The sequence below is a fragment of the Streptomyces sp. Y2F8-2 genome (assembly GCF_014905555.1).
Taxonomy (GTDB): Bacteria; Actinomycetota; Actinomycetes; order Streptomycetales; family Streptomycetaceae; genus Streptomyces; species Streptomyces cynarae.
This window is the reverse complement of sequence record NZ_BNGS01000007.1, coordinates 57672-171872: the sequence shown is the minus strand read 5'-3', so window position 1 is coordinate 171872 and position 114201 is coordinate 57672. Positions and strand designations below refer to the sequence as shown.

The window sequence follows — 114201 nt, the reverse complement described above, 5'->3', positions numbered from 1 at the left end:
GACGTCGCCGGTCCCTGTGGGCCGGTGCAGGCCCTCCGCGAGGAGGTCGCGGGCGAACACCCACTCGACGGTCTCCTCGGCTCCGGTGTGGAAGGTGGCGTGCACGGCGTAGGGATCGGCCGTGTCATACCGCAGTCCCGCGGGTACAGGCAGTGAGGACTCGCTCGACACAACGAGGCGCAGGTGCAGCTCGCAGCTGACCGTGGTGTTCATAAGCGCCAAGGCCTTTCGCTCAGTGTGCGCTCGGGGATTCGCACGTCGGCGAAATCGACATGCCACCTACGGTGCCGTTGTAAACCCCTCTGAGTGTTTTGCCTGTCTTTACGTAGCTCATCCGGCCGAGACATCGTTCGTGCGGTGCGGCCATTCCGGTGACCGGTTTCTCTCGGGTAGGTTTGGCTGTATGAATACGCGGAGTGACGGGCGGGGTGAGGCCGCCGTGGCCGCCGAGGAGCCGAAGACCGAGCGGGCGCTCGGTTCCAGGGCGCCGGAATTCATCAAGGCCCGACGCGCGCTGCACCTCAGCTGGCAGGTCGGCGTTTTCTTGATCGGCCTCGCGGTGGTGGCGGGCGGCGTGCTCCTGCTGCCGCTGCCGGGCCCGGGCTGGCTGGTGATCTTCGCCGGCATGGCGATCTGGGCGACCGAGTTCGTCTGGGCCCAGCTGGTGCTGCGCTGGACGAAACGCAAGGTCACGGAGGCGACGCACCGCGCGCTCGACCCCAGGGTGCGCCGCCGCAACCTCCTGCTGACGACCGTCGGCGTGGCGATCGCGGCCGCGCTGGTCGGCGTGTACGTCTGGAAGTTCGGCTTCGTGACGCCCTGGAACATCAGGGAGGAGTGACCGGCCCGTGGTCGGGGGCATCTGCTGACATGCGGTAATGTTCTTCCTGCGCCCGGGCGATTAGCTCAGCGGGAGAGCGCTTCGTTCACACCGAAGAGGTCACTGGTTCGATCCCAGTATCGCCCACGAGATCGAGGGCGGCGCCGCTCAGGAGATGAGCGGCGCCGCCCTCGGCGTATGCCCGTATGTAGGCCTCGGTGCTGAGCAGCGTTTCCTCGCGCCCGCCCCCGGTGTGCCGCTGCGCGGCGGAGCCGGACGTCCGGGTCTGCCGCGGCACCGGCAGGTCGCAGCCGGCTGCCGGCTCTCGGCGCCGCACCGTCCGAATCCGGCGACCGGCTCTCGGCGCCGCACCGTCCGAATCCGGCATCCGGCCCTCGTCGCCGCACCGGCCGACCTCGGCGGGGCCGCCCCTCGCGACCTGCGCGCTTGTCGTTCCCGGCCCCAACTCACCCCCCTGTGGTGCCTGTTACCGCCCGACCTCACTCTCACCAATTCCTGTCCGAATCATTGACGAGGCCGGAGGGCCTCCGTACCTTGTGCCAGCAAGCGCTTACTTGAAACGATTCATGAGCGGCGGCGTTGCTGCGGGGAGGGGCCCGACTGTGGGTACCGGGAATGTTGAAAGGCGCACGATCCTGAAGGCGGCGGGAGCCTCGGTGGCCACCCTGGGGCTGGCCGCGACGACGGGCTGCGGTGGCGACGGCGGCACCTCCGCGGACGGGACCGTGACGATCCGTTACTCGTGGTGGGGTGCCGACGAACGGGCGAAGAAGATCAACGAAACCATCAAGCTCTTCGAGAAGAAGTATCCGAAGATCAAGGTGAAAACAGACTTCCAGGACTACCAGTCTTTCTGGGAGAAGTTCCAGACGCAGGCGTCCGGCGGAAATCCCCCGGACGTATTCCAGAACGCCGTCACATTCCTTCGGAAATACGACAAGAGAGGCGTCCTCCTCGATCTCGGGTCACAGATCGACGCGGGCAATATCAGCCTGAGCAACTTCCGCGCCGGTGTCACGAAGGTCGGCGAGGTCGACGGCAAGCAGCTCGGCATTCCCGTCGGTTCCAACACCATGGCGCTCGTCGTCGACAAGAAGGTCTTCCAGAAGGCCGGAGTCGAGCCGGCGGCGGGCTGGACCTGGGACGAGTACTTCAAGGCCCTCAAGACCATCCACGACAGGACCAAGGTCCCCGGGGACACGGGCTACTTCAGCATCATGTACCTGTACGACCTTTACCTCCGGCAGAACGGCAAGGCGTTCTACACCAAGGACGGACTCGGTTTCGACAAGGCCGACCTGACGGAGTGGTGGCAGGACGGCTACAACCGCGTGAAGGCCGGGATCGTCACCGACCCGAAGATTGTCGCCCAGGACCGGCCCAAGTCCTCGCTCTCGGCCGGGCACGGGGCGTCCGAATTCACCTGGGACAACTTCACGGTCCGTTACACCGCCGAGGGGAACAGCACCTACGGTCTCGCGCCGATCCCCACCATGGACGGCAAGCACACCGGCCAGTACCTCGCCTCCCTGATGCTGAGCGCCTCCGCGCGCACCTCGCACCCGAAGGAAGTCGCCCAGTTCATCGACTTCATGGTCCACGACCCCGAGGTCGGCAAGATCATGGGCTACGACCGCGGCATCCTCGCCGGCACCGAACAGTACGAGGCCTTCAAGCCGACCGACGAGGTCAACAAGGAGATCGCGCAGTACGAGGAGGACACCGCCAAGGCCGGTGTCCTCGGCACGATCACCCCGCACCCCTCCGGCGCCGACACCATCGAGGCCGCCTTCCTGCGCATCGGTGGCGACCTGGGCCTGGGCAAGGTGAAGGTCGCCGACGCGGTGAAGCAGTTCTTCGACGAGTCGCAGGCCGCGTTCCAGGCCTGACCGGAACCGACCGGAACTGATGGGAACCCCCGTGACGCTCGTCAAGGACTCGCCTCTCGACACCCGGAAGACCCGTTCCGCCGCTCCCGCCGCCCTCAAGCGGCGGGGCCGCCGGGAGAACCTCGCCGGCTACCTCTTCATGTCCCCGTGGATCGCCGGCTTCGTGCTCCTGACCGCGGGACCCATGGTCGCCTCGCTGTACTTCGCGTTCACCGACTACAACCTCTTCAACACACCGAAGTGGGTCGGCCTCGACAACTTCACCAGGATGTTCGACGACCCCCGGTGGCAGAAGTCGGTGGAGGTGACGGCGAAGTACGTCGTCATCGGCACGCCGCTGAAGCTGCTGCTCGCCCTCGGTGTCGCTCTGCTCCTCGCGCAGAGCCGCCGCGGACAGGCGTTCTACCGGGCCGCGTTCTACGCCCCCTCGCTCATCGGCGCCAGCGTCTCGGTCGCCTTCGTCTGGCGGTCGATCTTCTCCGACGACGCCATCGTGGACCGCACGATGTCCGTCTTCGGCATCCACGTGGGCGGCTGGGTCGGCAACCCCGACTGGATCCTGTACTGCCTGGTGGCGCTCACCGTCTGGCAGTTCGGCGCGCCCATGGTCATCTTCCTGGCCGGGCTCAAACAGGTGCCGAAGGAGCTCCACGAGGCGGCGGCGATGGACGGCGCCGGAGCCTTCCGCAGGTTCTGGAACATCACGCTGCCGATGATCTCCCCGGTGCTCTTCTTCAACGTGCTGCTGGAGACGATCCACTCGTTCCAGATCTTCGCCTCGGCCTACGTCGTCTCCAACACCTACTGCGGCCCGGCCGACGCCACGCTCGTCTACACCTGCTACCTCTACCAGCAGGGGTTCAAGAACGCCCAGATGGGCTACGCCTCCGCGATGGCCTGGATGCTGCTGCTCGCCGTGGCCCTCGTGACGGCGGTCCTCTTCTGGTCCCAGAAGAAGTGGGTGCACTACGAGGAGGACGCCCGATGAGCACCACCACGACCACCGTCCGCAGGCCGCTCGGCGGCCCCGGCCGCAGGCGCGCCGGCTCGCTCGCCTGGCACCTCGGCGCCCTGCTGGTCCTCGCCGTCGTCCTCTATCCCGTCCTGTGGGTGATCGGGGCGTCGTTCAAGCCCAGCAAGGACATCATCAACAGCCTGCAACTGTTCCCCGTCCACCCCATCCTCGACAACTTCAAGGGCCTGGCCAAAGGCATAGCCGACATCGCCATCTGGACGTTCTTCCAGAACTCCCTCCTGTACGCCGTCGGCGCCGTCGTCGGCATCCTGATCTCCTGCTCGCTGACCGCGTACGCCTTCGCACGGATCAGGTTCGCGGGCCGCAACCTGCTGTTCTCGCTCATGATCGGCACGCTTCTGCTGCCCTACCACGTGCTGCTCATCCCGCAGTACGTGATGTTCCAGAAGATGCAGCTGATCAACACCTATGTGCCGCTGCTGCTCGGCAAGTACCTGGCCACGGAGGCGTTCTTCGTCTTCCTCATGGTGCAGTTCATGCGGAGCCTGCCGAAGGAACTGGACGAGGCCGCCAGGATCGACGGCTGCGGGCACCTGAGGATCTACTGGTCGATCGTGCTGCCGCTGTGCCGTCCGGCCCTCATCACCAGCGCGATCTTCACGTTCATCAACGCCTGGAACGACTTCATGGGCCCGCTGATCTACCTCAACGACCCCGGCAAGTACACCGTGTCGCTCGGCATGATGATGTTCCGTGACTCCGACGGCGTGGCCGCCAACTACGGCGGCATGATCGCGATGTCCCTGGTCGCACTGCTGCCCGTGCTGCTCTTCTTCCTCGCCTTCCAGCGCTACCTCATCGACGGCATGGCGACCTCCGGACTGAAGGGCTGACATGGCCACCGACCACGCCCGCCCGAAGGCCCGCCGCGAGTCGCTGCTCGCCGAGGGGTTCGCCCTCTTCGCCGAGTGTCTGCTCACCGGTGTCTGGATCGCCGTGGCCTCGCTGCCGCTCGTCACCTACCCCGCCGCCTTCGCCGCCGGCGCCCGCCATCTGCGCCGGCGCACGGCCCACGAGGGCGGCGGCCGACGGGAGTTCGCCGCCGACTTCGGCGCGGCCGCACGCCGGGGCTGGATCGTCGGCATGGCCGGCTGGGCGGCGGCGGCCGCGGTCTGGGTGGACGTCCAGGCCGTGCGCGCCGGACTGCCCGGCGGGCCGCTCGTCGGCGCGGTCGGCGTCCTCGCCCTGATCGGCGCCGCCGTCGCCGGGCTGCGTGCGGCGGCGACCTGGACGCCGGGCGCCTCCTGGCGGGCCCTGCTCGCGGCGGCCGGCCGCCGCACCGTCCTCGACCCGGCCGGGTCCTTCCTCCTCGTCGGCGGAGCGGCCCTGGTGCTCTGCTCGGCCTGGTTCGTCGCGCCGCTCGCGGTTCCCGTCCTCGGGGCCGTGGCGGCGGCCGCCGTCGCCGTCGAGGAGCGACACCGGCGCCGCTGACGCCGGCCGGCACATCCCCTCGGGTCGGCGCCCCGGCGCCGCACCTCGCCCTGTCATGCCCCTGACCTCCCTGCACCACCCGCCAGGAAAGGAAGGCTGCATCTCCGATGTCTCCCATCCCCCGCAGGTCCCTCCTCAAGGCCGCCGCCGTCGCCGGAGCCGCCGCCCGGTTCAGCTGGTCGCCAGGGACCAGGGACGCGCAGGCGGCGCCCAGAGCCGAGGCGGCCGACGCCGATCCGGTGACCCTCGACTGGCTCGAGGACGGCGGTCGCGGCGCCGCGCCCGGCTCCACCGTCGGCGTGCCCTGGCCGAAGGGCGCCTACCAGGAGGACCAGACGTTCACCCTGACGGACGAGAACGGCAAGGCCGTACCCGTTCAGTCCTGGCCGCTCGCGTACTGGCCCGACGGCTCCCTCAAGTGGACGGCGCACGCGGTCAGTTCGGGCAGCGGCAAGCTGACCCTCACCGCCGGGGCCCCCGCCGCCCCCGACAAGAAGGTCACCGTCGACAAGAGCGGCGGCACCATCGACATATCGACCGGCGTCATCACCGCCAGGATCGGCAAGTCGGGCTCCACGCTGATCAAGTCGGTCACCCGCGGCTCCACCGAGATCGCGAAGAACGGCCGGCTCGTCCTCATCCGCCAGCCGGAGATCGAGGACGAGGACCAGGGCACGGTGAAGACCGAGCGCTTCGACGGCGCGATCTCCGAGGTCACCGTCGAACAGGAGGGTCCCGTCCGCGCCGTCGTCCGCATCGACGGCAAGCACCGCAAGGGCGACCGCGGTTGGCTGCCGTTCTCCATCCGGCTCTACTTCTACGCGGGCGCCGACTCCTTCCGCATGGTGCACACCATCACCTACGACGGGACCCAGGAACCCGGCAAGGCGAGCGGCGACTTCATCCGCGGGCTCGGCGTGCGCTTCACCGTGCCGATGCGGGACGCCGCCTACGACCGCCACATCCGGATCGGCGGCGAGGGCACCGGTCTGCTGCGCGAGGCCGTGCAGGGCATCACCGGGCTGCGCCGCGACCCGGGCGCGGCCGTGCAGGCGGCGCAGTACGCCGGACAGAAGCTGCCCGACCCCACGACCTGGGACCAACGGGTCACGACCCGGCTCCAGTACATCCCGCACTGGGGCGACTACACCCTCTCGCAGCTCTCCGCCGACGGCTTCACCCTGCGCAAGCGCACCAAGAAGGGCTACGGCTGGATCGGCGCGGGCGGTGGCAAGCGGGCCTCCGGATTCGGCTACGTCGGCGGACCGAGCGGCGGATTCTCCTTCGGCCTGAGGGACTTCTGGGAGAAGTTCCCCGCCCAGCTCGACATCCGCGACGCGCACACCGACGAGGCCGAGGTCACCCTCTGGCTCTGGTCGCCCGAGGCGCAGCCCATGGACCTGCGCTTCTACCACGACGGCATGGGCCAGGACACCTACGCCGAACAGCTCGAGGGCCTCAACATCACCTACGAGGACTACGAACCGGAGTTCGGCACCCCGTACGGCATCGCCCGCACGTCCGAACTCCTCTTCTGGGCCAACGCCGCCACCCCGACCCCCGACCAGCTCGCCGACCAGGTCAAGGCCGTCCGGAGGCTGCCGCAGCTCGCCGCCCCGCCAAGGCAGCTCATCAAGGCCAAGGTCTTCGGCCCGGGCCTGTACTCCGAGCCCGACCGCTCCACGCCGGCCAAGGCGAAGATCGAGGATCACCTCGACTTCCTCTTCACCTACTACAAGGACCAGGTGGAGCAGCGCCGCTGGTACGGCTTCTGGGACTACGGCGACATCATGCACACCTACGACACCGTCCGGCACGTGTGGCGGTACGACATCGGCGGCTACGCCTGGGACAACTCCGAGCTGTCGCCCGACCTGTGGCTCTGGTACGCCTACCTGCGCAGCGGCCGCGCGGACATCTTCCGCTTCGCCGAGGCGATGACCCGGCACACCGGCGAGGTCGACGTCTACCACCTCGGCAAGTGGGCCGGCCTCGGCACCCGGCACGGCGTGCAGCACTTCGCCGACAGCGCCAAACAGCAGCGCATCGCCAACACCACCTACCGGCGCTTCTACTACTTCCTCACCGCCGACGAGAGGGTCGGCGACCTCATGCGGGCCAACGTCGACTCCGACGAGACGTTCCTCGTCCTCGATCCGCAGCGCAAGGTACGCACCGACCCCTACACCCCCGACCGGCACGCCTTGTCGATCGGCTTCGGCACGGACTGGAGCGGCCTGGTGTCGGCCTGGCTGACCGAGTGGGAGCGCAAGGGCCCCAAGTGGGAGAAGGCCAAGGCACGTGTCCTCTCCACGATGGAGGGCATCGCCGCCCAGCCCAACGGCTTCGTCCAGGGCAGCGGGCTGTACGACCTCGACACCGGCAAGTTCGCCGTCGCCGACAAGCCGGTGGTGTCCGTCTCCCACCTCTCGGCCGTCTTCGGCCTCAACGAGCTGTGCGCCGAGCTCAACCACCTGGTCGACATGCCGAAGTTCAAGGAGGCGTACCTGGACTACTGCCGCTACTTCAACGCCACCAAGGCCGAGCAGAAGGCCCGTTACGGCTCCGACTTCGGCAGCCTGCTGCTCTTCCAGGGCCACTCGCGCCTCGACGCGTACGCCGCCGTCCAGACCGGCGACGCGACGCTCGCCAAGCGGGCGTGGAGCAAGTTCTACAACTCCGACGGCTACACCGAGGCCTCGCCGTGGAAGACGCAACCGCTGAGCGGGCCCGCCGCGCTCGTCGCGGGCAGTGAGGCGGCCTGGGTGTCCACCAACGACACGGCGCTCTACGGCCTCGCCGCCATCGAGAACCTGGCTCTGCTCGGGGACAAGATGCCGTCGTAGGCGGCCGGTGGGGGGAGCGCCGCCGCACGGGCGGCGGCGCTCGCACCCGTCAGTGTGGCCCCCGTCACGTCCTACGGCATGAGTACACGTACTCAGATACCGGGGACGAGCCCGGGAAGACTCTGCACATGGACCGGAGCCATTACCGCTTCCGCAGCCTGTGGGCCCTGCCCGCGCCGCCCACCGCCGTGTACGCGGTGCTGGAGCGGCCCGAGCAGTACCCGCGCTGGTGGCGCCAGGTACGCGCGGTGACCCGCCTCGACGACACGACCGGCGTCGTCCGGGTCCGCTCCCTGCTGCCGTACGACCTGACCTTCACCATGCGTGAGGTGCGGCGCGACCCGGCGGCCGGGATCCTGGAGGTCGCGCTGTCCGGTGACGTCGACGGCTGGGCACGCTGGACGGTCGCCGCGGCGGGCTCCGGCACCCTCGCCCGCTACGACCAGGCAGTTCACGTGAACAAGCCGCTGCTCAGGAGGTTCGCCGTGCCGGGGCGGCCGGTCTTCCGCGCGAACCACTGGCTGATGATGCGGTCAGGGCGGCGCGGACTCGTCGCCCACCTGGAAGCGGTTTGAAGGAACCCGTCGGGGGCCTGTATTGTTCAGTGCGTTCCCGGGCGATTAGCTCAGTGGGAGAGCGCTTCGTTCACACCGAAGAGGTCACTGGTTCGAACCCAGTATCGCCCACCGGGAGAGAGCCGGTCCGCATGACGCGGACCGGCTCTTTTGTTCGCCCGTTGGCCGGGATACGCTTCCGATCTTCGCGGGGGCCGGGGAGGAGCCCGCGGCAAGAGGGGGGCATTTCCTTGGGTGCTGCAAAGGGTGACAGAACCAAGCCGGTCGGGACACTGACGAGGGGACGCAGGCACTTCACCTGGCTCAAGGTCTTCTTCGTCGCGCTGCTGCTCGCCGGTGTCGTCGCGCTCTTCCGGACGGGCGGGAACGTGGAGCGCGTCACCACGATGTGGGTGGGTGCCGAGGTCGCGGCCGACGGCAGCATCCGCGTCACCGAGGTCATCGACTACGACTTCGGACACCCCGGCACCACCCGGCACGGCATCTACCGCGATCTGCCGGACCTGATGGACGACCAGGAGTACGCCAAGGTCGCCGCCACCCTGGACGGCCACCGGGTTCCGTGGGAGTTCGACGTCGGCGACTACTACGAGGCGCCGGACGGCCAGCGCGAGATCGCCACCCGGATCAAGGTGGGCGACCCGGGAGGCTCCGTCACCGGCGTGCACCGCTACCGCCTCCAGTACACGCTCACGGACGTCGTGAAGAAGGGCAGGATCGCCTGGGACGCCGTCGGCACCGGATGGCGGGTCGACCGCTCGAACGTGCAGATCCACGTCGTGGCCCCGTACGAACTCACCGGCACACGCTGCGTGCGGGGCACCAACGGCTCCCAGGACCCCTGCACCGCCCGCGAGGACGGGCCCGGCAGGCTCCACGTCAGCCTCGACCGGCTCAAGGGACACGAGGGCGTCACCCTCTACGCCACCGGTGGCCGGAAGCTGACCGGAGCGAGGCCTGCCCTGCCCGCGCCGCCTTCCGGGAAGGCCGTCGGCACGACCGTGGGAAGCCCGTGGCGGGTGGCCCTGCTCGCGTTCGCCCTCACGCTGGTCGGCGCCGCCGTCATGATCTGGCTGCTGCGCCTCCTCGGCCGCGACCGGATCGCTGAGGAAGCACCCGACGGCACGCCCGGCCGTACACGGCGCGTCGCCCTCGAACGGCGCGCCGCCACGCTCGCTCCGTCCTCCGTGCCCCCCAAGGGTCTGGCCCCGGCCAAGGGCGGGATCCTGCTGGCTGAACGCGTCGAGAGCCACCATCAGGTGGCCTGGCTGCTCGGCGCTGCGACCGAAGGACGCATCGCCATCGAGGGGAGCGAGGAGCATCCCACCCTCAGACGCCGTGATCCGGCCGACGCACCCTATGACCCGGTCGCCAGGGTCGTGCTCGGCAGCATCTTCTCGGGGCGCGACTCGGTCACCCTGGGTCTGCGCGACACCCGCTTCAGGTCGGCCTGGCAGAGCCTCCACCACGAGCTGACGGCCTGGCAGGAGAACAGCGACCTGTGGGACCAGACCTCCGCGCGCCTGGCCCGCGCCGGACGCCCCGTCGGCATTGCCGCCACCCTGCTCGGCTTCGTCGTCTCGGCCGTCGGCGCCCTGCTCGGCGGCGGCCGGAACGCGGCCGGTTGGCCGGTCCTCGTGGCGGGCGTGATCGCGGTGGGCGCCGGGCTGGCGTTGTGGCTGCGCTCCTGGGAGCTGTACGCCCGCACCCCCCGCGGTACCGCGCTCTGGCTCCAGGTGGAGGCCTTCCGGCGCTACCTCATGGACCCGTCCTCCCACCAGGGCGACGAGCCCCTCGACGAGGGACGACTGGAGCTGTACACCGCGTGGGCGGTGGCCCTGGACGTGGCGTACGCATGGGACAAGGCCATCGCCGGCTCGACGGTCGCTCCCCGGCGCCGATCCACGGCGACGTCGGGGTTCGTCACCGGCTACGCCCTCGGCCTGATGACCGCCTCCTCGTCCTCCAGCGCCGCCCCGCCCTCCAGCAGCAGCGGCGGCGGTGGAGGAGGCGGGGGATTCGGCGGGGGCGGGGACGTCGGCGGAGGCAGCGGAGGCGGGGGCGGAGGCTCCTGGTGACGTCGGCCGTGTGACGCCGGGCGCCTGCCCCCGGCAGGCGCCTTCCCCATGGTTCCTACGCCGCCGCCGGCAGCTCCGGCCGCAGCGGCCACTCCGTGCTGACGATCTCCTCCGAGCCGCTGCGCGCGAACCACGCCTGAAGCCCGCGCGCCTGCGCCGCATGCCAGTTGGCCTGGAGCGTGTGCAGCTCCGCGGGGGAGAGACGTTCCAGCCGGGTCGCGAAACGGCGGCCGAGGGCCCGCACGACCTCCATCGCGGCCAGCGCGTCCGCCGCCGCGTCGTGCGCCCCCTCCAGCGCCACCCCGTAGTGCGCGCACAGGTCGGTGAGCGTGCGGCGGCCCTTGCGGTAGCGGTCCAGGTGCTTGTCGAGCACCCGCGGGTCGAGCACGCGCAGCGGCGCCGACACGAACCAGCGCTCCAGCGAGGACGCCCGATGGCGCCGCAACTCCCGGTCCAGCAGCGTCAGATCGAACGGCGCGTTCATCACCACCAGCGGCCGGCCCCGCATCGCCTGCTCGCCCAGTTCCCGGGCTATCTCCTCCATCACCGGCGACGGCCAGCGGCCGTTGCGCTGCAGGTGCTCCTCCGTCAGCCCGTGCACGGCCGTCGCCTCCGCGGGCACCGGCACCCCCGGGTTCACCAGCCAGCGGCTCACCCGCGGCCGGGTCCCCGGAGCGTCCTGGACGACGACGGCGGCCGACACGATCCGGTCGGTCTCGACGTCCACGCCGGTGGTCTCCGTGTCGAACGCGGCGAGCGGGCCCTCGTACCAGAACGTCATGCCTACCCAACTCCTCGTTCACCCGTGGCAGCTGACATACCGTCTTCTGCCCGTTTGGTGATACCCGGGCTGTTTGCGCCGTACGCCGGGAGGAGACAACAGGAGTACGGGTCTTTGCAGTTCAGGGGGCTCGGGCGGGGATTCACTGCGCAGGGAAGGCTGTTGGTCATGGCGATAGCGCAGCCCGAGCGGGGCGGGCTGCTGCCCGAGCGGACGGCACCCCGTCGCGGCACACTCGCGACCACCGCCTGCATGGAGACCCTGCAGGTCGGCTATCTGCACGCGGTCGCCGCGGCGGCCGGCTGCTCGCTGTCCCAGCCCTTCCCGGACAACGGCATCGACTGGCACGTCAGCCACAGCGCGCCCGGCCACACGGTCGACGACGAGGTCACCATCAAGGTGCAGCTGAAGTGCACGTACCAGATACCGCCGAACCCCCCGGGCCGCTTCTTCTCCTTCACGCTCGACAACGAGCACCTGCGGAAGCTCGCCCGCACCCCCGTCGCCGTGCACAAGATCCTCGTCGTGATGATCGTCCCCCGGACCCAGGACCAGTGGCTGCGGGCCGGTCACGACCGCCTGGACCTGCGGCACTGCTGCTACTGGACCAACCTCGCCGGGCACCCGATCACGGGTCGGCACCGCACCACCGTGCGCGTCCCGACCTCGCGCATCTTCGACGACCGCGCCCTGTGCGAGATCATGACCCGGGTCGGAACGGGAGGCAGACCGTGACACACCGTCCCCTCGACGAGCAGTCCCGCACGGTCCGGCCGCACCCGGCCGAGCCGCTGTGGAACCGGCCGCCCGCCCCCGACCAGGTCGATCCCGCGGTGCTCGGCGCCCTGCTGCACCGCCACGGCTGGCAGCGCCGCGGCGGGGCCCCCGGGCGCTACGGCCGCTGGACCCCACCCGGCCCCGGCGGCAGTGGTACGAGCCTGCTGGTGCCGGAGAGCCGCGCCTTCCCCGACTGCGACGACCTGATCGGCGAGGCCCTCCTGGCTCTGACCCGCAGCGGCTCGCCCTCCGCCCGCGACGTGCTGGTCGGCCTGACCGTGCCCGGCGACGAGATCCACTGGTGGCGTGACGTGCCGACGGGACCCGTGGGTGCCGCTCCCTGGGACGTCGAGGACCAGCTGCGCACCGCCGCCCGGCGGATGCTGCTGGCGGCCGCCCTCGCCACCCGCGCGCGGGCCGGCTACTACGGCGCCCGGCACCGCAGGCCCGCCGCCGCGTCGCTCGAGCACGTCCTGATCGGCGCGGCCACCGGCGGCCGCGAGCTCACCGCCTTCGTCCCCGTCGCCACGGGCCGGCCGCTCGCCGTACGCCTGCACCAGGCGCTGTACGCCGCCCGCGAGGCCATCGACTACCAGCGGGCCACCGGCGGTATGGATGCCTTCGACACCGCCGTCGAGGCCGGCGTGAGCCATGAGCTGACCGAGGCGCTGGTCGCCCTCGTCCGCGGGTCCTCAGGCGCCCGGATCGCCGTCGCGTGGGCGCCTGCCGCCGGCGTCCCCGAAGGGGGTGCGACGCCCGCCGAACCGGTCGAGTTCTCCCCGGGCGACCTGCCCGCCCTGCGCGAGGCCGGAGCCCGCTACCTGCGCGAGGAGCCGTCCGTACCGGTGCGGATCACGGGCGCCGTCGTCCGCCTGCGCCGTTCGGGACCGCGCGGCGAGGGCACCGTGCGGCTGCGGGTCCTGGCCGGGGCCGAGGTGCCGCACGTACGCATGACCCTGGACGAGGAGTCGTACCGCATCGCGGGCCACGCCCACCTCGTCGGACTGCCGATCAAAGTGCACGGGCGGCTGGAGAGCCGGGGCGGCTTCCGGCGCCTCGCGGCCGCGTCCGGGGTGGCGCCGGTGCAGGTCGACGACGCGGAGCGGGACCGGCTGATGAAGTCGCTCCAGGAGAACCTGGACTTCTTCGAGGAGGCGTGCGGCGGGGACTGAGTGCCCGGGGCACCGGAACCGTTTCGCGGTGGGCGGCCGTGGGTCGGTACGATCCCAGTCATGCGCGCGCTCCAGGTATGGCGCCGCATCCACCAGCAGTCAGGAGAGTCCGGTGTCAGACGTCCGTGTGATCATCCAACGCGATTCCGAGCGGGAAGAGCGCGTGGTGACGACGGGCACTACGGCCGCCGACCTCTTCGCCGGCGACCGTTCGATCATCGCCGCGCGCGTGGGCGGTGAGCTGAAGGACCTCGCCCACGAGGTGAAGGACGGCGAGACCGTCGAGGGCGTCGAGATCTCCTCCGAGGACGGCCTGAACATCCTGCGCCACTCCACCGCGCACGTGATGGCCCAGGCCGTGCAGGAGCTCTTCCCCGAGGCCAAGCTGGGCATCGGCCCGCCCATCCGGGACGGCTTCTACTACGACTTCGACGTGGCCGAGCCGTTCACGCCGGACGATCTCAAGCGCATCGAGAAGAAGATGCAGGAGATCATCAAGCGGGGCCAGCGCTTCTCGCGCCGGGTGACCACGGACGAGGACGCCCGCGAGGAACTGGCGAACGAGCCGTACAAGCTCGAGCTCATCGGCCTCAAGGGCAACGCCGCGCAGGCCGCCGAGGGCGCCGACGCCGAGGTCGGCGGCGGCGAGCTGACGATCTACGACAACCTGGACGCCAAGACCGGCGAGCTGTGCTGGAAGGACCTCTGCCGCGGTCCCCACCTGCCCACCACCCGGATCATCCCGGCGTTCAAGCTGATGCGCTCGGCCGCCGCCTACTGGCGCGGCAGCGAGAAGAACCCGCAGCTGCAGCGCATCTACGGCACCGCCTGGCCGTCCAGGGACGAGCTCAAGGCCTACCTGGACTTCCTCGCCGAGGCCGAGAAGCGCGACCACCGCAAGCTCGGCGCCGAGCTGGACCTGTTCTCCTTCCCCGAGGAGCTGGGCCCCGGTCTGGCGGTGTTCCACCCCAAGGGCGGCGTCATCCGCAAGGAGATGGAGACGTACTCGCGGCGGCGCCACGAGGTCTCCGGCTACGAGTTCGTGAACACGCCGCACATCTCGAAGGAGCGGCTGTTCGAGATCTCCGGGCATCTGCCGCACTACTCGGACGGCATGTTCCCGGCCATCGAGTTCGACGAGCAGAACTACCGCCTCAAGGCGATGAACTGCCCGATGCACAACCTGATCTTCAAGTCGCGCGGCCGTTCCTACCGCGAACTGCCCCTGCGGCTCTTCGAGTTCGGGACCGTGTACCGGTACGAGAAGTCGGGTGTCGTGCACGGCCTGACCCGCTCGCGCGGCTTCACCCAGGACGACTCGCACATCTACTGCACCAAGGAGCAGATGCCGCAGGAGCTCGACACGCTCCTGACGTTCGTCCTGGACCTGCTGCGTGACTACGGCCTGACCGAGTTCGAGCTGGAGCTGTCCACCCGCGACGACTCCGACAAGTTCATCGGCTCGGACGAGGACTGGGAGGAGGCCACCGAGGCGCTCCGCCAGGCCGCCGAGAAGCAGGGCCTGCCCCTGGTCCCGGACCCGGGTGGCGCGGCCTACTACGGCCCGAAGATCTCGGTGCAGGCCCGGGACGCCATCGGCCGGTCCTGGCAGATGTCGACGATCCAGGTCGACTTCAACCAGCCGAAGCGGTTCGGCCTGGAGTACACGGCGGCGGACGGCTCGCGCCGGCAGCCCGTCATGATCCACCGGGCCCTCTTCGGGTCGATCGAGCGGTTCTTCGGCGTGCTCCTGGAGCACTACGCGGGCGCCTTCCCGGCCTGGCTCGCCCCGGTTCAGGCGGTCTGTATCCCGATCGGCGACGCGCACGTGCCCTACCTGGAGAAGTTCGCCGAGCGGGCGCGGGAGCACGGCCTGCGCGTCGAGGTCGACTCCTCCTCGGACCGTATGCAGAAGAAGATCCGCAACGCCCAGAAGCAGAAGGTGCCCTTCATGGTCATCGCGGGCGACGAGGACATGTCCCACGGCTCGGTGTCGTTCCGCTTCCGGGACGGCTCCCAGGAGAACGGCATCCCGTTCGACGAGGCCATCGCCAAGATCGTGAAGGTCGTCGAGGAGCGGGCGCAGGTCTGACGGCCGTCAGGGTCCCGACCCGAATGACGGGCCGCAAGGCCCCCGGGGGATCCCGGGGGCCTTTGCCCTGCTCCGGCGACGACGCCATATGCTGCACCTCATGACGAGTGAGCCGGAGCAGCAGATCGGAGTGGGGACGCAGGACGCGTTCCAGCGCCTGTGGACGCCCCACCGGATGGCCTACATCCAGGGCGAGAACAAGCCGACCGGTCCGGGGGCCGACGACGGCTGTCCGTTCTGCTCCATCCCGGCCAAGTCGGACGAGGACGGGCTGATCGTCAAGCGGGGCGAGCAGGTGTACGCGGTGCTGAACCTGTACCCGTACAACGGCGGCCATCTGATGGTCGTGCCCTACCGCCATGTCGCCGACTACACCGACCTCACGGAGCCGGAGACCGCGGAGCTCGCCGAGCTGACCAAGCAGGCGATGACCGCGCTGCGCACGGCCTCCGGGGCCCATGGGTTCAACATCGGCATGAACCAGGGCTCGGTCGCCGGCGCGGGCATCGCCGCACACCTGCACCAGCACATCGTGCCGCGCTGGGGCGGCGACACGAACTTCATGCCGGTGGTCGGCCACACGAAGGTACTGCCGCAGCTGCTGGCGGACACGCGGAAGATGCTGGCGGAGGCTTGGCCTACGGGCTCTGCGTAGCCGGGGGGCGCCTTTCAGCCCGTCTGGGGGTACCCCCTGCTCGTAGAGCTTGGGGGAGTTTGAGGACGAGGCCGTTCAGGCCGATAGGGGGGTCTGGGGGCGGCAGCCCCCAGAACGACCGCTGCACCGAGCGGCACCGGCAGAACCGCCGGAGGCCTACGCGTCGTACACGTCCGCCTTCTTCGGCGTCGGATCCTGCACCTGCGTGCTGAGAAACGCAGAGCGCGTCCCGAACGCCTCCACGTCCACCCCGTGGTCCCTCAGGACCCGGATCGCCGCCGCGTGCACCACCCGCAGCACCGGCGTGGCCGCGCGCAGGGCGTCGTCGGCCATGAAACGGTGACGCCACGGCTGGTCCGCCCAGGCATGGCGCAGACCGAACGGCTCCGGGAGGGTCAGCGAGCCGCCGAGCCAGTTCAGGAACGGCGGATACCAGGTGAGCGGGGCGCGCGCGGCGAGCCGCACCACCTCGTCGGCGTCGACCAGCGGCAGCCTCACCTTGTGGGTCTCCCAGAACTTGACGGTCTTCGCCACCTCCTTCTCCTTGGGCTCCGGCTTCGTGGTGAACAGGGAGTTGACGGGCCCCAGGGCGTGCCCGGTGACCTCGATGCGCAGGGTGTCGTGCAGCACCGTCACCGTGATGAGCATGGTGATGATCAACTGGCCGTCCCACAGCGTCCACTGGACGCCGAGGTAGTGCCGGTCGCCGCTGCCGAACTGCTGCTTGTTGCAGATGTCCTGTATCGCGTGCGTCTTGATCGTGTACGCGTCCACGTCGGTGCCGCTGGGCCGGGAGACCTCCTTCGCCTTCTCCCCGATCGGTGTGACGATCCAGTGCGTTATGGAGGGCTTCGGGAAACCTCCGGTGTTGATGGAGGTCCGCTCCAGCATCGCCAGGTCGCCCTGGATCGCGGTGATCACGTCCCAGCTGCGGAAGGGGTGGAAGTCCTTCCCGGGCTCGGCGGAGACCAGGTCCTCGGCCAGCTGCCAGCTGCCCCAGCGTGTGCCCATGCCGAGGATGCCCTTGGGACCGGCGTAGAAGACGGAGTTGGACCGCTGCTCGGCGCTCAGCCGGGTGAGCTCCTTGCGCAGCTGCTCGGCCGCGTCGCCGGGGTGCCCGGGCACCGCCTCGGGGATCTTGGCGCCCAGGCCGCCGCCCGCGAGCAGACTGTCCCAGCGCTCACGCAGGTCCTTCGCCGTGCGCTCGCAGATCTGCTTGGCCCAGAACCAGCCGACGACCGGCATGACGACCGCAGCGCGCGCGTACCACCCCCAGAAGCCGGAGAACGGCATTCGGATCAGGAAGATCACGGCGAGGGCGCCGACGGCGACCAGGAGGGTCGTGGCGAGGGCACCGGCGCTCCTGTCCGTCCGCCTGCCGAGGGTGGTGCGGATCTGGAACACCAGCAGCCACACCAGGAATCCCGGCAGGAACAGCACCCCGCACAGGACCGTCACCGCGGTCAGCCAGTTGTCGCGTTCCCGGCGGATGCGGTGGGCCGCGAGGCAGTGCTCCACGACGACCTGCGGCTCGGTGCCGAACGACTGGATGAGCGGCTTGCGCCCGGCGCCGAGCATGCGGTCGATCACCGCACGGGAGTAGGCCTCACCGAGCTTGGGACGGAATATCCTCGCCCACGGACGCGGGGGCTTGACGGTCGACTGGTGCCACTCGTTGTCGGCCTCCAGGATCTTGGTGACCTCGTCGTCCTCCCGGTACGCCGCCGAGGCCAGGGCGTAGGTCGCCGCCGTCTGGCCCGCGGAGCCCGAAAGGGGCACCTGCGCCCCGGGGCTGAAATCGAATCCGTCCGTCACTGCCGCCCCCTCGCCGCCGAACCCGCCTCTGCGGCCTTCCCGACTTCCTTGCTCCGCACACCTGTTGAACAGGTCGGCGTGCTGATCCTGTGTCGCCTTGATCAGGACATCAGCGTATCCGCAGGCACCGACATGCGGGAGCGGACGACCGGAAGAGGTCCGCTCCCGCATGAGAGGGGAACAAGGGTTCAACTACTGGGACTTCTGGGACTCTTGACGGATCTTCTCCCCGAGCTGTGGCGGCATCGGCTCGTGCCGCGCGTAGGAGCGGCTGAAACGTGCGGTGCCGTGCGAGAGGGAGCGCAGGTCGATCGCGTACCGGCCGATCTCGATCTCCGGCACCTCGGCCCGTACCAGAGTCCGGCCACCGCTGACCTGCTCGGTGCCCAGCAGCCGGCCGCGCCGCGCGGACAGGTCGCTCATCACGGCGCCCACGTACTCGTCGCCCACCAGCACCGACACCTCGGCGACCGGTTCCAGCAGATGGATCGTCGCGTCGGCCGCCGCCTCGCGCAGGGCGAGCGCGCCCGCCGTCTGGAAGGCGGCGTCCGAGGAGTCCACGGAGTGCGCCTTGCCGTCGAGCAGCGTGACCCGGATGTCGACCAGCGGGTAGCCGGCGGCCACACCCTTGGCTGCCTGCGCGCGCACCCCCTTCTCGACGGACGGGATGAACTGCCGGGGCACCGCTCCGCCGACCACCTTGTCCACGAACTCGATGCCGGAGCCGCCCGGCAGCGGTTCGACCTCGATCTCGCAGATCGCGTACTGGCCGTGCCCGCCGGACTGCTTCACGTGACGACCCCGGCCGGCGGACCTGCCCGCGAAGGTCTCCCGGAGGGACACCCTGTGCGGGACCACGTCGACCTGGACGCCGTACCGGCTGCGCAGCCGCTCCAGGGCGACGTCCGCGTGCGCCTCGCCCAGGCACCACAGCACCACCTGGTGGGTGTCCTGGTTCTGCTCCAGGCGCATGGTCGGGTCCTCGGCGACCAGTCGGGCCAGGCCCTGGCTGAGCTTGTCCTCGTCCGCCTTGCTGTGCGCCTGGATGGCGAGCGGCAGCAGCGGGTCGGGCATCTGCCAGGGCTCCATCAGCAGCGGGTCGTCCTTGGCCGAGAGGGTGTCCCCGGTCTCGGCGCGGCCGAGCTTGGCCACGCACACCAGATCGCCCGCGACGGCGTGCGTGACCGGGCGCTGCTGCTTGCCGAAGGGCATGGACAGGGCACCGATCTTCTCGTCGACGTCGTGGTCCTCGTGGCCGCGGTCGGCCAGGCCGTGTCCGGAGACGTGCACCGTCTGGTCGGGGCGCAGGGTGCCGGAGAAGACGCGGACCAGCGAGATGCGGCCGACGTAGGGGTCGGAGGAGGTCTTGACGACCTCGCCGACCAGCGGGCCCTCGGTGTCGCAGGCCTTCAGCTCGCGCGGCTTGCCGTCGACGGTGGTGACCCCCGGCATCGGGTGCTCGAACGGGGTCGGGAACCCGCCGGTGATCAGCTCCAGCAGCTCGACCGTGCCGAGGCCCTGCTTGGCGCCCTCGGCGGCGGGGGCGGCGGCCAGGACGGGGAAGAAGCTGCCGCGCGCCACGGCCCGCTCCAGGTCCTGGATCAGCGTCTTGATGTCGACCTGCTCACCGCCGAGGTAGCGGTCCATGAGAGTCTCGTCCTCGCTCTCGGCGATGATCCCCTCGATGAGCCGGTTGCGGGCCTCCTCGATCCCCGGCAGCTGGTCCTCGCCCGGCTCGGACTCCTTGCGCTCACCGGTCGAGTAGTCGAACAGTTTCTGCGTGAGCAGCCCGACCAGACCGGTCACGGGCGCGTGCCCGTCGGGTCCCTGCGGGCCGTGCAGCGGCAGGTACAGCGGCAGGACGGCGTCGGGGTCGTCCCCGCCGAACGCCTCCGCGCAACGGCGGGTCATCTCCTCGAAGTCGGCCCGGGCCGCCTCCAGGTGTGTGATCACGATGGCGCGCGGCATGCCGACGGCCGCGCACTCCTCCCACACCATGCGGGTCGAGCCGTCCACACCGTCCGAGGCCGAGACGACGAAAAGGGCCGCGTCCGCGGCGCGCAGACCGGCCCGGAGCTCCCCGACGAAGTCGGCGTATCCAGGGGTGTCCAGCAGGTTGATCTTGATCCCGTCCCATTCGACGGGAACCAGGGAGAGCTGCACCGAGCGCTGCTGCCGGTGCTCGATCTCGTCGTAGTCGGAGACGGTGCCGCCGTCCTCCACACGGCCCGCCCGGTTCAGCGCTCCCGCCGTCAGCGCGAGAGCCTCCACCAGAGTCGTCTTTCCCGATCCGCTGTGGCCGACCAGCACCACATTCCGTACGGACGCGGGCCGGTCGGCCGCCGTTGCCCTGCCGGCGGCTCCGGGGTGTACGTTCGCTTTGTCGCCCATGGCCTTGCCTCCCGTGCACGGTGAGGTCACTGTGGGCGCGGACATGCGGACCCGCGTGCGAGGCGGCTCCGGTGACGCCCGCGGTTCTTTCGAGCTTTGCACTCGCGTCACAATGCGTCCATACGAGGGACGTGATCCCGTTCGCGAGCCGTGCTCCGCCCTGCGCGATCTCACCGTGACCCGGGCGCCATCAGGCCGTGACACAGGGCCTTGGGTGCCCGGCCGTCGCGCCCACGCGCGCGTGGCTACGATTGGGCGCGCCGGTGGCCAGCAGGGGCCGCGCGGCTCACCGACCGTCGGGAAGGCCATGCTGAACAAGTACGCGCGTGCTTTCTTCACGCGTGTTCTCACACCGTTCGCCGCGTTTCTGATCCGGCGGGGCGTCAGCCCCGACACGGTCACGCTGATCGGCACCGCCGGCGTGATCGCGGGCGCACTGGTCTTCTACCCCCGGGGCGAGTTCTTCTGGGGCACGGTCGTCATCACGCTGTTCGTCTTCTCGGACCTCGTCGACGGCAACATGGCCCGCCAGCTGGGCCGTTCCAGCCGTTGGGGCGCCTTCCTGGACTCCACGCTCGACCGGGTCGCCGACGGTGCGATCTTCGGCGGCTTCGCCCTGTGGTACGCGGGCAACGGCGACGACAACGTCCTGTGCGCGGTGTCGATCTTCTGTCTGGCCAGCGGCCAGGTGGTGTCGTACACCAAGGCCCGCGGCGAGTCGATCGGGCTGCCCGTGGCGGTCAACGGCCTCGTGGAGCGCGCAGAACGCCTGGTGATCTCCCTGGTCGCCGCCGGTTTCGCGGGCCTGCACAAGTTCGGCGTGCCCGGCATCCAGTGGCTGCTGCCGATCGCGCTGTGGATCGTCGCCGTCGGCAGCCTGGTGACGCTGATCCAACGGGTCGTCACCGTGCGCCGGGAGTCCGCCGAGGCGGACGCCGCCGCGGCCGCGCAGAACGACGAGAGCACCTCGCACGGCAGCGAGGCGGCCAAGTGAGCGGCGGGGGCCGCGGGAAGAGGAGCGGGGCGGCGGCATGACCAGCCTCCAGGAACGGCTCACGGACGGGCTCTACGGCCTCGGCTGGAGCACGGTGAAGACGCTGCCCGAACCCGTCGCCACCCGGCTCGGCCGCACCATCGCCGACCTCGCCTGGAAACAGCGCGGCAAGGGTGTACGACGGCTCGAGAGCAACTACGCGCGCGTGGTGCCCGACGCGACCCCGGAGCGGCTCGCCGAGCTGACGCGGGCGGGCATGCGGTCGTACCTGCGCTACTGGATGGAGTCGTTCCGGCTGCCCGTGTGGAGCCCGGAGCGCATAAGGCGCGGCTTCGACCCCAAGGACCTGCACTTCCTCATCGACGGGCTCGCCGCCGGCAAGGGCGTCGTGCTCGCGCTGCCGCACCTGGCCAACTGGGACCTGGCAGGAGCCTGGGTCACCACCGAGCTGCGCACGCCGTTCACCACGGTCGCCGAGCGGCTCAAGCCGGAGACGCTCTACGACCGGTTCGTCGCCTACCGCGAGGGCCTGGGCATGGAGGTGCTGCCGCACAGCGGCGGCTCCGCGTTCGGCACCCTGGCCCGGCGGCTGCGCGACGGGGGACTGGTCTGCCTGGTCGCCGACCGGGACCTGTCCGCCTCCGGCGTCGAGGTCACCTTCTTCGGCGAGACGGCCCGGATGCCGGCGGGACCGGCCCTGCTCGCCCAGCAGACGGGCGCGCTGCTGCTGCCGGTGACGCTCTGGTACGACGACTCGCCCGTCATGCAGGGCCGAGTGCATCCCCCGATCGAGGTACCCCGGTCAGGTAGCCGGGCCGAGAAGACGTCTGTCATGACACAGGCGCTGGCCGACGCCTTCGCCACGGGGATCGCCGAGCATCCGGAGGACTGGCACATGCTGCAGCGGTTGTGGCTCGCCGACCTGGACCCGAGCAGGGACCCCGGGAAGGGCACGCCGTGAGGATCGGCATCGTCTGCCCGTACTCCTGGGACGTGCCGGGCGGCGTCCAGTTCCACATCCGCGATCTGGCCGAGTACTTCATCCGCCTCGGGCACGAGGTGTCCGTCCTCGCCCCCGCCGACGACGACACCCCGCTGCCGCCGTACGTCGTCTCGGCCGGGCGTGCCGTCCCGGTGCCGTACAACGGCTCGGTGGCGCGTCTGAACTTCGGCTTCCTGAGCGCCGCGCGGGTGCGGCGCTGGCTGCACGACGGCGCGTTCGACGTGATCCACATCCACGAGCCCGCCTCGCCGTCCCTGGGCCTGTTGGCCTGCTGGGCGGCACAGGGCCCGATCGTGGCGACCTTCCACACGTCGAACCCGCGCTCCCGGGCCATGATCGCCGCGTACGCGATCCTCCAGGCGGCCCTGGAGAAGATCAGCGCGCGGATCGCGGTGAGCGAGTACGCGCGGCGGACCCTCGTCGAACATCTGGGCGGCGACGCGGTGGTGATCCCGAACGGCGTGGACGTCGACTTCTTCGCGAAGGCCGAGCCCAGGCCCGAGTGGCAGGGGGACACGATCGGTTTCATCGGGCGCATCGACGAACCCCGCAAAGGCCTGCCGGTCCTCATGAAGGCCCTGCCGAAGATCCTTGCCGCCCGGCCGCAGACACGACTGCTGATCGCGGGCCGGGGTGACGAGGAGGAGGCGGTCGAGACGCTCCCCGCGAAGCTGCGCTCGCGCGTGGAGTTCCTCGGCATGATCAGCGACGAGGACAAGGCGCGCCTGCTGCGCAGCGTCGACCTGTACGTGGCGCCCAACACCGGCGGCGAGAGCTTCGGCATCATCCTCGTCGAGGCCATGTCGGCGGGCGCCCCGGTCCTCGCCTCCGACCTGGACGCCTTCGCGCAGGTCCTGGACCAGGGAGCGGCCGGCGAGCTGTTCGCCAACGAGGACGCCGACGCCCTCGCCGACGCCGCGGTACGCCTGCTGAACGACGCGGACCGCCGAGCCGAACTGCGTGCCCGGGGAAGCGCCCACGTGCGGCGCTTCGACTGGTCGACGGTCGGCGCGGACATCCTGTCGGTCTACGAGACGGTGACGGCGGGCGCGGCAGCGGTGGCGGCGGACGAGCGCACGGGGCTGCGGGCGCGGTTGGGCCTGGCACGGGACTGAGCGCCGGCCGCCGGGCCCGGTTCCGTCGGGCCTGAGGGAGCCGAGGGAGCGCAGAACGCGGGCCGATAACCTTCGCCCGTGACCGCAACCCTCATCTGGATCCTTGTCGCCCTCGTCGCGATCGGCCTCTATCTGAGCTGGACCGCGGGGCGACTCGACCGGCTGCACGCCCGGATCGACGCGGCGCGCGCCGCGCTCGACGCGCAGCTGCTGCGGCGGGCCTCGGTCGCCCAGGAACTGGCCACCTCCGGAGTGCTCGACCCGGCCGCGTCGATCGTCCTGTACGAGGCCGCACACGCGGCCCGGCAGGCCGAGGAGGAGCAGCGGGAGGTCGCCGAGAGCGAGCTGAGCCAGGCGCTGCGGGCCGTGTTCGCGGAGGCGCAGCAGGTCGAGGCGGTGCGCGAGGCGCCCGGCGGGGAGGCAGCCGCACGGGAGCTGACCGAGGCGGTGCGCCGCGTGCCGATGGCCCGCCGTTTCCACAACGACGCCGTACGCGCGGCACGGGCTCTGCGCCGGCACCGCAAGGTGCGCTGGTTCCGCCTCGCCGGGCACGCCCCCTTCCCCATGGCGTTCGAAATGGACGACGAGCCCCCGGCGGCACTGACGGACCGGTCGACGGCCTGACACCGTCGGCCTGCCATCGTCGGCCTGCCACCGTCGTTTCGCGCCACGGCGCAAAACGATCCACCGGCTCCCCATTGGCCCTTGCCGTGGCCTGCACTGGTCCCGTTTCCTCGGTCCAGCAGAAATCCCTCTTTTTCCGAGTGAGGTCGAAACCCGTGTCCAGCGAGCTCTCCACCCCCCAGACCCCCGAGACCGGCACCGCCCGCGTCAAGCGCGGCATGGCCGAGCAGCTCAAGGGCGGCGTGATCATGGACGTCGTCACGCCGGAGCAGGCGAAGATCGCCGAGGACGCGGGCGCCGTCGCCGTCATGGCTCTGGAGCGAGTCCCGGCCGACATCCGCAAGGACGGGGGCGTGGCCCGCATGTCCGACCCGGACATGATCGAGGGCATCATCGACGCCGTCTCCATCCCGGTCATGGCCAAGTCCCGCATCGGCCACTTCGTCGAGGCCCAGGTCCTGCAGTCCCTCGGCGTCGACTACATCGACGAGTCCGAGGTCCTCACCCCCGCCGACGAGGTCAACCACTCCGACAAGTGGGCCTTCACCACCCCCTTCGTCTGCGGCGCCACCAACCTCGGCGAGGCCCTGCGCCGTATCGCCGAGGGCGCCGCGATGATCCGCTCCAAGGGCGAGGCCGGCACCGGCAACGTCGTCGAGGCCGTCCGCCACCTGCGCCAGATCAAGAACGAGATCGCCAAGCTGCGCGGCTTCGACAACCACGAGCTGTACGCCGCGGCCAAGGAGCTGCGCGCCCCGTACGAGCTGGTCAAGGAGGTCGCCGAGCTGGGCAAGCTCCCGGTCGTGCTGTTCTCCGCCGGTGGCGTCGCCACCCCGGCCGACGCGGCGCTGATGCGCCAGCTCGGCGCCGAGGGCGTCTTCGTCGGCTCCGGCATCTTCAAGTCCGGCGACCCGGCCAAGCGCGCCGCCGCCATCGTGAAGGCCACCACCTTCTACGACGACCCCAAGATCATCGCGGACGCGTCCCGCAACCTCGGCGAGGCCATGGTCGGCATCAACTGCGACACCCTCCCCGAGACCGAGCGCTACGCCAACCGCGGCTGGTAAGTCACCGCAGGAACAGCACGAGGACTGCACGAACACATGACTGACGCACCCGTCATAGGCGTCCTGGCCCTCCAGGGCGACGTACGGGAGCATCTCATCGCCCTGGCCGCGGCCGACGCCGTGGCCAGGCCGGTGCGGCGCCCCGAAGAGCTCGCCGAGGTCGACGGCCTCGTCCTCCCCGGCGGCGAGTCCACCACCATCTCCAAGCTGGCCGTCCTCTTCGGAGTGATGGAACCCCTCCGCGCGCGCGTGCGCGGCGGCATGCCCGTCTACGGCACCTGTGCGGGCATGATCATGCTCGCGGACAAGATCCTCGACCCGCGCTCCGGCCAGGAGACCGTCGGCGGCATCGACATGATCGTGCGCCGGAACGCCTTCGGACGGCAGAACGAGTCCTTCGAGGCGGCCGTCGACGTCAAGGGCGTCGAGGGCGATCCTGTAGAGGGCGTCTTCATCCGCGCCCCCTGGGTCGAGTCCGTCGGCGCGGGCGCCGAGGTGCTCGCCGAGCACGAGGGCCACATCGTCGCCGTACGCCAGGGCAACGCACTCGCCACGTCGTTCCACCCGGAGCTCACCGGCGACCACCGTGTGCACGCCCTGTTCGTCGACATGGTGCGCGCCCATCGGGTACCGGAGTCCTTGTAGGATCTCTGGGGGTCCCCACAGCCGTTAAGGTCTGGGGGAGTTCGTTGCAGAGATGGGTTACGCGAAGGAGACAGGCAGATGTCCGGCCACTCTAAATGGGCCACGACGAAGCACAAGAAGGCCGTGATCGACGCCAAGCGCGGCAAGCTCTTCGCGAAGCTGATCAAGAACATCGAGGTGGCGGCCCGGACGGGCGGCGCGGACCCCGACGGCAACCCGACTCTCTACGACGCCATCCAGAAGGCGAAGAAGTCGTCGGTCCCGAACAAGAACATCGACTCCGCCGTCAAGCGTGGCGCGGGGCTCGAGGCCGGCGGTGCCGACTACGAGACGATCATGTACGAGGGCTACGGTCCGAACGGTGTCGCGGTGCTCATCGAGTGCCTCACCGACAACCGCAACCGTGCCGCCTCCGACGTGCGCGTGGCCATGACCCGCAACGGCGGCTCCATGGCGGACCCGGGCTCGGTCTCGTACCTGTTCAACCGCAAGGGCGTCGTGATCGTCCCCAAGGGCGAGCTGACCGAGGACGACGTCCTGGGCGCCGTGCTCGACGCGGGCGCCGAGGAGGTCAACGACCTGGGCGAGTCCTTCGAGGTCATCAGCGAGGCCACCGACCTGGTCGCGGTCCGCAAGGCCCTGCAGGACGCCGGGATCGACTACGACTCCGCCGAGGCCAACTTCGTCCCGACCATGCAGGTCCAGCTGGACGAGGAGGGCGCCAAGAAGATCTTCAAGCTGATCGACGCGCTCGAGGACAGCGACGACGTGCAGAACGTCTTCGCGAACTTCGACGTCAGCGACGACATCATGGAGAAGGTCGGCGCGTAACGCAGTCGCTGGGCTCACGGGCCGACGGGACACTCCCGTCGGCCCGTCGCTTTGCGGGTCGTTGTCGGTGCCGCCGGATAGCCTGGCGTCAGACAGAGATCACCGTCCACGGACCGCAACCATCGATCGAGGGACCCCGACGGTGTTCAGCCAGGTCCGCGAGAGCGGCGGCGGTTCAGCCGCGAAGAAGGGGAGGGGGCGCGCGTGCGCGTGCTGGGGGTGGACCCGGGGCTGACGCGGTGTGGTGTCGGGGTGGTCGAGGGCGTGCCCGGGCGCACGCTCACCATGCTCGGCGTCGGTGTCGTGCGAACGCCCGTGGACGCCGACCTCGGCCACCGCCTCGTCGCCGTCGAGCAGGGCATCGAGCAGTGGCTGGACGAGCACCGACCCGAGTTCGTCGCCGTCGAGCGCGTCTTCAGCCAGCACAATGTGCGGACGGTGATGGGCACCGCCCAGGCCAGCGCCGTCGCCATGCTGTGCGCGGCCCGCCGCGGCATCCCCGTCGCCCTGCACACCCCGAGCGAGGTCAAGGCGGCCGTCACCGGCACCGGACGTGCCGACAAGGCGCAGGTAGGCGCGATGGTCACACGACTGCTCCGGCTGGACGCACCGCCCAAGCCCGCAGACGCCGCCGACGCCCTCGCCCTCGCCATCTGCCACATCTGGCGCGCCCCCGCGCAGAACCGGCTCCAGCAGGCCGTCGCCCTGCACGCATCGAAGCACGTAACGAAAGGCCGTACCGCATGATCGCCTTCGTCAGCGGCCCGGTCGCCGCCCTCGCCCCGGACTCCGCGGTGGTCGAGGTGGGCGGCATCGGCATCGCCGTCCAGTGCACGCCGAACACGCTCTCCGGGCTCCGCCTCGGCCAGCAGACGAAGCTCGCGACCTCCCTGGTCGTCCGGGAGGACTCGCTGACCCTGTACGGCTTCGCGGACGACGACGAGCGCCAGGTCTTCGAGCTGCTGCAGACCGCGAGCGGTGTCGGGCCGCGCCTGGCGCAGTCCATGCTGGCCGTGCACTCCCCGGACGCCCTGCGCCGCGCCGTGGCGACCGGTGACGAGAAGGCGCTCGTCGCGGTCCCCGGCATCGGCAAGAAGGGCGCCCAGAAGCTGCTCCTGGAGCTGAAGGACCGCCTGGGCGAACCCGTCGGCGCCCCCACGGCCGCAGCACCCGCCGCCTCCGGCTGGCGCGACCAGCTGCACGCCGCCCTGGTCGGCCTCGGGTACGCGACCCGGGAGGCCGAGGAGGCGGTCGCCGCGGTCGCCCCGCAGGCCGAGGCCGCCGGGGGTACACCCCAGGTGGGTGCCCTCCTCAAGGCGGCCCTGCAGACCCTGAACCGAGCCCGCTGAGCCAGGAGACGTCAAGTGAACTGGGACGACACGACCGACACTTCCGCCCCCGAGCGGCTGGTGGGCTCTGTCGCCGACCGTGAGGACCAGGCCGTCGAGGCCGCCCTGCGCCCCAAGGACCTGGGCGAGTTCATCGGCCAGGAGAAGGTCAGGGAGCAGCTCGACCTGGTGCTGCGCGCGGCACGCGCGCGGGGTGCCACCGCCGACCACGTGCTGCTGTCCGGCGCACCCGGCCTCGGCAAGACGACCCTGTCGATGATCATCGCGGCCGAGATGGGCGCCCCCATCCGCATCACCAGCGGCCCCGCCATCCAGCACGCCGGCGACCTGGCCGCGATCCTCTCCTCCCTGCAGGAGGGTGAGGTCCTCTTCCTCGACGAGATCCACCGCATGTCGAGGCCCGCGGAGGAGATGCTCTACATGGCGATGGAGGACTTCCGCGTCGACGTGATCGTCGGCAAGGGCCCCGGCGCCACCGCCATCCCGCTGGAACTGCCGCCGTTCACGCTGGTCGGCGCCACCACCCGCGCGGGCCTGCTGCCGCCACCGCTGCGCGACCGCTTCGGCTTCACCGCCCACATGGAGTTCTACGAGCCCGCCGAGCTGGAGCGCGTCATCCACCGCTCGGCGGGCCTGCTCGACGTGGAGATCGACCCCCAGGGCGCCGCCGAGATCGCCGGACGCTCCCGTGGCACCCCGCGTATCGCCAACCGGCTGCTGCGACGCGTGCGGGACTACGCCCAGGTCAAGGCCGACGGAGTGATCACCCGTGAGATCGCGGCGGCGGCCCTCGCCGTCTACGAGGTCGACGCGCGCGGCCTCGACCGCCTCGACCGGGCCGTCCTCGAGGCCCTGCTGAAGTTGTTCGGCGGCGGCCCCGTCGGCCTGTCCACACTCGCCGTCGCCGTGGGGGAGGAGCGTGAGACCGTGGAGGAGGTCGCCGAACCGTTCCTGGTCAGGGAGGGCCTGCTCGCCCGGACCCCGCGCGGACGGGTGGCGACACCGGCCGCCTGGGCGCACCTCGGACTGACCGCGCCACGCGGGACGACCGGGGGAAACGGACAACAGGACCTGTTCGGGGCGTGACGGCGCGGAACTCGCACCAGCAGGAACCCGGGTGCCATGCTGAGCGTTGTTCCTTGCGTGCGGACTCGCTTAGACTCCGCCGATGCCGCCCTCGCGGGCGGCGCCCATCACACCCCCATCCACCAGGCCGCCGATCGAGCGGTCGTGCGAAGGAAATTCCGTCCCGTGAATATCGTGACCCTCCTCCCGTTCATCGTGCTCATCGGGGCCATGTTCCTGATGACCCGCTCGGCCAAGCGCAAGCAGCAGCAGGCCGCGCAAATGCGCAACGACATGCAGCCCGGCAGCGGCGTCCGCACGATCGGGGGCATGTACGCGACGGTCAAGGAGGTCAACGACGACACGGTCCTCCTTGACGCGGGCCCGGGCGTTGAGCTGCTCTTCGCGAAGAACGCGATCGGCGCCGTCCTGACCGACGACGAGTACAACCGCATCGTCCACGGCATCGAGCACGACCTGAAGGCCGACGCCGCCGTCGTGCCGGACGACGCCTCCTCCCTCACCGAGACCGACGAGCCCGCCGCCGACGCCTCTTCGGGCCCTGCCGACGACAAGGTCGACCTCGGCAAGAAGGACGCGGACGCCGCGACCGACGCCAAGGCCGACGAAACCGACGCCAAGGCCGACGCAGCAGAGCCGAAGAAGACCGACGGCGACTCCGACGCGAAGTGACCGCATCCCGGGCCAGGGCGCGTGATCGGCGCGTCCCGGCCCGGGCTGTGCGGTTTTCGCGGGGAATCCCCACACAATGGCATGGCCGCCCGTACGCTGACCCCGCGCGCGGCGGCTCGAGAGGGAGTACGAGAAGGTGGCAGCACCGAAGAAGGGCCGGAGCGCGAGCGCCCAGAGCAAGCCAGGGCGCTCGCTGGCCCTCATCCTGATCGCCATCGCGGCGCTCACCGGGGGAATGTTCGCCTCCGGACACACCACTCCGCGTCTCGGCATCGACCTCGCCGGCGGCACCAGCATCACGCTGACGGCGGTCAACGAGCCCGGTCAGCCCAACGCGATCAACAAGACCAACATGGACACCGCGGTCGAGATCATGAACCGACGGGTCAACGGTCTGGGCGTGTCCGAGGCGGAGGTGCAGACCCAGGGCGACCGCAACATCATCGTCAACATCCCCCGGGGCACGAACTCCAAGGAGGCCCGGGAACAGGTCGGCACCACCGCCAAGCTGTACTTCCGTCCGGTCCTGCAGCGCGACGCCTCCGGCACCGGCGCCTCGGCGAGCCCCAGCCCCAGCTCCAGCGCGGGCGGCAGCGCCTCGCCCAGCCCGTCGAGCTCGGCGAGCAAGAGCAAGGCGACGTCCGGCTCCGCCGGCCCGACGCCCTCCGCCACCTCGCAGGGCCGCCCCGTCACGGACGCGCTGAAGGCGACCTCCACGCCGTCCGCCAAGAGCTCCGCGTCCGCAGCCGCCTCCACCAAGCCCTCCGCGAGCGCCTCGCCCTCCTCGAGTGCCGGGTCCGCCTCCGGTGGCGCGGCGGGGCTCCAGGCCCAGTACGCCGCCCTCGACTGCAGCAAGCCGGAGCAGCGCGCCACGGCCGGCAAGGGCGCCAAGACGGGCGAGCCCACCGTCGCCTGCGGCAAGGACGGCAACGTCTGGAACAAGTTCCTGCTCGGCCCGGTCGCGGTCGACGGCACGGAGGTCAAGAAGGCCCAGGCCGTCTACGACACGCAGGGTGCCGCCGGCTGGCAGGTCCAGATGACCTTCAACTCCAGCGGCGCCAAGAAGTTCGCCGACATCACCGGTCAGCTGTCGCAGAAGACGACCCCGCAGAACGAGTTCGCGATCGTCCTGGACGACGAGGTCGTCTCCCACCCGTACGTCCAGACGGCCATCACCGGCGGCAACGCGGAGATCTCCGGCAGCTTCACCCAGGAGGACGCCCAGAGTCTGTCCAACATGCTGTCGTACGGCGCGCTCCCGCTCACCTTCAAGGAGTCGAGCGTCACCACCGTGACCGCCGCGCTCGGCGGTGAGCAGCTGCACGCCGGTCTGATCGCGGGCGCCATCGGCCTTGCTCTCGTCGTGATCTACCTGGTCGTCTACTACCGCGGCCTCGCGGCCATCGCCGTCGCGTCCCTCGCGGTGTCCGCGATCCTCACTTACGTGATCATGTCGCTGCTCGGCCCGACCATCGGCTTCGCGCTGAACCTGCCCGCCGTGTGCGGCGCCATCGTCGCGATCGGCATCACCGCGGACTCGTTCATCGTGTACTTCGAACGCGTCCGGGACGAGATCCGCGAGGGCCGCTCCCTGCGCCCCGCCGTCGAACGCGGCTGGCCGCGCGCCCGGCGCACCATCCTGGTGTCCGACTTCGTGTCCTTCCTCGCCGCCGCGGTGCTCTTCATCGTCACCGTCGGCAAGGTCCAGGGCTTCGCGTTCACGCTCGGCCTGACGACCCTGCTCGACGTCGTGGTGGTCTTCCTGTTCACCAAGCCGCTGCTGACGATCCTGGCGCGCCGGTCGTTCTTCGCGAACGGCCACAGCTGGTCCGGCCTCGACCCCAAGCGCCTAGGCGCCAAGCCGCCCCTGCGGCGCACCCGTCGTCCCTCCGCCCCCGTCGACCCGAAGGAGGCGTGAGAGATGTCGAAGCTCGGCAACCTCGGCGCCCGGCTCCACCGAGGCGAGGTCGGTTACGACTTCGTCGGCAACCGCAAGATCTGGTACGGCGTCTCGATCTTGATCACCATCACGGCCATCGTCGGCCTGGCGGTGCGCGGCCTGAACATGGGCATCGAGTTCCAGGGCGGAGCGGTCTTCACCACCCCGAAGACGAGTGTCTCGGTGGCCCAGGCCGAGACCTACGCTCACGACGCCTCCGGCCATCCCGCCGTGGTGCAGAAGCTCGGCACGGGCGGCCTGCGCATCCAGGTCGCCGGAATCGACACCGGCAAGTCCGACCAGATCAAGGACACCCTGGCCAAGGACCTGAGCGTCCCCTCGGAGCAGATCAACGCCGACCTGGTCGGCCCCAGCTGGGGTGAGCAGATCGCCGGCAAGGCCTGGGAGGGCCTGGCGATCTTCATGGTGCTGGTCGTGATCTACCTGGCGATCGCCTTCGAGTGGCGTATGGCCCTGGCCGCGTTCGTCGCACTGATCCACGACATCACCATCACCACCGGCATCTACGCGCTCGTCGGCTTCGAGGTCACGTCCGGCACGGTGATCGGTCTGCTGACGATCCTCGGTTACTCGCTCTACGACACGGTCGTCGTCTTCGACAGCCTCAAGGAGCAGACGAAGGACATCACCAAGCAGACCCGCTGGACCTTCAGCGACGTCGCCAACAGCTCGATCAACAGCACCCTGGTGCGTTCCATCAACACCACGGTGGTGGCCCTGCTGCCGGTGGCGGGCCTGCTGTTCATCGGCGGCGGCTTCCTCGGTGCGGGCACGCTCAACGACATCTCGCTGTCGCTGTTCGTCGGCCTCGCGGCCGGTGCGTACTCCTCGATCTTCATCGCCACTCCGCTCGTCGCCGACCTCAAGGAGCGCGAGCCGCAGATGAAGGCCCTCAAGCGCCGCGTCCTCGCCAAGCGCGCGCAGGCCGCCGAGGCGGGGCCCGTCGGAGGGGCCGAGGACGACTCCCACGCCGAAGAGCCGCAGGACGCCGCACCGGCGGTCGTCGGCCCGCGCAGCCAGCCCGCGTCCCGTAACCGCGGTCGCGGCCGACCCTCCGGAAAGCGCCGATGACCGAGACGACCGACATACAAGCACTGCTGCTCAGCCGTATCCGGGACGTGCCGGACCACCCGGAGCCGGGGGTGATGTTCAAGGACATCACCCCGCTGCTCGCGGACCCGGCGGCCTTCACCGCGCTCACCGACGCGCTGGCGGAGCTGACCGTGCGGCACGGCGCGACGAAGATCGTCGGTCTGGAGGCGCGCGGGTTCATCCTCGGCGCCCCGGTCGCCGTCCGCGCGGGCGTCGGCTTCGTCCCCGTACGCAAGGCGGGCAAGCTGCCCGGAGCCACCCTGCGGCAGGCGTACGACCTGGAGTACGGCTCCGCGGAGATCGAGGTGCACGCCGAGGACCTGTCGGCGACCGACCGCGTGATGGTCGTCGACGACGTCCTCGCCACCGGCGGCACCGCCGAGGCCTCGCTGCAGCTCATCCGCCGGGCGGGCGCCGAGGTCGCGGGCGTCTCGGTCCTCATGGAACTGGGCTTCCTCGGCGGCCGTGCCCGGCTGGAGCCGGCCCTGGCCGGCGCCCCGCTGGAGGCACTGCTCCAGGTCTGAGTTCCGCGCCGTACACCCGCGCGCAAGGCCCCGTCGGGCCGCAGGACACCGTGAGGCGGGCCCCGGAGGAATCCGGGGCCCGCCTCGTGCGTTTCTCCCATAGCAGGCCGTCCCGCGGACTGAGGGCGAGACCGGAGCCCGGGATCGCTACCATGGGTGCTCCGGAGCCTGACCGGGGGACCCGGATCGCGCACGAGGAGCCCTCTTGCCAGACGAGGCCCAGCCACTGACCGCCGCCAAGCCCGACCCCGCGTCGAAGGCCGCGGCCACCCCCGCGCGCAGCGCGAAGAACGCCCCGCGCGGGACGGTGGAGCACGCCCAGTCCGCGCCCGCGGACCAGGCGGCCGAGCAGCCGCGCCCCAAGCCGGCCCCTCCCGAGCGCACTCCGGCGGTCCGCGCGACGCCGTCCCCGCCCGCCCGCACCGGCTCCTCCAACCGCGTCCGCGCCCGCCTCGCCCGGCTCGGAGTGCAGCGCGCCAACCCGTACAACCCGGTCCTGGAGCCTCTGCTGCGGATAGTGCGCAGCAACGACCCGAAGATCGAGAACTCGACGCTGCGCCAGATCGAGCGCGCCTACCAGGTCGCCGAGCGCTGGCACCGCGGCCAGAAACGCAAGAGCGGCGACCCTTACATCACGCACCCCCTCGCCGTCACCACCATCCTCGCCGAGCTCGGCATGGACCCGGCCACCCTGATGGCGGGCCTGCTGCACGACACGGTGGAGGACACCGAGTACGGCCTGGACCAGCTGCGCCGCGACTTCGGCGACACCGTCGCCCTCCTCGTCGACGGCGTCACCAAACTGGACAAGGTCAAGTTCGGCGAGGCCGCGCAGGCCGAGACCGTGCGCAAGATGGTCGTCGCCATGGCCAAGGACCCGCGCGTCCTGGTCATCAAGCTCGCCGACCGGCTGCACAACATGCGCACCATGCGCTACCTCAAGCGCGAGAAGCAGGAGAAGAAGGCGCGCGAGACCCTGGAGATCTACGCGCCGCTCGCCCACCGGCTGGGCATGAACACCATCAAGTGGGAGCTGGAGGACCTCGCGTTCGCGATCCTCTACCCCAAGATGTACGACGAGATCGTCCGCCTGGTCGCCGAGCGCGCCCCCAAGCGCGACGAATACCTCGCGGTCGTCACCGACGAGGTCCAGGCCGACCTGCGCGCTGCCCGTATCAAGGCGACCGTCACCGGCCGCCCCAAGCACTACTACAGCGTCTACCAGAAGATGATCGTTCGCGGCCGTGACTTCGCGGAGATCTACGACCTGGTGGGCATCCGCGTCCTCGTCGACACGGTCCGCGACTGCTACGCGGCACTGGGCACGGTCCACGCCCGCTGGAACCCGGTTCCGGGGCGGTTCAAGGACTACATCGCGATGCCCAAGTTCAACATGTACCAGTCGCTGCACACGACGGTCATCGGGCCCAACGGCAAGCCCGTCGAACTGCAGATCCGCACGTTCGACATGCACCGCCGCGCCGAGTACGGCATCGCCGCGCACTGGAAGTACAAGCAGGAGGCCGTCGCCGGCGCCTCCAAGGTGCGTACGGACACGCCGCGTTCGAGCGCCAAGGACAAGGACGCCATCAACGACATGGCGTGGCTGCGACAGTTGCTGGACTGGCAGAAGGAGACCGAGGACCCCAGCGAGTTCCTGGAGTCGCTGCGCTTCGACCTGTCCCGCAACGAGGTCTTCGTCTTCACCCCGAAGGGCGACGTGATAGCGCTGCCGGCCGGCGCCACCCCGGTCGACTTCGCCTACGCCGTCCACACGGAGGTAGGCCACCGGACGATAGGGGCCCGGGTCAACGGACGGCTCGTACCGCTGGAATCCACCCTGGACAACGGCGACTTGGTGGAGGTCTTCACCTCCAAGGCACCCGGCGCGGGCCCCTCCCGCGACTGGCTCGGCTTCGTGAAGTCGCCGCGTGCCCGCAACAAGATCCGGGCGTGGTTCTCCAAGGAGCGGCGCGACGAGGCGATCGAGCAGGGCAAGGAGGCGATCGCGCGGGCGATGCGCAAGCAGAACCTGCCGATCCAGCGCATCCTCACCGGCGACTCGCTGGTCACCCTCGCCCACGAGATGCGCTACCCGGACATCTCGTCCCTGTACGCGGCGATCGGCGAGGGCCATGTCGCGGCCCAGAACGTCGTGCAGAAGCTGGTGCAGGCCCTCGGCGGCGAGGAGGCGGCCACCGAGGAGATCGACGAGGCCGTTCCGCCGTCGCGGGGCCGTGGCCGCAAGCGGCGCGCCAGCAGCGATCCGGGTGTCGTCGTCAAGGGCGTGGACGACGTCTGGGTCAAACTGGCCCGCTGTTGTACGCCCGTCCCCGGCGACCCGATCATCGGATTCGTCACTCGTGGTAATGGCGTATCGGTTCACCGCAGCGACTGCGTCAACGTCGAGTCACTGTCGCGCGAGCCGGAGCGCATCCTCGACGTGGAGTGGGCGCCCACCCAGTCCTCCGTCTTCCTGGTCGCCATCCAGGTGGAGGCGCTGGACCGCTCGCGGCTGCTCTCGGACGTCACCCGGGTCCTGTCCGACCAGCACGTGAACATCCTCTCGGCGGCCGTCCAGACGTCCCGCGACCGCGTCGCCACCTCGCGCTTCACCTTCGAGATGGGGGACCCGAAGCACCTGGGCCACGTCCTGAAGGCGGTACGGGGCGTGGAGGGCGTCTACGACGTCTACCGGGTCACCTCGGCCCGTCGGCCGTAACCGGACGCCAGAGCAGACGAAAGGGGCTCCCGTACCCGAGGTACGGGAGCCCCTTTTCAGTCGGCTGTCAGCCGCCGAACTCCTGCAGACCCTTCAGGGCCTGGTCCAGGAGCGCCTGGCGGCCCTCCAGCTCCCTCTCCAGCTTCTCGGCCTTCGCGGTGTTGCCCGCCGACCGGGCCTGCTCGATCTGCGTCCGCAGCTTGTCCACGGCCGCCTGCAACTGACCGGTCAGGCCCTCCGCGCGCGCCCGCGCCTCCGGGTTCGTACGCCGCCACTCGGCCTCCTCGGCCTCCTGGATGGCCCGGTCGACCGCGTGCATCCGGCCCTCGACCCGCGCCCGCGCGTCCCGCGGCACATGCCCGATGGCCTCCCAGCGCTCGTTGATCGAGCGGAAGGCGGCCCGCGCGGCCTTCAGGTCGGTGATCGGCAGCAGCTTCTCCGCCTCCTCGGCCAGCTCCTCCTTCAGCTTGAGGTTCTCGGCCTGCTCGGCGTCCCGCTCCGCGAAGACCGAGCTGCGCGCCGCGAAGAACACGTCCTGCGCACCGCGGAACCGGTTCCACAGGTCGTCCTCGTGCTCCCGCTGCGCACGGCCGGCGGCCTTCCACTCGGCCATCAGCTCGCGGTAGCGCGCCGCGGTCGGTCCCCAGTCCGTCGAACCCGACAGCGCCTCGGCCTCGGCGACCAGCCTCTCCTTGGTCTTGCGGGCCTCCTCGCGCTGCGCGTCCAGCTGCGCGAAGTGCGCCTTGCGGCGCTTGGAGAACGCCGACCGCGCGTGCGAGAAGCGGTGCCACAGCTCGTCGTCCGACTTTCGGTCGAGCCGCGGCAGCCCCTTCCAGGTGTCCACCAGCGACCGCAGCCGCTCACCGGCAGCCCGCCACTGGTCGGACTGCGCCAACTGCTCCGCCTCCGCGACCAGCGCCTCCTTGGCGTGGCGGGCCTCGTCGGACTGCCGTGCCCGCTGCGCCTTGCGCTCCTCACGGCGCGCCTCGACGATCTCCACGAGCTTGTCCAGGCGGGCGCGCAGCGCGTCCAGGTCGCCGACCGCGTGATGGGCGTCCACCTGCTCCCGCAGGTGGTCGATGGCGGCCATGGCGTCCTTCGCCGACAGGTCGGTGGTCTTCACTCGCTTCTCGAGGAGGCCGATCTCGACCACCAGGCCCTCGTACTTGCGCTCGAAGTAGGCCAGCGCCTCCTCGGGGGAGCCGGCCTGCCAGGAACCGACGACCTTCTCGCCATCGGCCGTCCGCACGTACACGGTCCCCGTCTCGTCGACGCGGCCCCACGGGTCGCTGCTCACAGCGCCTCCTCCACATGATGCCTGCGGGAGCCTCAGCGCCCCCGAGCATCGTCCACAGTTTCGTCACGGCCAACATAGGCGACCGGCGGGGCGGCTGTCCGCATCCCGCGCGACCGAAATTCAGCTGTTGACGTTCAGGATTTCGTCACCGTCGCCTTGTTGATCACGACGGTCGCGTTCGGCGCTCCGTCGCCCTGGCCGGTGCTCTCGCCGGCGGCGGCGATTTTCTTCAGCACCTTCATGCCGGCGGCGTCGATGGTGCCGAACGGGGTGTAGTTGGGCGGCAACTGGCTGTCCTGGTAGACGAGGAAGAACTGGCTGCCGCCGCTGTTGCGGCCCTGGTTGGTCGAGGCGTTGTACTGGTTGGCCATGGCCACGGTGCCCGCCGGATACACGTTGCCCTTCAGGCTCTTGTCCTTGAGGTTCTCGTCCGGGATGGTGTAGCCGGGACCGCCGGTGCCGTTGCCCTTCGGGTCGCCGCACTGCAGCACGTAGATGCCGTTGGTGGTGAGCCGGTGGCACTTGGTGTGGTCGAAGAAGCCCTGGCCTGCGAGGAAGTTGAACGAGTTCACGGTGTGCGGGGCCGCGGCCGTCTTCAGCGCGATGTCGATGTCACCGCACGTGGTCGCCAGCTTCATCGTGTACTTCGCCGACGTGTCGATGGTCATCGCCGGCTCCTTCTTCCAGCTCAGCGACTTGGCCTTGCCCGGGGCGGGCTTCGCACAGGGGTCCGGCGCCTTGCTGGGCGCCGAGGCGCTCGGGGACACCTCTGCGCCCGCGTTCGCCTTCTTGTCGTCGCCCTTGAAGACCCCGGCCGTGTACGACACCACGCTGCCCACCAGCAACACGCCGAGCACCGACGCGATCACGGAATTGCGCATCCGCGCCTTGCGCCGCGCCTCCGTACGCCGCTGCTGCTGCCGCAAGAACTTCTCCCGGGCGAGCTGTCGCCGCCGCTGTTCCTGGCTGACCACGGGGTTTTCTCCTCATGCGTCTCGTCCGCCGACCGGTACGCGTGCGTCTGGTGTGCCGACCGCATGCGTGTGCCCCGTACCGTATATGGGTTCGCTGAGGAATCGGCAGCGCCGGTAGGCTCTGACCCACAGCCAGTGACGCCCGTACGACACAAACGAAGGACGATCGTGCTGATTGCCGGGTTCCCCGCCGGGGCCTGGGGGACCAACTGTTACCTGGTCGCCCCTGCCGCGGGTGAGGAGTGCGTGATCATCGACCCCGGCCACCAGGCCGCCCGGGGAGTCGAGGACGCGCTCGAGAAGCATCGGCTCAAGCCCGTGGCGGTCGTCCTCACCCACGGCCACATCGATCACGTGGCCTCGGTCGTCCCGGTGTGCGGCGCGCACGACGTACCGGCGTGGATCCACCCCGACGACCGGTACATGATGAGCGACCCGGAGAAGGCCCTCGGGCGTTCCTTCGGTATGCCGCTGATGGGCGAGCTGACCGTGGGGGAGCCGGACGACGTCAAGGAGCTGACCGACGGTACGACCCTGCGGCTGGCCGGTCTGGAGCTGTCCGTCGCGCACGCGCCGGGCCATACCAAGGGGTCGGTGACCTTCGGCCTGCCCGAGGCGGCGGACATCCCACCGATCCTCTTCTCGGGTGACCTGCTGTTCGCCGGCTCCATCGGACGCACCGACCTGCCCGGCGGTGACATGGCCGAGATGCTCGACTCGCTGGCCCGCGTGTGCCTGCCGCTCGACGACTCGACCGTGGTCCTGTCCGGCCACGGCCCCCAGACGACCATCGGCCGGGAGCGCGCCACCAACCCGTATCTGCGGCAGGTGGCCGCCGGCCAGGGAGCCCAGGAGGCTCCCCGACGAGGAATGTGACGAGAGACCTTCCGTGAGCACCTTCAAGGCCCCCAAGGGCACGTACGACCTGATCCCGCCGGACTCCGCCAAGTACCTGGCCGTCCGCGAGGCGATCGCGGCGCCGCTGCGCAACTCCGGCTACGGCTACATCGAGACGCCGGGCTTCGAGAACGTGGAACTGTTCGCGCGCGGCGTGGGCGAGTCCACGGACATCGTGACGAAGGAGATGTACGCCTTCGAGACGAAGGGCGGCGACAAGCTGGCCCTGCGCCCCGAGGGCACGGCGTCCGTGCTGCGCGCCGCCCTCGAGGCCAACCTGCACAAGGCGGGCAACCTGCCGGTCAAGCTCTGGTACTCGGGCTCGTACTACCGCTACGAGCGCCCGCAGAAGGGCCGCTACCGCCACTTCTCGCAGGTGGGCGCGGAGGCGATCGGCGCCGAGGACCCGGCCCTCGACGCCGAACTGATCATCCTGGCGGACCAGGCGTACCGCTCCCTGGGCCTGAGGAACTTCCGCATCCTGCTCAACTCGCTGGGCGACAAGGAATGCCGCCCGGTGTACCGCTCCGCGCTCCAGGACTTCCTGCGCGGCCTGGACCTGGACGAGGACACGCGCCGCCGCATCGACATCAACCCGCTGCGGGTTCTCGACGACAAGCGGGAGTCCGTCCAGAAGCAGCTGGACGGCGCGCCGCTGCTGCGGGACTACCTGTGCGACGCGTGCAAGGCGTACCACGAGGAGGTCCGCGAGCTGATCACCGCGGCGGGAGTGGCCTTCGAGGACGACGCCAAGCTGGTGCGCGGCCTGGACTACTACACCCGGACGACGTTCGAGTTCGTGCACGACGGCCTGGGCTCGCAGTCCGCGGTGGGCGGCGGAGGCCGCTACGACGGCCTGTCCGAGATGATCGGCGGCCCCGCGCTGCCGTCGGTGGGCTGGGCGCTGGGCGTCGACCGTACGGTGCTGGCGCTGGAGGCGGAGGGGATCGAGCTGCAACTCCCGGCCAGCACCAGCGTGTTCGCGGTGCCGCTGGGCGAGGAGGCCCGCCGCGTGCTGTTCGCCAAGGTCACGGAGCTGCGCAAGCTCGGTGTCGCCGCGGACTTCGCGTACGGCGGCAAGGGGCTGAAGGGCGCGATGAAGAACGCCAACCGCAGTGGTGCCCGCTTCACGATCGTCGCCGGTGAGCGCGATCTCGCGGAGGGCGTGGTGCAGCTGAAGGACATGGAGTCCGGGGAGCAGGTGGCGGTCGGTGTGAACGAGATCGTGGCGGAACTGGAGTCCCGCCTGGGCTGACCCTTCCGGGGGCGGGGGCCGTGCGCTTCTGCCCCCGCCGCCCCTACCCTTCCCGTCCCCGGGGCCTGCGCCCCGGACCCCCGCTGCCGGCCTGACGACCTCGCCGCCAAGCTCCCGGCTGAGTAGTGCCGACCTGCGCTGTCTCCTCGGGCGGAAATTCTGAAGGGGCGGAGCCCCTGGAGGTGGGGCGGGTAGGGGCGGCGGGGGCGAAACCTCTCAGTCGAGCAAGCCGTGCCGCATCGCACACGTCACCGCCGCCGTCCGATCATCCACCCCCAGCTTCCCGAACACCCGCAGCAGGTGCGTCTTCACCGTCGACTCCCCGATGAACAACCGCCGCCCGATCTCCGCATTCGTGCACCCCTCCGCCACCAGCCGCAACACCGCCGTCTCCCGTTGCGACAGCCGCGGCCGCTCCGGTCTGGCCCGCAACCGGTCCACCAGGCGAGCCGCAACCGACGGCGCCAGAACCGTCTCGCCGCGCGCCGCGGCACGGACCGCCTCCGCCAGTTCACCCCGCGGCAGATCCTTCAGCAGATAGCCCGCCGCCCCCGCCTCCACCGCCCGCAGGATGTCCCGGTCCGTCTCGTACGTCGTCAGCACGATCACCCGGCAGGGCAGCCCGGCCTCCGCCATCCGCTCGATCGAGTCCACGCCCCCGCCGCCCGGCATCCGCAGATCCATCAGCACGATGTCCGGCCGGAGTTCGGCCGCCAGCGCCTCCGCGTGCGGCCCGCTCGACGCGTCCGCGACCACCTCGAGGTCGGGCTCCGCGCTGAGCATCGCGCGCAGCCCTTCCCGTACGACGGGATGGTCGTCGGCGAGGACGATCCGGATCATGAAGCACCCCCGAGAACAGGCGGGACGGGCAGGACGGGCAGCCGCACCCTCACGATCGTGCCCTCGCCCGGCGCGCTGCGGACCTCCGCCGTGCCGCCGACCTCGGCGGCCCGCGCCCGCAGCCCGCTCAGACCGTAGCCCCCGGTCGGCGCGGACGGGTCGAAACCGCAGCCGTCGTCCCTGACGGACAGGGTCAGCGTCTCGTCGGCGTACGTCAGCGCTATCGCCACAGAGGCGGAACTGCCGGCGTGCTTACGGGCGTTGGCCAGCGCCTCCTGGCACGACCGCAGTACCACCACCTCCGGCCCGGCCGACAGTGCCCGCACCGGCCCCGTGACCTCCACCTCCGCGTCGTGCCGCGCCGCCAGCCGCCGCAACGCGTCCGACAGCGAGGCCCCCTCCAGGTCGGCCGGCGTGCCCCCGGCCACCAGCGCCCGCGCCTCGGCGAGGTTCTGCCGGGCCGTCTCCGCCATCAGCGCCAGATGGCGCCGGGCCTGCGGTACGTCGTGCTCCAGCTCGGCCTCCACCGCCTGCACCAGCATCAGCAGGCTGGTGAAACCCTGCGCGAGCGTGTCGTGGATCTCTCGGGAGAGCCGCTCCCGCTCGGCGAGCGCCCCGTGCGCCGCGGAGAGCCGGGAGACCTCGTGCCGACTGGCCTCGAGTTCCGCGATCAGCTCGGCCCGCTCCCAGCTCTGCTCGATGATCCGGATGATCCAGCCGCCGATGACCACCGAGAACACCAGGGTGACCGCGGCGAAGAGGGAACTGGAGAACAGGTCCTTCCCACTGGGGTGCCACAGCAGTGCCCATCCCACCAGCGGCACGAGATTGATCACCGTCACCGCGGTCAGCGCCCAGCGCGTCCGCAGCGTCATGAAGCACTGCGGGATCAGCGCGAACGACACCAACCGCATTCCGTCGGCCAGGATCGCCGACGGCAGGAACAGCGCCATCGCCCCGCCGAGGTACACAAGGGCCCGCCGCTCGTCGGGCGGGTCCTCCTGGAGCAGCTCGCGTCCCAGGACGACGTACCAGGGCACGAGTGCCACCAGCAGCCCGGCCGCCACGGCACGCACGGGCCACCCCGGATGGTCCGCGGCGCACACGAACGCCAGGGTGGCCGTCCAGGCGACCGCGAAGTACGCGTCCCACAACCCGATCGAACGGTCCCACGCGTGCGCGTCCAGCGCCCGGCGCGGTTCCGTCATCCGTCGCGCCGGCTCTTCCACCGGAAGGTCAGCAGACACAGCGCCAATCCTCCGATGCACCAGGCCCCGAGCACCAGGGCGATCCGCCCGAACTCCCAGCTCCCCGCCTCTTCCAGGACCCGCGCCGAATCGGGCAGGAACACGCCCCGCAACCCCTGGCACAGCCACTTCAGCGGGAACAGGGCACCGATGTTCAGCATCCAGTGCGGAATGGTGGCGATGGAGATGTACACCCCGGAGACGAACTGCAGTACCAGGAACGGCAGGACGACCACGGAGCTGGCGCTCTTGCCGGACTTCGGTACCGAGCTGATCGCGATGCCGAGCAGTGCGCACGCCGTCAGCCCGAGCACGAAGATCCAGCCGAAGTCGAGCCACCTGCCGGGGTCCGACGGGAGGTCCACGTCGTACAGCGTGGTGCCGACGAGCAGCAGGATCGCCGTCTCCAGCACGCCGGTGAACAGGACGAGCCAGATCTTCCCCAGGAAGTACGCCGCCGGCGGCATCGGCGTTCCGCGCAGCCGGCGCAACACCTTCTCGTCGCGCTCCACCGCGATCGAGATGCCCAGGGACTGGAAGCTCGTCGACATGATCCCCGAGGCCATCATCGCGGGCACGTACAACTGAGAGGCGGTGAGTCCCTTGACGCCCACGTTGTCGTGGAAGATCGACGCGAACAGGAACAGGAAGACGACCGGGAAGGCGAAGGTGAACACCACCTGGTCGCGCTGCCGGAAGAACTGCCTGATCTCCAGCACACCCCGGTGCAGCCCGAGGGTCCAGGCCCCGGGCAGCCGCTCGGCGGTCGTCCCGGTCCGGGGTCGTACGGCGGTCGTGGTCATCGCGGGTCCTCCTGTCCGGTGAGGCGCAGGTACACGTCCTCCAAGGTGGGGCGGCCGACCCGTAGCCCCGGGATCTCACCGTCGAAGCGCCGGGCCAGCTCGGCGACCGTCCGGGTCGGCGTGTCGGTGCGCTCGCGGCGCTGGGTGCCGTCCGCCTCGGTCCACTCGACGACGGCTTCGCTGCCGAAACGGTCCCGCAGTGCGGTCGCGGTGCCCTCGGCGACCACCCGGCCCCGGGCGACGACCGCCAACCGGTGCGCCAGGGCCTCCGCTTCCTCCAGGTAGTGCGTGGTGAGCAGGATGGTCGTGCCCTCGTCCGCGAGCAGACGGATCAGCTCCCAGAACCGGCGCCGGGCCGCCGGGTCGAAACCGGTCGTCGGCTCGTCCAGGAGCAGCAGCTCGGGGTCGCCGATCACACCGAGGGCCACGTCGAGGCGGCGGCGCTGGCCGCCGGAGAGCGCCTTGATCCGGCTGTTCGCCTTCCCCTCGAGACCCACCAGTTCCAGGACCTGCGCCGGGTCCCGCGGTCGCGGGTAGTAGCGCGCGAAGTGCCGTACCGTCTCCCGGACCGTCAACTCCGCGGGCGCCGATTCGTCCTGCCAGACGATTCCCACTTTCGAGCGCCACGCGCGCGTGCCCCGCGCCGGATCCACCCCGAGCACGGACACCTCGCCCCCGTCCCGGCCGCGGTTGCCCTGGAGGATCTCCACGGTGGTGGTCTTGCCCGCGCCGTTGGGCCCGAGCAGGCCGAACACCTCTCCCCGCCGGATCGCCAGATCGATTCCGTCGACCGCGGTCACGTCCCCGTACTGCTTGCGCAGCCCCCGTACGTCCACCGCGAGTCCGTTCGCGTGTGTGGTCATATGACGAGCCTCGGCGGGAACCGAACGCTCCGGGACCACCGTGCGTACTTCCTTATGTCCATCGAACGGTGGACACACGCGCGCGTGCGGCACAATGACCCCAACCCCGCAGGCCCACCTCTCGAGCATCGGAAGCGGCGTGATGAGCAAGACGACAGTCAAGGACGTCTCCACCGGATCCACCGAGCCGGCAAGTACGCACACGCCCGGCACCGTGGGCGGCAGCCGCGCGTTCGGCCTGCTGCTGGTGATCACCGGTGCGGCCGGTCTGCTCGCCGCGTGGGTCATCACGATCGACAAGTTCAAGATCCTCGAGGGCAAGGTGAGCGGCAAGACGTTCACCCCCAGCTGCAGCATCAACCCGATCGTGTCCTGCGGCAGCGTGATGGAGAGCAAGCAGGCCGCCGCCTTCGGCTTCCCCAACCCGATGCTGGGCCTCGTCTGCTACGGCATCGTCATCTGCGTCGGCATGAGCCTGCTCGCCCGCGCCCGCTTCCCCCGCTGGTACTGGCTGACCTTCAACTTCGGCACGCTGTTCGGCGTGGGCTTCGTCACCTGGCTGCAGTTCGAGTCGCTGTACCGGATCAACGCGCTGTGCCTGTGGTGCTCGCTGGCCTGGGTCGCCACGATCACCATGTTCTGGTACGTCACCTCGTTCAACGTCCGCAACGACTTCCTGCCCGCCCCGCGCCCGGTGAAGAACTTCCTCGGCGAGTTCACCTGGGTGCTGCCGGTCACGCACTGCGGCGTCATCGCCATGCTGATCCTGACCCGGTGGGGCAGCCAGCTCTGGGCCTGAGCCCCGGGCCCGGGGCGTTGTCAGTGCCGTGACTTAGGGTTTCCCTCGTGGAGCCCGACCTGTTCACCGCCGCCGCAGAAGAACGCCAGGAGAAGGACCCGAGCGCCAGTCCCCTGGCCGTCCGCATGCGCCCGCGCACCCTCGACGAGGTGGTGGGCCAGCAGCACCTGCTCAAGCCGGGGTCCCCGCTGCGCAGACTGGTCGGGGAGGGCGGCGGCGGCCCCGCCGGGCCCTCGTCGGTGATCCTGTGGGGCCCGCCCGGCACCGGCAAGACGACACTGGCGTACGTCGTCTCCAAGGCCACCAACAAGCGGTTCGTGGAGCTGTCGGCGATCACTGCGGGCGTGAAGGAGGTCCGCGCGGTCATCGACGGCGCCCGCCGCGCGAGCGGAGGCTTCGGCAAGGAGACCGTCCTGTTCCTGGACGAGATCCACCGCTTCAGCAAGGCCCAGCAGGACTCCCTGCTCCCCGCCGTCGAGAACCGCTGGGTGACCCTGATCGCGGCGACCACCGAGAACCCGTACTTCTCGGTGATCTCCCCGTTGCTGTCCCGCTCCCTCCTGCTCACCCTCGAACCGCTCACGGACGACGACGTCCGCGGCCTGATCCGCCGGGCCCTGACCGACGAGCGCGGCCTCAAGGGCGCCGTCACGCTCCCCGAGGACGCGGAGAACCACCTGCTGCGGATCGCCGGCGGCGACGCCCGGCGCGCCCTGACCGCCCTGGAGGCCGCCGCCGGAGCCGCCCTGGACAAGGGCGAGACGGAGATCGGCCTCACGACGCTGGAGGAGACCGTCGACCGGGCCGCCGTCAAGTACGACCGCGACGGCGACCAGCACTACGACGTGGCCAGCGCCCTCATCAAGTCCATCCGCGGCTCCGACGTGGACGCGGCCCTGCACTACCTGGCCCGGATGATCGAGGCCGGGGAGGACCCCCGCTTCATCGCCCGCCGCCTGATGATCTCCGCCAGCGAGGACATCGGCCTCGCCGATCCGAACGCGCTGCCGATCGCCGTCGCCGCCGCCCAGGCCGTCGCCATGATCGGCTTCCCGGAGGCCGCGCTCACCCTCAGCCACGCCACCATCGCCCTGGCCCTGGCTCCGAAGTCGAACGCGGCGACCATGGCGATAGGCGCGGCCCTGGAGGACGTCCGCAAGGGACTGGCCGGACCCGTGCCGCCGCATCTGCGCGACGGCCACTACAAGGGCGCGGCCAAGCTCGGCCACGCCCAGGGATACGTCTACCCGCACGACCTGCCGGAGGGCATCGCCGCCCAGCAGTACGCCCCGGACGCCCTCAAGGACCGCGAGTACTACACCCCGACCCGGCACGGCGCCGAGGCGCGGTACGCGGACGCCGTGGAGTGGACCCGCAAGCACCTCGGACGCAGGCACTCCTAGGCGGCCTGTAGACTTACTCGAAGCGCTGCGTCCCGTGTTCGGCACCTCAAAAGGGTCCGGCACCACCAGAGCGGGACATCCAGCCGGAACCCCACCGCCGTACGGCACGGGGATCCAGGAGCGTCGCGCACCGTCGAACGGTGTCGCGGGCAGCCCACCACCACCCGGAGTCCGGGAGCGGTCGGTGGGCCACTCGCGTGCTGCACGTATGTGCCCAGACCAGGGGAGCGGCTGCCCGGCAGGTCCCACGCGGACCCGCGGGGATTCCCCGGCTGCGGATGCGACCTCCCCTAACCCTGGTGAAGCCGATTACACACAGAAACACGAGGTGTTTGGTTCATGGCGAACCAGTCCCGCCCCAAGGTCAAGAAGTCGCGTGCCCTCGGTATCGCGCTGACCCCGAAGGCCGTCAAGTACTTCGAGGCCCGCCCCTACCCGCCGGGTGAGCACGGTCGCGGCCGCAAGCAGAACTCGGACTACAAGGTCCGTCTGCTGGAGAAGCAGCGCCTGCGCGCTCAGTACGACATCTCCGAGCGCCAGCTGGTGCGCGCCTACGAGCGTGCCGCCAAGGTCCAGGGCAAGACCGGTGAGGCCCTGATCGTCGAGCTGGAGAAGCGCCTGGACGCGCTGGTCCTGCGTTCGGGCATCGCCCGCACGATCTACCAGGCCCGCCAGATGGTCGTCCACGGCCACATCGAGGTCAACGGTCACAAGGTCGACAAGCCGTCGTACCGCGTCCGTCCCGACGACGTCGTGATGGTCCGCGAGCGCAGCCGTGAGAAGGCGCTCTTCCAGGTCGCCCGCGAGGGTGGCTTCGCCCCCGACGGCGAGACCCCGCGCTACCTCCAGGTGAACCTCAAGGCCCTGGCGTTCCGCCTGGACCGCGAGCCGAACCGCAAGGAGATCCCGGTGATCTGCGACGAGCAGCTCGTCGTCGAGTACTACGCCCGCTGATCACTTTCCGGCGGACGTAACACTCCCACCCCGCAGAGCCCGTCGTCTTCCCGCCCTTCAGGGCGGGCGGACGGCGGGCTTTCGCACATCGGCTCCTCGAGCGCGTCGGCCGCAGCCCCTAATCCGGTACGGAGCGGCCGCCCGGGCGCGATAGGCTCGGGGAACCGACTTTTCGATGTTCAGGCACGTTCCAGGGAGCGGGTGCACAACGGTGTCCGGTGGAGAAGTGGCCGGGATCCTGGTGGCCGTCTTCTGGGCGATCCTGGTCTCCTTCCTCGCCGTGGCGCTGGCGAGGCTGGCCCAGACGCTCAAGGCGACCACCAAGCTGGTGGCGGACGTGACCGACCAGGCCGTCCCGCTGCTCTCCGACGCCTCCGCCGCGGTGCGCTCCGCACAGACCCAGATCGACCGGGTCGACGCCATCGCGTCGGACGTCCAGGAGGTCACCTCCAACGCGTCCGCACTGTCGACGACCGTCGCGTCGACCTTCGGCGGCCCCCTGGTCAAGGTCGCGGCCTTCGGCTACGGCGTACGCCGGGCGATCGCCGGCCGCCGGGAGGACGTGCCCGCCAAGGCCCCCCGACGTACCGTGATCGTGGGCCGCACCGTCCCGTCGCCACGACGGGCGAAGCGGAAGAAGGACTAGCGAATGTTCCGCCGTACGTTCTGGTTCACCACAGGCGTCGCAGCCGGTGTGTGGGCCACCACCAAGGTCAACCGCAAGCTGAAGCAGCTGACCCCCGAGAGCCTGGCCGCGACAGCGGCGAACAAGGCGATCGAGGCCGGCCACCGGCTCAAGGACCGTGCGGTGGAATTCGCCCTCGACGTCCGCGACAACATGAACCGGCGGGAGGCCGAACTCGGCGACGCGCTCGGTCTGAACGCCGCCGTCGAGCCCGAACTCCCCGGACCCCGGCGGTACACCGCCATCGAGAACCGCAACAGCCCGAAGTACGTCGAGACCACGACGTACTCGTACAACCGGAATGAGGACCACTGATGGAGTCGGCTGAGATCCGCCGCCGCTGGTTGAGCTTCTTCGAGGAGCGCGGTCACACCGTCGTCCCTTCGGCGTCGCTCATCGCGGACGACCCGACTCTGCTGCTCGTCCCGGCCGGCATGGTGCCCTTCAAGCCCTACTTCCTGGGCGAGGTCAAGCCGCCCTACCCGCGCGCCACCAGCGTGCAGAAGTGCGTGCGCACGCCCGACATCGAAGAGGTCGGCAAGACCACGCGGCACGGCACGTTCTTCCAGATGTGCGGCAACTTCTCCTTCGGCGACTACTTCAAGGAAGGCGCCATCAAGCTCGCCTGGGAGCTGCTCACCACGCCCCAGGACAAGGGCGGTTACGGCCTCGAGCCCGACCGGCTGTGGATCACCGTCTACAAGGACGACGACGAGGCCGAGCAGATCTGGCGCGACGTCGTGGGCGTCCCCGCCGAGCGCATCCAGCGCCTGGGCATGAAGGACAACTTCTGGTCCATGGGCGTGCCCGGCCCGTGCGGCCCCTGCTCCGAGATCAACTACGACCGCGGCCCCGAGTTCGGCGTCGAGGGCGGCCCCGCCGTCAACGACGAGCGGTACGTGGAGATCTGGAACCTCGTCTTCATGCAGTACGAGCGCGGCGAGGGCACCGGCAAGGACAACTTCGAGATCCTCGGGGACCTGCCGAGCAAGAACATCGACACCGGCCTCGGCCTCGAGCGGCTCGCCATGATTCTGCAGGGCGTGCAGAACATGTACGAGATCGACACCTCCATGGCCGTGATCGACAAGGCCACCGAGCTGACCGGTGTCCGCTACGGCGACTCCCACGACTCGGACGTCTCGCTGCGCGTGGTCACCGACCACATGCGCACCGCCACCATGCTGATCGGCGACGGCGTCACCCCCGGCAACGAGGGCCGCGGCTATGTCCTGCGCCGCATCATGCGCCGCGCCATCCGCAACATGCGCCTGCTCGGCGCCACCGGTCCGGTCGTCAAGGAGCTCCTCGACACCGTGATCGAGATGATGGGCCAGCAGTACCCCGAGCTCGTCACCGACCGCGAGCGCATCGAGAAGGTCGCCCTCGCCGAGGAGGCCCGCTTCCTCAAGACGCTCAACGCCGGCACGAACGTCCTGGACACCGCCGTCGCCGAGACCAAGGCCGCCGGTTCGGCCGTGCTGCCCGGTGACAAGGCCTTCCTGCTCCACGACACCTGGGGCTTCCCGATCGACCTCACCCTGGAGATGGCCGCCGAGCAGGGCCTGTCCGTGGACGAGGACGGCTTCCGCCGCCTGATGAAGGAGCAGCGGGAGCGCGCCAAGGCCGACGCCCAGGCCAAGAAGACCGGCCACGCCGACCTCGGCGCCTACCGCGAGATCGCCGACACCGCCGGCGAGACCGACTTCATCGGCTACACCGACACCGAGGGCGAGTCCACGATCGTCGGCATCCTGGTCGACGGCGTGTCCTCCCCGGCCGCCACCGAGGGGGACGAGGTCGAGATCGTCCTCGACCGCACCCCCTTCTACGCCGAGGGCGGCGGCCAGATCGGCGACACCGGCCGCATCAAGGTCGACTCCGGTGCCGTCATCGAGGTCCGCGACTGCCAGAAGCCGGTCCCGGGCGTCTACGTCCACAAGGGCGTCGTCCAGGTCGGCGAGGTCACCGTCGGGGCCAAGGCCCACGCCACCATCGACACCCGTCGCCGCAAGGCCATCGCCCGCGCCCACTCGGCCACCCACCTCACCCACCAGGCCCTGCGCGACGCCCTCGGCCCGACGGCCGCCCAGGCCGGTTCCGAGAACCAGCCGGGCCGTTTCCGCTTCGACTTCGGCTCCCCGTCGGCCGTACCGACGGCCGTGATGACCGACGTCGAGCAGAAGATCAACGAGGTGCTGGCCCGCGACCTCGACGTGCACGCCGAGATCATGGGCATCGACGAGGCCAAGAAGCAGGGCGCCATCGCCGAGTTCGGCGAGAAGTACGGCGAGCGCGTCCGCGTCGTGACCATCGGCGACTTCTCCAAGGAGCTGTGCGGCGGCACCCATGTGCACAACACCGCCCAGCTGGGCCTGGTGAAGTTGCTCGGCGAGTCCTCGATCGGCTCCGGTGTGCGCCGTATCGAGGCCCTGGTCGGCGTGGACGCCTACAACTTCCTCGCCCGCGAGCACACGGTCGTCAACCAGCTGACCGAGCTGCTCAAGGGCCGCCCGGAGGAACTGCCGGAGAAGATCTCCGGCATGCTCGCCCGGCTGAAGGACGCCGAGAAGGAGATCGAGAAGTTCCGCGCCGAGAAGGTGCTCCAGGCCGCCGCGGGCCTCGCCGAGTCGGCCAAGGACGTCCACGGCGTCGCCGTCGTCACCGGTCAGGTGCCGGACGGCACCACGCCCGACGACCTGCGCAAGCTGGTCCTGGACGTGCGTGGCCGCATTCAGGGCGGCCGGGCCGCCGTGGTCGCCCTGTTCACCGTCAACAACGGCAAGCCGCTCACGGTCATCGCCACCAACGAGGCCGCCCGCGAGCGCGGTCTGAAGGCCGGTGACCTGGTCCGCACCGCCGCCAAGACCCTCGGCGGCGGCGGTGGCGGCAAGCCGGACGTCGCCCAGGGCGGCGGTCAGAACCCGGCCGCCGTCGGTGAGGCCGTCGACGCCGTGGAGCGCCTGGTCGCCGAGACCGCCAAGTGAAGAACCGGTGAAGAAACGGTCGTGACAATGAGAAGAGGACGCCGACTCGCGATCGACGTCGGTGACGCCCGGATCGGGGTCGCCTCCTGCGACCCCGACGGGATCCTCGCCACCCCGGTGGAAACGGTCCCGGGGCGGGACGTCCCGGCCGCCCAGCGGCGACTGAAGCAGCTCGTCGAGGAATACGAGCCGATCGAGGTCGTCGTCGGACTCCCTCGCTCCCTCAAGGGGGGCGAGGGCCCGGCGGCGGTCAAGGTCCGTGGTTTCGCACAGGAGTTGGCGCGCATGATCGCACCGGTTCCGGTCAGGCTGGTGGACGAGCGCATGACCACGGTGACGGCTGGTCAGGGGCTGCGGGCCTCCGGCGTGAAATCGAAGAAGGGCCGCTCGGTGATCGACCAGGCGGCCGCCGTCATCATCCTGCAGCAGGCGCTGGAATCCGAACGGGTGTCAGGGAAATCTCCCGGCGAAGGCGTCGAAGTGGTCATCTGATCGCGATACGGTAACGTTCCGCGCGATGCGATGGTGTTCGAACAGCCACCGCACAGAGAGAGGCGGGACGGGAGCCGGGTCACAGCGCCGCGCACCCTGAAGCCTCGCGGCTCTAGGGGATCGATGACTGAGTATGGCCGGGGCCCAGGCTCCACACCGTGGCATCCGGAGGACCCGTTGTACGGGGACGACGGATGGGCAGGACACGAGGGCCACGCCGTCCCGTCCCCTCACGGCGGCCAGCACCACCCGGAGCAGCCGCAGCAGCACTACGGCGACTGGGGAGGCGGCCGCCAGGGCGCGCACGACCAGGGGCACCAGAACTACGAGCAGTACTCGGACCAGCAGTACTCGGACCAGCAGTACGCGGAGCAGCAGTACCAGCAGCCCGGACGGCATCCGGACGGACAGCGGTACGACGCCCAGGCGCAGTACGAGCGGCAGTACCCGGGCGGGCAGGGACAGCAGCACCAGCCGCAGTACCCGGGTCGGCAGGGGCAGCACGGGCAGCAGTACCCCGGTCAGGGAGAGCAGGACTACGGCAACGGCGGCTGGGACGGCGGCGGGCAGGCCCATGTGCCGTACGCCCCCGATCCGGCGGACCCCTACGGCGCCCAGCCCGGTGCCTACGGCGGCGAGCAGCCCGACTTCTACCAGACGCCCGACGCGTATCCGCCGCCGGAGCCGCCGAACCGGCGGCGCGCCGAGCCGGAACCGAAGACCGACTGGGACCCCGACCCCCAGGAGGGCGAGCACGCCTTCTTCGCGGACGGCGACGACGAGGACGACGCCGACGACGAGCCGGACGGCCGGCGTGGACGCGGTGACCGGCGGGGGCGCGGCGGCAAGACCGCCAAGGGCAAGAAGCGCCGCAACGGATGCGCCTGCCTGGTGGTCGTACTGGTCTTCGGCGGCGGTGTCGGCACAGTCGGATATTTCGGGTACCAGTTCTACCAAAATCGTTTCGGCGCGGCGCCCGACTACGTGGGCGAGGGCGACGGCGAACAGGTCACGGTCACCATTCCGAAGGGCGCCGGCGGTTACACCATCGGCCGGGTGCTGAAGCAGGCCGGTGTCGTCAAGAGCGTCGACGCGTTCGTCGCGGCACAGGAGCAGAACCCCAACGGCAAGAGCATCCAGGCGGGCACGTACACGCTGAACAAGCACATGTCCGCGGCCGCCGCCGTGCAGCTGATGCTCAGTCCGAAGAGCAAGAACAACCTGATCATCGCCGAGGGGTGGCGCAACACCAAGATCTACGCGGCGATCGACCAGCGGCTCCAGCTGAAACCGGGAACGACCCAGGACGTCGCCAAGAAGGAGTGGTCGACCTTCGGCCTGCCCGACTGGGCCAACAGCAGCAAGCAGATCAAGGACCCGCTGGAGGGCTTCCTCTACCCCTCCGCCTATCCGGTCTCCAAGGGCATGAAGCCCGAGGACGTCCTGAAGCAGATGGTCGACACGGCCAAGGAGAAGTACGCCGAGTTCGGCATCCAGGCCAAGGCCGAGAGCCTCGACCTGCAGAACCCGCTGCAGGTCCTCACGGTCGCGAGCCTCGTGCAGGCCGAGGGCAAGTACAAGCACGACTTCGAGAAGGTCGCGACAGTCGTCTACAACCGGCTCAAGCCGAACAACACCGAGACCTACGGCCTGCTCGACTTCGACTCCACGGTCAACTACCTGCGCGGCCAGTCGAAGCTCGACACCGGTTCCGTGAACGCTCTGCGGCAGATCGACGACCCGTACAACACCTACAAGATCAAGGGCCTGCCGCCCGGGCCGATCGACAACCCCGGGGAGGTGGCGATCAAGGCCGCCCTCAACCCGGCCAAGGGGAACTGGTACTACTTCGTCTCGATCAACGAGAACGAGACGCTCTTCGCCGAGACGAACGAGGAGCAGAACCGCAACCGCGAGAAGTACCTGCAAGAGCAGAAGAAGGGTCAGTAAGGCTCATGACGGGCACCGCCGGCAAGCGCCGGGCCGCCGTCCTCGGCTCCCCGATCGCCCACTCCCTCTCCCCGGTGCTGCACCGCGCCGCCTACCAGGAGCTGGGGCTGAAGGACTGGTCCTATGACCGGTTCGAGGTAGACGAGCAGGCGCTGCCCGGTTTCCTCGCGGACCTCGGACCCGAGTGGGCGGGGCTGTCGCTGACGATGCCGCTCAAGCGGGCCGTCATCCCACTGCTCGACTCGGTCAGCGACACGGCGGCCTCGGTGGAAGCCGTGAACACCGTCGTGTTCACCGAGGACGGGCGGCGCGTCGGGGACAACACCGACATCCCCGGCATGGTCGCCGCCCTGCGGGAGCGCGGCATCGAGGAGGTCGACTCCGCCGCGATCCTCGGCGCGGGCGCCACCGCCTCCTCCGCGCTGGCCGCGCTGGCCCGGATCTGCACCGGTCCCGTGGTCGCCTACGTCCGCAGCGAGGCCCGGGCCGCGGAGATGCGGCAGTGGGGCGAGCGGCTCGACGTCGACATCCGCACCGCCGACTGGGCGGACGCCGACCGGGCGCTGCGCGCGCCGCTGGTCGTCGCCACCACACCGGCCGGGACGACGGACGCGCTGGCCGCCGCCGTCCCGGAACGCCCGGCGACCCTGTTCGACGTGCTCTACGACCCCTGGCCCACGGCCCTCGCGGCACGCTGGTCCGCCTACGGCGGTGCCGTCGTCAGCGGCCTCGACCTGCTGGTGCACCAGGCCGTCCTCCAGGTCGAACAGATGACTGGCCGTGCCCCGGCCCCGCTGGACGCCATGCGCAAGGCGGGGGAGCACGCCCTGGCGGCCCGGTAGAAGAAGGCTCCCGGCCCGTCCGCCTGATGGACCCGGGGCCGGTCACGCCGCCGGACGTGGGAGGATCGGAGGTGGCGGGACAGGGGCCGCGCACCCGGTCGCGCCGTCGCCGTACGCGAGGACGCGCGTACGCAGGGCAGTACCAGGGCGCGAGCACTGAGGAGCATCGTTGAGCAGGTTGCGCTGGCTGACCGCGGGGGAGTCCCATGGTCCCGCACTTGTCGCGACGCTGGAGGGCCTTCCCGCCGGCGTGCCGATCACCACCGAGATGGTGGCGGACCACTTGGCGAGGCGGCGGCTGGGCTATGGACGCGGTGCGCGGATGAAGTTCGAGCGCGACGAGGTCACGTTCCTGGGCGGTGTCCGGCACGGTCTCACCCTGGGCTCCCCAGTGGCGATCATGGTCGGCAACACCGAGTGGCCCAAGTGGGAACAGGTCATGTCCGCCGACCCGGTGGACCCGGAGGTGCTGGCGGGGCTGGCGCGCAACGCTCCGTTGACCCGGCCGCGTCCGGGCCACGCGGACCTGGCGGGGATGCAGAAGTACGGGTTCGACGAGGCGCGCCCGGTGCTGGAGCGGGCGTCGGCGCGGGAGACGGCGGCGCGGGTGGCGCTGGGTGCGGTGGCGCGGTCGTACCTGAAGGAGACGGCCGGGATCGAGATCGTCTCCCATGTGGTGGAGCTGGCCTCCGCCAAGGCCCCCTACGGCCTCTACCCGACGCCCGCCGACGTCGAGAAGCTGGACGCGGATCCGGTGCGGTGCCTGGACGCGGACACGTCGAAGGCGATGGTCGCGGAGATCGACCAGGCGCACAAGGACGGCGACACACTCGGCGGAGTGGTCGAGGTCCTGGCGTACGGCGTCCCGGTCGGGCTCGGGTCTCACGTGCACTGGGACCGGCGCCTGGACGCGCGGCTCGCGGCCGCGCTGATGGGCATCCAGGCGATCAAGGGCGTCGAGGTCGGTGACGGGTTCGAGCTGGCGCGCGTGCCGGGCTCGAAGGCGCACGACGAGATCGTCACCACCCCCGAGGGCATCAAGCGGGCCACGGGCCGCTCCGGCGGGACCGAGGGTGGTCTGTCCACGGGTGAGCTGCTGCGGGTCCGCGCCGCGATGAAGCCGATCGCGACGGTGCCGCGGGCGCTGCAGACGGTGGACGTCTCCACCGGTGAGCCGGCGCAGGCCCACCACCAGCGCTCGGACGTGTGCGCGGTCCCGGCGGCCGGGATCGTCGCCGAGGCGATGGTCGCCCTGGTCCTGGCGGACGCGGTGGCGGAGAAGTTCGGCGGCGACAGCGTCGCCGAGACCCGCCGTAACGTGCGGGGCTACCTCGACAGCCTGGCGATCCGGTGAGTGCCGTGCCCGTGGTCGTGCTGGTCGGCCCGATGGGGGTCGGCAAGTCCACGGTGGGGCAGTTGCTGGCCGAGCGGCTGGGTGTCGGCTACCGGGACACGGACCAGGACATCGTGGCCGAGCAGGGCCGGTCCATCGCCGACATCTTCGTGGACGAGGGTGAGCCGGCCTTCCGCGCTCTGGAGAAGGCGGCGGTCCACAAGGCCCTGTTCGAGCACGACGGCGTCCTCGCCCTGGGTGGCGGAGCGATCCTCGACGACGAGACCCGCGCGCTGCTCGCCTCGCACCGGGTCGTCTACCTCTCGATGGACGTCGAGGAGGCGGTCAAGCGCACCGGGCTGAACACGGCCCGTCCGCTGCTGGCGGTCAACCCTCGGCGGCAGTGGCGGGAGTTGATGGAGGCCCGTCGTCACCTGTACGAGGAGGTCGCGACGGCCGTCGTGGCCACCGACGGGCGCAGCCCCGAAGAAGTCGCCCAAGCGGTCCTTGACGCACTGGAGTGGAAAGAAGCATGAGCGAGGCAGTCACCCGGATCCAGGTCGGCGGCACGGCGGGCACCGACCCCTACGAGGTCCTGGTCGGCCGCCAACTCCTGGGCGAGCTGGCCGGGTTGATCGGGCACAGGGCCAAGCGGGTCGCGGTGATCCACCCCGAGGCGCTGGCCGAGACGGGCGAGGCGCTGCGCGGCGACCTGGCCGGGCAGGGCTATGAGACCGTGGCCATCCAGGTGCCAAACGCGGAGGAGGCCAAGACCGCCGAGGTCGCCGCCTACTGCTGGAAGGCGCTGGGCCAGTCCGGTTTCACCCGCACCGACGTCATCGTGGGCGTCGGCGGCGGAGCGACCACCGACCTGGCCGGTTTCGTGGCCGCGACCTGGCTGCGCGGGGTGCGCTGGATCGCGATCCCGACCACCGTCCTGGCGATGGTGGACGCGGCGGTCGGCGGCAAGACCGGCATCAACACCGCCGAGGGCAAGAACCTGGTCGGCGCCTTCCACCCGCCCGCCGGTGTGCTGTGCGACCTGGCGGCGCTGGACTCCCTGCCGGTCAACGACTACGTCTCCGGGCTCGCCGAGGTCATCAAGGCCGGTTTCATCGCCGACCCGGTGATCCTGGAGCTGATCGAGGCGGACCCGCAGGCCGCCCGCACCCCCGCCGGGCCGCACACCGCGGAGCTGATCGAGCGGTCCATCCGGGTCAAGGCGGAGGTCGTCTCCTCGGACCTGAAGGAGTCGGGCCTGAGGGAGATCCTCAACTACGGGCACACGCTCGGCCACGCGATCGAGAAGAACGAGCGGTACAAGTGGCGTCACGGCGCCGCCGTCGCCGTCGGCATGCACTTCGCGGCCGAACTCGGGCGTCTGGCGGGTCGGTTGGACGACGCGACCGCTGACCGGCACCGCACGATCCTCGAGGCGGTGGGGCTGCCGCTGCACTACCGCTACGACCAGTGGCCCAAGCTGCTGGAGACCATGAAGGTCGACAAGAAGTCCCGCGGCGATCTGTTGCGCTTCATCGTCTTGGACGGCCTGGCCAAGCCCACCGTGCTGGAAGGCCCCGACCCCGCGGTTCTGCTCGCCGCGTACGGCGAAGTCGGGCAGTAGCTCCATCCGGTCCCGGGCGGCGGCGACTCGTTCCCCCCGGGACCGGTTGCCCCGATTCGCCTGCGGGGATGGGCACTTCGGGCCGCTCCCGGCCGTTCACACAACGGCGGCCGGGGACGGTACCGTTCGGTTGGAGCGGGGGTCACCCCCCGCTGCCAGTGTCGAACGCCTGCGAGCCCCAACACGAGACGGAGTGGCCACCGGATGCAGCACGCAGTGGGAGCTCCGCTGCCGCCGCCCCACCAGCCGGGGCACGGCCCGGCGACCACCTGGTCATCGGCCGCACACCACCCGGGACAGCCGGGCGCCCACCCGGGCCCCGCACCGCGGACCACGCCCCCGCCGGGCTTCACGGCGCCACCGGTGCCCCCCGGAGCACCTCCCGCCCACCGGCCGCCACAGCACACGCCCGTCCCGCCGCCGGACCCCACCGGGCAGATGCGGCTCCCGCCGGGCGCCCCGGTCGGTGTGCCGAGCGCACCCCCCGCCGCCGGCGCGCCCGACCCGGCGTCCGCCACACTCGCCGTGCTGCTCATCGGCCCCGCCGGCGCCGGCAAGACCAGCGTCGCCAAGTACTGGGCCGACCACCGCCGGGTCCCCACCGCCCACATCAGCCTGGACGACGTCCGCGAATGGGTCCGCTCGGGTTTCGCCGACCCGCAGTCGGGGTGGAACGACAACTCGGAGGCGCAGTACCGTCTCGCCCGCCGCACCTGCGGCTTCGCGGCCCGCAACTTCCTGGCCAACGGCATCTCGTGCATCCTCGACGACGCCGTCTTCCCGGACCGCCCGGTGGTCGGCCTCGGTGGCTGGAAACGGCATGTGGGTCCCGGACTGCTGCCGGTCGTCCTGCTGCCCGGACTGGAGATCGTCCTGGAGCGCAACGCGGAGCGCACGGGCAACCGCCGGCTCACCGACGAGGAGGTGGCCCGCATCCACGGCCGCATGGTCGGCTGGTACGGCTCCGGCCTGCCGATCATCGACAACTCCCAGCTCGATGTGGAGGGCACTGCCCGCGTCCTGGACGAGGTCCTGGCCCGAGCCATCGCGAGCCCGCCGAAGTGGTGACGCGGTAGCGCGGCAGACACACCCGTCCACGGAGCGTCGTCCCCGCCGCCCGTCCGGCCCTCTGAACCAGCGATATTCGGCCACCGCTCGTAGGCTCGGGTCATGTCAGAGGTGTACGCGGCCCGCCGGGAGCGGCTCAGGGAACGCTGCAGCGCGGGCGGGGGTGGGACGGCGCTGGTCTCCCGCCCCGCCAACGTCCGGTATCTCGCGGGCGCCGCGCCCAAGCGCGCCGTCCTGCTGCTGGGCACGGGCGAGGACGTGCTGGTGTGCGCCGGGCCGCCGGACGATCACCCCGCCGACGGGCGGCCCGACGAGGCGCTGCGGGTGCGCGTTCTGCCGGTGACCGGCGGCGATCCCGCCGTCGCCGCCGCCGACCTGGCCGCGGCACAGGGTGCCGAGTCCCTGGCGGTGGAGGAGCACCACCTCACCGTGGCCCGGCACCGCTCCCTGCGCTCGGTCGCGCCGAGACTGCGGCTCACGGACCTCGGCGGGGCGGTCGAGCAGTTGCGGGTCGTCAAGGACGAGGAGGAGATCGCCCTCCTCAGGATCGGCGCGGAGATCGTCGACCAGGCCCTGAGCGAGCTGCTGGAGTCGATCCTCGTCGGCCGCACCGAGCGTCATCTCGCCCTCGAACTGGAGCGCCGCCTCGTCGACCACGGCGCCGACGGACCCGCCTTCGCCACCTCCGTCGCCACCGGTCCGAACGCCGGCCGCCGCGGCCACCGCCCCACCGACCGGCGTGTGGAGGAGGGCGACTTCCTCTCCGTCTGTCTCGGCGCCGCCTACCACGGCTACCGCTGTGAGATCGGTCGTACCTTCGTCATCGGCACCTCGCCCGCCGACTGGCAGATCGAGCTGTACGACCTGGTCTTCGCCGCCCAGCGTGCCGGACGCCAGGCCCTCGCCCCGGGCGCCGCGTACCGCGACGTGGACCGGGCCGCACGTCAGGTACTGGACTCCGCGGGGTACGGCAGGGCGCTGCCGCCGCTGACCGGGCACGGTGTGGGACTCGAAATCGACGAGGACCCTCAGTTGGCCCCCGCGGCCATGGGTAAACTGGACGCTTGCGTGCCGGTCACCGTCGAACCGGGGGTCCACCTCCCGGGCCGGGGCGGTGTCCGGATCGATGACACGCTCGTCGTGCGCCCCGAGGCGGACGGCGGACCCGAGCTACTCACCATCACGACCAAGGAGCTGCTGGCGCTGTAGGTGCCTGCCCCGGGGTCGTACGTCAGTCCAGGAGATTCCGCAACCGTGGCTTCCACGAACGACCTCAAGAACGGCATGGTGCTCAAGCTCGAAGGCGGCCAGCTCTGGTCCGTCGTCGAGTTCCAGCACGTCAAGCCCGGCAAGGGCCCCGCCTTCGTGCGCACCAAGCTCAAGAACGTGCTCTCCGGCAAGGTCGTCGACAAGACCTTCAACGCCGGTGTCAAGGTCGAGACGGCCACTGTCGACAAGCGCGACATGCAGTTCTCGTACATGGACGGCGAGTACTTCGTCTTCATGGACATGGAGACGTACGACCAGCTGCACGTCGACCGCAAGGCCGTCGGTGACGCCGCCAACTTCCTCATCGAGGGCTTCACGGCCACCGTCGCCCAGCACGAGGGCGAGGTCCTCTTCGTCGACCTGCCGGCCGCCGTGGAGCTGACCGTCGCCGAGACCGAGCCGGGCGTCCAGGGCGACCGCTCCACGGGCGGCACCAAGCCCGCCACGCTGGAGACCGGCCACCAGATCCAGGTCCCGCTCTTCATCACCACCGGTGAGAAGATCAAGGTCGACACCCGCACGAGCGACTACCTCGGCCGGGTGAACAGCTAACCGTGGCTGCCCGTAACACGGCCCGTAAGCGCGCCTTCCAGATCCTCTTCGAAGGTGACCAGCGCGGGGCCGACGTCCTGACGGTCCTCGCTGACTGGATCCGGCACTCGCGGACCGACACCCGGCAGCCGCCGGTGAGCGAGTACACCATGCAGCTGGTCGAGGGCTATGCGCAGCACACGAAGCGCATCGACGAGCTGATCGCGCAGTACGCGGTCGGCTGGACGCTGGACCGGATGCCGGTGGTCGACCGCAACATCCTGCGCCTCGGTGCCTACGAACTGATCTGGGTCGACGAGACGCCGGACGCCGTGGTTCTCGACGAGATGGTGCAGCTCGCCAAGGAGTTCTCCACGGACGAGTCCCCGGCGTTCGTCAACGGTCTCCTCGGCCGCCTGAAGGACCTGAAGCCGTCGTTGCGCCGTGACGAGAGCTGACGAGAAGTACCCGAAAACGCCGGAGGGCCCGCAGCGCGTGTGCTGCGGGCCCTCCGGCGTTCTCGGCGAGGTGGCCGTGCCGGGCCGAAAGCGCCGCCGGGGTGGCCGGAACCATGCGGTTCCGGCCACCCCGGCGGCACGTTTCTGCTGGGACCTGGGCGGTCAGCTCTCCTCGTGGGAGGCCACCGCGCGGCGCGCGTCCGCGTCCAGGACTCCCCAGCTGATCAGCTGCTCGGTCAGGACGGAGGGAGACTGGTCGTAGATGACTGCGAGCGTGCGCAGGTCGTCCTGGCGGATCGACAGCACCTTGCCGTTGTAGTCACCGCGCTGCGACTGGATCGTCGCGGCGTACCGCTGGAGCGGGCCCGCCTTCTCCGCCGGCACGTTGGCCAGGCGCTCCAGGTCCAGAACCAGCTTCGGCGGCGGCTCGGCGGCTCCACCGGGGGTGGTGCCGGGCAGCAGCTCCTGCACCGGGACCCCGTAGAAATCCGCCAGCTCGGCCAGGCGCTGCACGGTGACGGCGCGGTCGCCGCGCTCGTACGAACCGACCACGACCGCCTTCCAGCGTCCCTGGGACTTCTCCTCCACACCGTGGAGGGAAAGGCCCTGCTGGGTGCGGATCGCCCGGAGCTTGGCCCCGAGCTGTTTGGCGTATTCGCTGGACATATAGCTCCCCGGACACGGTGTCGACGTGCGGCTCGGCCGCGCGGCTGGTGACTCACTGTGAGGTTACGCAGCGTGACTCTTCCCCGTCAAGCCGAATGGTCCGGACCGACCCTTCCGTGGTAGACGGCGTGCGGGACCGCCGGACGGGTGACGCAGTGCGCCAGGGGGGTGACCGGGGTCCGCCCGCGAGCTGGTACCGTGTATGGCGCAATTCCGACGTCCTTTAAGGTCCGTCCCGTGAGGCGGAGAAGGAGGTCCGTTTCGTATGGACACGCGGCATTCCGATGCTCGGCCCGTCCTCGAAGGTCCTGACATCGCGCGGGTGCTGACCCGCATCGCCCACGAGATCGTCGAGCGCGCCAAGGGCGCCGACGACGTGGTGCTCCTCGGCATTCCCACCCGAGGCGTCTTCCTCGCCCGGCGGCTCGCCGACAAGCTCGAGCAGATCACCGGCCGCAAGGTCCCGGTCGGCTCCCTCGACATCACCATGTACCGCGACGACCTGCGCCTGCAGCCGCCGCGTGCGCTGGCCCGCACCGAGATCCCCGGTGACGGCATCGACGGCCGCCTCGTCGTCCTCGTGGACGACGTGCTCTTCTCCGGTCGCACCATCCGCGCCGCCCTCGACGCCCTGAACGACATCGGGCGTCCCCGCGCGGTCCAGCTCGCGGTCCTCGTCGACCGCGGCCACCGCGAACTGCCGATCCGTGCCGACTACGTCGGCAAGAACCTCCCCACGTCGCTGCGGGAGACGGTCAAGGTCCAGCTCGCCGAGGAGGACGGTCGCGACACCGTGCTGCTCGGTGTGAAGCAGACCGTCCACGGCGCGCAGCACTAGCACTCCGGCGTACGGCGAGCCGCCGTACGCCTCGTGAGTGCGCCCCGACGCGCGCCCGTCTGTCCCGAATCTCCCGAATGAACCGTCTTACGGAGCCTGAAAGATGCAGCGCCATCTCATCTCGGCCGCCGACCTCACCCGCGACGACGCCGTCCTGATCCTCGACACCGCCGAGGAAATGGCACGGGTCGCGGACCGGCCGATCAAGAAGCTGCCGACTCTGCGCGGCCGCACCGTCGTCAACCTCTTCTTCGAGGACTCCACCCGCACCCGGATCTCCTTCGAGGCCGCCGAGAAGCGTCTGTCCGCGGACGTCATCAACTTCTCCGCCAAGGGCTCCAGCGTGTCCAAGGGGGAGTCCCTGAAGGACACCGCCCAGACCCTGGAGGCCATGGGTGTCGACGCCGTCGTCATCCGGCACGGCGCCTCCGGAGCCCCCTACCGCCTGGCCAACTCCGGCTGGATCGACGCCGCCGTCATCAACGCCGGCGACGGCACCCACCAGCACCCCACCCAGGCCCTGCTCGACGCCTTCACCATGCGCCGCCGCCTAGTCGGCCGGGACGCCGGTATAGGGCGTGACCTGGCCGGCAAGCGCATCACGATCGTCGGCGACGTGCTGCACAGCCGGGTCGCCCGTTCCAACGTCGACCTGCTGCACACCCTCGGCGCCGACGTCACGCTCGTCGCCCCGCCCACCCTGCTGCCGGTCGGCGTCGGCTCCTGGCCCTGCGAGGTCTCGTTCGACCTGGAGAGCACCCTCCCCAAGTCCGACGCGGTGATGATGCTCCGCGTCCAGCGGGAGCGCATGAACGCCGCCTTCTTCCCCACCGAGCGCGAGTACTCGCGGCGCTACGGCCTCGACGCCGACCGCATGGCGAAGATGCCGGAGCACGCGATCGTGATGCACCCCGGCCCGATGGTCCGCGGCATGGAGATCACCGCCGAGGTCGCCGACTCCGACCGCTGCACCGCCGTCGAGCAGGTGGCGAACGGCGTCTCCATCCGCATGGCGGTCCTGTACCTGCTGCTGGGCGGCGCCGTGTTCGACCCCAAGACCGTCACCGACGCCCGCCCGCCCGTCTCCCACCACCACCCTTCCGACGAGCGCTCCGCGCACCCCCTTTCTGCGGCCGAGGAGAACCAGAACCGATGAGCAAGACCCTGATCCGTGGTGCGAAGGTGCTCGGCGGCGAGCCGCAGGACGTGCTGATCGACGGTGAGGTCGTCGAGGCGGTCGGCACCGGTCTGTCCGCCGAGGGCGCGGAGGTCGTGGAGGCCGGCGGCAAGGTGCTGCTCCCCGGCCTCGTCGATCTGCACACCCACCTGCGCGAGCCGGGCCGCGAGGACTCCGAGACCGTCCTGACCGGTACGCGGGCCGCCGCCAAGGGCGGCTACACCACCGTGTTCGCGATGGCCAACACCTTCCCGGTCGCCGACACCGCCGGTGTCGTCGAGCAGGTCTGGCGGCTGGGCCGCGAGCACGGTTACTGCGACGTGCAGCCCATCGGCGCCGTCACGGTCGGCCTGGAGGGCAAGAAGCTCGCCGAGCTGGGCGCCATGCACGAGTCGGCGGCCGGTGTCACGGTCTTCTCCGACGACGGCAAGTGCGTCGACGACGCGGTGATCATGCGCCGCGCGCTGGAGTACGTGAAGGCCTTCGGCGGCGTGGTCGCCCAGCACGCGCAGGAGCCGCGGCTGACCGAGGGCGCCCAGATGAACGAGGGCGTCGTCTCCGCCGAGCTGGGCCTCGGCGGCTGGCCGGCCGTCGCCGAGGAGTCGATCATCGCACGCGACGTCCTCCTGGCCGACCACGTCGGCTCCCGCGTCCACATCTGCCACCTGTCCACCGCCGGGTCCGTCGAGATCGTCCGCTGGGCCAAGTCCCGCGGCATAGACGTCACCGCCGAGGTCACCCCGCACCACCTCCTCCTCACCGACGAGCTGGTGCGCACCTACAACCCGGTCTACAAGGTCAACCCGCCGCTGCGCACCGAGCGCGACGTGCTGGCGCTGCGCGAGGCGCTCGCCGACGGCACGATCGACATCGTCGCCACCGACCACGCCCCGCACCCGCACGAGGACAAGGACTGCGAGTGGGCCGCCGCCGCCATGGGCATGGTCGGCCTGGAGACCGCGTTGTCCGTGGTCCAGGAGACGATGGTCGACACCGGCCTGCTCGACTGGGCGGGCGTCGCGGAGCGCATGTCCTTCAAGCCCGCGAAGATCGGCCGGGCCACCGGCCACGGGCGCCCCGTCTCGGCAGGTGAGCCCGCCAACCTCACACTCGTCGACACGGCATACCGTGGGCAGGTGGACCCCGCGGGCTTCGCCTCGCGCAGCCGCAACACCCCCTACGAGGGCCGTGAGCTGCCGGGCCGTGTCACGCACACCTGGCTGCGGGGCAAGGCCACGCTCGTCGACGGGAAGCTCACGTGACACCTGTACTCCTGTTCGCAGCCGAGAAGAGATCGGCCGAGGTCACCGACTGGACCGGCCGCATCGGCTGGCTCGTCGGGCTCGCCCTGTTCGTCGCGCTCGTCTACTGGCTGATGCGCGAGGGCTGGAAGTGGCGCGGCACCCTGCAGGGCGACCTGCCGGAGCTGCCGACCGCTCCCGAGGAGCCCGGCGAGGCGAAGCTGACGATGAGCGGCCGCTACCACGGCTCCACCACCGCCGGGCAGTGGCTCGACCGCATCGTGGCCCGCGGCCTGGGCACCCGCAGCCGCGTCGAGCTCACGCTGACGGACGCGGGCCTGGACGTCGTACGCCCCGGAGCGACGGACTTCTTCATCCCGGCCGAGCGGCTGCGCGAAGTCCGGCTCGACAAGGGCATCGCCGGCAAGGTCCTCACCGAGGGCGGACTGCTGGTGGTGACCTGGGCGCACGGCGACAAGCTGATCGACTCGGGCTTCCGCTCGGACCGCGCGGCCGAGCACAACGACTGGGTCGACACCCTGAACCAGATGATCCACAAGACGGAAGGCGCACGATGACGACCTCCACCAGGGGAGCCGAAAAGTCTCCCGCCGTACTCGTCCTGGAGGACGGCCGGATCTTCCGCGGCCGCGCCTACGGGGCCGTGGGGGTGACCTTCGGCGAAGCCGTGTTCTCCACCGGCATGACCGGCTACCAGGAGACCCTCACCGACCCGTCGTACCACCGTCAGGTCGTGGTCATGACCGCTCCGCACGTCGGCAACACCGGCGTCAACGACGAGGACCCCGAGTCCAAGCGGATCTGGGTCGCCGGTTACGTCGTACGCGACCCCGCGCGCAAGCCCTCCAACTGGCGGGCCAAGCGCTCGCTCGACGACGAACTGCGCGCGCAGGGCGTCGTCGGCATCAGCGGCATCGACACCCGGGCCCTGACCCGCCACCTGCGCGAGCGCGGCGCCATGCGCGTGGGCATCTTCTCCGGCGACGCGCTGCCCGACGAGGGCACGATGCTCGCCGAGGTGCGCCAGGCGCCGGAGATGAAGGGCGCGGACCTCTCCGCCGAGGTCGCCACCACAGAGCCGTACGTCGTCCCCGCGCTCGGTGAGAAGAAGTTCACGGTCGCCGCGGTCGACCTGGGCATCAAGGGCATGACCCCGCACCGCATGGCCGAGCGCGGCATCGAGGTCCACGTGCTGCCCGCGACGGCGACCGCCGAGGACGTCTACGCCGTGGGCCCTGACGGCGTGTTCTTCTCCAACGGGCCCGGCGACCCGGCCACCGCCGACCACGCGGTCTCGGTCATGCAGGCGGTCCTGGAGCGTGGCACGCCCCTCTTCGGCATCTGCTTCGGCAACCAGATCCTCGGCCGTGCCCTGGGCTTCGGCACCTACAAGCTGAAGTACGGCCACCGCGGCATCAACCAACCGGTGCAGGACCGTACGACCGGCAAGGTCGAGGTCACCGCGCACAACCACGGCTTCGCCGTCGACGCCCCGCTCGACAAGGTCTCCGACACCCCCTACGGCCGCGCCGAGGTCTCCCACGTCTGCCTCAACGACAACGTGGTGGAGGGCCTCCAGCTGCTCGACAAGCCGGCCTTCAGCGTCCAGTACCACCCCGAGGCGGCCGCCGGTCCCCACGACGCCGCGTACCTGTTCGACCGCTTCGTGAAGCTCATGGAGGGCCAGCGTGCCTAAGCGCACCGATATCCAGTCCGTCCTGGTCATCGGCTCCGGCCCGATCGTCATCGGCCAGGCCGCCGAGTTCGACTACTCCGGCACCCAGGCGTGCCGCGTCCTGAAGGCCGAGGGTCTCAGGGTCGTCCTCGTCAACTCCAATCCGGCGACGATCATGACCGACCCGGAGATCGCCGACGCCACCTACGTCGAGCCGATCACCCCGGACTTCGTCGAGAAGATCATCGCCAAGGAACGTCCCGACGCGCTGCTGCCCACCCTGGGTGGCCAGACGGCGCTCAACACGGCGATCTCGCTGCACGAGAACGGCGTCCTGGAGAAGTACGGCGTCGAGCTGATCGGCGCCAAGGTGGAGGCCATCCACAAGGGCGAGGACCGCGACCAGTTCAAGGAGGTCGTGGAGGAGGTCCGCAAGAAGATCGGGCACGGCGAGTCCGCCCGCTCGGTGATCTGCCACTCCATGGACGAGGTCCTCGCCGGCGTCGAGGAGCTGGGCGGCTACCCGGTCGTCGTCCGCCCCTCCTTCACCATGGGCGGTGCCGGCTCCGGCTTCGCGCACGACGAGGAGGAACTGCGCCGCATCGCGGGCACCGGCCTCGCGCTCTCGCCGACCACCGAGGTGCTCCTGGAGGAGTCCATCCTCGGCTGGAAGGAGTACGAGCTGGAGCTGATGCGCGACAAGCACGACAACGTCGTGGTCGTCTGCTCCATCGAGAACTTCGACCCGATGGGCGTGCACACCGGTGACTCGATCACCGTCGCCCCGGCAATGACCCTGACCGACCGCGAGTACCAGATCCTGCGGGACATCGGCATCGCCGTGATCCGCGAGGTCGGCGTCGACACCGGCGGCTGCAACATCCAGTTCGCGGTGAACCCCGAGGACGGTCGCGTGATCGTCATCGAGATGAACCCGCGCGTGTCGCGCTCGTCCGCCCTCGCCTCCAAGGCGACCGGCTTCCCGATCGCGAAGATCGCTGCCAAGCTCGCCGTCGGCTACACCCTCGACGAGATCCCGAACGACATCACGCAGGAGACCCCGGCCTCCTTCGAGCCGACCCTCGACTATGTGGTCGTCAAGGCGCCGCGGTTCGCGTTCGAGAAGTTCCCGAGCGCCGACAACACGCTGACCACCACCATGAAGTCGGTCGGCGAGGCGATGGCGATCGGCCGCAACTTCACCGAGGCGTTCCAGAAGGCGCTGCGCTCGCTGGAGAAGAAGGGCAGCCAGTTCACGTTCGTGGGTGAGCCCGGGGACAAGGACGAGCTGCTGCGTGAGGCCGCCCGCCCCACCGACGGCCGGATCAACACCGTCATGCAGGCCATCCGCGCGGGCGCCACGCCCGAGGAGGTCTTCGAGTCCAGCAAGATCGACCCATGGTTCGTCGACCAGCTCTTCCTGATCAAGGAGATCGCGGACGAGCTGGCCGCTGCCGACCGGCTGGACGCCGACCTGCTCGCCGAGGCCAAGCGGCACGGCTTCTCCGACCAGCAGATCGCCGAGATCCGGGGTTCGCGTGAGGACGTGGTGCGCGAGGTGCGGCACGCCCTCGGCGTCCGCCCGGTGTACAAGACGGTCGACACCTGCGCCGCCGAGTTCGCCGCGAAGACGCCGTACTTCTACTCCTCCTACGACGAGGAGAGCGAGGTCGCGCCCCGCGAGAAGCCCGCGGTGATCATCCTGGGCTCCGGCCCCAACCGCATCGGCCAGGGCATCGAGTTCGACTACTCCTGCGTCCACGCCTCCTTCGCACTGTCCGACGCCGGGTACGAGACGGTGATGGTCAACTGCAACCCGGAGACGGTCTCCACGGACTACGACACCTCCGACCGCCTGTACTTCGAGCCGCTGACGCTCGAGGACGTGCTGGAGATCGTCCACGCCGAGCAGCAGGCCGGCCCGGTCGCGGGCGTCGTGGTCCAGCTGGGCGGCCAGACCCCGCTCGGCCTCGCGCAGGCGCTGAAGGACAACGGCGTGCCGATCGTGGGCACCTCGCCCGAGGCGATCCACGCCGCCGAGGACCGCGGCGCCTTCGGCCGCGTGCTTGCGGAGGCCGGTCTCCCGGCTCCCAAGCACGGCACCGCCACCACCTTCGAGGAGGCCAAGGCCATCGCGGACGAGATCGGCTACCCGGTCCTGGTCCGGCCGTCCTACGTCCTCGGCGGGCGCGGCATGGAGATCGTCTACGACGAGGCCCGCCTCGCCGCCTACATCGCCGAGTCGACCGAGATCAGCCCCTCCCGGCCGGTGCTGGTCGACCGGTTCCTCGACGACGCGATCGAGATCGACGTCGACGCCCTGTACGACGGCGAGGAGCTGTACCTGGGCGGCGTGATGGAGCACATCGAGGAGGCCGGCATCCACTCCGGCGACTCGGCGTGCGCGCTGCCCCCGATCACGCTGGGCGGCTTCGACATCAAGCGCCTGCGCGCCTCCACGGAGGCCATCGCGCGGGGCGTCGGCGTCCGAGGCCTGATCAACATCCAGTTCGCGATGGCGGGCGACATCCTCTACGTCCTGGAGGCCAACCCGCGCGCCTCTCGTACGGTGCCCTTCACCTCCAAGGCGACGGCGGTGCCGCTCGCGAAGGCCGCCGCCCGCATCTCGCTGGGCGCGACCATCGCCGAGCTGCGCGAGGAGGGCCTGCTGCCGAAGAACGGCGACGGCGGCGAGCTGCCGCTGGACGCGCCGATCTCCGTCAAGGAGGCCGTGATGCCGTGGTCGCGGTTCCGCGACATCCACGGCCGCGGTGTCGACACCGTCCTCGGCCCGGAGATGCGCTCCACCGGCGAGGTCATGGGCATCGACTCCGTCTTCGGCACGGCGTACGCCAAGTCGCAGGCGGGCGCCTACGGTCCGCTGCCGACCAAGGGCCGCGCGTTCATCTCGGTCGCCAACCGCGACAAGCGTTCGATGATCTTCCCGGCACGTGAGCTGGTCGCGCACGGCTTCGAGCTGCTCGCCACCTCCGGCACGGCCGAGGTCCTCAAGCGCAACGGCATCAGCGCGACGGTCGTGCGCAAGCAGTCCGACGGGCCCGGCCCGAACGGCGAGAAGACCATCGTCCAGATGATCCACGACGGCGAGGTCGACCTCATCGTCAACACCCCGTACGGCACCGGCGGCCGCCTCGACGGCTACGACATCCGTACGGCGGCGGTGGCCCGCTCCGTGCCGTGTCTGACGACGGTCCAGGCGCTGGCCGCGGCGGTCCAGGGCATCGACGCGCTCAACCACGGCGACGTGGGCGTCCGCTCACTCCAGGAACACGCCGAATTCCTGACCGCGGCCCGCGACTAGCAGCCGACGAGGGGGACACCGAAAACGGTGTCCCCCTCTTCATGAGCATCATGAGGACTCCCGAGACATGTACAAGCTTTTCTTCCGCCTGGTCTTCCAGCGGATGGACCCGGAGCAGGCCCACTACCTGGCCTTCCGCTGGATCCGCCTCGCCGCCCGCATCCCGGTGCTGCGCACCTTCCTGGCGGCCGCCCTCGCGCCCCGGTACAAGGAGCTGCGCACGGAGGCCTTCGGGCTGCGCATGCACGGCCCGTTCGGGCTGGCCGCCGGCTTCGACAAGAACGCCGTCGCGATCGACGGGATGTCGATGCTGGGCTTCGACCACGTCGAGATCGGCACGGTGACGGGGGAGCCGCAGCCCGGCAACCCGAAGAAGAGGCTGTTCCGCCTCGTCGCGGACCGTGCGCTGATCAACCGCATGGGTTTCAACAACGAGGGGTCGCTCGCCGTCGCCGCGCGCCTGGCGTCCCGTACGCCGGTGTTCAGGACGGTGGTGGGCGTCAACATCGGCAAGACCAAGGTCGTCCCGGAGGCCGAGGCCGCCCAGGACTACGTGAAGTCGACCGAGCGGCTCGCGCCCCACGCCGACTACCTGGTGGTCAACGTCTCCTCCCCGAACACGCCGGGCCTGCGCAACCTGCAGGCCACCGAGGCGCTGCGCCCGCTGCTGACCGCCGTCCGCGAGGCCGCGGACCGTACGGTCCCCGCACGGCGCGTCCCGCTCCTCGTCAAGATCGCCCCGGATCTCGCCGACGAGGACATCGACGCCGTCGCCGACCTGGCGGTGGAGCTGGGCCTGGACGGGATCATCGCCACGAACACCACCATCGCCCGCGAGGGGCTCGGCCTGAGGTCGCAGCCCGCACTCGTGAAGGAGACCGGCGGGCTGTCGGGCGCGCCGCTGAAAACGCGCTCCCTGGAGGTGCTGAGGCGCCTCTACGCGCGCGTGGGCGACCGCATCACCCTGGTGGGCGTCGGCGGCATCGAGACCGCTGAGGACGCCTGGCAGCGCATCCTGGCCGGTGCCACGCTGGTGCAGGGCTACAGCGCCTTCATCTACGAGGGGCCCTTCTGGAGCCGGGCCATCCACAAGGGACTCCGCGCCCGCCTCCGTACGAGCCCGTACGCCACCCTCGCCGACGCGGTCGGCGCCGACGTAAGGAAGGCCGCATGAGTCCTCTGGAGCCCTTCGGCGCGCGTCTGCGCCGCGCCATGGACGAGCGCGGCCCGCTGTGCGTCGGGATCGACCCGCACGCCTCGCTGCTCACCGAGTGGGGCCTGAACGACGATGTCGCCGGGCTGGAGCGGTTCAGCCGCACCGTCGTGGAGGCCATGGCCGACCGGGTCGCCGTGCTCAAGCCGCAGAGCGCGTTCTTCGAGCGGTTCGGGTCGCGCGGCGTCGCCGTCCTGGAGAAGGCGGTCGCCGAGGCGCGGGCGGCCGGGGCGCTGGTCGTCATGGACGCCAAGCGCGGCGACATCGGCTCGACCATGGCCGCGTACGCCGAGTCCTTCCTGCACAAGGACGCCCCGCTGTTCTCCGACGCGCTCACGGTCTCGCCGTACCTCGGCTACGGCTCCCTGAAGCCGGCCGTGGAGCTGGCCCGGGAGAGCGGAGCCGGGCTGTTCGTGCTCACCCTGACCTCCAACCCGGAGGGCGGCGAGGTGCAGCACGCCCTGCGGTCCGACGGACGGAACGTCGGAGCGACGATGCTCGCCCACCTCGCGGCCGAGAACGCGGGGGAGGAGCCTCTCGGCTCCTTCGGCGCGGTCGTCGGCGCCACGCTCGGCGACCTGTCGTCGTACGACCTGGACATCAACGGGCCGCTCCTCGCCCCCGGCATCGGTGCCCAGGGGGCCACTCCGGCCGATCTCCCGGCCGTGTTCGGCGCGGCGGTCCGCAATGTCGTCCCGAACGTCAGTCGGGGTGTTCTTCGTCACGGTCCCGATGTCGTCGCGCTGCGTGACGCCGCGCAACGCTTCGCAGACGAGACCCGGAACGCCCTGGACGCGGCGTAGCGCCGCGCGGGGGCGCGCGGGCGCGTGGAAGAGTCTTCCAGGACGGCTCGAGGTCTGGATACATCCTCAAATCCGGGGCAGTATGTCCGAAAGGCCCGTCTCAACAGAGGCTGACCAGGACTTTTCCGCTGTTCTCGCTGACTCTGGCGGACTTGCCCGCTAGTCTCCGACGAGTGAGGGCACCTCCCGCGCCCTCAAGGCAGTGGGGGAGAACGGGCAAGCGTGTTGCTCGTGGCTCCCCAGGTGTGGGGCGACTAGGTTCCTCACCGGTCCGTATCCGACAGTTCGACATCCGAGGTGACGTAGGCGTGGCTCTTCCGCCCCTTACCCCCGAACAGCGCGCAGCCGCGCTCGAAAAGGCCGCCGCGGCTCGCCGGGAGCGGGCCGAGGTCAAGAATCGACTCAAGCACTCCGGCGCCTCCCTTCACGAGGTCATCAAGCAGGGCCAGGAGAACGACGTCATCGGCAAGATGAAGGTCTCCGCCCTCCTCGAGTCCCTGCCGGGCGTGGGCAAGGTCCGCGCCAAGCAGATCATGGAGCGACTCGGCATCTCCGAGAGCCGCCGCGTGCGGGGCCTCGGTTCCAACCAGATCGCCTCTCTCGAGCGCGAGTTCGGCGGCACTGCCAGCTGAGTCCGGGGCACTCCGGGATTGCTGGAATAATCGCTGCATGAGTGAACGTCCGCGGCTGACCGTGCTCTCCGGCCCCTCGGGGGTCGGCAAGAGCACGGTCGTCGCCCATATGCGCAAGGAACACCCCGAGGTCTGGCTCTCGGTGTCGGCGACGACCCGCGCGCCCCGCCCCGGGGAACGGCACGGAGTCCACTACTTCTTCGTCACCGACGACGAGATGGACAAGCTGATCGCCAACGGCGAACTGCTGGAGTGGGCCGAGTTCGCAGGCAACCGCTACGGGACGCCGCGGGCGGCCGTGATCGAGCACCTGGAGGCCGGGGTGCCGGTCCTGCTGGAGATCGATCTCCAGGGTGCCCGGCAGGTCCGCGAGTCGATGCCCGAGGCGCAGCTCGTGTTCCTGGCTCCTCCCTCCTGGGAGGAGCTCGTGCGCAGACTCACCGGGCGGGGCACTGAGCCGCCCGAGGTCATCGAGCGCCGCCTGGAGGCGGCCAAGACAGAGCTGGCGGCCGAGCCCGAGTTCGACGAGACCCTGGTCAACACCTCGGTCGAGGACGTGGCGCGCGAGCTGCTAGCCTTGATGAACGTTGTGTGATCAGGGTTGTGTGATCAGGTCTGATCTTTCCCATCTTTCGGAAGGTAGAGCGTGTCCTCTTCCATCACCGCGCCCGAGGGCATCATCAACCCGCCGATCGACGAGCTCCTCGAGGCCACCGACTCGAAGTACAGCCTCGTGATCTACGCGGCCAAGCGGGCCCGCCAGATCAATGCGTACTACTCGCAGCTCGGTGAGGGCCTCCTCGAGTACGTCGGTCCGCTCGTGGACACCCACGTCCACGAGAAGCCGCTTTCGATCGCTCTGCGCGAGATCAACGCGGGTCTGCTGACCTCCGAGTCCGTCGAGGGCCCGGCCCAGTGACCACGCGGTGGCAATAAGTAGTATCTACTGATCACAGTAGACTTTTCCACAGGCCCGGCAGTGAGACTGTCGGGCCTGTGGTGTCTCATAGACGCGTACGCCGATGAGCCGCGGCGTACAGGTGTCGAGTGCGGGGAGGCCCGGTGGGCAAGCCGAAGGTCGTTCTGGGGGTCAGTGGCGGCATCGCCGCCTACAAGGCGTGCGAGCTGCTGCGCAGACTGACCGAGTCCGGGCATGACGTCCGCGTCGTGCCGACCGCCTCCGCGCTGCACTTCGTCGGCGCCGCCACCTGGTCCGCCCTCTCCGGCAACCCGGTCTCCACGGAGGTCTGGGACGACGTCCACGAGGTCCCGCACGTCCGCATCGGCCAGAGCGCCGACCTGGTGGTGGTCGCCCCGGCCACCGCCGACACGCTCGCCAAGGCCGCCCACGGCCTCGCCGACGACCTCCTCACCAACACCCTCCTGACCGCCCGCTGCCCGGTCGTCTTCGCCCCGGCCATGCACACGGAGATGTGGGAGCACCCGGCCACACAGGAGAACGTGGCGACGCTGCGCCGCCGCGGCGCCGTCGTCGTCGAACCGGCGGTCGGCCGGCTGACCGGCGTCGACACCGGCAAGGGCCGACTGCCCGAACCGGCCGAGATCTTCGAGATCTGCCGCCGGGTACTCGCCCGAGTCGTCAGCGAGCCCGACCTCGCGGGGCGGCACGTCGTCGTCAGCGCCGGCGGCACCCGTGAGCCCCTCGACCCCGTCCGCTTCCTCGGCAACCGCTCCTCCGGCAAGCAGGGCTACGCCCTCGCGCGCACGGCCGCGGCCCGCGGCGCCCGCGTCACCCTGATCGCGGCGAACACGGGCCTGCCCGACCCGGCCGGAGTCGACGTCATACCGGTGGAGACCGCGGTGCAGCTGCGCGAGGCGGTCCTCAAGGCGGCCGCGGACGCCGACGCAGTGGTGATGGCGGCGGCGGTGGCGGACTTCCGCCCGGCGACCTACGCACCGGGGAAGATCAAGAAGAAGGACGGGCAGGACCCGGAGCCCATCACCCTGGTCAGGAACCCCGACATCCTGGCGGAGATCTCGGCCGACCGCGCCCGCCCGGACCAGATCGTCGTCGGCTTCGCCGCGGAGACCGACGACGTGCTGGCGAACGGCCGGGCGAAGCTGGCGCGCAAGGGCTGCGACCTGCTCGTGGTGAACGAGGTGGGGGAGCGCAAGACCTTCGGCTCCGAGGAGAACGAGGCGGTCGTGCTGGGCGCCGACGGCAGCGAGACCCCGGTGCCGCACGGGCCCAAGGAGGCCCTCGCCGAGACGGTGTGGGACCTCGTCTCCCACCGCCTCACCTGAACATGTCCTGCACTTCACGGCACGTTCAAGCCCCGGACATTGCCGCGTGGCGACCCTGGAAAGAGCGCTGGCCATTCGGCAGAATGCCCGTGCCGCAGGTCACAGGGCTCCCGAGAGGCGAGACACCTGGGCCGGTGGCAGAGCGCGACCGATAAACTGTTTCTCGGACGACGCCGGGCGCAGCCCCCGTCCCGTCCGCCCATGATCAGCCAGCAGCCGCTGCAACCCCAGGGAGCGTTGTGTCCCGTCGCCTGTTCACCTCGGAGTCCGTGACCGAGGGCCACCCCGACAAGATCGCTGACCAGATCAGCGACACCATTCTCGACGCGCTTCTGCGCGAGGACCCGACGTCCCGGGTCGCCGTGGAGACGCTGATCACGACCGGCCTGGTACACGTGGCCGGTGAGGTCACGACCAAGGCGTACGCGGACATCGCGACGCTGGTTCGCAACAAGATCCTCGAGATCGGCTACGACTCGTCGAAGAAGGGCTTCGACGGCGCGTCCTGTGGTGTGTCGGTGTCGATCGGCGCGCAGTCCCCGGACATCGCGCAGGGTGTGGACACGGCGTACGAGACCCGTGTCGAGGGCGACGACGACGAGCTGGACCGGCAGGGCGCCGGTGACCAGGGCCTGATGTTCGGTTACGCGTCGGACGAGACGCCGACGCTGATGCCGCTGCCGGTCTTCCTGGCGCACCGCCTGTCCAAGCGCCTGTCCGACGTCCGCAAGAACGGCACGATCCCCTACCTGCGCCCGGACGGCAAGACGCAGGTCACCATCGAGTACGACGGTGACAAGGCGGTCCGTCTGGACACGGTGGTCGTCTCCTCGCAGCACGCGAGCGACATCGACCTGGACTCGCTGCTCGCCCCCGACATCCGCGAGTTCGTGGTCGAGCCGGAGCTGAAGGCGCTGCTGGAGGACGGCATCAAGCTCGAGACCGACGGCTACCGCCTGCTGGTCAACCCGACCGGCCGCTTCGAGATCGGCGGCCCGATGGGTGACGCGGGCCTGACCGGCCGGAAGATCATCATCGACACGTACGGCGGCATGGCCCGCCACGGCGGTGGCGCGTTCTCCGGCAAGGACCCGTCCAAGGTGGACCGCTCGGCCGCGTACGCGATGCGCTGGGTCGCCAAGAACGTGGTCGCCGCGGGCCTGGCCTCCCGCTGCGAGGTCCAGGTGGCGTACGCGATCGGCAAGGCCGAGCCGGTGGGTCTGTTCGTGGAGACCTTCGGCACGGCCAAGGTCGACGCCGAGAAGATCGAGCACGCCATCACCGAGGTCTTCGACCTCCGCCCGGCCGCGATCATCCGCGACCTCGACCTGCTCCGTCCCATCTACGCCCAGACCGCGGCGTACGGGCACTTCGGCCGCGAGCTGCCCGACTTCACCTGGGAGCGCACGGACCGGGTGGAGGCCCTGCGCAAGGCGGCGGGTCTGTAAGCCCTCCAGCACGGTTGTCACGAGGCCCGGCACCCTTCGAGGTGGCCGGGCCTCGGCGCGTGGAAAAAGGCCCCGCAGAGCGGGCACAGGGCCCGGTGGCCCAGGGGCCTGCGTTCGCGGCGGCCTGATGCGGAAGACGGACCCTGCGCGGGCGGAGTCGTTCCGGCGGACGTCGCTGTCAGTGGCGTTTGGTAAGAATGCAAGCGTGAGCAGCGAGAACGGGCAGCAGCGGGCGGGCGGGCCGGACGCCGCGCCGCCCGAGCAGCTTGCCCTGCTGCGGGACGCGGTGCGCAAGGCCAAGGAGCCCCGGGCCAAGCCGCGGACCTGGCGGGGGGCCTCGCCGGCGAAGGAACTGCCCGTCGCGCGGGTGGTGGTCGACAAGGGCGTGCTGCATCTGGACCGCTACTTCGACTACGCCGTGCCGGAGGAGCTCGACGCCGTCGCCCGGCCAGGGGTCAGGGTCCGGGTGCGGTTCGGGGCCGGCGGGCGCATGGTGCGGGAGGGACGGCGCGAGGGCGGCGGGCTCATCGACGGGTTTCTGGTCGAGCGGGTGGCCGAGTCCGACTACGCGGGGCCCCTCGCGGCGCTCGCGCAGGTCGTGTCACCCGAGCCCGTCCTCTCGCCCGAGCTGCTGGGCCTTGCCCGCGCCGTCGCCGACCGTTATGCCGGCAGCCTCGCGGACGTACTCCAGCTCGCGGTCCCCCCACGGCACGCGCGCGCGGAGGCCGCTGAGTCGGGCAGGCCGCCGGCGCCTCCGTCGGCGCCGGAGCCCGGATCCTGGCGGCGGTACGGGCGGGGCGCGGACTTCCTGCGGTCGCTGGCCTCCGGTGGTGTGCCCCGGGCCGTGTGGACCGCCCTTCCCGGGCCCCAGTGGGCGCAGGAGATCGCCCGGGCCGTGCAGGCCACGCTCGCCTCCGGGCGGGGCGCCCTGGTCGTCGTGCCCGCCGGGCGGGCCGTGGCACGGGTCGACACCGCGCTGCGGGAGTTGATCGGCGAGGGGCAGCATGCCGTGCTGACCGCCGATGCAGGACAGGAGCGGCGGTACCGGGAATGGCTCGCCGTGCGCAGGGGGGCCGTGCGGGCCGTCGTCGGGACACGGGCCGCCATGTTCGCGCCCGTGCGGAACCTGGGGCTCGTCGTCGTGTGGGACGACGGCGACGCCGGCCACAGCGACGACCACGCCCCCTTCCCCCATGTCCGCGAGGTGCTGGAGCTGCGCGCCACCCGCGAGAAGTGCGGCTTCCTGCTCGGGAGCTGGACCTGCACCGTCGAGGCCGCCCAGCTGGTGGAGAGCGGATGGGCCGCACCGCTGGTCGCCGACCGCGAGCAGGTGCGCGCCACCGCACCGCTCGTACGGACGGTGGGTGACAGGGACCTCGCACGCGACGAGGCGGCGCGGGCCGCACGGCTGCCCACGCTCGCCTGGGAGGTCGCGCGGGAGGGACTGCGGCAGGGACCGGTTCTGGTGCAGGTGCCCCGGCGCGGCTATGTGCCCCGAATGGCCTGCGCGCAGTGCCGGGCCCCCGCGCGCTGCCGGCACTGCGCCGGGCCGCTGGCCGGGCAGGAGGCCGGGGAGCTGAGGTGCGCCTGGTGCGGGCGGGAGGAGAGTGCCTGGCACTGTCCGGAGTGCGGCGGGTTCCGGCTGCGGGCCCAGATCGTGGGGGCGCGGCGGACCGCGGAGGAGCTGGGGCGGGCCTTCCCTGCTGTTCCGGTGCGGACCTCGGGGCGCGAGCAGGTGCTGGACACGGTGCCGGGGACACCCGCCCTGGTGGTCAGCACCCCGGGGGCCGAGCCCGTCGCCGAGGGCGGGTACGCGGCGGCGCTGCTCCTGGACGGATGGGCCATGCTGGGCCGGCCTGATCTGCGGGCGGGCGAGGACGCTCTGCGGCGGTGGATCGGCGCGAGCGCGCTGGTGCGGCCGCAGTCCGTGGGCGGCACGGTCGTGATCGTCGCCGAGCCGACGCTACGGCCCGTTCAGGCGCTCGTCCGGTGGGATCCCGTCGGGCACGCCCTGCGCGAACTGGCCGAGCGGGCGGAGCTGGGGTTTCCACCGGTGTCGCGGATGGCGGCGGTGTCGGGACCGGCCGAGGCCGTCGCGGACTTCCTCGCCGGCGCCCGTCTCCCGCCCGCCGCAGAGGTGTTGGGGCCCGTCCCGCTGCCGGTGACCGAAGCCGGGCGGCCCCGCAGGGTCGGGGGGCCGCCGCCGGGGGAGCGCTGGGAGCGGGCACTGGTCCGCGTACCGCCCGGGAGCGGGGCCGCACTGGCGACCGCCCTGAAGACCGCGCTGGCCACCCGGACGGCACGGGCCGGCGGCGACGCGGTACGGATCCGGATCGATCCGCCGGACATCGGGTGACGGCCGCCATCGGGCCGGGGCACCGGGGACGGAGCCGACCGGTCGTGCGGCTCGGGACGGGACTGCCTCCCGGTGCGGCCGGGAGGCAGAGCTGTAGCGGCCGCCTCAGCCGTTGCGCGGTCCGGGGAAGGCTGTCGACCTCGCCTCGTCGCGAAGAGTGGGGCTGCCCGCCGTCGGCTGGGTCGGCAGCGAGCGGGCCGCCGGCACCGTGGGGATGCCCGAGCCCACGTTGATCGTGCGGGTACCGGACGGTTCCGCCGCACGATCGGTCTCGGCGGCCGCCTGCGCGGCGGCACGGCGGGCGCCGTAACGGCGGTGGACCGCCTGCTTGGTGACTCCGAGCGCGGAGCCCACGGCGTCCCACGAGAAGCCGAGCGAGCGGTCGAAGTCCACGGCCGCGGTGACCAGGGTCTCGACACTGTCCCGCAGCTCCTGGGCGAGACGGACGGTCGGAGCGGGAGCGCGTCCGTAGACGACGAAGCCCGTGGACGGGCCGGAGCGCCGCGGGCGGTAGACATTGCCCAACTGGGCGGTGAGGGTGCGCAGTGCGTCCACCTGCCGGCGGACCCGCTCGATGTCCCGCACCAGCAAGTGCAGGCTGGCCCGGGCCTGGGCGTCGTGGGTTGCATGGTCGGCCATGAACAAGCCTCTCGAACCGGCGTTGAAAAGGATCGGGCCGCTACAGCGGCCCGCTTGTGGTCAACTCTTTCTTGACCAACGCGCATTCGGGCCTGTGGTCACGCTGCGGGGGCGTAAGAGCATATGCGTACGCCCCCGGCGGACGGCGTGCGCTGCGAGCCCCCGCCTGCGGCCGGGCGCGCCCCGCCACGTCCTAGACTGGTGCGCCGCCCGCAGGCCCGGTCCGGCCGGGATCTGTGGGTCCGTCAGAACTCCCGCCCGAGAGGCCGTCACCCACCCATGAAGCTCGTCTTCGCAGGTACCCCCGAGGTCGCCGTTCCCGCGCTGGACGCTCTGATCGCGTCGGGCCGGCACGAGGTGGCCGCCGTCGTCACCCGGCCCGACGCACCGGCCGGGCGCGGGCGCAGGCTCGTCGCCAGCCCCGTCGCCGAGCGGGCGGAGGAGGCCGGTATCGAGGTCCTCAAGCCGGCCAGGCCGCGGGACGAGGACTTCCTCGCACGCCTCAGGGAGATCGCGCCCGACTGCTGCCCCGTCGTCGCCTACGGCGCGCTCCTGCCCCGTGTCGCCCTCGACATCCCCGCCCACGGCTGGGTCAACCTGCACTTCTCCCTGCTGCCCGCCTGGCGCGGCGCCGCCCCCGTGCAGCACTCCATCATGGCGGGCGACGAGATCACCGGTGCCTCCACCTTCCTCATCGAGGAGGGACTGGACTCCGGTCCCGTCTACGGCACCGTCACCGAGCGGATCCGGCCCACCGACACCAGTGGCGACCTGCTCACCCGGCTCGCCTTCGCCGGTGCCGGACTCCTCGAGGCCACCATGGACGGCATCGAGGACGGCACCCTCAAGGCCGTGCCGCAGCCCGCCGACGGCGTCACGCTCGCCCCGAAGATCACCGTCGAGGACGCGCAGATCGACTGGTCCGCGCCCGCGTTGCGCGTCGACCGCGTGGTGCGCGCCTGCACACCCGCACCCGGCGCCTGGACGACCTTCCGCGGCGAACGGCTCAAGCTCATCCAGGTCACGCCCCGGCCCGAGGTGACGGACATCGCACCCGGGCGGCTGTCCGTCGGCAAGAACAACGTGTACGTCGGCACCGGTTCGCACGCGGTCGAACTGGTGTGGGTGCAGGCCCAGGGCAAGAAGCCGATGAAGGCCGCGGACTGGGCGCGCGGGGTGCGCATCGGCGCCGTGGAAACCCTGGGGGGTGTCTGACGAAGCCCGCCGGGGCGCGACGCGAATGGTCGGACACCCCTGGCGGCAGACCCGCCGACCTCTGCGTCGGCCCGATATTGCGCGGACGTACGCTGTAAGCGCACGCCGTCCCACAACCGGAGCACCTTTTTCGTGACCGAGCAGTCCCGCCGTCCCCGCAAGCCCGGCAAGCCCTACCGTCGGCCCCAGAAGGACCCCGTCCGCATCCTCGCCTTCGACGCCCTGCGGGCGGTGGACGAGCGGGACGCGTACGCCAACCTCGTCCTGCCCCCGCTGCTGAGCAAGGCGCGTGAGAAGGGCGACATCGACGGGCGGGACGCGGCGCTCGCCACCGAGCTGGTGTACGGCACACTGCGCAGGCAGGGCACGTACGACGCCATACTCTCCGCCTGCGTCGACCGGCCGCTGCGCGACGTCGACCCGCCCGTGCTGGACGTGCTGAGCCTCGGCGTCCACCAGCTGCTCGGTACGCGGATCCCCACCCACGCCGCGGTGTCCGCGACCGTCGAGCTGGCCCGCGTGGTGCTCGGCGACGGGCGGGCCAAGTTCGTCAACGCCGTTCTGCGCAAGGTCGCCCAGGACGACCTCGACGCCTGGCTGGAGCGGGTGGCACCCCCGTACGACGAGGACCCCGAGGACCACCTCGCCGTCGTGCACTCGCACCCGCGCTGGGTCGTCTCCGCCCTGTGGGACTCCCTCGGCGGCGGACGAGCCGGCATCGAGGAACTCCTCGCGGCGGACAACGAACGTCCCGAGGTCACCCTCGTCGCCCGGCCCGGCCGCTCCACCACGGAGGAACTCCTCGGCGAGCCCGCCGCGTTGCCGGGCCGCTGGTCGCCGTACGCCGTCCGGCTCACCGAGGGCGGCGAGCCCGGCTCGGTGGAGGCCGTACGTGAGGGCCGTGCGGGCGTCCAGGACGAGGGCAGCCAACTCGTCGCGCTCGCCCTCGCGGGCGCGCCCCTCGACGGGCCCGACCGGGCCTGGCTGGACGGGTGCGCCGGGCCCGGCGGCAAGGCCGCCCTGCTCGCCGCACTCGCCGCCGGGCGCGGAGCCGTGCTGCTGGCCTCCGAGAAGCAGCCGCACCGGGCCGGCCTGGTGGCGAAGGCGCTGGCCGGGAATCCCGGCCCGTACCAGGTGGTCGCCGCCGACGGCACCCGGCCGCCGTGGCGGCCCGGCACCTTCGACCGGGTCCTGATGGACGTGCCCTGCACGGGTCTCGGCGCCCTGCGCCGCCGCCCCGAGGCGCGCTGGCGCCGCCGGCCCGAGGACCTCGACGGGTTCGCCCCGCTGCAGCGCTCCCTGCTGCGCACGGCCCTGGAGTCCGTACGTGTCGGAGGCGTCGTCGGCTACGCCACCTGCTCGCCGCACCTGGCCGAGACCCGCGCGGTGGTCGACGACGTCCTCAAGCAGTACCGCGACGCCGAACTCATCGACGCCCGACCGCTGCTGCCGGGCGTGCCGGACCTGGGCGACGGCCCGGACATCCAGCTCTGGCCGCATCTGCACGGGACGGACGCCATGTACCTGGCCCTCATCCGCCGCACCGGCTGAACGCGCGACGGCCCGTGCCGCTCGCCGGGCCGGAACTTCGGCCGCGGATGGACGGTGAGGACCGGCTGGGCCTGCCCGACCGGCCCGCGGATGCGGTGCGGGACCGTGCCGGTGAGCCCCTGGTGGGTGCGGCCGGACATGACGGTGGCCGTGCCGTCCGGGCCCACGGCGCGGAGCGAAGCGGTCTGGCAGGGTACCGGCGCGAGCAACCGGGGCAGGGCATGGCAGGCTTGGGGCATGGCCGTGCAGATCAACCCCAGCATCCTGTCCGCAGACTTCGCCCGCCTCGCCGAGCAGGCGAAGGCCGTGGAGGGCGCCGACTGGCTCCACGTCGACGTGATGGACAACCACTTCGTCCCCAACCTCACGCTCGGCGTGCCGGTCGTGGAGTCCCTGGCCCGGTCGACGGACACCCCGCTGGACTGCCATCTGATGATCCAGGACGCCGATCGGTGGGCACCCCAGTACGTCGAAGCGGGTGCCTCGTCCGTCACCTTCCACGTCGAGGCGGCGGCGGCCCCGGTGCGGCTCGCCCGCGAGATCCGCGCCAAGGGCGCCCGGGCCTCCATGGCCCTCAAGCCCGCGACGCCCATCGAGCCGTACGAGGACCTGCTGCCCGAGCTGGACATGCTGCTGATCATGACGGTCGAGCCCGGCTTCGGCGGCCAGGCCTTCCTGGACATCATGCTGCCCAAGATCCGCCGCACCCGTGAGCTGATCAGCAAGCACGGTCTGGAGCTGTGGCTGCAGGTCGACGGCGGCGTCTCGGCCTCCACCATCGAACAGTGCGCGGAGGCGGGAGCGGACGTCTTCGTGGCCGGTTCGGCGGTGTACGGGGCGGCCGACCCGGCCGCCGCGGTACGTGCATTGCGCACCCAGGCGGAGCGGGCGACGGCCCGGGCCTCCTGGGCGTGCGACGAGTGAGACAACGGAACCTGAACGCCGACCGTCCGGGCTGATCGACTGCGCTGGATCTGCAAGGATGAACGGCGAATGCAGAGTGTGAACAGCAGTGAGGAGATGGCCGTGTCGGGTATGTCGGCGGGCCGGTCAGCCATGCGGATGGGACCCGCTGAGCTGGTGCAGGCGGCGGCCATGGCCCGTCGCTTCTATCTCGAGGGCAAGTCCAAGATCCAGATCGCGGAGGAGTTCGGCGTCAGCCGCTTCAAAGTGGCCCGGGTCCTGGAGACCGCCCTCGAACGGGATCTCGTGCGCATCGAGATCCGTGTTCCGGCCGAGCTGGACGCCGAGCGCTCCGACGCGCTGCGCGCCCGCTACGGCCTCAGGCACGCCGTCGTGGTCGAGTCCCCGGCCGAGGTCGAGGAGTCGCCCGACCCCGAGAACCTCGGTGAGGTGGCCGCCGACCTGCTCGGCGAGCTGGTCACCGAGGGCGATGTGCTGGGCCTGGCCTGGGGCCGCTCCACCATCCACATGGCGGCGGCCCTCGACCGGCTGCCGCCGTGCACGGTGGTGCAGCTGACGGGCGTGTACGACGCCGGGACCTCCGAGCGGGGCTCGGTGGAGGCCGTGCGCCGTGCCGCGCAGGTCTCGGGCGGTGACGCGCACCCGATCTACGCGCCGATGCTGCTCCCGGACGCCGCGACCGCGGCGGCCCTGCGCAACCAGACGGGGATCGCCCGCGCCTTCGAGTACTTCGACAAGGTGACGGTCGCCTGTGTCTCCATCGGTTCCTGGGAGCCCGGTATCTCCACGGTGCACGACATGCTCACCGAGGAGGAGCGCGCCCACTACGCCTCCCTCGGTGTCGCCGCCGAGATGGCCGCGCACCTCTTCGACGGCGAGGGCCGCCGGGTCGGACGGGACCTGGGGGAGCGCTGCATCACCGTCAAGGCGGACCAGCTCCGCCGTATCCCCGAGGTGGTCGCGATCGCGGGCGGGCAGCGCAAGGCGTCCGCGATCGACGCGGTGCTGCGCTCCGGGCTCGTCACCAGCCTCGTGACGGACACGGCGGCGGCGGACTACCTGATGACGGCGGGCCCGACGCCGACGCCCGCGTTGCACCGGGCGGACCCTGACGGGCCCTGACAGGACCTCCGGGCGGGGCGGCTGTGGCAGCATCGGCAGCATGCTGCCGCGGTCCGTCCTCCGCCTGCTCGCGGGGCTCCTCGTCTGTCTGGCCGCCCTGCTCGCCGGGTGCTCGGCCACGGACACCGTCACCCGCGCGCCCGCCCCGTCGTGGGCCGGGCACATGGCCACGGTCCAGGAGAACCGGCTCCCCGCCGAGGCCCGGCACACCCTCGCCCTCATCGACAAGGGCGGCCCCTACCCCTACGCGCGGGACGGCACCGTCTTCGGCAACTTCGAGCACCGGCTCCCCGCGCACCCGCGCGGCTACTACCACGAGTACACGGTGCCGACCCCCGGGGCGCACGACCGCGGAGCCCGGCGCATCGTCACCGGGCAGGGCGGGGAGACCTACTACACCGACGACCACTACGACACGTTCCGGGCGGTGCTGAGATGACCGACGACCTGGGGGAACGGTTCCTGGTCACGCTGGATCTGGACGGTGTCGCCGACAAGGCGGCGTTCATGGAGCGGGTCGTGCGCGCCCTGGACCTGCCGTACTGGTTCGGCCGCAACTGGGACGCGCTCGCCGACTCGCTCACCGACGACACCGTCTGGCCCGAGCCGGCCGTCGAGCGCGGCCTGCTGCTCGTCGTACGCGGCTGGGAGGAGTACGCGAGCGCGTGCCCCGAGGAGTGGGAGACCGCCCGGGAGGTGTTCACCGAGGCGGCGGACCAGATGCCGGGCCTGTCCGTGGCGCTGACGCTTGGATGAACCCACAAAGACCCTTCTGACCTGCCTGGATGATTCGCCCGGGGTTCGTGGGGCGCCCGTCATGGGAGAATGAAGTACGTGCTCTTCCCCCTGGCTGACCTGTCCGGGGGCCACCTCTGATCGACTGGGATGTGCAGCACGTGCGTTTCCTCAATGACATCCAGCCTGCCTATGACCTGACCTACGACGACGTCTTCATGGTGCCGAGCCGCTCCTCCGTCGGCTCCCGCCAGGACGTGGACCTCGCCTCCCCGGACGGCACGGGCACGACCATCCCGATCGTCGTCGCCAACATGACCGCCATCGCCGGCCGCCGCATGGCGGAGACGGTGGCGCGGCGCGGCGGCCTGGTCGTCATACCGCAGGACATCCCGATCGACGTGGTCACCGAGGTCATCTCCTGGGTCAAGGGCCGCCATCTCGTGCTGGACACCCCGATCGTGCTGGCCCCGCACCAGACCGTCGCCGACGCCCTCGCGCTGCTGCCGAAGCGCGCGCACAACGCGGGTGTGGTCGTCGACGAGGGGCACCGGCCGATCGGCGTGGTCACGGACGCCGACCTCTCCGGCGTGGACCGCTTCACCCAGCTCGAAGTGGTCATGTCCAAGGACCTGCTGCTGCTCGACGCCGGCATCGACCCGCGCGAGGCCTTCAACGTCCTCGACACCGCCAACCGCCGCTACGCGCCCGCCGTCGACGAGGACGGCAAGCTCGCCGGCATCCTCACCCGCAAGGGCGCCCTGCGGGCCACGCTCTACACGCCTGCGACGGACGCGCACGGCAGGCTGCGCATCGCCGCCGCCGTCGGCATCAACGGCGACGCGGTGGGCAAGGCCAAGCAGCTGCTCGACGCGGGCGTCGACACGCTGGTCATCGACACCGCGCACGGCCATCAGGAGTCGATGATCAACACCCTGAGGGCGGTTCGGGCGCTGGACCCGCAGGTTCCGCTCGTGGCGGGCAACATCGTCGCGGCCGAGGGCGTGCGTGACCTGATCGAGGCCGGAGCGGACATCGTCAAGGTCGGTGTGGGGCCCGGTGCCATGTGCACCACGCGCATGATGACCGGCGTCGGCCGTCCGCAGTTCTCGGCCGTCCTGGAGTGCGCCGCCGAGGCGAAGAAGTTCGGCAAGCACGTGTGGGCCGACGGCGGTGTCCGCCACCCTCGCGACGTCGCGATGGCGCTGGCGGCGGGCGCGTCCAACGTGATGATCGGCTCCTGGTTCGCGGGCACGTACGAGTCGCCCGGCGACCTCCAGCAGGACGCGAACGGCCGGCTGTACAAGGAGTCGTTCGGCATGGCCTCGGCGCGGGCGGTCCGCAACCGCACGTCGGAGGAGTCCGCGTACGACCGCGCCCGCAAGGGGCTGTTCGAGGAGGGCATCTCGACGTCCCGGATGTTCCTCGACCCGGCCCGCCCGGGCGTCGAGGACCTGATCGACTCGGTCATCGCGGGCGTCCGGTCCTCCTGCACCTACGCCGGTGCCGGTTCCCTGGAGGAGTTCGCGGAACGGGCCGTCGTCGGCATCCAGAGCGCGGCGGGCTACGCGGAGGGCAAGCCGCTGCACGCCAGCTGGAGCTGACACAACTCCCGCGCGCGGCCCCTGTCGTCCCGTCGTCGGGACAGTGGGGGCCGTCGGTCTGCCCGGCCGGAAAACCGGGAGAGCGCGGCGGACCGGCTCGCCTACGGTCGGGACCATGGAGATCACCATCTGTCAGGCCGCCGACGTGGCGCTGCTCGACCGGTACATCGGCTCCGCCGGGGCCACCTCGTTCCACGCCCGGCGGTTCGCACGGCAGGAGGCGGGGGAGAGCACGTACCTCGTCGCCTGGACCGAGGGACGGCCCGTCGGGCACGCCGAGGTCCGTTGGAACGGCTGTGCGGCGTCCGAGGTACGGGCCGCGCGGGCCGGCTGCCCCGAGATCAACGGGCTCGGCGTATGGCCCGAGGAGCTGCGCTCCCGGGGCATCGGAAGCGCGCTGATCCGCGCGGCCGAAGACCTGGCGCGCGGTCGTGGCCGCTCGGTGATCGGCCTGGGTGTCGCCGCGGACAACCCGCGCGCGGCGGCCCTGTACGCGCGGCTCGGCTACCGGCCCCTCACCGCCTACGTGGACCGCTGGTCGTACGAGGACGCCGACGGTGTGGCGCACGAGTGCGCCGACCCGTGCACCTTCCTGATCAAGGAACTGCCGGCGGGAGCCGGGAGCCCGGCGGGTGCAAACATCAAAAGCGCCTGCGCAACAAATCCGCGTGAGCGGTGAATCAACGCAATGATCTTGCGGAGATGCGCAAGGTTGCTGCATTACGCCCGTGAAGGCCCGGCTCATAGGGTCTGCGCTGTACGTGGCGTGGCGAGGACCCCGCTCGGCGGTCCCCGCCCCCTGGGGCGCCGCCGGTCCCGCCCGCCCCCTTGACCGGCAGCGATAAGGAGCCGACGCGTGCTCGACCAAGGCGCACCCCCGCAGTCCCGCAGTCATCCAGCCCCCGGCGTCCCCGGCCTCGGCGCGCGTCTGATGCGCCGCAAGCCGGTGGAACGCCTGGTTGCCGAGGGTGGCCAGGGCGAGGGAGGGACCCTGCGGCGGTCCCTCGGGCTGTGGCAACTCACCATGATCAGCATCGGTGCCACGCTCGGCACCGGCATCTTCGTGGTCCTCGGCGAGGCCGTGCCGAAGGCCGGACCCGCCGTCACCCTCTCCTTCGTGATCGCCGGCCTCACCGCCCTCTTCTCCGCCCTGTCGTACGCCGAGCTGGCGGGCACGATCCCAGTCTCCGGATCCTCCTACTCGTACGCATACGCAACGATGGGCGAGCTGATCGCCTGGATCTGCGGCTGGTGCCTGGTCCTCGAGTACGGCGTGTCGGTGGCCGCCGTCGCCGTCGGCTGGGGCCAGTACCTCAACGAGCTGCTGGACGGCACCATCGGCGTCACCATCCCCGCAGCGCTGTCGGCGCCGCCCGGGGACGGCGGCGTGTTCAACCTGCCGGCGCTGATCGTCGTGCTGCTCGCCATGGCGTTCCTGCTCGGCGGAGCCAAGGAGTCCGCCCGAGCCAACACGATCATGGTCATGGTGAAGATCGCCGCGCTGGTGCTGTTCTGCCTGATCGGCATCCAGGGCTTCCGCTCGGGCAACTACGCGAACTTCATGCCGCTCGGCATGGCCGGCGTCAGTGCCGCGGGGGCCACGCTCTTCTTCTCCTACATCGGCTTCGACGCCGCCTCCACGGCCGGTGAGGAGGCGAAGAACGCGCAGCGCGACCTGCCGCGCGCCATCATGCTGTCGCTGGTCATCGTCACGGCGCTGTACGTCGTCGTCGCGGCCGTCGCCGTGGGCGCGAAGCCCTGGCGCCGGTTCAACGACTCCGAGGCCGCGCTCGCCCAGATCATGAAGGACGTCACCGGGCAGACGTTCTGGGGCACCCTCCTCGCGGCCTGCGCGGTCATCGCCATCGCGAGCGTGGTCCTGACCGTGCTCTACGGCCAGACCCGCATCCTCTTCGCGATGTCCCGCGACGGCCTGGTGCCCAAGGTGTTCTCACGGGTCCACCCGAAGACCGGCACGCCCCGCGCCAACACGCTCATCGTGTCCGTCTTCTGCGGTGTGCTCGCCGCCGCGATCCCGCTCGGCCAGCTCGCCGACGCCACCAGCATCGGCACGCTGTTCGCCTTCGCGCTGGTCAATGTCGCGGTCGTGGTGCTGCGCCGGACCCGTCCGCACATGACCCGCACCTTCCGGGTGCCGCTGTCGCCGGTGCTGCCCGCGCTCGGCTTCGCCTTCTGCGTGTGGATGATGGGCAGCCTCTCAGCCGTCACCTGGGTGGTCTTCGGGGTCTGGATGGCCGTCGGGCTCGTGTTCTACTTCCTGTATGGCCACCGGCGGTCCCGGCTGGCCGCCGCGGACCCCGCGGGTACCGAAGTCGTCACAGAGAAGTGAACCACCCGCCTTGCTGAACGATCTCGACGAACGCATCGTGCACGCCCTCGCCGAGGACGCCCGCCGCTCCTACGCGGACATCGGGCAACTGGTCGGCCTGTCCGCGCCCGCCGTGAAACGGCGCGTGGACCGGCTTCGCGCGACCGGTGCCATCACCGGGTTCACCGTCCGGGTGGACCCGGGGGCGCTCGGCTGGGAGACCGAGGGGTTCGTCGAGATCTACTGCCGGCGCAACACCTCGCCGGAGACCATCCAGCGGGGCCTGGAGCGCTACCAGGAGGTCGTGGCCGCCTCCACCGTCACGGGCGAGGCGGACGCGATCGCCCAGGTCTTCGCCTCCGACATGCGCCACTTCGAGCGCGTGCTGGAGCGCATCGCGGGCGAGCCGTTCGTCGAACGGACGAAGTCGGTCCTGGTCCTGTCCCCGCTGCTGCGCCGCTTCTCGTCGGGCGCACCCGGCTGATGCACGTCACCTGGACCGGCGCCGGATCGCGGACAGCAGGCGCCGCATGCCGGCCGCATGCCCGCCGGTACCGATGACGAGTCGCCGGTAGAGGCCGCCGGACAGTCCGGGGAAGAGCGCTCGGGTCTCGGCACGCAGACGCGAGCGGCCGGGACCGGCCGGTTCGAGGCGGAAGATCAAGGCGTACGACGAGAAACGGTGGCGTCCGGAGAGCACCGGCTCCCGCCCCGGGACGGCGGAGACCACCCGGAATCCGGGCAGCCCGGGCCCCTGGGCCGGCGGTCGCGGGCCGGACGCCGCCAGGTCGGCGCAGCCGACCAGGCGGGCGTAGCGAGCCGCGCCGGGGCCCCCGAAAGAACGGTCCAATACGTCGCCGATGCTCGACCACACGGCATCGGGCTCCGCCGCTACGACCGTCGTGTGCTCGTCGACGTACGGCAGCGCCACGATGCCACCCGGCACGTCCATGAGGCCCCCTCCGCCCTGCGTGCTGCTGCGCCACGGCCATGGTCGCCCAGCACGTGGTCGGGGTGCAGTCCGCAGCGCCCGAACGGTGAGCGCCCGAACGGTGACAACGGCGCAACGGCGCCACTGCCCAGGGCGAGCGGGGGCCGCGCAACGAATCGCCGTAGAAGGCCCGGCGGACGCAACGAATCGCTCGTCGGCGCGCAACGGCTCCTTCTTGTCCGGCCCAAGGTGCCGACCGTACCGTCTAATCGACCCCCGAACCCCCTTCCGTACCGGTGGAGAAACACGCATGCGCACCGCCCTGCTCCAGAGCTCCGGACATCCCGGCTCGGTCGGCGAGAACCTCAAGGTCCTCGACCAGGCCGCGGGGCGTGCCGCCGCCGCGGGCGCCGGGCTGCTGGTCGCGCCGGAGATGTTCCTCACCGGGTACGCGATCGGCGATGACATCGCCCGGCTCGCCGAGCCCGCCGACGGCGACTGGGCGGACGCGATCGCCGAGATCTCCTCCCGGCACGGTCTCGCGGTCGCCTACGGCTACCCGGAGCGGGAGGGCGAGACGGTCTACAACTCCGCCCAGCTGATCTCCGCCGACGGCACCCGCCTCGCGAACTACCGCAAGACCCACCTGTTCGGCTGTTTCGAACGCGACCACTTCACCCCGGGCGACCAGCCGGTCGTCCAGGCGGAACTCGACGGTCTGCGCGTCGGCATCATGATCTGCTACGACGTGGAGTTCCCGGAGAACGTCCGCGCCCACGCCCTGGCCGGCACCGACCTCCTGGTCGTTCCCACGGCGCAGATGCATCCGTTCCAGTTCGTCGCCGAGTCCCTCGTGCCGGTGCGGGCCTTCGAGAACCAGATGTACGTCGCCTACGTCAACCGGGTCGGCCAGGAAGGCGAGTTCGAGTTCGTCGGGCTCTCCACCCTGGCCGGTCCCGACGGGGTCGCCCGGGCCCGGGCCGGCCGCGTCGAGGAACTCGTCCTCGCCGACGTCGACCCCGTCCATCTCGCCGCCTCCCGCGAGGCGAACCCGTACCTGAAGGACCGCCGCCCCGGCCTCTACGGGTCCCTGGTCTGACCCCTCATCCTTCCGAGCCTCCCCCGAGTTCTTTCCGCGCAAGGAGTCCGTACCCCATGACGTCCACGGTGCCCAACGCCGTCGAGCACGCAGACGAGCAGCAGCCGCCGATCACCATGTTCGGCCCGGACTTCCCGTACGCGTACGACGACTTCCTCGCCCACCCGGCGGGCCTCGGCCAGATACCCGCGACCGAGCACGGCACCGAGGTCGCGATCATCGGCGGCGGCCTGTCCGGCATCGTCGCCGCGTACGAGCTGATGAAGATGGGCCTCAAGCCCGTCGTGTACGAGGCCGACCAGATCGGCGGACGGCTGCGGACGGTGGGCTTCGACGGGTGCGACCCGTCGCTGACCGCCGAGATGGGCGCCATGCGCTTCCCGCCGTCCTCCACCGCCCTGCAGCACTACATCGACCTGGCGGGCCTGGAGACGAGGCCGTTCCCCAACCCGCTCGCCGAAGCCACCCCGTCGACCGTCGTCGACCTCAAGGGCGAGTCGCACTACGCCGAGACGATCGACGACCTGCCGCAGGTCTACCGTGACGTCGCGGCCGCCTGGAACCGGTGCCTGGAGGAGGGCGCCGACTTCTCCGACATGAACCGCGCCATGCGGGAGCGCGACGTCAAGCGCATCCGTGAGATCTGGTCGAAGCTGGTCGAGAAGCTCGACAACCAGACCTTCTACGGCTTCCTCTGTGAATCCGAGGCCTTCAAGTCCTTCCGGCACCGCGAGATCTTCGGCCAGGTCGGATTCGGCACCGGCGGCTGGGACACCGACTTCCCGAACTCCATCCTGGAGATCCTGCGGGTCGTCTACACCGAGGCCGACGACCACCACCGCGGCATCGTCGGCGGCTCCCAGCAGCTGCCGCTGCGTCTGTGGGAGCGCGAGCCGGAGAAGATCGTGCACTGGCCGCACGGGACCTCCCTGAAGTCCCTGCATGTGAACGGCGAGCCCCGCCCCGCCGTGACCCGGCTGCACCGCACCACGGGCAACCGGATCACGGTGACGGACGCGAACGGCGACATCCGCACCTACCGGGCGGCGATCTTCACCGCCCAGTCCTGGATGCTGCTGTCCAAGATCCAGTGTGACGACGCCCTCTTCCCGATCGACCACTGGACCGCCATCGAGCGCACCCACTACATGGAGTCCAGCAAGCTCTTCGTGCCGGTCGACCGGCCGTTCTGGCTCGACAAGGACGAGGAGACCGGCCGCGACGTCATGTCGATGACGCTGACCGACCGGATGACCCGCGGGACGTATCTGCTCGACAACGGACCCGACAAGCCCGCCGTCATCTGCCTGTCGTACACCTGGTGCGACGACAGCCTGAAGTGGCTTCCGCTGTCCGCCAACGAGCGGATGGAGGTCATGCTGAAGTCGCTCGGCGAGATCTACCCGAAGGTCGACATCAGGAAGCACATCATCGGCAACCCGGTCACGGTCTCCTGGGAGAACGAGCCCTACTTCATGGGCGCGTTCAAGGCCAACCTGCCCGGCCACTACCGCTACCAGCGGCGCCTGTTCACGCACTTCATGCAGGACCGGCTGCCCGCCGACAAGCGGGGCATCTTCCTCGCCGGCGACGACGTCTCCTGGACGGCCGGCTGGGCCGAGGGCGCCGTGCAGACCGCGCTGAACGCCGTGTGGGGCGTCATGCACCACCTCGGCGGCGCGACCGACCCGGCCAACCCCGGTCCCGGTGACGTCTACGACGAGATCGCACCCGTCGAGCTCCCGGAGGACTGAGTCCTCCCGGGGCGGTCACACCCCGGCCGCCCGCGCCTTCTCGTACACCTCCGCGGCGACGTCCTTGAGCTCCTGGGCGTCCCGCGGGGTGGCCTGGAGGTCGACGAGGATCTCCTCCAGACCGATCGACGCGTGCGCGACCAGGTCCTCGACGATCTGGTCGGCGCTGCCCTGGAAGGGGCGGCGGTCGGCGCCGTCGTAGGCCTTGGCCTGGTACTCGGCGTTCACCCGAAGGACCGTCTGGATGGGCTCAGGACGGCCGCGTTCGGCCGCCAGGTCCTGCAGTTCCTGCCACTGGGTGGCGATCTGCTCGACGCCCATGCCCACCGGCAGCCAGCCGTCGGCGTGGTCGACGAGCCGGGTCAGGGCCTTCCTGTTGCTCGCGGCGAGCAGGATCGGGATCGGCCGGGCGGGCTTGGGCCCGACCACGGCGGACGCGATCTTCGTGATACGGCCCTCGTAGCGCACCGGGTCCGGGCCCCACACCGCGCGGCACACATCGATCACCTCGTCCAGCACCTGGCCGCGCTCCTTGATCGGGCGGATGCCCGCGGCCGCGTATTCGTCCAGGGACCAGCCGGTGCCGAAGCCGGCGATCACCCGTCCGCCGCTCGCCGCGTCCAGCGAAGCCAGGGCCTTGGCCAGCTGGAACGGCTGGTGCAGCGGGGCGACCAGCACGCTCGAGCCGAGCCGGGCCCGCTCGGTGGCCGCCGCGGCCAGGGTGAGGGTGACCAGGGGGTCGGCCACGTTGCGATACGAGTCCGGCCAGGGGAGGCCCTCGATGCCGTACAGGCCCTGACCGGCGGGCTCCGGGTACAGGGCCCGCTCGTACACCCACAGGCTCTCGTAGCCGATCTGCTCGGCGGTGCGTGCCACGTCGGGCACGTCCTTGCCGATCTCGTACTGCCGGTTCTGCGGAAGGCCGAGTCCGAGCCGGGTCGCCATGCCTGTGCTCCTTCGCAAGGGGGTCTGCGCGGGTCAACGTACAGCGATCTCAAGGGAGTTCCCGGTCCGACAGGCAGGATGACCGGATCAGCGCGTCAGTGGCGTGAGCAGCATCCGGCTCGCGAACCCCACCGCGGCGTCGAGGCGCCGTTCGAACTCCTCGGCCACGTCCGCCAGTTCCCGCAGTGCCCACAGGGCCCTGGCCGCCGACCAGGCCGCCTCGCGTGCCCGCTCCAGGCTCCAGGCTCCGATCAGATGGGTGAGCGGGTCGGCGATCTCGAGCAGGTCGGGACCGGGCATGAGGTCTTCGCGGATGCGTTCCTCCAGCGCGACGAGGACGTCGCCGACACGCTCGAACTCGTTCTCGAGATCGGCCGGTTCGCAGCGGAGCGCACGACAGGCGTCCACGACGGCGAGCGCCAGGTCGTGCCCGATGTGCGCATTGATGCCTGCGAGCGCGAACTGCAGCGGCCGTACGCCGGGATGGCGCCGGAACTGGAACAGCGGTCGCCAGCAGGCCGGGACCGGTGCCCCTTCGGCCACGGACAGGTACCGCTCGGCGAACCGGACGTCCAGGGTGACCGCCTGCCGTCGATCGGCGAAGTACCCACCGTCCAGGCGCCGGTCGATCTCCTCGGTGACGGCGAGGTAGACCCGGTTGAAGACCGCGACGCCGTCGTCCTCCGGCCAGGTCCCGCCGAGCGCGCGCATGCGAGTGACGACCGTGTCCACTTCTGTCGTGAACTGCTCCAACCCCACCATGAGGGCAGAGTTCCAGCCCTGCGCCCACCGGGGCGCCACCGGCCCGCGGGCTTCCCCGGAACGGGGGACGGCACCGATGGGCCATGAGGGGGACAGGGGAGCGGCAGGTGTCCGACTTACGCATCCGGCGGCCGGCCGAGCGGCGGGCCGCGCGCAGGCGCGCCGCGCGACGCGCCGTCATGGTGCGGTGGCGTCGCTGGTGGTCGCGGTGGGCACCGCGGCGGGGACGATGTCCGCGCTCGACGACGGGCGCGGGACCGACCGGGCCCGGCTCGCCGTGACCCGCCGGGCGCCATCGTGCCGCCGCCCGTCCCGTCGCCGACGCCGGGCCGAAACGCCCGGGACGTCCCCGACGCCGAGCCTCACCCGGGTCTCGTCCGCCGCTCCCGCCCCACTCTCTCCCCCTCCGCCCGCAGTCCGAGGACAGGGGTAGTGCCCGTGCGGCTCTACCGTCGCCCCGACTCGCCGGTACTCGACTGGATAGCCACCCACCCCGACGACCCCCGGCGGGCATCGAGTCATGCATCGCAGACCGCCCCGCCACCGTCCGGTTCGCCGACACCCCACACCGTCGACGATCACCACCCGCGTGCGGGCCGTCACCTCGGCCGCGGGTGCCGAGGGCCGCGTCCCCGCCGGGCCGACGGTCAGTGGTGCGACCCGGCCGGCCGCAGGATCGGGCAGACCCCGACGCCGCGTACGGGACAGACCAGGACCGACGCCTGTCAGTGGGTGAAGCTGCCGGGCGAGTCGGACGGCCGCAAGGGAACGCCGGGAGCGTTCTCGCTGTCGTACGTCTACGACTTGGCGCGGTGAGCCTTCGCGTCGGCTTCCTTCTCGGCCTCCTCGTCGTAGGCGGAGGTGCCCGAGTCCAGAAGCGGCTCCTGGGCCTTGAGGTGGGCGGGGGCGAACGCCCGCAGCGCGTGGTAGCCGGTGATGACGACCAGCGTGCCCAATGCGATGCCGCTCAGCGAGAAGTGGTCGGTGAACTTCATGGTGACGTTGCCGACACCGATGATGATGCCCGCCGCGGCCGGCACCAGGTTCAGCGGGTTGCGCAGGTCCACCTTGGCGTGGAGCCAGATCTGCGCGCCGAGCAGACCGATCATGCCGTACAGGATGACGGTGATGCCGCCGAGCACTCCGCCGGGGATGGCAGCCACGACCGCGCCGAACTTGGGGCAGATCCCGAACAGGAGGGCGAAGCCGGCCGCGGCCCAGTAGGCGGCGGTCGAGTAGACGCGGGTGGCGGCCATCACGCCGATGTTCTCGGAGTACGTGGTGTTGGGCGGGCCGCCGACCGCGGTGGAGAGCATCGAGGCGACCCCGTCGGCGGAGATCGCCGTGCCCAGCCTGTCGTCCAGCGGATCGCCGGTCATCTCGCCGACCGCCTTGACGTGCCCCGCGTTCTCCGCGACCAGAGCGATCACCACGGGCAGCGCCACCAGGATCGCGGACCACTGGAAGGACGGTCCGTGGAAGTGGGGCAGGCCGATCCAGTCCGCCTTGCCGACGCCGGACAGGTCCAGGCGCCAGTGGTCGGTGAGCTTTCCGCTCGCGTCCACCGAGTGGATCTTCCCGAAGACGCGGTCGAACAGCCAGGAGATCCCGTACCCGAACACCAGCCCGAGGAAGATCGCGATTCGGGACCAGAACCCGCGCAGGCACACCACGGCCAGCCCGGTGAACAGCATCACCAGCAGCGCGGTCCACTGGTCCTGCGGCCAGTACGTCGACGCGGTCACCGGCGCCAGGTTGAAGCCGATCAGCATCACGACCGCGCCGGTCACGATCGGCGGCATCGCCGCATGGATGATCCGCGCCCCGAACCGCTGGACCGCGAGGCCGATGAGGAACAGCACGATGCCCACGACGAACACCGCGCCGGTCACGGTGGCGCTGGTGCCGCCCTGCGCCCGGATCACCGCGGCGACACCCACGAAGGACAGTGAACAGCCGAGGTAGCTCGGTATCCGGCCGCGCGTCGCCAGCAGGAAGATCGCGGTGGCGACGCCGGACATCATGATCGCCAGGTTGGGGTCCAGGCCCATGAGCACGGGCGCCACGAAGGACGCACCGAACATGGCCACGACGTGCTGGGCGCCGAGCCCGACCGTACGGGGCCAGGAGAGGCGTTCGTCGGGACGGACGACCGCTCCGGGCGCGGGCGTGCGCCCGTCACCGTGCAACTTCCAGCGCACGCCGAGGTCCATGGTGCGGCTTCTCTTTCTCTGTACGTGAAGAACTGTCCGAACCATTGTCACCGGCACCAGGGGGCCCTGCGCTCACACGGTTACAGTCGCGAACTGTGTTCACGTGTATGATCGGCGGTACGCCTGCCCAGAAGGCGGTGCACCTGCTGGAGGCATCGTCCGGCGGTGACCTGTGGGCGCCGAGGCCGGCCGCCGAGCAGCCGGAATCGATCGCCGGCCGACCCGTGGACGGGAGGTCCTGAGCGAGCGCTTACCATGGCTGGGATCAAGCGCCGCAGTTGTCGTGAGCGCCTCACCGGGTCAGATCGAGGAGCCCCCGCCCGTGACCGTCGAAGCCGATCCCGCGTCCGTGACCGCCGAGACCCGGCCAGGGCCCGTCGTGTCGTACGGCCGACTGATCCCCGTCACCGTCCACTTCGACGACCTGGACGCGCTCGGACTGCTGCACAACGCCCGCTACCCGGTCATGGTCGAGCGCGCCTGGTCCACCCTGTGGCAGGAGCGCGGGTACCGCTTCGAGGGCGACTGGGAGGCGGCGGGCGACTTCTGCAACGCCGTCAAGGAGCTGCGGATCAGCTACGACGCCCCGGTCGCCAAGCCGGGCGCGTACGCCGTTCACCTGTGGCTGGAGCGGCTCGGGAACACCGGGCTCACGTACGGGTTCCGGTTCTGCTCGGCCGACGGGGCGGTGACGTACGCGCACGGCACCAGGGTCCTCGTACGGCTCGACGCGACCACGCTGCGGCCGACCTCGTGGAGCGAGCGGTTCAGGGCGACGGGCCGGGAACTGCTGCGCTCGGCGGACTGAGGAGCTCTGAGGAGCTCATCGACGACTGGGGCCGGTTCCGGGTTCGAGGGGATTGACCTTCACGGTTCGACATCGAGGCGGGGCGACGTCAGCTGGTTGAGGGGGACCCTGCCGTCCAGTACGTCCAACGGTGTGGTGACCACGGGCAGGCGCCGGACGATGTCGTCGTTCAGCAACTGCGTCTGCGCGAGCACCGCCGTTTGATCCCAGTAGATGCGCTCGCTCCGCACACGCGGGCCTCGGAAGTCCACGACGGCGATGACGGGTATACGGACCTGCTGCCCGGTGGGTGCCAATCCAGGCAGAATCCAGGGCACCTCGATGTCGTGGGTGAACGACACGATCATTTCGTCTACGAGGCTGTCGTCTCCCACCGTGCGGGATATCGAACGCACAGTGAAATCGTCCGGGTTCCGTCCAATGAACCAGCGTGCGTAGAAGTCCTTGACGCCGTCGTACCCGCTACCGCCCATGGCGGTCGGCACATGGACGACGATGGGGTCGTCGTCCATCGTGGCCATCGTGGCCTCCACGTCCTGCGCCACGAACTCGCCGGCGGTGTGGGCTTCCCAGATACGCTCCATCGTTGCGCGATCAGCCATGCCCGCTCCCGACAGTAGGCGTCTCGGCTGTGCGGGTGTCTCGGGTCTCGGGACAGCCATACGCCGCTGCCCCTTGCGCCGCATCCCCTTCTTCTGGACGCGAGGAAGACACCGCAGATTCAGGATAGGCAGGTGTGGGTCCGCGCGCTGTCAGGCGTTTACCGAGTTCGGCCTCTTTCAACGGAACGGGGCCATCCGTTTCAGCCGGTATCCGATAGCTCTCCGCGATCTCCGGTGTCGTCAGTGCCGAAAGCATGTCCGCGGTGCGAGCCAGGAGCTCCGACGCCCTACTGGAGAGACGCTCGTGGCGGGCGTACGCGAGGCACAACGCGTCCTGCAGCAGCCGGACTTCGCGCAGTGGGTGGGCAAGCCGCTCACGGATGGCGCCCTGTCCGAGGACCTCGACGACGTCACCGCCTACATCCGCGCCACCGGCGGCAGTATCCACCACCTCGTGATCACCTGCCGGATGGGCACGGACGAGCGCTCGGTGGTCGACCCGACGTTCGCGGTCAGAGGGCTGACGGGTCTGCGTGTGGTGGACGCCTCCGCGATGCCGAGCATCGTACGGGCCCACACGCACGCACCCGTGACCATGCTCGCCGAACGGGCGGCGGACGTGCTCCTCCAGCAACGCTGAAGCGTCGAAGAGGCCGAGGCCCTTCCACACCCGTGAGCGGCACGTCCACCCCATGAGCCGCCCCGACCAGCGATCCCCCGGCTGGTCGGGGCTCCTCTCGCAGCCGACCCCCCAGGACCCGGCATCAGCGCCAGGGCGCCGATCCGCATCCGGTGGACACAGGCACCTCAGTCGCTTCGGCGGTCCGAACCCGGGCGCCGAGCCTCGGGCAGGGAACAGAACGGTTCCTCCACCGCTGGTACCCGCCCCGAGGATGCGGCACCGGCGGCCGTCGCACCCTGTGGGCGGCCTCGGTCGCCCGCTCGGAGGACCCCCGCGAACCCCGCGAGCCCGCAGGCCAGGACGGTCACCAGACCGAACGACGCGACCAGGCTCGTGGCCTGGGCCAGCGTGCCGATCGCGCCCGGCGCGACCAGGCCCGAGGTGTACGTGATGGTGGCCACGCCCGCGATGGCCTGGCTCGGGTTGGGGCCGCTGCGGCCCGCCGCCGCGAAGCACAGCGGGACGACGACCGCGATGCCCAGACCCATCAACGCGAAGCCGCCCATGGCGAGAGCCGGGTGGTTCGCGACGACGATGAGCAGCCCGCCGAGCGCGGCGAGGACACCGCCCACCCGGACGGTGCGCACCGCCCCGTAGCGGTCCACCACCTTGTCCCCCGCGATCCGCGCGAGTGCCATGGTGAGCGTGAAACCGGTGGTGCAGGCGGCGGCCAGTCCCGCGGAACTGTCCAGCTGGTCGCGCAGATAGACCGCCGACCAGTCAAGGCTGGCGCCCTCCGCGAACACCGCGCAGAAGCCGACCGCACCGATGAGCAGCGCCGACTTGGGCGGCAGCGCGAACCGGGGCGGCGGCTCCTCGTCCTCGGCGGGCTGCAGGTCGAGGACCCAGGTGCAGGCGACGAGGCCCAGTACGGTCAGCACGGCGGCGGCCAGGGCGTGGTGCAGCCGGGCGTCCGAGCCGAGGTGGGCGGCGAGCGTGCCGGCCGCCGAGCCGATCAGGGCGCCGGCGCTCCACAGGCCGTGCAGTCCGGACATGATCGACCTGCCGAGGCGGTTCTCCACCTCCACACCGAGCGCGTTCATCGCGACGTCCGCCATGCCGGCCGAGGCGCCGTAGACGAACAGGGCCGCGCACAGGGTGAGCAGATCGGGGGAGAGGGAGGGCAGGAGGAGGGACAGCGTCCACAGGGAGAGCAGTCCGCGCAGCGCAGTCCGGGCGCCGAACCGGTGGCTGATCCGGCCCGCGAGCGGCATCGCCAGGGACGCGCCGAGCGCGGGGAACGCCAGGGCGATGCCGAGCTGGCCGGCGCTGACGTGCGCGTGGTCCTGGATCCAGGGCACGCGGGTGGCGAACGAGCCGGTGACGGCGCCGTGCACGGCGAACACCGCCGCCACGGCGTACCGGGCGCGCCTCACCTCTTGTCGGCTCGCTTCACTCATCTCGCTCATTCTCGGGCCCCTCCCGGCGGTGTCCTCCCTGCGCGCCGACGTAAACTATCAGGAACCCTGCCTGATAGATAGGGGCCCGAGGCCGCGCCGGAGCGGCGCGGTGGCAGATCTGGAAGGATCCCGGCATGCCCGCATCCCCGAGCACCGCCCGGGCCATCAACGACCGGCTCGCCCTGCGCCTGCTTCAGCAGGAAGGCCCCTTGACGGCAGGGCAGTTGAAGCAGCTGACCGGGCTGTCCCGGCCCACGGTCGCCGACCTCGTCGAACGGCTCACGGCCGCCGGACTGATCGCGGTGGTGGGGGAGTCGGGCGAGCAGCGACGCGGGCCGAACGCGCGGCTGTACGGGATCGTCGCCGACCGGGCCCACCTCGGGGCCCTGGACGTGCGCACCGAGAGCGTTTCCGTGCTGGTGTCGGATCTGCTGGGCGGGGTGCTCGCGGAGGCCTCCGTGCCGATCGGCGGCGACACCGGCACCGGGCCGGCGGTCGAGCAGGCGGTGCTGCTGGTGGAGCGTGCCGCGAAGGAGGCCGGTGCCGACAGGCTGCACACGGTCGGGATCGGGGCGCCCGGGCTCATCGACCCCGCCACCGGTGAACTCCGCGACTCCGCCGGGCTGCCGGAGTGGCACCGCCGCCTGGTCGCCGCGCTCCAGGAGCGGCTGCCCGCCCGGGTGATCGTCGAGAACGAGACCAACCTCGCGGCGCTGGCCGAGCAGCGCGAGGGCGTGGCGCGGGACCGCGACACGTTCGTCCTGCTGTGGCTGGGTCATGGCACGGGCGCGGCGGTGGTCCTGGACGGCGCACTGCGCCGCGGCGCTTCGGGCGGCACGGGCGAGATCGGCTTCCTGCCGGTCCCGGGCACCGCCACCCTGCCGTCGGCGACGGACTGCGAGGGCGGATTCCACTCCCTGGCGGGGGCGGCGGCGATCGTGGAACTGGCGGGAGAGCACGGGTTGTCGGCGGGGCGGGCCGCGCGAGAACTGCCGGCGGCGGCCCTGGTGCGGGGGGCGGTCGCGGCGGTCGCGGGGGTGGAGGCGGGCGGCGGCAGCGGGGTGACGGAGGTGCCCCCGGAGGAGCGGGCCGGCCGTTTCCTCGACGCCCTCGCCGACCGGCTCGCCGTCGGTGCCGCCTCCGTGGCCGCCATCCTCGATCCCGGCTGTGTCGTGCTCGGGGGTGAGGTCGGGCAGGCGGGCGGGGACGTCCTCGCCGCGCGGGTCGCGGAGCGTCTGGCCCGCGTGTCACCGCTGGCCACCGACGTGCGCGCGAGCACCCTGGGCGGCGGCGCGGTCCTGCGGGGAGCACTGCTGACGGCACGGGACGGAGCCCAGGACGAGCTGTTCACGCCCCCTGAGCGGTAGGCGTCCGCCCTGCGAAAGGAGCCCGCACGGCGACAGGCGGCCGTACCGCTGCGGTCATGCCATCCGCAGGCCCGGCGGCGGGCAAGGGCCTTCGTCACCGCCGCCGGGCCGTTCGAGGGCGGCGCACCGCGCCGCGAGCGCCGACCCTAGGTGGGGCGGATCAGCCCCGTCAATAGGTATGGACCAATCTCAAGTGGCTCTCGTGAAGCGCCTGTTGCCGTGGTGGGGACGAAGGCGGGCAGGCGCCGTAGTCGAAGATGTCCAGCATGTGAACATGTGAGGCACCACACAGCAGTTCACCGGGTTGGCCATCGATCAGTCGTGGCACACTGAGGCTGTACCAGAAGCAGCGCACTCCGGGGTCGGTGAAAGTCCGAACCGGCGGTTATAGTCCGCGACCCGGTCGCTTCCAGCGGCCGGTTGACCAGGTGGAATTCCTGGACCGACGGTTAAAGTCCGGATGGGAGGCAGTGCGCGGCGGGCGGGCATTCGTGCGCGCCGCCGTCTCGGCTCGTCCATGCGGACGAGGCCAGTCCGGCGTCGCCCCCGGTGTCCCCGCTCGTGTCTGCTGTCGTCATCGACAGGCCCCGGAGTCCGTGCCCCATCGAGGCAGGAGGACCCGGGAAGTGTTCACCGGAATCGTCGAAGAGCTGGGTGAGGTCACCGCCGTCGAGAATCTCGGCGACTCCTCCCGCTTCCGGCTCCGTGGACCCGTCGTCACCGAAGGCGCCCGTCACGGCGACTCCATCGCGGTCAACGGCGTCTGTCTCACCGTCGTGGAGCACGAGGGCGACGAGTTCACCGCCGACGTCATGGCGGAGACCCTGAACCGCTCCAGCCTCGGCGCCCTCACGGTCGGCTCCCGTGTCAACCTCGAACGCCCCACCGCCGTCGGCACCCGTCTCGGCGGCCACATCGTGCAGGGCCATGTCGACGGCACCGGCACGGTCCTGGAGCGCCGGCCCTCCGAGCACTGGGAGATCGTGAAGATCTCGCTCCCGGCGGACCTGTCCCGCTACGTCGTGGAGAAGGGCTCCATCACGGTGGACGGCATCAGCCTCACGGTCGTCGAGGCCGGAGGCGACCACTTCTCCGTGAGCCTCATCCCGACCACCCTCGCGCTGACCACCCTCGGCCTCAAGCAGCCCGGCGACCCGGTCAACCTCGAGGTCGACATCATCGCCAAGTACGTCGAGAGCCTCCTGGCCGGTCAGGGGGCCACCAAGTGAACTGGCTGAACTCCGAGGCCTTCACCCTCCTCGGCCAGCACATCAAGTGGTCCGACATGATCGGCAACGTGATCGGTCTGCTCGGCCTCGCCTTCGGCTGGCGGCGCTCCATATGGAGCTGGCCGGTGCAGTTCCTGTCCGGCCTGATCCTCTTCGCCGCCTTCGCCACGGCCCACCTCTCCGGCAGCGCCGGCAAGCAGGTCGTCGTCATGGTCGTCGCCGTCTACGGCTGGTGGCAGTGGAACCGCGGCAAGGGCCAGGCGGCGGACGGTCACATCGCGCCGCGCTTCGCCACCTGGCGGGAACGCGGCATCCTCGTCGGCGCCGCGGCCGTGGGCACCCTCGCCGTGGCCGGCCTGTTCACCGCCTACCCGGCGCTGTCGTGGGACCCGTGGCCGGACGCGTACATCTTCGTCGGCACGATCGTCGCCATGTACGCCCAGGCGCGCGGCATGGTCGAGTTCTGGTTCGCCTGGCTGCTCGTCGACGCCGTCGGCGTCCCGCTCAACTTCGCCAACGGCTTCGCCTTCTCCGGATTCGTCTACGTCATCTACGGCGCACTCGTCCTGTGGGGCATGCGCGACTGGTGGCTGCGCTCCCGCAGGGCCGCGCGGCCCGTCCTGGAAGGAGCCGCCGTATGAGCACGGCGCCGATTCTGTACAGCACGGACACCATCGAGGACTTCGCGCTCGACCCGGTCGAGCAGGCCGTAGCCGACATCGCGGCCGGCCGCCCGGTCGTGGTCGTCGACGACGAGGACCGCGAGAACGAGGGCGACCTCGTGATCGCCGCCGAGAAGATCACCCCCGAGATCGTCGCCTTCATGATGAGCGAGTGCCGCGGCCTGATCTGCGTCCCCATGGAGGGCGAGGAGCTGGACCGGCTCGGGCTCCCCCAGATGGTCGACGAGAACAACGAGTCGATGAAGACCGCCTTCACGGTCTCCGTCGACGCCTCCGCCGCCCACGGCGTGACCACCGGTATCTCCGCCTCCGACCGCGCCACCACGCTTCAGCTGCTGGCGAGCGGCACGGCTGAGCCCTCGGACTTCGTGCGGCCCGGCCACGTCTTCCCGCTGCGCGCCAAGTCCGGCGGCGTCCTGGTACGCAACGGCCACACCGAGGCCGCCGTCGACCTCGCCCGGCTCGCGGGACTGCGCCCGGCCGGCGCCATCGTGGAGATCGCCGGCGAGGACGGCCACATGCTGCGGCTGCCGGAGCTGATCCCGTTCGCCCGCAAGCACGGTCTGACGATCATCTCCATCGAGGACCTGATCGCCTACCGCCGCACCTCGGACGAGCCGACCGTCCGCCGCGAGGCCGAGGTCCGGCTGCCCACCGCCCACGGCACCTTCACGGCGTACGGCTACCGGTCCACCGTCGACGGCGTCGAGCACGTCGCCCTCGTCCACGGGGAGATCGGCGACGGTGAGGACGTTCTGGTCCGCGTCCACTCCGAGTGCCTGACCGGCGACGTCTTCGGCTCCGCCCGCTGCGACTGCGGCCCCCAGCTGGAGGCGTCCCTGCGGCGCATCCAGGCCGAGGGCCGGGGCGTGGTCGTCTACCTGCGCGGCCACGAGGGACGCGGTATCGGACTGATGTCCAAGCTGCGCGCGTACGAACTCCAGGAGCGCGGTCGTGACACCCTGGACGCCAACCTGGAGCTGGGCCTGCCCGCCGACGCCCGCGACTACGCCGCCGGCGCCCAGATCCTGAAGGACCTCGGCGTGAGCAGCGTGCGCCTGATGACCAACAACCCGGAGAAGACCGCCGCCCTGCTGCGCTACGGCCTCAAGGTCACCGCCCGGGAACCGATGCCCGTCCAGGCGGGTGAACACAACCTCCGCTACCTGCGCACCAAGCGGGACCGGATGGGGCACGACCTGCCCTGGCTGGACACGACCGCCGTGTCCGCCTGCGGCAACCAGTAACAGAGCACTGAGGAGAGACGTGAGCGGCAAGGGTGCACCGGAGCTGTCCGTACGCAACGTGAGCGACCTGCGGGTCGCCGTCATCGCGGCACAGTGGCACGACAAGGTGATGGACGGTCTGGTCGACGGCGCCCTGCGCGCCCTGCGGGAGCTGGGGATCGACGAGCCGACCCTGCTCAGGGTCCCCGGCAGCTTCGAGCTGCCGGTCGCGGCGAAGGTCCTCGCGGGCCGCGGATACGACGCGATCGTCGCCCTCGGCGTCGTCATCCGCGGTGGCACCCCCCACTTCGACTACGTGTGCCAGGGCGTCACCCAGGGCCTGACCCAGGTCTCCGTCGAGACCGGCGTCCCGGTCGGCTTCGGGGTGCTGACGTGCGACACGGAGGAGCAGGCCCTGGACCGCGCGGGCCTCGAGGGTTCCAACGAGGACAAGGGGCACGAGGCGGTGACGGCGGCGGTGGCGACGGCCGCCACGCTCCGCTCAGTATCTGAACCCTGGCACTGAGGTACGGCCCTCAGCGCGTAGGGTTAGGACCACCATGTCCAAGAAGACGTTCGAGGAGCTCTTCACCGAGCTCCAGCACAAGGCCGCCCACGGCGATCCCGCCACTTCCCGCACCGCCGAGCTGGTCGGCAAGGGCGTCCATGCCATCGGCAAGAAGGTCGTCGAAGAGGCCGCCGAGGTCTGGATGGCCGCCGAGTACGAGGGCAAGGAGGCGGCCGCCGAGGAGATCTCCCAGCTGCTGTACCACGTCCAGGTGATGATGGTGGCGCGCGGGATCTCCCTGGACGACGTCTACGCCCACCTCTGAGCCGTAAACCGAATACCTGTACACCCATACGCACGAACGAAGGAAGCCGACCTCATGCTGCGCATCGCCGTCCCCAACAAGGGTTCACTGTCCGGCCCTGCGGCGGAGATGCTGCATGAGGCCGGCTACCAGCAGCGCCGGGAGTCCAAGGAGCTGAGGATCGTCGACCCGGAGAACGAGGTCGAGTTCTTCTACCTCCGCCCCCGCGACATCGCCATCTACGTCTCCTCCGGCCGCCTCGACATCGGCATCACCGGCCGTGACCTGCTCATCGACTCCGGCGCCAACGCCGAGGAGATCCTCCCGCTCGGCTTCGCCCGCTCCACCTTCCGCTACGCCACCAAGCCCGGCACGGCGAAGGGCGTGGAGGACCTCAACGGCATGACGATCGCCACCTCCTACGAGGGCATCGTCGCCAAGCACCTCGCCGACAACGGCATCGACGCCGCCGTCGTCCACCTGGACGGCGCGGTGGAGACCGCCATCCAGCTCGGCGTCGCCGAGGTCATCGCGGACGTCGTCGAGACCGGCACCTCGCTGCGCAACGCAGGCCTGGAGGTCATCGGCGAGCCGATCATGAAGTCCGAGGCGATCGTCGTCCGCCGCACCGGCGCCGACGCCGAAGAGACCAAGGTCCAGCAGTTCCTGCGTCGCCTCCAGGGCGTCCTGGTGGCCCGGACGTACGTGATGATGGACTACGACTGCCGCGTCGAGCAGCTCGAGAAGGCCGTCGCCCTCACCCCGGGCCTGGAGTCCCCGACCGTGTCGCCGCTGCACAACGAGGGCTGGGTCGCCGTGCGGGCCATGGTCCCGGCCAAGGAGGCCCAGCGGATCATGGACGACCTGTACGACATCGGGGCCCGGGCCATCCTCACCACGGCCATCCACGCCTGCCGCCTCTGAGGAACCGCGCACCGATGTCGGACCTGCCCACCCTTCCCGTCACGTTCAGGCCGGGCCGTACCCGCGCCGTGCTGCTGACCGCGGGCGTCGCGATACTCGTCGTGATCACCACGGTCGCGCTGCTGCTGGACCAGCTCACCACCGGGGAACGCCTCAGCTTCATCCTCACGGCGGCCCTTCTCTTCGCAGTGCTGCTCCTGCTCGCCCGGCCGAAGGTCGTCGCCGACGAGAGCGGAGTCACCGTCGTCAACATCGCCAGCCGGCGCCAACTGGACTGGGCGGAGATCGTCCAGGTCAACCTGCGTCCCGGCGACCCCTGGGTGTTCCTGAACCTCAGCGACGGCACCAGCCTGCCCGCCCTCGGCATCCAGCCGGGCATCGCCAAGAAACGCGCCATCGAGGACGCACACGCCCTCCGGGCGCTCGCCGAGGCCCGCTCCACGGCCCATCCCGAGCGACATCAGGGCTGACTCGGGGACGTCCACCCTGCCGCACAGGGTGGAGTCTTGATTAATCTGGTGGCAGAGGCGCTTGCGTGGCGCCTCCGCCCCTGAGGTTCCACCCGGTGCTCAGGGGTTCCTGCTACCCGAGGAGTGACTCCCTCCGGCGATGGACGGATCGTCCTGTAGTACCTGCGCCGCCCCCTGCCGACATAGCGCGGACCGTGTCCGTGTGAACGCGGAGGCGGCGGCATCATGACCATCCCCTTGCTGCTCCTCGGGGCGGCGTTCCTGCTGATTCTCGCCAACGGCTTCTTCGTGGCGGCCGAGTTCGGGCTCGTCACGGTCGAGCGCCCGGACGCCGAGCGGGCCGCGGCCGAGGGCGACCGGCGCGCCCGTACGGTCGTCGAGTCGCTCAAGGAGCTGTCCTTCCAGCTCTCCGGCACCCAGCTCGGCATCACCATCACCTCGCTCGTCGTCGGCATGCTCGCCGAACCGGCGCTCGCCGAACTGCTGCACACCCCGTTCGCGCTGATCGGGCTCCCCGAGGGCGCGGCGAGCGGCGTCGCGGTCGTCGTCGGCATGCTGCTCGCCTCGGCCGCGCAGATGGTGATCGGGGAACTCGTCCCCAAGAACTGGGCGGTGTCCCGGCCCCTCCAGGTCGCCCGCTTCGTCGCGGGCCCCCAGCACCTGTTCTCCCGGCTGTTCCGGCCGGTGATCGCGGCCCTGAACGCGGTCGCGAACCGCCTGGTGCGGGCCCTGGGCGTGGAACCCGCCGAGGAGCTGGCCTCCGCCCGCACCCCGGGCGAGCTGGTCTCGCTGGCCCGCCACTCCGCGCGGGCCGGCGCGCTGGAACAGGACACGGCCGACCTCTTCGTCCGCACGCTCTCCCTGGGGGAGCTGACCGCCCAGCACGTGATGACCCCGCGAGTGCGGGTGAGCGCGCTGCAGTCCTCGGCCACCGCGCAGGACGTGGTCAACCTCACCCGGGCCACCGGCCTGTCCCGCTTCCCCGTCTACCACGACAAGATCGACGAAATCGTCGGCATGGTCCACCTCAAGGACGCCCTGGCGGTGCCCTCCCACGAACGGCTGCGCACCCCCGTCACCCGGATCGCCCAGGCACCGCTGCTGGTCCCGGAGACGCTGCCCGTGCAGCCCCTCCTGGAGCTGCTGCGCAGCCAGCAGCCCATCGCCGCCGTCGTCGACGAGTACGGCGGCACGGCCGGCGTCGTCACCCTGGAGGACATCGTCGAGGAACTGGTCGGCGAGGTGCGCGACGAGCACGACGGCCTCTACCTGCCGGAGCTCGCCGTGGCGCCGCCCGAGGACGGGTGCCCCGCGTGGGACGCCGACGGAAGCTGCCGCGTCGACGTCCTGAAGCGGATAGGCCTGGATGTGCCCGAGGGGCCGTACGAGACCGTGGCCGGACTGGTCGCCGACCTGCTGGGCCGGATCCCCGCCCTCGGTGACCGTGCCGAGCTGCCGGGCTGGCGGCTCACCGTCCGCCAGGTCGGCCACTACCGCGCCGAGCGCGTCAGGCTCGTGAAGCTCGCGGACGCCCCCGCGCCGGCCGCGGAGGCGGTGCGATGAGCGTGCTCCAGCTCCTGTTCGCGGCGCTGCTGGTGCTCGTCAACGGGTTCTTCGTCGGCGCCGAGTTCGCGCTCGTGTCCGTGCGCCGCAGCCAGATCGAGCCGCTGGGGACCACCAGGGCGCGGCAGGTGCTGTACGGTCTCGAACGGCTGCCGCAGATGATGGCCGCGGCCCAGTTCGGCATCACCGTGTGTTCCCTTACCCTGGGCGCCGTCGCCGAGCCGACCGTGGCGCATCTGCTCGAACCGGTCTTCGCTGCGGCGCACATCCCCGACGACTTGGTCCACCCGCTCGGCTATGTGATCGCGCTCGCGGCGGTCGTCTTCTTCCATCTGGTGATCGGCGAGATGGTGCCGAAGAACCTGGCGATGGCGGCCCCGGAGAAGGCCGCGCTGTGGCTGAGCCCGGGCCTGGTGGCGTTCGCGCGGCTGTGCCGTCCGGTCACGGTCACGCTGAGCGCCTGCGCGCGGGTGATCCTCAAACTGTTCCGGGTCGAACCGAAGGACGAGGTCGAGGCCGCCTTCACCAGTGAACAGCTCAACCAGCTCGTGGAGGACTCCGGCCAGGCCGGCCTGCTCGACCCCGAGGAGGCGGAGCGCCTGGAGGACGCCCTGGAGCTGGGCTCGCGCCCGGTCACGGACGTGCTCCTGGACCCGGACCTGCTGGTGACGGTCGAGCCCACGGTGACCCCGGGCGAGGTCGTGGCACTCACCGCGCGCACGGGCTACTCACGCTTCCCCGTGGTCGCGGGGAACGGCGCCTTCATGGGCTATCTGCACGTCAAGGACGTCCTCGACCTCGAGGAATCCGAACGGGCGGTGCCGCAGCAGCTCTGGCGGCCCATGACGACGCTCGCGGCGGAGCTCCCGCTGGACGACGCGCTCACGGTGATGCGCCGGGCGGCCACGCATCTGGCCCAGGTGGCGGACACCTCCGGCCGGGTCCTGGGTCTGGTCGCGTTGGAGGACGTACTGGAGCTGCTGGTCGGCGAGGTCAGGGACCCGGCGCACCGGGAGGCTCCGCCTCAGCCGCGCATGGCGGAACCGAGGGAAGCGGTACCGAGCTGAGAAGGGTTCTCCGCGCCCCGTTCAGGGGCGCGGGGCCCTGTCGACATGCGGCTTTGCCGCGATGAGGGGCCCCCTGTTCGAGCGAAGCCGAGCACTCGGGGAAGCGACAAGCCACGACGAATCCGCGGCCGCAGACGCGCAGGCACGACCGAGCTGGTGGGCGCCGCTACAACCCCGATGGATCCTGCGGCCCCCGGCCGGACAGGACCTCCCCATAGGCCTGCATCAGGTCCGGCAACCGCAATGTCGACAAGTCGTCCCTCGACGGCATCCCCGGATAGCCGCTCAGCCGCAGATCCCGATACGCACAGCTCTTCTCGTACAGCGTCCGCAGGAACCGCCCGTTCCCGAGCTCGTCGATCCACCCCTGGTCCACCACATGCCCGGCGATCGACCGGAGCTCCTCCAGAGCCTCCTCGTCCCAGACGTCCCCGTTGTCGGCGGCCAGCACCTCGCCGATCGCCGTCAGCTCCAAGGGACGGTACGAGGGAAAATCGACCCGCGTCGTGAAGCGTGAGGACAGTCCCGGGTTGGCGGCCAGCAACCGGTCCATTCCCTCGGGGTACCCCGCGAGGATCACCACCAGGTGGTCCCGGTTGTCCTCCGCCCGCTTCAGCAGCACCTGAAGCGCCTCGTCCCCGTAGGCGTCCCCCTTGCCGTATCCGGAGTTGGACAGCGAGTACGCCTCGTCCACGAACAGGACGCCGCCGATCGCGGAGTCGATCAGCTCGTTCGCCTTCACCGCCGTCTGACCCAGGTACTCGCCCACCAGGTCCGCCCGCTGCGCCTCCACGAGGTGATCGCCGCCGAGCAGGCCGAGCGCGTAGAAGACCCGCCCCAGGATCCTCGCCACGGTCGTCTTGCCGGTGCCGGAGGGCCCCGAGAACACGAAGTGCCGTTTGGGCGGCTGGACGGGTAAGCCCTGACCGGCCCGCAGCCGGGCCATGTTCAACTGCGCCGACAACGCCTTGACCTGGCGCTTGACCGGTTCCAGACCGACCATGCGCTCCAGCTCGGCCAGCGCCTCCTCCAGCAGTTCCGGATCCGTGGGCCCGGCCGGCCACGACTGTGCCGGTACCGAGGCGGCCTTCTCCCGCACGAGGTCGCCCTGCGCCGGCAGCGGACCGGTCGGCGGCGGTTCGGGATCGGACAGCTTCACGTCCCGGCCCTCGGCTCCGAAGAGCGGATCGAGACCGTCCGGTGCTTCCAGCGTGTCGCCGCCTCCGGCGAGCGCCATCGCCGTCAGGTCGGTCGAATCGTCGTACCCGTCGCCCTCGGCGATCGCGGCGAGCCGCGCCGAGGTGTCCATGAACGCCGGGTCCACCCGGTGCACGGCCCGGTACAGGGGGAGCGCGGCGGCCGAGCGACCCGTGCCCTCGTGCGCCCGCGCCAGCCAGTACCGCAGCTCCTTGCGCTGCGGCTGCTCGCTGCGGCAGCGCATCAGGGCGGCGGCGAGCAGTGGCTCGGCCTGCCCGAACATCTCCAGCCGGACCCGGGCCATGCCGCCGAACAGTCCGGCCTCTATGCCGAGCATGGGATCGTCGATCAGTGGATCGGTGTGCCGGACCAACTGCTCCCAGTCCTTGACCAGGTAGGCCCGGCAGGCGTGCAGGAAGCGCACCTGGGGGTCGGTGTCGACCGGCGGCAGGCCCGCCAGCGCGCGGTCCAGCTCCGGGACGTGGCGGCCGTCCAGCCAGTGCGAGGCGTGCGCCAGCAGCAGGTCGCGCGGGCTCTCCAGCACCGGCTGCACCCACCAGCCCAGCCAGTACCAGGAGTTGAGGGTGCGCCGGTGTCGCGTCCGCTGTTCCCCGAAGCGGTCGCGGTGGCGGTACATCCTCAGCAGCGCGGTCGTCGTGTCGACGCGCAGCGCGTGCAGCCCGAGCCAGCCGTCGGCCATCCCCGGATCCATCCGGACCGCGGCGCGGAACTCCTCCTCCGCCTGCGGATAGGCGCCCATCGTGTAGGCGTCGACCCCTCGCAGCCAGGCGAGGTCGGCCGGGGCCTGAGGGCCCTGCGTGCCGAAGTCCATCACGTCCCCCACAAACCGTGCCCCCGTTGGTTCACCGCCGGGCCCGTGCCCGTCGGCCGCCTTGCTCGAACCGCTGTGCCGCGGACCGGAGTTGCCACGGTGCGCAGAGCAGCGTCCGAACGTCGCACCAAGAGGCATCGTACCTGCGGGGGAGGGGCGCACGAAGGGTGCCGCACGGGCCGTTCGGCGAGGTGGGAGCAGACGGGGCGCGCGGCGCGTGGTGACCGAGGGTGAGCGGATCACGCCTCTTGGCGCGCACGGAAGGTGCTGAGAGCAGAACGAAGCCCCCGATCACGGGGGAACAACCGGGGGCTTCGCGTCTGGGTGCGACTGCGAAAGCCGCACATTGAGAACGTAAGACCTGTACGGCCCCCCGGTCAAGCCGACTTGGGGCACTCGAGGAAGTTGCCCGGCGAGGATCTTCACGAGTTCAGCACACTGCCGATGGGTCGTCACTGTGGGTGAGATCTTGTTCGGGACCAGGAACCCCGGCCGGCCCGGGAAGCACCTCATATCCCTCGTGCTTCTGATGCACCAGAAGGCAGGCGTGGGGTCGCGAGGGGTCCTCGGCGAAGTGCCGGCGCTCCGCGTCGACCCAGCCGTCCCAGAAAGCGCGTTGTTCCTCGCCGTCCCGGGCCCGCCCGCGCGTCCACGCCTCCTCGCGCGCCAGATCCATCCACAGCAGCCGGGCGAGATATGGGCGCAGCGCCCGGCGGCCGGCGCCGACCCCCTCGATCAGGATCACGGGCGCGGATGGCAGCGCACGGGAGGGGCCGAAGCGCCGGGCGTGCCAGTCGTAGGGCCGGTAGTGCGCGGTCCGGCCGTGGCCGAGCGGCACGATCACCTCCCGCAGCAGCCGGTCCGTCCAGGAGAACAGCTCCTCATGGGTGGCGATGTCGTCCAGGTGCAGCAGGGGCGCGCCGCCGAGTGCGGCCGCCAGGTGTGCGGCGAACGTGGATTTCCCCGACCCCGCGTGCCCGTCGACGCCGACGAGACGGACGGGTCCGCAGGAGGGCGGTAGGTGCTGAAGGCGGGACGCGAGAGCGTGAATGACGATTCCCGGGCGAGAAGGTGTGGCGGCATGTTTCGGCATGTTCTCGACGGGACAGCTTACTCGGGCGAATGGGCTGTCCCTCTTCGCGGAGAAAGCGACCTCTCTCCGGAATTTCCCCTACTTCGGGTTCGGTGTGAACGAGGGTGATTCGCCTCTTCGAATTCCCGACCCCCATTCCCGGAAAACCGCCACAGGTCGGGACCAATATTGGTGGGCGCGTCGGCGGCCGAAGTGCTGGCAGAAGTCCGTGTGCGGCGGCCATAGTTGGCGCACACCGTGCGTCCGAACCGCTGCTTGAAGGACTCCTGGGGGTCACTTACCGATGACCAGAGCTTCAGAGCCGTCCCGCAGAACCATCCTCGCCGCGGCGGCCGCCGCGGCCACGGCGGCCGGCACCGCGGGCCCGGCGGCCGCCGCCACGCCGACCGCCCGGCCGACGAAAGCATCCCCGAGCCTCGTGGACTACCGTGCCTGGACCTCGTACGCCGACTGGCGAAGCGGCACGGCGCAGGGCGTTCGCGCCCTCGCCGGCCTCCGCCCCGGCCTGGTGATCGCCACGCCCGCCGGTCGCACCGACTACACCGACCCGCACACCGGGAAGTCCGCCACCTGGGAGTACGCCGCCTGGGCCTCCCCGGCGCACCGCCTCGCCGTCCCGGCCACCGAGCTCGTCGCCTCCTGGAACGCGCACACTCCGGCCGGCACCTGGCTCCAGGTCGAACTGAAGGGCACCTACTCCGACGGCACGGACACCCCCTGGTACGTGATGGGCCGCTGGGCGGCCGGCGACCAGGACATCCGCCGCACCTCCGTGGACGGCCAGAGCGATGGCAGGAGCGACATCTGGACCGACACCTTCGCCATCGCCGATCCCGCCTCTGGCCTGCGCCTGGTGTCGTACCGTCTGCGCCTGACCCTGTACCGCACACCCGGCACACGGATCACGCCGACGGTGTGGCGGCTCGGCGCCATGGGCTCCGACGTCCCGGACCGGTTCACCGTCCCGGCCTCCACACCCGGGCTCGCCGAGGAACTGATCGTCCCGCGCTACTCGCAGGAGATCCACAAGGGCCAGTACCCGGAGTACGACAACGGCGGCGAGGCCTGGTGCAGCCCCACGTCCTCGCAGATGATCATCGAGTACTGGGGGCGGAGGCTCACACCCGAACAACTGTCCTGGGTCAACCCGGCGTACGCGGACCCGCAGGTCTGCCATGCCGCCCGCTTCACCTACGACCACCAGTACCAGGGCTGCGGCAACTGGCCCTTCAACGCGGCCTACGCGGCCACGTTCAAGGACCTCCAGGCAGTGGTCACCCGGCTGTCCTCACTCACCGACCTGGAGACGCTGATCGCTGCGGGCATCCCGGCCATCACCTCGCAGTCGTTCCTGAAGGAGGAGCTGACGGGGGCGGGGTACGGGACCGCGGGGCATCTGATGACCGTGATCGGGTTCACCGCCGACGGCGACGTGATCACGAACGACCCGGCGTCGCCGAGCGACGAGGCGGTGCGGCGCGTGTACCGGCGGCGGGAGTTCGAGAACATCTGGTTGCGCACCAAGCGGTACAACGCCTCCGGCAAGGTCGCCTCCGGCACCGGCGGCGTCTGCTACCTGTACTTCCCGGCCCGGCCCACCTCGCGGCAGCGCAAGGCGCTGGCGGCGGTGGGCGTCCGCTGACGCGCCCACGGGGGAACCGGGCGGCGCATTTCCCAACGGGGTCCGACTCCGGCGGCCCACTCCGCCGATCAAGTCGAACATGCTGCTGGTGTCATTCTGCGATACTGCGGATGTCCCGCCGGTAGTTGGAGACTTGGGCCGAAATTGAAGAGCAGTCAACAGCGAGGTGCCGTGCGCCCCCAGGCGCGCGGTACCGACCGCTCCCTGGCGCGCCGCGCCGAACTCATCGCCATCGGGCGGAAGTTATTCGCCGACACCTCCTACGACACGCTGTCGATGGATGACATCGCGCGTCATGCCCGGGTGGCGAAAGGGCTCATCTACTACTACTTCAAATCGAAACGCGGCTATTACCTCGCCATCGTCGAGGATTCGGTGGCCGACCTCGTGACCTCCGCGGCCGCCGGCCTGGACCTGCCGCCGGTGGAACGGGTGCACCGCACCATCGACCGCTATCTGCGCTACGCCGAGCAGAACCAGGCCGCCTTCC

At 70.8% G+C, this 114201-nt stretch carries 106 protein-coding genes, 2 tRNA genes and 1 riboswitch (2 of these 109 running past the window's edge); of the genes, 88 read left to right on the top strand and 20 right to left on the bottom strand.

All coding sequences use genetic code 11. The features are described 5' to 3' along the window. A protein-coding gene (locus tag SY2F82_RS23965; protein ID WP_003959770.1) for an SsgA family sporulation/cell division regulator crosses the window boundary here: on the bottom strand, window positions 1-213 show its 5' portion. It extends 201 nt beyond the left edge of the window; 213 of the gene's 414 nt are visible here — the first part of the coding sequence; it begins with the start codon at window positions 211-213; the stop codon falls past the left edge of the window. Between the two features lie 190 nt (window positions 214-403). On the opposite strand from SY2F82_RS23965, the gene SY2F82_RS23960 reads away from it, so the two are divergent. The 10 genes from SY2F82_RS23960 to SY2F82_RS23915 all read left to right on the top strand — a co-directional run bounded on the left by SY2F82_RS23960 (window position 404) and on the right by SY2F82_RS23915 (window position 10696). Further along, complete coding sequence (locus SY2F82_RS23960) at window positions 404-841, top strand: TIGR02611 family protein (protein WP_200421239.1); 438 nt, start codon at window positions 404-406, stop codon at window positions 839-841. 54 nt (window positions 842-895) lie between these two features. Beyond that, a tRNA-Val gene (locus SY2F82_RS23955) sits at window positions 896-967 on the top strand. A 476-nt stretch (window positions 968-1443) separates the two neighbouring features. Next, window positions 1444-2730 carry an ABC transporter substrate-binding protein gene (locus SY2F82_RS23950; RefSeq protein WP_200421238.1) on the top strand — a complete coding sequence of 429 codons (1287 nt, stop codon included), beginning with the start codon at window positions 1444-1446 and terminating at the stop codon, window positions 2728-2730. Window positions 2731-2749: 19 nt separating this feature from the next. After that, window positions 2750-3718, top strand: a complete 969-nt coding sequence (locus SY2F82_RS23945; RefSeq protein ID WP_374707199.1) for a carbohydrate ABC transporter permease — start codon at window positions 2750-2752, stop codon at window positions 3716-3718. Next, window positions 3715-4599 carry a carbohydrate ABC transporter permease gene (locus SY2F82_RS23940; RefSeq protein WP_200421236.1) on the top strand — a complete coding sequence of 295 codons (885 nt, stop codon included), beginning with the start codon at window positions 3715-3717 and terminating at the stop codon, window positions 4597-4599. Before SY2F82_RS23945 ends, SY2F82_RS23940 begins: the two co-directional genes overlap by 4 nt. A gap of 1 nt (window position 4600) precedes the next feature. Next, window positions 4601-5197: a hypothetical protein gene (locus tag SY2F82_RS23935; RefSeq protein WP_200421235.1), complete on the top strand. Its 597-nt coding sequence runs from the start codon at window positions 4601-4603 to the stop codon at window positions 5195-5197. A gap of 107 nt (window positions 5198-5304) precedes the next feature. Beyond that, window positions 5305-8043, top strand: coding sequence for a Tat pathway signal sequence domain protein (locus SY2F82_RS23930; RefSeq protein WP_200421234.1), 2739 nt, complete (start codon window positions 5305-5307; stop codon window positions 8041-8043). A gap of 128 nt (window positions 8044-8171) precedes the next feature. Then, window positions 8172-8618, top strand: a complete 447-nt coding sequence (locus SY2F82_RS23925) for an SRPBCC family protein (protein WP_200421233.1) — start codon at window positions 8172-8174, stop codon at window positions 8616-8618. 39 nt (window positions 8619-8657) lie between these two features. Beyond that, window positions 8658-8729 (top strand) — tRNA-Val (locus SY2F82_RS23920). A gap of 119 nt (window positions 8730-8848) precedes the next feature. After that, window positions 8849-10696, top strand: coding sequence for a DUF2207 domain-containing protein (locus tag SY2F82_RS23915; RefSeq protein ID WP_200421232.1), 1848 nt, complete (start codon window positions 8849-8851; stop codon window positions 10694-10696). Between the two features lie 55 nt (window positions 10697-10751). Here SY2F82_RS23915 and SY2F82_RS23910 read toward each other — a convergent pair whose 3' ends face one another. Then, the gene (locus tag SY2F82_RS23910) at window positions 10752-11477 is read right to left on the bottom strand and encodes a 3'-5' exonuclease (RefSeq protein ID WP_200421231.1); all 726 of its coding nucleotides are present in this window, start codon (window positions 11475-11477) and stop codon (window positions 10752-10754) included. A 168-nt stretch (window positions 11478-11645) separates the two neighbouring features. Here SY2F82_RS23910 and SY2F82_RS23905 point away from each other — a divergent pair, with 168 nt between their 5' ends. The 4 genes from SY2F82_RS23905 to SY2F82_RS23890 all read left to right on the top strand — a co-directional run bounded on the left by SY2F82_RS23905 (window position 11646) and on the right by SY2F82_RS23890 (window position 16173). Beyond that, complete coding sequence (locus tag SY2F82_RS23905) at window positions 11646-12212, top strand: DUF4365 domain-containing protein (protein ID WP_200421230.1); 567 nt, start codon at window positions 11646-11648, stop codon at window positions 12210-12212. Beyond that, a complete protein-coding gene (locus SY2F82_RS23900) occupies window positions 12209-13426 on the top strand; it encodes a hypothetical protein (protein WP_200421229.1) in 1218 nt (405 codons plus the stop codon). Before SY2F82_RS23905 ends, SY2F82_RS23900 begins: the two co-directional genes overlap by 4 nt. Before the next feature lie 112 nt (window positions 13427-13538). Next, window positions 13539-15518, top strand: coding sequence for a threonine--tRNA ligase (gene thrS / locus SY2F82_RS23895; RefSeq protein ID WP_200421228.1), 1980 nt, complete (start codon window positions 13539-13541; stop codon window positions 15516-15518). A gap of 88 nt (window positions 15519-15606) precedes the next feature. Continuing rightward, on the top strand, window positions 15607-16173 hold the full coding sequence (locus SY2F82_RS23890) for an HIT domain-containing protein (RefSeq protein WP_200421227.1): 567 nt from the start codon (window positions 15607-15609) through the stop codon (window positions 16171-16173). Window positions 16174-16329: 156 nt separating this feature from the next. Here the strand turns inward: SY2F82_RS23890 and SY2F82_RS23885 are convergent, their stop codons facing one another. Both SY2F82_RS23885 and SY2F82_RS23880 read right to left on the bottom strand, forming a co-directional pair. Then, the gene (locus SY2F82_RS23885) at window positions 16330-17988 is read right to left on the bottom strand and encodes a hypothetical protein (protein ID WP_200421226.1); all 1659 of its coding nucleotides are present in this window, start codon (window positions 17986-17988) and stop codon (window positions 16330-16332) included. A 192-nt stretch (window positions 17989-18180) separates the two neighbouring features. Then, the gene (locus tag SY2F82_RS23880; RefSeq protein ID WP_200421225.1) at window positions 18181-20379 is read right to left on the bottom strand and encodes an elongation factor G-like protein EF-G2; all 2199 of its coding nucleotides are present in this window, start codon (window positions 20377-20379) and stop codon (window positions 18181-18183) included. A gap of 307 nt (window positions 20380-20686) precedes the next feature. On the opposite strand from SY2F82_RS23880, the gene pgsA reads away from it, so the two are divergent. The 15 genes from pgsA to SY2F82_RS23805 all read left to right on the top strand — a co-directional run bounded on the left by pgsA (window position 20687) and on the right by SY2F82_RS23805 (window position 36063). Next, window positions 20687-21373 carry a phosphatidylinositol phosphate synthase gene (pgsA, locus tag SY2F82_RS23875; protein ID WP_200421491.1) on the top strand — a complete coding sequence of 229 codons (687 nt, stop codon included), beginning with the start codon at window positions 20687-20689 and terminating at the stop codon, window positions 21371-21373. A gap of 37 nt (window positions 21374-21410) precedes the next feature. Further along, the gene (locus SY2F82_RS23870; protein WP_200421224.1) at window positions 21411-22334 is read left to right on the top strand and encodes a phosphatidylinositol mannoside acyltransferase; all 924 of its coding nucleotides are present in this window, start codon (window positions 21411-21413) and stop codon (window positions 22332-22334) included. Next, window positions 22331-23491 (top strand): glycosyltransferase family 4 protein, encoded by a 1161-nt coding sequence (locus SY2F82_RS23865; RefSeq protein WP_200421223.1) that lies wholly within the window; start codon window positions 22331-22333, stop codon window positions 23489-23491. Before SY2F82_RS23870 ends, SY2F82_RS23865 begins: the two co-directional genes overlap by 4 nt. A gap of 78 nt (window positions 23492-23569) precedes the next feature. Beyond that, window positions 23570-24115 carry a hypothetical protein gene (locus SY2F82_RS23860; protein WP_200421222.1) on the top strand — a complete coding sequence of 182 codons (546 nt, stop codon included), beginning with the start codon at window positions 23570-23572 and terminating at the stop codon, window positions 24113-24115. 155 nt (window positions 24116-24270) lie between these two features. Next, window positions 24271-25182 (top strand): pyridoxal 5'-phosphate synthase lyase subunit PdxS, encoded by a 912-nt coding sequence (gene pdxS / locus SY2F82_RS23855; RefSeq protein WP_200421221.1) that lies wholly within the window; start codon window positions 24271-24273, stop codon window positions 25180-25182. A 36-nt stretch (window positions 25183-25218) separates the two neighbouring features. Further along, a complete protein-coding gene (gene pdxT, locus SY2F82_RS23850) occupies window positions 25219-25827 on the top strand; it encodes a pyridoxal 5'-phosphate synthase glutaminase subunit PdxT (RefSeq protein WP_200421220.1) in 609 nt (202 codons plus the stop codon). 78 nt (window positions 25828-25905) lie between these two features. Continuing rightward, the gene (locus SY2F82_RS23845) at window positions 25906-26658 is read left to right on the top strand and encodes a YebC/PmpR family DNA-binding transcriptional regulator (protein ID WP_200421219.1); all 753 of its coding nucleotides are present in this window, start codon (window positions 25906-25908) and stop codon (window positions 26656-26658) included. 204 nt (window positions 26659-26862) lie between these two features. Beyond that, entirely contained in the window at window positions 26863-27405 is a 543-nt protein-coding gene (gene ruvC, locus SY2F82_RS23840) for a crossover junction endodeoxyribonuclease RuvC (protein ID WP_103842631.1), read from the top strand. Then, entirely contained in the window at window positions 27402-28007 is a 606-nt protein-coding gene (ruvA, locus tag SY2F82_RS23835) for a Holliday junction branch migration protein RuvA (RefSeq protein ID WP_200421218.1), read from the top strand. The genes ruvC and ruvA overlap by 4 nt, the downstream gene beginning before the upstream one ends. A gap of 15 nt (window positions 28008-28022) precedes the next feature. Next, a complete protein-coding gene (gene ruvB / locus SY2F82_RS23830; protein WP_200421217.1) occupies window positions 28023-29093 on the top strand; it encodes a Holliday junction branch migration DNA helicase RuvB in 1071 nt (356 codons plus the stop codon). 165 nt (window positions 29094-29258) lie between these two features. Further along, a complete protein-coding gene (gene yajC / locus SY2F82_RS23825) occupies window positions 29259-29765 on the top strand; it encodes a preprotein translocase subunit YajC (protein WP_200421216.1) in 507 nt (168 codons plus the stop codon). 136 nt (window positions 29766-29901) lie between these two features. After that, window positions 29902-31683, top strand: coding sequence for a protein translocase subunit SecD (gene secD / locus SY2F82_RS23820; RefSeq protein WP_200421215.1), 1782 nt, complete (start codon window positions 29902-29904; stop codon window positions 31681-31683). A gap of 3 nt (window positions 31684-31686) precedes the next feature. Then, window positions 31687-32796 carry a protein translocase subunit SecF gene (gene secF, locus SY2F82_RS23815; RefSeq protein ID WP_200421214.1) on the top strand — a complete coding sequence of 370 codons (1110 nt, stop codon included), beginning with the start codon at window positions 31687-31689 and terminating at the stop codon, window positions 32794-32796. Beyond that, window positions 32793-33341: an adenine phosphoribosyltransferase gene (locus SY2F82_RS23810; RefSeq protein ID WP_200421213.1), complete on the top strand. Its 549-nt coding sequence runs from the start codon at window positions 32793-32795 to the stop codon at window positions 33339-33341. Before secF ends, SY2F82_RS23810 begins: the two co-directional genes overlap by 4 nt. 205 nt (window positions 33342-33546) lie before the next feature. Continuing rightward, window positions 33547-36063, top strand: coding sequence for a bifunctional (p)ppGpp synthetase/guanosine-3',5'-bis(diphosphate) 3'-pyrophosphohydrolase (locus SY2F82_RS23805; RefSeq protein WP_200421212.1), 2517 nt, complete (start codon window positions 33547-33549; stop codon window positions 36061-36063). Window positions 36064-36130: 67 nt separating this feature from the next. Here SY2F82_RS23805 and SY2F82_RS23800 read toward each other — a convergent pair whose 3' ends face one another. Both SY2F82_RS23800 and SY2F82_RS23795 read right to left on the bottom strand, forming a co-directional pair. Beyond that, window positions 36131-37360, bottom strand: a complete 1230-nt coding sequence (locus SY2F82_RS23800) for a DUF349 domain-containing protein (RefSeq protein WP_200421211.1) — start codon at window positions 37358-37360, stop codon at window positions 36131-36133. 134 nt (window positions 37361-37494) lie between these two features. Beyond that, window positions 37495-38334 (bottom strand): peptidylprolyl isomerase, encoded by an 840-nt coding sequence (locus tag SY2F82_RS23795; protein WP_200421210.1) that lies wholly within the window; start codon window positions 38332-38334, stop codon window positions 37495-37497. A 168-nt stretch (window positions 38335-38502) separates the two neighbouring features. On the opposite strand from SY2F82_RS23795, the gene SY2F82_RS23790 reads away from it, so the two are divergent. Both SY2F82_RS23790 and hisS read left to right on the top strand, forming a co-directional pair. After that, entirely contained in the window at window positions 38503-39210 is a 708-nt protein-coding gene (locus SY2F82_RS23790; RefSeq protein ID WP_200421209.1) for an MBL fold metallo-hydrolase, read from the top strand. 13 nt (window positions 39211-39223) lie between these two features. Continuing rightward, window positions 39224-40486, top strand: coding sequence for a histidine--tRNA ligase (gene hisS / locus SY2F82_RS23785; protein ID WP_200421208.1), 1263 nt, complete (start codon window positions 39224-39226; stop codon window positions 40484-40486). A 216-nt stretch (window positions 40487-40702) separates the two neighbouring features. On the opposite strand, the gene SY2F82_RS23780 is transcribed toward hisS, so the two are convergent. The 4 genes from SY2F82_RS23780 to SY2F82_RS23765 are packed head-to-tail and all read right to left on the bottom strand — an operon-like array spanning window position 40703 to window position 44239. After that, window positions 40703-41326, bottom strand: coding sequence for a response regulator transcription factor (locus SY2F82_RS23780; RefSeq protein ID WP_200421207.1), 624 nt, complete (start codon window positions 41324-41326; stop codon window positions 40703-40705). After that, window positions 41323-42534 carry a sensor histidine kinase gene (locus SY2F82_RS23775; RefSeq protein WP_200421206.1) on the bottom strand — a complete coding sequence of 404 codons (1212 nt, stop codon included), beginning with the start codon at window positions 42532-42534 and terminating at the stop codon, window positions 41323-41325. Before SY2F82_RS23775 ends, SY2F82_RS23780 begins: the two co-directional genes overlap by 4 nt. Next, window positions 42531-43376, bottom strand: a complete 846-nt coding sequence (locus SY2F82_RS23770) for an ABC transporter permease (RefSeq protein ID WP_200421205.1) — start codon at window positions 43374-43376, stop codon at window positions 42531-42533. The genes SY2F82_RS23775 and SY2F82_RS23770 overlap by 4 nt, the downstream gene beginning before the upstream one ends. Beyond that, window positions 43373-44239 (bottom strand): ABC transporter ATP-binding protein, encoded by an 867-nt coding sequence (locus tag SY2F82_RS23765; RefSeq protein ID WP_200421204.1) that lies wholly within the window; start codon window positions 44237-44239, stop codon window positions 43373-43375. The genes SY2F82_RS23770 and SY2F82_RS23765 overlap by 4 nt, the downstream gene beginning before the upstream one ends. A 142-nt stretch (window positions 44240-44381) precedes the next feature. Between SY2F82_RS23765 and SY2F82_RS23760 the strand changes: the two genes are divergently transcribed. From SY2F82_RS23760 to nusB, 16 genes are all read left to right on the top strand, one after another. Beyond that, window positions 44382-45038, top strand: coding sequence for a vitamin K epoxide reductase family protein (locus SY2F82_RS23760; RefSeq protein WP_200421203.1), 657 nt, complete (start codon window positions 44382-44384; stop codon window positions 45036-45038). 47 nt (window positions 45039-45085) lie between these two features. Next, complete coding sequence (locus SY2F82_RS23755; RefSeq protein WP_200421202.1) at window positions 45086-46441, top strand: replication-associated recombination protein A; 1356 nt, start codon at window positions 45086-45088, stop codon at window positions 46439-46441. Between the two features lie 339 nt (window positions 46442-46780). After that, window positions 46781-47395, top strand: coding sequence for a 30S ribosomal protein S4 (rpsD, locus tag SY2F82_RS23750; RefSeq protein ID WP_200421201.1), 615 nt, complete (start codon window positions 46781-46783; stop codon window positions 47393-47395). 175 nt (window positions 47396-47570) lie between these two features. Beyond that, entirely contained in the window at window positions 47571-48041 is a 471-nt protein-coding gene (locus SY2F82_RS23745) for a DUF948 domain-containing protein (protein WP_200421200.1), read from the top strand. 3 nt (window positions 48042-48044) lie between these two features. Then, on the top strand, window positions 48045-48395 hold the full coding sequence (locus tag SY2F82_RS23740) for a hypothetical protein (RefSeq protein WP_200421199.1): 351 nt from the start codon (window positions 48045-48047) through the stop codon (window positions 48393-48395). After that, complete coding sequence (gene alaS / locus SY2F82_RS23735) at window positions 48395-51067, top strand: alanine--tRNA ligase (protein ID WP_200421198.1); 2673 nt, start codon at window positions 48395-48397, stop codon at window positions 51065-51067. The genes SY2F82_RS23740 and alaS overlap by 1 nt, the downstream gene beginning before the upstream one ends. A gap of 27 nt (window positions 51068-51094) precedes the next feature. Continuing rightward, window positions 51095-51559 carry a Holliday junction resolvase RuvX gene (ruvX, locus tag SY2F82_RS23730; protein ID WP_103842687.1) on the top strand — a complete coding sequence of 155 codons (465 nt, stop codon included), beginning with the start codon at window positions 51095-51097 and terminating at the stop codon, window positions 51557-51559. Window positions 51560-51682: 123 nt separating this feature from the next. Further along, window positions 51683-53509 carry an endolytic transglycosylase MltG gene (mltG, locus tag SY2F82_RS23725; protein WP_200421197.1) on the top strand — a complete coding sequence of 609 codons (1827 nt, stop codon included), beginning with the start codon at window positions 51683-51685 and terminating at the stop codon, window positions 53507-53509. A gap of 5 nt (window positions 53510-53514) precedes the next feature. Next, window positions 53515-54351 carry a shikimate dehydrogenase gene (locus tag SY2F82_RS23720; protein ID WP_200421196.1) on the top strand — a complete coding sequence of 279 codons (837 nt, stop codon included), beginning with the start codon at window positions 53515-53517 and terminating at the stop codon, window positions 54349-54351. Between the two features lie 169 nt (window positions 54352-54520). Beyond that, entirely contained in the window at window positions 54521-55705 is a 1185-nt protein-coding gene (aroC, locus tag SY2F82_RS23715) for a chorismate synthase (RefSeq protein ID WP_200421195.1), read from the top strand. 32 nt (window positions 55706-55737) lie between these two features. Then, window positions 55738-56220: a shikimate kinase gene (locus tag SY2F82_RS23710; protein WP_236041777.1), complete on the top strand. Its 483-nt coding sequence runs from the start codon at window positions 55738-55740 to the stop codon at window positions 56218-56220. Further along, entirely contained in the window at window positions 56217-57308 is a 1092-nt protein-coding gene (gene aroB / locus SY2F82_RS23705) for a 3-dehydroquinate synthase (RefSeq protein WP_200421193.1), read from the top strand. The genes SY2F82_RS23710 and aroB overlap by 4 nt, the downstream gene beginning before the upstream one ends. Before the next feature lie 204 nt (window positions 57309-57512). Then, window positions 57513-58376: a Pro-rich N-terminal domain-containing protein gene (locus tag SY2F82_RS23700; RefSeq protein ID WP_200421192.1), complete on the top strand. Its 864-nt coding sequence runs from the start codon at window positions 57513-57515 to the stop codon at window positions 58374-58376. Window positions 58377-58478: 102 nt separating this feature from the next. After that, window positions 58479-59585 carry an aminopeptidase P family protein gene (locus tag SY2F82_RS23695; RefSeq protein ID WP_200421191.1) on the top strand — a complete coding sequence of 369 codons (1107 nt, stop codon included), beginning with the start codon at window positions 58479-58481 and terminating at the stop codon, window positions 59583-59585. A gap of 45 nt (window positions 59586-59630) precedes the next feature. Next, window positions 59631-60197 carry an elongation factor P gene (efp, locus tag SY2F82_RS23690; RefSeq protein WP_103844819.1) on the top strand — a complete coding sequence of 189 codons (567 nt, stop codon included), beginning with the start codon at window positions 59631-59633 and terminating at the stop codon, window positions 60195-60197. Between the two features lie 2 nt (window positions 60198-60199). Further along, window positions 60200-60634 carry a transcription antitermination factor NusB gene (nusB, locus tag SY2F82_RS23685; RefSeq protein ID WP_200421190.1) on the top strand — a complete coding sequence of 145 codons (435 nt, stop codon included), beginning with the start codon at window positions 60200-60202 and terminating at the stop codon, window positions 60632-60634. 162 nt (window positions 60635-60796) lie between these two features. Here the strand turns inward: nusB and bldD are convergent, their stop codons facing one another. Continuing rightward, window positions 60797-61300, bottom strand: a complete 504-nt coding sequence (bldD, locus tag SY2F82_RS23680) for a transcriptional regulator BldD (RefSeq protein ID WP_103844821.1) — start codon at window positions 61298-61300, stop codon at window positions 60797-60799. Between the two features lie 265 nt (window positions 61301-61565). On the opposite strand from bldD, the gene pyrR reads away from it, so the two are divergent. The 14 genes from pyrR to SY2F82_RS23610 all read left to right on the top strand — a co-directional run bounded on the left by pyrR (window position 61566) and on the right by SY2F82_RS23610 (window position 78291). Further along, entirely contained in the window at window positions 61566-62138 is a 573-nt protein-coding gene (gene pyrR, locus SY2F82_RS23675) for a bifunctional pyr operon transcriptional regulator/uracil phosphoribosyltransferase PyrR (protein WP_200421189.1), read from the top strand. A gap of 103 nt (window positions 62139-62241) precedes the next feature. Continuing rightward, complete coding sequence (locus SY2F82_RS23670) at window positions 62242-63294, top strand: aspartate carbamoyltransferase catalytic subunit (protein WP_200421188.1); 1053 nt, start codon at window positions 62242-62244, stop codon at window positions 63292-63294. Further along, entirely contained in the window at window positions 63291-64577 is a 1287-nt protein-coding gene (locus tag SY2F82_RS23665) for a dihydroorotase (protein WP_200421187.1), read from the top strand. Before SY2F82_RS23670 ends, SY2F82_RS23665 begins: the two co-directional genes overlap by 4 nt. Beyond that, window positions 64574-65134, top strand: a complete 561-nt coding sequence (locus SY2F82_RS23660) for a hypothetical protein (RefSeq protein WP_200421186.1) — start codon at window positions 64574-64576, stop codon at window positions 65132-65134. Before SY2F82_RS23665 ends, SY2F82_RS23660 begins: the two co-directional genes overlap by 4 nt. Next, window positions 65131-66273, top strand: coding sequence for a glutamine-hydrolyzing carbamoyl-phosphate synthase small subunit (carA, locus tag SY2F82_RS23655; RefSeq protein WP_200421185.1), 1143 nt, complete (start codon window positions 65131-65133; stop codon window positions 66271-66273). The genes SY2F82_RS23660 and carA overlap by 4 nt, the downstream gene beginning before the upstream one ends. Next, on the top strand, window positions 66266-69574 hold the full coding sequence (gene carB, locus SY2F82_RS23650; RefSeq protein ID WP_200421184.1) for a carbamoyl-phosphate synthase large subunit: 3309 nt from the start codon (window positions 66266-66268) through the stop codon (window positions 69572-69574). Before carA ends, carB begins: the two co-directional genes overlap by 8 nt. Before the next feature lie 67 nt (window positions 69575-69641). Further along, the gene (locus SY2F82_RS23645) at window positions 69642-70748 is read left to right on the top strand and encodes a quinone-dependent dihydroorotate dehydrogenase (protein WP_200421183.1); all 1107 of its coding nucleotides are present in this window, start codon (window positions 69642-69644) and stop codon (window positions 70746-70748) included. After that, window positions 70745-71590, top strand: a complete 846-nt coding sequence (gene pyrF, locus SY2F82_RS23640) for an orotidine-5'-phosphate decarboxylase (protein WP_200421182.1) — start codon at window positions 70745-70747, stop codon at window positions 71588-71590. The genes SY2F82_RS23645 and pyrF overlap by 4 nt, the downstream gene beginning before the upstream one ends. A gap of 308 nt (window positions 71591-71898) precedes the next feature. Next, on the top strand, window positions 71899-72222 hold the full coding sequence (locus SY2F82_RS23635; RefSeq protein WP_103844829.1) for an integration host factor: 324 nt from the start codon (window positions 71899-71901) through the stop codon (window positions 72220-72222). A gap of 37 nt (window positions 72223-72259) precedes the next feature. After that, on the top strand, window positions 72260-72817 hold the full coding sequence (gene gmk, locus SY2F82_RS23630) for a guanylate kinase (RefSeq protein ID WP_200421181.1): 558 nt from the start codon (window positions 72260-72262) through the stop codon (window positions 72815-72817). A 51-nt stretch (window positions 72818-72868) separates the two neighbouring features. Next, a complete protein-coding gene (gene rpoZ, locus SY2F82_RS23625; RefSeq protein ID WP_200421180.1) occupies window positions 72869-73141 on the top strand; it encodes a DNA-directed RNA polymerase subunit omega in 273 nt (90 codons plus the stop codon). 143 nt (window positions 73142-73284) lie between these two features. Then, entirely contained in the window at window positions 73285-74487 is a 1203-nt protein-coding gene (gene coaBC / locus SY2F82_RS23620; protein WP_200421179.1) for a bifunctional phosphopantothenoylcysteine decarboxylase/phosphopantothenate--cysteine ligase CoaBC, read from the top strand. Between the two features lie 239 nt (window positions 74488-74726). Further along, entirely contained in the window at window positions 74727-75935 is a 1209-nt protein-coding gene (gene metK, locus SY2F82_RS23615; RefSeq protein ID WP_200421178.1) for a methionine adenosyltransferase, read from the top strand. A gap of 205 nt (window positions 75936-76140) precedes the next feature. Further along, window positions 76141-78291, top strand: a complete 2151-nt coding sequence (locus SY2F82_RS23610; RefSeq protein ID WP_200421177.1) for a primosomal protein N' — start codon at window positions 76141-76143, stop codon at window positions 78289-78291. A 105-nt stretch (window positions 78292-78396) separates the two neighbouring features. Here the strand turns inward: SY2F82_RS23610 and SY2F82_RS23605 are convergent, their stop codons facing one another. Next, a complete protein-coding gene (locus tag SY2F82_RS23605) occupies window positions 78397-78930 on the bottom strand; it encodes a hypothetical protein (protein ID WP_200421176.1) in 534 nt (177 codons plus the stop codon). A 279-nt stretch (window positions 78931-79209) separates the two neighbouring features. Here SY2F82_RS23605 and fmt point away from each other — a divergent pair, with 279 nt between their 5' ends. The 10 genes from fmt to SY2F82_RS23555 all read left to right on the top strand — a co-directional run bounded on the left by fmt (window position 79210) and on the right by SY2F82_RS23555 (window position 88894). Further along, window positions 79210-80145: a methionyl-tRNA formyltransferase gene (gene fmt / locus SY2F82_RS23600; RefSeq protein ID WP_200421175.1), complete on the top strand. Its 936-nt coding sequence runs from the start codon at window positions 79210-79212 to the stop codon at window positions 80143-80145. A gap of 132 nt (window positions 80146-80277) precedes the next feature. Continuing rightward, window positions 80278-81696 (top strand): RsmB/NOP family class I SAM-dependent RNA methyltransferase, encoded by a 1419-nt coding sequence (locus SY2F82_RS23595; RefSeq protein WP_200421174.1) that lies wholly within the window; start codon window positions 80278-80280, stop codon window positions 81694-81696. A gap of 237 nt (window positions 81697-81933) precedes the next feature. Beyond that, window positions 81934-82620, top strand: a complete 687-nt coding sequence (rpe, locus tag SY2F82_RS23590) for a ribulose-phosphate 3-epimerase (RefSeq protein WP_200421173.1) — start codon at window positions 81934-81936, stop codon at window positions 82618-82620. A 78-nt stretch (window positions 82621-82698) separates the two neighbouring features. Next, entirely contained in the window at window positions 82699-83742 is a 1044-nt protein-coding gene (locus tag SY2F82_RS23585) for a sugar-binding transcriptional regulator (RefSeq protein ID WP_200421490.1), read from the top strand. Window positions 83743-83782: 40 nt separating this feature from the next. After that, window positions 83783-84181, top strand: a complete 399-nt coding sequence (locus SY2F82_RS23580; RefSeq protein ID WP_200421172.1) for a ribonuclease domain-containing protein — start codon at window positions 83783-83785, stop codon at window positions 84179-84181. Then, window positions 84178-84498 carry a barstar family protein gene (locus SY2F82_RS23575; protein ID WP_200421171.1) on the top strand — a complete coding sequence of 107 codons (321 nt, stop codon included), beginning with the start codon at window positions 84178-84180 and terminating at the stop codon, window positions 84496-84498. Before SY2F82_RS23580 ends, SY2F82_RS23575 begins: the two co-directional genes overlap by 4 nt. A 140-nt stretch (window positions 84499-84638) precedes the next feature. After that, entirely contained in the window at window positions 84639-86081 is a 1443-nt protein-coding gene (locus SY2F82_RS23570; RefSeq protein ID WP_200421170.1) for a GuaB1 family IMP dehydrogenase-related protein, read from the top strand. Window positions 86082-86196: 115 nt separating this feature from the next. Continuing rightward, the gene (locus SY2F82_RS23565; RefSeq protein WP_200421169.1) at window positions 86197-86760 is read left to right on the top strand and encodes a GNAT family N-acetyltransferase; all 564 of its coding nucleotides are present in this window, start codon (window positions 86197-86199) and stop codon (window positions 86758-86760) included. Between the two features lie 177 nt (window positions 86761-86937). Continuing rightward, complete coding sequence (locus tag SY2F82_RS23560) at window positions 86938-88431, top strand: amino acid permease (protein ID WP_200421168.1); 1494 nt, start codon at window positions 86938-86940, stop codon at window positions 88429-88431. A 10-nt stretch (window positions 88432-88441) separates the two neighbouring features. Next, window positions 88442-88894 (top strand): Lrp/AsnC family transcriptional regulator, encoded by a 453-nt coding sequence (locus tag SY2F82_RS23555; RefSeq protein ID WP_103845108.1) that lies wholly within the window; start codon window positions 88442-88444, stop codon window positions 88892-88894. Between the two features lie 6 nt (window positions 88895-88900). Here the strand turns inward: SY2F82_RS23555 and SY2F82_RS23550 are convergent, their stop codons facing one another. After that, window positions 88901-89362, bottom strand: a complete 462-nt coding sequence (locus tag SY2F82_RS23550) for a hypothetical protein (RefSeq protein WP_200421167.1) — start codon at window positions 89360-89362, stop codon at window positions 88901-88903. Between the two features lie 289 nt (window positions 89363-89651). Between SY2F82_RS23550 and SY2F82_RS23545 the strand changes: the two genes are divergently transcribed. Then, complete coding sequence (locus tag SY2F82_RS23545) at window positions 89652-90440, top strand: carbon-nitrogen hydrolase family protein (protein ID WP_200421166.1); 789 nt, start codon at window positions 89652-89654, stop codon at window positions 90438-90440. A 56-nt stretch (window positions 90441-90496) separates the two neighbouring features. Beyond that, entirely contained in the window at window positions 90497-92194 is a 1698-nt protein-coding gene (locus SY2F82_RS23540; RefSeq protein WP_200421165.1) for an NAD(P)/FAD-dependent oxidoreductase, read from the top strand. Window positions 92195-92209: 15 nt separating this feature from the next. Here SY2F82_RS23540 and SY2F82_RS23535 read toward each other — a convergent pair whose 3' ends face one another. Both SY2F82_RS23535 and SY2F82_RS23530 read right to left on the bottom strand, forming a co-directional pair. Next, window positions 92210-93139 (bottom strand): LLM class F420-dependent oxidoreductase, encoded by a 930-nt coding sequence (locus SY2F82_RS23535; protein ID WP_200421164.1) that lies wholly within the window; start codon window positions 93137-93139, stop codon window positions 92210-92212. 87 nt (window positions 93140-93226) lie between these two features. After that, on the bottom strand, window positions 93227-93901 hold the full coding sequence (locus SY2F82_RS23530) for a DUF5995 family protein (protein ID WP_200421163.1): 675 nt from the start codon (window positions 93899-93901) through the stop codon (window positions 93227-93229). A 297-nt stretch (window positions 93902-94198) separates the two neighbouring features. On the opposite strand from SY2F82_RS23530, the gene SY2F82_RS23525 reads away from it, so the two are divergent. Continuing rightward, on the top strand, window positions 94199-94717 hold the full coding sequence (locus SY2F82_RS23525; protein WP_308437787.1) for a glycoside hydrolase family 6 protein: 519 nt from the start codon (window positions 94199-94201) through the stop codon (window positions 94715-94717). On the opposite strand, the gene SY2F82_RS23520 is transcribed toward SY2F82_RS23525, so the two are convergent. Beyond that, window positions 94699-96114 carry a uracil-xanthine permease family protein gene (locus SY2F82_RS23520; protein WP_200421162.1) on the bottom strand — a complete coding sequence of 472 codons (1416 nt, stop codon included), beginning with the start codon at window positions 96112-96114 and terminating at the stop codon, window positions 94699-94701. The two genes, SY2F82_RS23525 and SY2F82_RS23520, sit on opposite strands and share 19 nt — an antisense overlap. A gap of 349 nt (window positions 96115-96463) precedes the next feature. Here SY2F82_RS23520 and SY2F82_RS23515 point away from each other — a divergent pair, with 349 nt between their 5' ends. Further along, on the top strand, window positions 96464-96922 hold the full coding sequence (locus SY2F82_RS23515) for a thioesterase family protein (RefSeq protein ID WP_200421489.1): 459 nt from the start codon (window positions 96464-96466) through the stop codon (window positions 96920-96922). 59 nt (window positions 96923-96981) lie between these two features. On the opposite strand, the gene SY2F82_RS23510 is transcribed toward SY2F82_RS23515, so the two are convergent. Further along, entirely contained in the window at window positions 96982-97524 is a 543-nt protein-coding gene (locus SY2F82_RS23510; RefSeq protein ID WP_236041762.1) for a nuclear transport factor 2 family protein, read from the bottom strand. 304 nt (window positions 97525-97828) lie between these two features. Between SY2F82_RS23510 and SY2F82_RS39070 the strand changes: the two genes are divergently transcribed. Next, a complete protein-coding gene (locus SY2F82_RS39070; protein WP_236041761.1) occupies window positions 97829-98164 on the top strand; it encodes a GMC oxidoreductase in 336 nt (111 codons plus the stop codon). Window positions 98165-98331: 167 nt separating this feature from the next. Here the strand turns inward: SY2F82_RS39070 and SY2F82_RS23500 are convergent, their stop codons facing one another. Further along, on the bottom strand, window positions 98332-99606 hold the full coding sequence (locus SY2F82_RS23500; RefSeq protein ID WP_374707198.1) for an MFS transporter: 1275 nt from the start codon (window positions 99604-99606) through the stop codon (window positions 98332-98334). 134 nt (window positions 99607-99740) lie between these two features. Here SY2F82_RS23500 and SY2F82_RS23495 point away from each other — a divergent pair, with 134 nt between their 5' ends. From SY2F82_RS23495 to SY2F82_RS23450, 10 genes are all read left to right on the top strand, one after another. Further along, complete coding sequence (locus tag SY2F82_RS23495; RefSeq protein ID WP_200421158.1) at window positions 99741-100973, top strand: ROK family transcriptional regulator; 1233 nt, start codon at window positions 99741-99743, stop codon at window positions 100971-100973. Between the two features lie 347 nt (window positions 100974-101320). Continuing rightward, a riboswitch (FMN riboswitch) is annotated at window positions 101321-101451 on the top strand. Between the two features lie 148 nt (window positions 101452-101599). After that, window positions 101600-102202: a riboflavin synthase gene (locus tag SY2F82_RS23490; RefSeq protein ID WP_200421157.1), complete on the top strand. Its 603-nt coding sequence runs from the start codon at window positions 101600-101602 to the stop codon at window positions 102200-102202. After that, window positions 102199-102843 (top strand): nicotinamide mononucleotide transporter family protein, encoded by a 645-nt coding sequence (locus tag SY2F82_RS23485; protein WP_200421156.1) that lies wholly within the window; start codon window positions 102199-102201, stop codon window positions 102841-102843. Before SY2F82_RS23490 ends, SY2F82_RS23485 begins: the two co-directional genes overlap by 4 nt. After that, window positions 102840-104132 (top strand): bifunctional 3,4-dihydroxy-2-butanone-4-phosphate synthase/GTP cyclohydrolase II, encoded by a 1293-nt coding sequence (locus tag SY2F82_RS23480; protein ID WP_200421155.1) that lies wholly within the window; start codon window positions 102840-102842, stop codon window positions 104130-104132. Before SY2F82_RS23485 ends, SY2F82_RS23480 begins: the two co-directional genes overlap by 4 nt. Window positions 104133-104151: 19 nt before the next feature. Continuing rightward, window positions 104152-104637: a 6,7-dimethyl-8-ribityllumazine synthase gene (gene ribH, locus SY2F82_RS23475; protein WP_103842313.1), complete on the top strand. Its 486-nt coding sequence runs from the start codon at window positions 104152-104154 to the stop codon at window positions 104635-104637. A gap of 34 nt (window positions 104638-104671) precedes the next feature. Further along, window positions 104672-104944: a phosphoribosyl-ATP diphosphatase gene (locus SY2F82_RS23470; protein ID WP_007491392.1), complete on the top strand. Its 273-nt coding sequence runs from the start codon at window positions 104672-104674 to the stop codon at window positions 104942-104944. A gap of 54 nt (window positions 104945-104998) precedes the next feature. Further along, window positions 104999-105847, top strand: a complete 849-nt coding sequence (gene hisG / locus SY2F82_RS23465) for an ATP phosphoribosyltransferase (RefSeq protein ID WP_200421154.1) — start codon at window positions 104999-105001, stop codon at window positions 105845-105847. Window positions 105848-105861: 14 nt separating this feature from the next. Further along, entirely contained in the window at window positions 105862-106317 is a 456-nt protein-coding gene (locus tag SY2F82_RS23460; RefSeq protein ID WP_200421153.1) for a PH domain-containing protein, read from the top strand. Window positions 106318-106542: 225 nt separating this feature from the next. Then, window positions 106543-107880, top strand: a complete 1338-nt coding sequence (locus SY2F82_RS23455; protein WP_200421152.1) for a hemolysin family protein — start codon at window positions 106543-106545, stop codon at window positions 107878-107880. Next, entirely contained in the window at window positions 107877-108947 is a 1071-nt protein-coding gene (locus SY2F82_RS23450; RefSeq protein WP_200421151.1) for a hemolysin family protein, read from the top strand. The genes SY2F82_RS23455 and SY2F82_RS23450 overlap by 4 nt, the downstream gene beginning before the upstream one ends. 166 nt (window positions 108948-109113) lie before the next feature. Here the strand turns inward: SY2F82_RS23450 and SY2F82_RS23445 are convergent, their stop codons facing one another. Beyond that, window positions 109114-110976, bottom strand: a complete 1863-nt coding sequence (locus SY2F82_RS23445; protein ID WP_200421150.1) for an AAA family ATPase — start codon at window positions 110974-110976, stop codon at window positions 109114-109116. 430 nt (window positions 110977-111406) lie between these two features. Next, on the bottom strand, window positions 111407-112069 hold the full coding sequence (locus tag SY2F82_RS23440) for a uridine kinase (protein WP_200421149.1): 663 nt from the start codon (window positions 112067-112069) through the stop codon (window positions 111407-111409). Between the two features lie 283 nt (window positions 112070-112352). Between SY2F82_RS23440 and SY2F82_RS23435 the strand changes: the two genes are divergently transcribed. Next, window positions 112353-113711, top strand: a complete 1359-nt coding sequence (locus tag SY2F82_RS23435; protein ID WP_200421148.1) for a peptidase C39 family protein — start codon at window positions 112353-112355, stop codon at window positions 113709-113711. 144 nt (window positions 113712-113855) lie between these two features. After that, a protein-coding gene (locus SY2F82_RS23430) for a TetR/AcrR family transcriptional regulator (RefSeq protein ID WP_200421147.1) crosses the window boundary here: on the top strand, window positions 113856-114201 show its 5' portion. It continues 314 nt past the right edge of the window; 346 of the gene's 660 nt are visible here — the first part of the coding sequence; it begins with the start codon at window positions 113856-113858; the stop codon falls past the right edge of the window.

What these genes read in the sequence shown, in the direction of transcription:
- SY2F82_RS23960 (WP_200421239.1), top strand. Translation starts at nt 404, where the DNA reads ATGAATACGCGGAGTGACGGGCGGGGTGAGGCCGCCGTGGCCGCCGAG.
- SY2F82_RS23945 (WP_374707199.1), top strand. Translation starts at nt 2,750, where the DNA reads ATGGGAACCCCCGTGACGCTCGTCAAGGACTCGCCTCTCGACACCCGG.
- SY2F82_RS23940 (WP_200421236.1), top strand. Translation starts at nt 3,715, where the DNA reads ATGAGCACCACCACGACCACCGTCCGCAGGCCGCTCGGCGGCCCCGGC.
- SY2F82_RS23935 (WP_200421235.1), top strand. Translation starts at nt 4,601, where the DNA reads ATGGCCACCGACCACGCCCGCCCGAAGGCCCGCCGCGAGTCGCTGCTC.
- SY2F82_RS23930 (WP_200421234.1), top strand. Translation starts at nt 5,305, where the DNA reads ATGTCTCCCATCCCCCGCAGGTCCCTCCTCAAGGCCGCCGCCGTCGCC.
- SY2F82_RS23925 (WP_200421233.1), top strand. Translation starts at nt 8,172, where the DNA reads ATGGACCGGAGCCATTACCGCTTCCGCAGCCTGTGGGCCCTGCCCGCG.
- SY2F82_RS23910 (WP_200421231.1), bottom strand. Translation starts at nt 11,477, where the DNA reads ATGACGTTCTGGTACGAGGGCCCGCTCGCCGCGTTCGACACGGAGACC.
- SY2F82_RS23905 (WP_200421230.1), top strand. Translation starts at nt 11,646, where the DNA reads ATGGCGATAGCGCAGCCCGAGCGGGGCGGGCTGCTGCCCGAGCGGACG.
- SY2F82_RS23890 (WP_200421227.1), top strand. Translation starts at nt 15,607, where the DNA reads ATGCTGCACCTCATGACGAGTGAGCCGGAGCAGCAGATCGGAGTGGGG.
- SY2F82_RS23880 (WP_200421225.1), bottom strand. Translation starts at nt 20,379, where the DNA reads ATGGGCGACAAAGCGAACGTACACCCCGGAGCCGCCGGCAGGGCAACG.
- pgsA (WP_200421491.1), top strand. Translation starts at nt 20,687, where the DNA reads ATGCTGAACAAGTACGCGCGTGCTTTCTTCACGCGTGTTCTCACACCG.
- SY2F82_RS23870 (WP_200421224.1), top strand. Translation starts at nt 21,411, where the DNA reads ATGACCAGCCTCCAGGAACGGCTCACGGACGGGCTCTACGGCCTCGGC.
- pdxT (WP_200421220.1), top strand. Translation starts at nt 25,219, where the DNA reads ATGACTGACGCACCCGTCATAGGCGTCCTGGCCCTCCAGGGCGACGTA.
- SY2F82_RS23845 (WP_200421219.1), top strand. Translation starts at nt 25,906, where the DNA reads ATGTCCGGCCACTCTAAATGGGCCACGACGAAGCACAAGAAGGCCGTG.
- ruvA (WP_200421218.1), top strand. Translation starts at nt 27,402, where the DNA reads ATGATCGCCTTCGTCAGCGGCCCGGTCGCCGCCCTCGCCCCGGACTCC.
- secF (WP_200421214.1), top strand. Translation starts at nt 31,687, where the DNA reads ATGTCGAAGCTCGGCAACCTCGGCGCCCGGCTCCACCGAGGCGAGGTC.
- SY2F82_RS23810 (WP_200421213.1), top strand. Translation starts at nt 32,793, where the DNA reads ATGACCGAGACGACCGACATACAAGCACTGCTGCTCAGCCGTATCCGG.
- SY2F82_RS23780 (WP_200421207.1), bottom strand. Translation starts at nt 41,326, where the DNA reads ATGATCCGGATCGTCCTCGCCGACGACCATCCCGTCGTACGGGAAGGG.
- SY2F82_RS23775 (WP_200421206.1), bottom strand. Translation starts at nt 42,534, where the DNA reads ATGACGGAACCGCGCCGGGCGCTGGACGCGCACGCGTGGGACCGTTCG.
- SY2F82_RS23770 (WP_200421205.1), bottom strand. Translation starts at nt 43,376, where the DNA reads ATGACCACGACCGCCGTACGACCCCGGACCGGGACGACCGCCGAGCGG.
- SY2F82_RS23765 (WP_200421204.1), bottom strand. Translation starts at nt 44,239, where the DNA reads ATGACCACACACGCGAACGGACTCGCGGTGGACGTACGGGGGCTGCGC.
- SY2F82_RS23760 (WP_200421203.1), top strand. Translation starts at nt 44,382, where the DNA reads ATGAGCAAGACGACAGTCAAGGACGTCTCCACCGGATCCACCGAGCCG.
- rpsD (WP_200421201.1), top strand. Translation starts at nt 46,781, where the DNA reads ATGGCGAACCAGTCCCGCCCCAAGGTCAAGAAGTCGCGTGCCCTCGGT.
- SY2F82_RS23745 (WP_200421200.1), top strand. Translation starts at nt 47,571, where the DNA reads ATGTTCAGGCACGTTCCAGGGAGCGGGTGCACAACGGTGTCCGGTGGA.
- SY2F82_RS23740 (WP_200421199.1), top strand. Translation starts at nt 48,045, where the DNA reads ATGTTCCGCCGTACGTTCTGGTTCACCACAGGCGTCGCAGCCGGTGTG.
- alaS (WP_200421198.1), top strand. Translation starts at nt 48,395, where the DNA reads ATGGAGTCGGCTGAGATCCGCCGCCGCTGGTTGAGCTTCTTCGAGGAG.
- ruvX (WP_103842687.1), top strand. Translation starts at nt 51,095, where the DNA reads ATGAGAAGAGGACGCCGACTCGCGATCGACGTCGGTGACGCCCGGATC.
- mltG (WP_200421197.1), top strand. Translation starts at nt 51,683, where the DNA reads ATGACTGAGTATGGCCGGGGCCCAGGCTCCACACCGTGGCATCCGGAG.
- SY2F82_RS23720 (WP_200421196.1), top strand. Translation starts at nt 53,515, where the DNA reads ATGACGGGCACCGCCGGCAAGCGCCGGGCCGCCGTCCTCGGCTCCCCG.
- SY2F82_RS23710 (WP_236041777.1), top strand. Translation starts at nt 55,738, where the DNA reads ATGGGGGTCGGCAAGTCCACGGTGGGGCAGTTGCTGGCCGAGCGGCTG.
- aroB (WP_200421193.1), top strand. Translation starts at nt 56,217, where the DNA reads ATGAGCGAGGCAGTCACCCGGATCCAGGTCGGCGGCACGGCGGGCACC.
- SY2F82_RS23700 (WP_200421192.1), top strand. Translation starts at nt 57,513, where the DNA reads ATGCAGCACGCAGTGGGAGCTCCGCTGCCGCCGCCCCACCAGCCGGGG.
- SY2F82_RS23695 (WP_200421191.1), top strand. Translation starts at nt 58,479, where the DNA reads ATGTCAGAGGTGTACGCGGCCCGCCGGGAGCGGCTCAGGGAACGCTGC.
- bldD (WP_103844821.1), bottom strand. Translation starts at nt 61,300, where the DNA reads ATGTCCAGCGAATACGCCAAACAGCTCGGGGCCAAGCTCCGGGCGATC.
- pyrR (WP_200421189.1), top strand. Translation starts at nt 61,566, where the DNA reads ATGGACACGCGGCATTCCGATGCTCGGCCCGTCCTCGAAGGTCCTGAC.
- SY2F82_RS23670 (WP_200421188.1), top strand. Translation starts at nt 62,242, where the DNA reads ATGCAGCGCCATCTCATCTCGGCCGCCGACCTCACCCGCGACGACGCC.
- SY2F82_RS23665 (WP_200421187.1), top strand. Translation starts at nt 63,291, where the DNA reads ATGAGCAAGACCCTGATCCGTGGTGCGAAGGTGCTCGGCGGCGAGCCG.
- carA (WP_200421185.1), top strand. Translation starts at nt 65,131, where the DNA reads ATGACGACCTCCACCAGGGGAGCCGAAAAGTCTCCCGCCGTACTCGTC.
- SY2F82_RS23645 (WP_200421183.1), top strand. Translation starts at nt 69,642, where the DNA reads ATGTACAAGCTTTTCTTCCGCCTGGTCTTCCAGCGGATGGACCCGGAG.
- pyrF (WP_200421182.1), top strand. Translation starts at nt 70,745, where the DNA reads ATGAGTCCTCTGGAGCCCTTCGGCGCGCGTCTGCGCCGCGCCATGGAC.
- gmk (WP_200421181.1), top strand. Translation starts at nt 72,260, where the DNA reads ATGAGTGAACGTCCGCGGCTGACCGTGCTCTCCGGCCCCTCGGGGGTC.
- SY2F82_RS23605 (WP_200421176.1), bottom strand. Translation starts at nt 78,930, where the DNA reads ATGGCCGACCATGCAACCCACGACGCCCAGGCCCGGGCCAGCCTGCAC.
- fmt (WP_200421175.1), top strand. Translation starts at nt 79,210, where the DNA reads ATGAAGCTCGTCTTCGCAGGTACCCCCGAGGTCGCCGTTCCCGCGCTG.
- rpe (WP_200421173.1), top strand. Translation starts at nt 81,934, where the DNA reads ATGGCCGTGCAGATCAACCCCAGCATCCTGTCCGCAGACTTCGCCCGC.
- SY2F82_RS23580 (WP_200421172.1), top strand. Translation starts at nt 83,783, where the DNA reads ATGCTGCCGCGGTCCGTCCTCCGCCTGCTCGCGGGGCTCCTCGTCTGT.
- SY2F82_RS23575 (WP_200421171.1), top strand. Translation starts at nt 84,178, where the DNA reads ATGACCGACGACCTGGGGGAACGGTTCCTGGTCACGCTGGATCTGGAC.
- SY2F82_RS23565 (WP_200421169.1), top strand. Translation starts at nt 86,197, where the DNA reads ATGGAGATCACCATCTGTCAGGCCGCCGACGTGGCGCTGCTCGACCGG.
- SY2F82_RS23550 (WP_200421167.1), bottom strand. Translation starts at nt 89,362, where the DNA reads ATGGACGTGCCGGGTGGCATCGTGGCGCTGCCGTACGTCGACGAGCAC.
- SY2F82_RS23545 (WP_200421166.1), top strand. Translation starts at nt 89,652, where the DNA reads ATGCGCACCGCCCTGCTCCAGAGCTCCGGACATCCCGGCTCGGTCGGC.
- SY2F82_RS23540 (WP_200421165.1), top strand. Translation starts at nt 90,497, where the DNA reads ATGACGTCCACGGTGCCCAACGCCGTCGAGCACGCAGACGAGCAGCAG.
- SY2F82_RS23535 (WP_200421164.1), bottom strand. Translation starts at nt 93,139, where the DNA reads ATGGCGACCCGGCTCGGACTCGGCCTTCCGCAGAACCGGCAGTACGAG.
- SY2F82_RS23530 (WP_200421163.1), bottom strand. Translation starts at nt 93,901, where the DNA reads ATGGTGGGGTTGGAGCAGTTCACGACAGAAGTGGACACGGTCGTCACT.
- SY2F82_RS23520 (WP_200421162.1), bottom strand. Translation starts at nt 96,114, where the DNA reads ATGGACCTCGGCGTGCGCTGGAAGTTGCACGGTGACGGGCGCACGCCC.
- SY2F82_RS23510 (WP_236041762.1), bottom strand. Translation starts at nt 97,524, where the DNA reads ATGGCTGATCGCGCAACGATGGAGCGTATCTGGGAAGCCCACACCGCC.
- SY2F82_RS23500 (WP_374707198.1), bottom strand. Translation starts at nt 99,606, where the DNA reads ATGAGTGAAGCGAGCCGACAAGAGGTGAGGCGCGCCCGGTACGCCGTG.
- SY2F82_RS23495 (WP_200421158.1), top strand. Translation starts at nt 99,741, where the DNA reads ATGCCCGCATCCCCGAGCACCGCCCGGGCCATCAACGACCGGCTCGCC.
- SY2F82_RS23480 (WP_200421155.1), top strand. Translation starts at nt 102,840, where the DNA reads ATGAGCACGGCGCCGATTCTGTACAGCACGGACACCATCGAGGACTTC.
- SY2F82_RS23470 (WP_007491392.1), top strand. Translation starts at nt 104,672, where the DNA reads ATGTCCAAGAAGACGTTCGAGGAGCTCTTCACCGAGCTCCAGCACAAG.
- hisG (WP_200421154.1), top strand. Translation starts at nt 104,999, where the DNA reads ATGCTGCGCATCGCCGTCCCCAACAAGGGTTCACTGTCCGGCCCTGCG.
- SY2F82_RS23460 (WP_200421153.1), top strand. Translation starts at nt 105,862, where the DNA reads ATGTCGGACCTGCCCACCCTTCCCGTCACGTTCAGGCCGGGCCGTACC.
- SY2F82_RS23455 (WP_200421152.1), top strand. Translation starts at nt 106,543, where the DNA reads ATGACCATCCCCTTGCTGCTCCTCGGGGCGGCGTTCCTGCTGATTCTC.
- SY2F82_RS23450 (WP_200421151.1), top strand. Translation starts at nt 107,877, where the DNA reads ATGAGCGTGCTCCAGCTCCTGTTCGCGGCGCTGCTGGTGCTCGTCAAC.
- SY2F82_RS23445 (WP_200421150.1), bottom strand. Translation starts at nt 110,976, where the DNA reads ATGGACTTCGGCACGCAGGGCCCTCAGGCCCCGGCCGACCTCGCCTGG.
- SY2F82_RS23440 (WP_200421149.1), bottom strand. Translation starts at nt 112,069, where the DNA reads ATGCCGAAACATGCCGCCACACCTTCTCGCCCGGGAATCGTCATTCAC.
- SY2F82_RS23435 (WP_200421148.1), top strand. Translation starts at nt 112,353, where the DNA reads ATGACCAGAGCTTCAGAGCCGTCCCGCAGAACCATCCTCGCCGCGGCG.